Below are 113,835 nucleotides of genomic sequence, written 5' to 3'. Positions count from 1 at the left end.
GAGAAGGCCGCGCCCGTCCAACGGGTCAGCGGCTCCGGTTGCACCAGCTCGGCGAACGCCGGCGGGAACTGGGCGAGCGACGGGTCATCAAGGCCAGGCGGCATGGCCCCAGCCGGGTCGCCGGTCCTCGCGTCGACGGTACGGCGGACACGCTGGTCATCGGTCAGCAGCCAGAACCGCCACACTTTCGCGACGTAGTTGGCCACCGCAAGTGCGCGAAACTGGGGCTTGTCGCGGTCGTCGGCGACGAAGCTCGGCTTGTCCCGAGGGAAGTCGGGGGCGACGAGTTTGCGTTTGGAGGTTCGCGCCGCCGTAATCGCGTCGTCGACGCGCTTCTGGTGATCGAGCGTCTCATCGATCAGCCGGTCAAACGACGCCCGCGTCAGCGTGCGAGTAAACGGTGCCGCCGGCATTGTGCCGTCGGTAAGAACAACCGCACGATCAGAAGTGAGTGCCCAGATCTTGTAGTCATAGTGCTCGTCGTCGTGGGCGATCACGACCGCGTTCGTGTGGTTGGCGCGCGTGTCTTCTACCCGGGAGGTGAGCCAGACGGCCGTTGCGTCCGCTGATGGTTGCTTGTCGACGATTGCGAACCCGAGCACGGGGCCCTCCTCGGCATGGACCGGTGACGCCATGACATGTCGCCGGACGTGTTGACCGAGACCATTTCACATTCCCGCGACGGGTGTCGGTCTTTCGACGCGGCAGCATGCGGTTGTCGCTGCTCAACCGACGGCGTGCGGATCGCCGGCGCGCTCCAGATACTGGTGGAACAGCCGATCGAACGCCGCCTCGTTGACGATGGGGATGCCGTAGGAGCGGGCTTTGGCCGCTTTCCTACTCAAGGAATCCGGATCGGCGGCCACTACCAGCCGGGTGGATTTGGTGACTCCTCCCGAGGTGAGACCGGCGGCGACGACCGCGGCGATCCACTCGTCGCGGCCACGGTCCATGTCACCGGTGAACACCACCCGGTCCCCGGGGCGTAGCGCGAACTCCGATGTCGCCGGAGCCGATCCGGTCTGGCCGGCCGCCCAGGCCAGGGCCTCGTCAACCTGGGCGGCCGGCATCCCGAGAGATTCGGCCACGGCGTTCAAGTCCCGCCGTTCGGCTTCGGTGACCACCCCGTCGTCAAGGGCTTCAACAGCAACAGACCGCAGATAATCCAGGTGCAGCCGACGCACGGTCGCCCGGCTGAGGCCAGCGGCCTCAGCCGTCTCGAGTAGTTGCCGTCCCTCCGTGCGGGAGATCGAACGATCCAGCAACGCTCTTTCCAGCACGAGCAGGTAAGCGGCCTCGTCCTCGGGATTCCCGGGTATCAGGCAGCCTGCAGCACGGCAGGTAGCCATTCGTCGGCCACCGGTCCGGCCTGGCCGCGCAGCACCGGCGCCACCTGTGAGGTGCGTCCGTTGAATGCTGGCCACCGGTAGCCTGCGGAACGCTGCACGTCAGCCAGCCATTCCGCGACCCCGCGACATGCGGTGAGCAGATGAGCAAGCAGCTGGGCGGTGGCTCGAGCGTCGCTGATCGCTGCGTGAGCGCCGTCCAAGGGAATTCCGAGGGCTTCGCAGCAGTGTTGGAGCTTGGCGGTTCCGATCATCCGGCCCGCCCACTTCATCGAGCAGACTGCGTCGGGGCGGTCCGAGATGGCGTAGTCGGAGCGCAGCAACTCGTAGTGCAGGAACCGCATGTCGAAGGTCGCGTTGTGGGCGACAACGACCCGTCCGGTCAACCTTTCAAGCACGTGGCCACTGATGTCGGCGAAGTACGGTGCGTCCAGCAGGTCCCCGGCGGTGATTCCGTGGATGTGGCCGGCGCTGACATCGCGGTCTGGGTTAACGAGCGTGGTCCACTCGTCCTCGATGCAGCCGTTGCCGTCGGTGAGCACGATGCCGACCTCTACGACTCGGTCGGAGCGTTCAGGAACGAAACCGGTGGTCTCAAAGTCGATCACAGCAAACGACATCGCCAACTCCCCTCAGAAAGGACGCCGTTCCCAAAGACCGTAGCGGTGATAGGCACGGCGCGGCCGGTTGTTTGAGCTTTTCGTTTGCGAGCGTGAACGTTTGCCTCCTCTGTTCGTGCCGTAAGGCGGAGGAGGGCGGCCCGGCGACAAGAAGCAGTTGGCGTATCGGAGCGGCCTGTGGCCAACGAAATGGTGACGCGCCGGGCCGGGTCTCTTCTGCGGCAGCGATGGTAACGACAGCGGTGGGCGCCCAAGCCCCCGAATCCACGGTGTCCCACAATCGTGGGCATGGCCGAGATGACGCGACGACGAATCCTTGCCGGTGTTCTGGGCGGCGCGGCGGCAGTGAGCGCCTACTCGATGAAAAGCGCCCTGGCCGCTGGGTCATCGGTTGACCAGCGCCTCGACGAATTGGAGGCTCGCGACAACGCGACGATCGGTGTGTTCGCCGCCGACTTGGCCTCGGGGCGCACGCTGACCTACCGGGCGACGGATTCGTTCGCGATGTGCTCGACGTTCAAGGTGTACGCCGCCGCAGCCATGTTGCAGCGGGTGCAGCGCGACGAATTGACGTTAGACCAACCACTTTTCGTCCCGCCAGCAGCGATCGTGCCGCACTCCCCGCGCAGCGCGCCGAACTCCGGCGGCTCGATGACCGTCGCCGAGCTGTGCGCAGCCGCGCTGCAGGTCAGCGACAACGGGGCGGGCAATGTCCTGCTCCAAACGCTCGGCGGCCCGGGTGCGGTCACCGACTTCGCCCGCAGCATCGGGGATGGCCGTTCTCGCTTGGACCGGTGGGAGACCCAGCTCAACGCGGCCGTGCCCGGCGATCCGCGCGACACCAGCACCCCCGAGGCGCTCGGCAACGGCTACCGCGCCTTGCTCACCGGCGACGTGTTGGAGCCGATACTTCGCCAACAACTCGACGGCTGGATGCGCGCCAACGAGACCTCCAGCATGCGGGCCGGTTTGCCGCCGGGTTGGACGAGCGCGGACAAAAGCGGGGCCGGTGACTACGGCAGCACCAACGACGTCGGTATCGCCTACGGTCCGGGTGGGCAGCGCGTGCTGCTGGCGCTGATGACCCGCTCGCGAGCGGATCAGCCGAACGCCGACAGCCAGCGCGCACTGATCGGCGAGCTGACCGCCTTGATCCTGCCGGAGGTCTCGACGCCGGCTTGATCCCGCCGCGGGCGAACCACCACTCGGTGCGAAATCCCTTCGCCACTCCGACCGAACGCGGTCCTGCCTACACTCGGGCATGGTCCGAGGTCCGAAAGTGTGGTGGGCGCAGATGCGGTCGGTGATCCGCACCGAGATCGCCGACGTGCGTCGTGGGCACTGGGATCTGGACCCCGCGGACCTCACCCGGTTCACGCTGCCTCTGCTGATCCGGCTGCTCGGCGTGCTGGCGATCGGTGCGGTACCTCTGCTGGTGATCCGCAGCAGCGACGCCACCGACGACGTGCTTGTGCCGGTGCTCGGCTCGATCGCGCTGACGTTGATCTGCACCGCGGTGGTGGCCTGGCTGATCACGATCGTGTTCTCCGGGCTGGTGCTGGTGGTGGTCTACCGCACGCCCCCGCACGCTGCCTCGCGCCTGGTCATCCGGACCGTGATCGACGCATTCCGCCGGATCAGCGACCTCACCGCGCTGCTGGTGACACTCACCCTGGTCGCCGGGGTGGTGGCGCTGGCGATCGGGTTGCCGTCACGCCGCGACAGCGACGCCGGCTACTCCCTGATCGACGATCTGTTGGCCGCCCAGGTCGGGGTGCTGCTCGCCGCGCTGGCGCTGTCCTATCTGGCCGAAGCCGCCCGCTGCGCAGCCGAACTGGTGGACTACAAGTCGCTGCTGCTGGCGTGGCCGTGGTCGCTCGGGATCACCTGTGCGGCATGGGTGGTCGCTACCACCACCGGACCGTTCCAGAGCACCCGGCTGCTGGGGCGGCTGCTGGCCGACTGGCTGCCGGGAACCGTGGACGGTGTCCCGCAGCGTCAGGTCATCGACGAGCTGCTGCCCGCCGGCGCGCACTGGTGGGCGGCGTTCGCCGCCTGGCCGCTCATCGCGTTGATCTGGGCGGTCGAAGCTCACCGGCACAACGGGTTCCAGCAGATGCGCGAGTTCCTGCGCGGCGAGACCGATCCCGACGAGACCAATCTCGATGAGACCGATCTCGACGAGGCTGACCGAGCCGAGGCCGACCCTGCCGAGAACGGCCGCGGCGAAACCGATCGCGACGCACCGCCCCGGGCGGAGACCGACTCAGCGACGTGACTGCCGCGGGATCTCTGCGGCGATGGTGTCCAGCAGCGCGGCGTAGCGCTTGGCGTCGGGGTCACGCCCCGGCTTGCCGCTGCTGATCACCCCGGCCGCCAGCTCCCGCTCCGGATCGGCCCAGACCGCGACGTTGACCAGCCCGGTGTGGCCGAAAGCGGCGGGGGCATGCCGGCCGAACGGCCCGAAGCGCTCCGAGCCGAGCATGTAGCCGGTGCCCCACCGCAGCGGCACCAGCCCGGTGGCGATGTCCGGGCGCAGCCGCCGGCACTGAGTGGTGGCCGCGCGCAACGTCTCCGGGTGCAGCACCCGCACTCCGTCGAGTTCTCCGCCGCGACGCCAGATCTCGGCGAACCGCGACAGCTCGTCGGCGGTGGAGACGGTGTTCGACGACGGGACCACCGTGGTGAGGAAGAACGGGGTGTTGGTGACCGGGATGATCTCGTGCATCGACCCGCCGATCGCCTTGCGGAAGATCGCGGCGACCGGGGCGGGCAGCTGCCTGCCGGTGGCGTGGCTGGGCGCCACCAGCGGCACATCCTCCGGGGCGACGCCGTAGTTGGTCCAGCGGAACCCGAGCGGGTCGAGGATCTCCTCGGCGAGGACGTCGCGGATATTCTTTCCCGTTGCTGCCGAAACGATTTCGCGGGTCAGTGGTCCCCAGGTCAGGGCATGGTAGATGTGGATCAACCCGGGCGGATACAGCGGTCTGAGCCGGCCCAGTTGTTCGCGGGCGTATTCGCTGTCGTCGGCGCGGTTGAGGTCGGGTTGCGGCCCGGTCGGGATCGGCACCCCGGCGCTGTGGGTGAGCACGTGGCGGATCGTGGTGCGGTCCTTGCCGTGGCTGGTGTAGCCGGGCAGGTACTGGCAGACCCGGTCATCGAGCCCGAGCACACCGCGCTCGATGAGCATGTGCAGCACGGTGACGGTGATCGCCTTGGCCGCCGAGTAGGCGCAGAACGGCGTGTCGGTGCCCACCGGGATTTTCTCCGCGTCGGGCGGGTCGGTCGGTGCGTTGCCCCAGCCGTGCCCGATGGCCCGGTTGAGCACCACCTTGCCGTTGTGGCGCAGACAGACCTGGATCGCCGGGTGCAGCCCGGCGGCATACCAGTGCCGGGCGGCGCTCCAGATCCGTTCGACGGCCGCCGGGCCGACCTCGGAGTGGTCTTCCTCGCCGATCGCGGTGACCGCATCCAGGTCCGACGGGACGCGGATCCTGCCCTGCAGGGTCGGGTCGGTCATGGCGGTCAGGCTACGCGCCCGCTGAACCCGCGCCGGTGGTGGCGCCGAACTCCAGCAGGAACACCCCGGCCCCGATGAGCGCCACGCCGGCGGCCATCAGCCAGGTGAACGGATCGTCGAACAGAAACCGGGCGGCGACCGCGGTGGCCGCCACCCCCACGCCCGACCAGACGCCGTAGGCCACCCCGACCGGCATGCCCCGCTTGAGCACGAGCGCCAGCAGAGCGAACGACACCGCGTAGCCGACCACGACCGGCCCCGCCCACACCAACCTGGTGAAGCCCTCCGAGGCGCGCAGCGACAATGTCGCGCACACCTCGAACGCGATCGCACCGGCCAGCAGCAGCCAGCCGTTCATTCGCCGGTGAACTGCGGGGCGCGTTTGGTCATGGCGGCGCTGATGCCCTCGACCAGGTCCTTCGACGGCAGGAACGCGGAGTTCCACGCGGCGACGTAGCGCAGGCTGGCCGAGACCCGATCGATGCGCTGCTGGTCGAGGACGTCTTTGACCCCGCGCACGGTCAGCGGCGGGTTCGCGGCGATTTCGGCGGCCGTGGCGTGGGCGGCGGCCAGGCACGCCTCGGCGTCGTCGAAGACGTCGTTGACCAGCCCGATCTTCTCGGCGCGGGCGGCGTCGATGTCCTTGCCGGTCAGGGCCAGCTCACGCAGGTGGCCCTCGGTGAGGATCAGCGGGAGCCGGGCGAGGCTACCGACGTCGGCGACCATCGCCAGTTTGACCTCGCGCACCGAGAACTTCGCGTCGGCGGCGGCGTAGCGGATGTCGACCGCGGAGATCAGGTCGACCCCGCCGCCGATGCACCAGCCCTGCACGGCCGCGACGGTGGGGGTGCGGGCGTCGGCGACCGCGCTGATCGCGCCCTGCATCTCCGTCAGCATGCGGTGGAATTCCGCGCGGGGCTTGGCCGAAGCGCCCTCGGCCAGCACCCCGGACAGCGACCCGCCCATGGCCGGCAGGTCCAGCCCGTAGCTGAAGTTCTTGCCCGACCCGGCGAGCACGATCGCCCGCACGTCGGGGTCGGCGTCGAGGGTGGCGAACACCCGGGGCAACTCCGCCCAGAACGCCGGACCCATCGCGTTGCCCTTGCCGGGGCCGATCAGGGTCACCTGCGCGACGTGGCCGGAGGTTTCCACGGTGAGCGACTCGTAGGTCGTGCTCATGCGATCACACCCGTTCCAGATAGAAGTAGAAGTACCGGCCGTCATCAAGCACCCGTTTGCCGTTCATGATGCCCATCACGGTGTCGTCGTCGATGCGTTTGAAGTGGTCGTGGATGGGTTGGCCGTCGTAGACCATGGTGGCGACGACCTCGCCGCGGAACTCCTCGAGCCACAGGCTCGCCTCGCCCTTGCCCATCTCGACGTTGGAGAACTTCTCCCCGTTCTCGTCGAGGCAGACCAGCGGCGCCACGTCGGTGACCGACTTGAAGTGCTTGCCGAACCAGCGGGCCTTCTCGAGCTGGCCATTCATCTTGTGGCCGGTGACGAACTCGCCGCCGGACCACTCGCCGAGCATGTCCTCGATGGTGGCCGGCGGCAGCGACGCCCAGAACTCGTCGAGTTCGGAGTCCGGGATCGGGGTGCCGCGACCGGTGAAGTCGGTGAACCGGTCGCGGGCGGTCACGCCCATCGCTGCGCCTTCTTCACCTGACGCTTCAGCGCGAACAGCAGACCGTTGGCCAGCACGGTAGCCACCGCGGGCAGCCGGTTGTCGGCGCTGACGGTGTAGCGGATCTCGGTGCCGTGCCCGACCGGGGCCAGCTCGACCTCGCCGCTGTAGTTGCGAAACGGGACACCTGAGACGGCCCGGTAGGCCAACCGCTTCTCCGGTTCGAAGGCGGTCACTTCCTCGACGATGGCGGGTAGCAGTGGTGCGGGCTGGATCCGGCGCTGCGCCCCGACCCCGTTGCGGTCCGGGGTACCGTCCTGCACCAGGGTGACCGTGAGCCCGGGCGCCCAGCGCGCCATGCCTTCGTGGTCGGACAACAGCTGCCAGACGCTTGCCGGGGGCGCCGGCACCGTGGCGGTCGCGGTTGCTCGCATCGCTCTCCTCAGATCCAGCTGCGGGCGAAGGCCAACAGCATCTCGTTTTCTTCGGGTGCTCCGATTGTCACCCGAACCCCGTCGGTTCCGTACGGCCGAACCACGATGTGGGCGTCCGCCGCGGCGGCGACGAAGTCTGCGGTGCGCTCCGCCAGCGGCAGCCACACGAAGTTGGCCTGCGAGTCCGGCAGGTCGAATCCGGCCGCGCGCAGCGCGCGGGAGACCCGCGCGCGTTCGGCGACCACGGCGTCGGTGCGGGCCAGCAACTCCGCGGCGGCGTCCAGGGAGGCGATCGCGCCGGCCTGCGCCAGGCTGCCGGCGGTGAACGGCACGTAGACCTTGCCCAGCGCGGTGACCACCTCGGGGTCGGCCACCGCGTAGCCGATCCGCAGTCCGGCCAGCCCGTAAGCCTTGGAGAAGGTGCGCAGCACCGCCACGTTGGGGTGGGCGCGCACCAGGGCGAGGCTGTCGGGGGTCAGGCCGTCGCGGATGTACTCGACGTAGGCCTCATCGATCGCGATCAGGATCTGCGGCGGCACGGCCGCGACAAACCGGGCCAGCGCGGCCGGGTCGACGACGGTCGAGGTCGGGTTGTTGGGGTTGCACACGAAGATCAGCCGGGTGCGGTCGGTGATCGCGGCGAGCATGGCGTCCAGGTCGAAGGTGTGGTCCTTCAGCGGCACCTGGACCGGGGTGGCTCCCGCGACCCGTACCTGCAGCGGGTAGACCTCGAAGCTGCGCCAGCCGAACAGCACCTCATCGCCCGGGCCGGCGGTGATCTGGACCAGCTGCTGACACAGGCTCACCGAGCCGGCCCCGACGCTGATCTGCTCGGGCGGGAACCCGACGTGTTCGCCGAGGCGGGAGCGCAGCGCGGCGTAACCGTTGTCGGGATAGCGGTTGAGCCGGTCGGCGGCGGCGGCGATGGCGGCGCGGACGCTGGGCAGCGGCTCGGCCACCGTTTCGTTGCTGGCCAACTTGACCGCTCCGGGCACCGTTTTGCCCTCGACATAGGCGGGCAGCTCGGCCATCTCCGGGCGCAGGCGAGCGGTCACGTCGACAGCATAGGCGGCGCTGCGTGTACGCTGTGCCCTCGGCGGTTGCGGAGCCTCGACGAGGGTCCGGTACCCTCAGGGAGTTCAAGGAGGCGTGCCAGAGCGGCCGAATGGGACTCACTGCTAATGAGTTGTCCCTTCACGGGGACCGGAGGTTCAAATCCTCTCGCCTCCGCCGAAGTGACGACACAACTGCATACAGGCGCCCGTAGCTCAACGGATAGAGCATCTGACTACGGATCAGAAGGTTGGGGGTTCGAATCCCTCCGGGCGTGCTTTTTAACTGGCGGCCACGCACGAGAGGGCCAGTTCATGCCATTCGAAGCCCGGGTCAGGCGGATCAAGGTTCTCGGCCTGCTGCTGATCTGTGTGGTCTCGGTGATCGGTGGGCTGTTGATCGGTGGGGTCTTCGGTGACGGATCCGACTCGACCCTCATCACCCGAATCTCGGGTTGGCTGATCGTCGGTGTCTCCGGCCTGTTGGTGGCGATCGGTGTGACACGGTTGATCCGCGGCGGCCTGGTTCTGCGCATCGACGCCGACGGCGTCTATTGGCGCCGCTGGTCCGAGCAGGTGATCCCGTGGAGCGCGATCCGGGAGATCAAGGTCCGGGAGCTACGCGGGCAGCAGTTTTTGGACCTCAACCTGTACGACCCCGCCGCGTATCCGCCGAAGTTTCTCATCAGGTGGGTCAGGCGACTGAATACCGCGCGGGCCTTCGGGGACCTCTCGTTGAACCTTTTCGATTCCGATCGCAGTTTCGCCGACCTGCTGGCCGCGTTCGACCGGTTCGCTCCCGCGGAGCTGCGCCCCCAAGTCCGATAGCACCCGGCGCTACGGCAACGGATTCGGCGGGTACTGGCCGTAGGTGCCCGACGGGTGACCGAACAGCAACGCCTGGTTCTGAGCGTCGGCGCGCGCCGCGATCCGCGCCTGCTCCAGGCGCCACTTCGCGTCGTGTTCCCGGAGGCGGTAGGCCAGATAGCCGCCGCCGGCCAGCAAGGCCAGCACGACGAACGCCCCCGGACTGGAACCGGCCAGGCCGACCAGCATCAGCGCGGCGAACACCACGCCGATCACCCGCCAGGTCTGCGTGCCGGGCCGGCTGCTGGCCAGCGTCACCAGGAGCCACACCGGCAGCCACAGCCCGAAGGTCAACACGGTCAGGATCAGGTGCAGGACGTGGTTGGGTCCGGAGCGCACCACCACCGGCGTCGCGGCGCCGACGACGTTGTTGATGATGACCGGCGCTCCGCCGGGGTGCCGGACCGACCAGTCGTGCCCATCGAAGTAGCGCTGGCCGGGAGCGCCGGACGGATCGGGGTACCAGCCGGGTGGGGGAAGGGGAGCCGCCATGATGACCTCCTATGACATGGGACCCGGGCAGCTCCGACGTTAGCGGGACCCACCGACACGAAACCGCCGCCACGTTGCTGGCGAGGTTCCGAGCCGGATCAGGAGGCGCCGAGCAACTCCAGCATGATGTGGCTGGCGACCTTGGCGCCGAACGGGATTGCCGCCAGGTCCACGATGTACTCCGGGGAGTGCGGCGAGTAGGGGAACAGTTTGCCCTCGGCCGCTGCGGCGGCGTAGACCTGCGGGTCGGCCACCCCCACCAGCAGGTAGGCCAGCGGGACGTCGGCATGCGGCCCCTTGAGCAGGTGGCAATCCTCCGAGCCGGTGGCCGGCGGGAAGTCGGTGACGACGTTGCCCTCGCCCAGCACCTGCTGCAGCGACTCGGCCACCCGGGTGGTGAGCGCGTCGTCGTTGACCAGCGGCGGTGAATGCCCCTTCATGGTGAGCGCGGGCAGCCGATCCTCCGGCATCCCGTAGGTGCGGGCCAGCCCCTCGCTGACCGAGCGGATCCCGGCGAGCAACTGGTCGCGCACCCCGGTGTGGAACCAGCGCAGGTTGGCTTTGAGCAACGCCCGGTCGGGGATGACGTTGTTGTCGACTCCGGCTTGCACCGACCCGACCGAGAGCACCGCGGTCTCCTGCGGGGCGATGGTGCGGCTGATGATCGCCTGGAACTCCACCACCGCCAGCGCCGCCATCAACACCGGGTCCTTGGTCAACTGCGGCATCGAGCCGTGCCCGCCGACCCCGCGGAACTCGATGTCGAGTTGGTCGGTGCCGGCCAGCCGGGTGCCGCCGGCGGCCACCACCATTCCCACCGGGGCGGGTGCGGTGTGCAGGCCGACCAGCTGATCGGGGCGCGGGACGAAGTCATACAGGCCGTCATCGACCATCGCCTGCGCGCCGGTGATCGGCTCCTCGGCGGGCTGGCCGACCAGCACCGCCGTGCCCGACCAGGCGTCGGTGGTGCGGGCGAGCACCTTGGCCATGCCCATCATCCACACGACGTGCGCGTCGTGACCGCACATGTGCGCGACCGGCACGGTGGTGCCGTCCTCGCGACGCGCCCGCGCCGTGCTGGCGTAGTCCAGGCCGGTCGCCTCCTCGATGGCCAGCGCGTCCATGTCCGCCCGGTACATCACGGTGGGGCCGGGCCCGTTCTCCAGCACCGCGGCCACGCCGGTGCCGGCGATCCCGCTGGTGACCTGGAACCCCAAGTTGCCCAACCCCTGCGCGACGGTGCGGGCCGTGCGGACCTCGGCGAACGCCAGTTCGGGGGTGCTGTGGAGCATCTTGAACATCTCCACCAGCCGGGCGGTGTCGGCATCGACCAAAGCGTCGACACCGGCGTCGACACGGGCGGAACGTGACTCGATCACCCTCGACTCCCTTCGCTGACCCGGTGCATCCATCATCGCGAGTCGGTCAAGACCCGGGCGCGCTCGAACAACCGCACCGCCGCGTCGTGCAGTTGCTCCCCGACCTCGCGCGGCGCCTTGCCGGCGCAGGCCCGGGCCAGCGTGCCCTCCAGCACGATCCCGAGTTTGAAGCAGGCCAGCACGGTGTACCAGGTGATCGCGGTGAGGTCGCGGCTGCTGGCGGCGGCGTATTGATCGATGATCTCGGCATGGGTGGCCCAGTCGCCGTAGCCGGTCAGCGCCTGCTCGAGCACCGGCGGCGCCGACGGATCCGGCCAGGTCGCCAGCAGCCAGCCCAGGTCCAGCAGCGGGTCGCCGATGGTGCACATCTCCCAGTCCACGATCGCGGCCACCTCCGGGCCGGTGGGTGAGAACATCACGTTGGCGGCGTGGTAGTCGCCGTGCATGATGCCCGGCGTCCACGACGACGGTTGGCCGCGCTGCAGCCAGGCCGCGACCTCCTGCACGCCGGGGATCTGCGGTCCGGGGTAGCCGTCGAACTGCGAGTAGGACTCCAGTTCGGAAAGCCAGCGCGGCACCTGGCGGTCCAAAAACCCGTCGGGCTTGCCGAAATCGCCCAGCCCCACCGCCCGGTAGTCCACGGCGCCCAGCCGCGCCAGCGCGTCGGCCATCGACAGACCCATCCGGTGGCGGATCGCGGCATCCTCGGCGTGCAACGCGGGCAGACCCTGCCCGGCGTTGAAGCCCTCCACCGGTTCCATCAGGTAGAAGACCGCGTCGCCGAGCACCCCCGGGTCGGCGCAGGCGGCGATCAGCGGCGGATGCGGCACGTCGGTGCCGGCCAACGCGGCCAGCACCCGGGTCTCCCGCAGGATCACGGTGTTGCTGGCCGGGCGCAGATGGCGGGGTCCGCGGCGCAGCACGTAGTCGCGGCCCGAGCGGGTGAACCGCACCATGACGTTCTGGGTGCCGCCGGCGAGTTCGGTGACCTCGTGCAATGGCCCGTCGCCCAAACCCTGCGTTGACATCCAGGCAGCGACGGCATCGGGATCCACAGGCCCGAACCTACGCGAATCCGGTTTCGTCGGGCGGGTGAACGGGTAGCCGCACCCGGGAACCTGCGATCCACCCGGATCGGCCGGCCCGACGGTCGGCCCGAACAACCGGTAAGGAGTTGATCCAGTGCGTGCCGAAGAAGGCGACGAATCCATCGGCGACTACGCCGACGAAGCCGCGCAGACGCAGGACCGGGTCACCGGCGACACCTCATGGTGGCGCAAGCTGCTCCGCGCCCTGACCGGTAAAGGCGAGGCAGACCGGTAGCCATGATCCACCGGGCCAGCGGATAGCCGGAACCGGCTCGGGGCGCTGGCTGCGCTGGCAGGATCAGCGCGTGGAACACAAACCGCCGACACCGCTCATCGAGGCCGCCCACCACGCTCAGCGCGCCGCGCTGCCGTTCGACGACACCGCCGATTTCGCCGACGCCGACCGCGGCTTCCTCGGCGCACTGGAGCCGTGCGTGGTCACCGCGGCCGACGGCCGGGTGGTGTGGGACAACGACAGCTACGGCTTCCTCGCCGCCGACGCGCCGACCTCCGTGCACCCCAGCCTGTGGCGGCAGTGCCAGCTGGTCGCCAAACACGGGCTCTACGAAGTGGTACCGGGCATCTACCAGGTCCGCGGTCTGGACCTGTCCAACATCACGTTCGTCGAGGGTGACAGCGGAGTGATCGTCATCGACCCGCTCATCTGCGCCGAGGTGGCCGCCGCGGCGCTGGCCCTCTACCGCTCCCACCGCGGCGATCGTGTCGTCACCGCGGTCATCTACACCCACAGTCACGTCGACCATTTCGGCGGCGTGCTCGGGGTGACCACCCAGGCCGATGTCGACGCCGGCCAGGTGCCGGTGCTCGCTCCGGAGGGCTTCCTGGAACACGCCGTGGCCGAAAATGTCTACGCCGGTACGGCGATGAGCCGCCGCGCCACCTATATGTATGGCACGCTGCTCGATCGCGGCCCGCGCGGCCAGGTCGGCTGCGGCCTGGGCCAGAACACCTCCACCGGGCAGGTCGGCCTCATCGCCCCGACGGTGACCATCGAACGGACCGGCCAGACTTACCGTCTCGACGGAGTCGACATCGAGTTCCAGCTGACGCCCGACAGCGAAGCTCCCGCCGAAATGCACTTCTACTTCCCGCAATTCCGCGCGCTGTGCATCGCCGAGAACGCCACCCACAACCTGCACAACCTGCTGACGCTGCGCGGCGCGCTGGTCCGCGACCCGCGCCGGTGGTCGCGCTATCTCACCGAGGCCATCGAGAGGTTCGCCGCCCGCAGCGACGTGCTGTTCGCCTCTCATCACTGGCCGACCTGGGGCACCGACCGGGTCGTCGAATTCCTGACGCTGCAACGCGACCTGTACGCCTACCTGCACGACCAGACGCTGCGGCTGCTGAACCAGGGCTACACCGGCGCGGAGATCGCCGAGCAGATCGCGCTACCGCCAGCGCTGGAACGGGCCTGGCACGCCCGCGGCTACTACGGGTCGGTCAGCCACAACGTCAAGGCCGTCTACCAGCGCTACATGGGCTGGTTCGACGGCAACCCGGCGCGGCTGTGGCCACACCCGCCGGAGGAACTCGGCCCCCGCTATGTGGCCGCCCTCGGCGGGATCGAGCGGGTGGTCGACCTGGCTCGGGACGCCTTCGACGGCGGTGACTTCCGTTGGGCCGCCACCTTGTTGGACCACGCGGTGTTCACCGACGCCGACCACAGCGGCGCACGGCAACTTTACGCCGACACCCTCGAGCAGCTGGCCTTCGGCGCCGAGAACGCGACGTGGCGCAACTTCTTCCTCACCGGCGCCGCCGAACTGCGCGGTGCGGCCCCGGAGGCGGCGGTGCGGACCGGCTCCCCGGCGTTGCTGGTGCAACTGAGCGCCGAGCAGATCTTCGACGCCCTGGCAATCCGGGTGAACGGCCCGCGGGCTTGGGAGTTGTCGTTGACGCTGGACGTCACGTTCGCCGACACCGCCACCGACTACCGGCTCACTTTGCGCAACGGCGTTCTGGTGCAACGGCTTCGACCCGCCGAGGCGGCCGCCGCCGATGCCACGGTGGCGCTGAGCGATCGCATGCGCCTGCTGTCGGCACTCGTGGGTGATCTCAGCTCTCCGGGCCTGGAGATCAGCGGCGACCCGGCGGTGTTGCCGACGCTGCTGGGCGTCCTCGACGAGCCCGACCCGGGCTTCGCGATCGTCACCCCGTGACTACATCTCGATGATCACTTTTCCGATCGCCTTGCGATCGGCCACATAGCGCAGCGCAGCCGGTGCCTCGGCCAGCGGGAAACGCGCCCCGACGTACGGTGTGATGCGGCCCGAGGCGAACAGCTGAGCCAACTCCGCGAGGTCACGCTCGTTGTCGACCGGATGATCGGTGGCGAAGGTGCGGATCTCCATGCCCTGCACGGTGATCCCCTTGAGCATCACCAGGTTCAGTGGAATCGCCGGGATCGCGCCCGCGGCGTAGCCGAGGGTGACGAAACGCCCACCGCGGGCCAGGGCACGCAACGCCGGCTCGGCGTAGTCACCGCCGACCGGGTCGAGCACCGCCAGGGCGCCTTCGCCGGTGATCTCCCGGATCCGCTGCTTGAGGTCCTCACGGTCGTAGTCGACGGTGGCGGCCGCACCCCGCTCGGCGCAGACCGCCAATTTCTCCGGCGTCGACGCCGCGGCCAGCACCCGCGCACCCAGCAGCACCCCGAGATCCACTGCGGCCAACCCGACCCCGCCTGCCGCGCCGAGCACCACCACCCAATCGTCGGGTTGCACCCGCGCGACCGAGCGCAGGGCGTGGTATGCCGTGCGGTAGGTGATGCCGAATCCGGCAGCCGAGACGTAGTCGACGGCGTCGGGAATCGGGGTCAACGTCTCCGCGGGCACCACCGCCTGCTCGGCGAACCCGCCCACGAACGACGTTCCGAGCACCCGGTCTCCGACGGCGAAACCCACACCGGCCCCGACCGCCAGCACGTCCCCGGCCAGCTCGCTGCCCGGGGTGAACGGCACCGGGATCTTCAGCTGATACTTGCCGTCGATCAGCAACACGTCGGGAAAGTTCACCGCGGCGGCCCGGACCCGCACCAGCGCCTGGCCGGGCCCCGGCGTCGGGTCCGGCACCTCCTCGATCACCAGGTCCTCGGGCGGACCGTACCGGTGGCAGACAACCGCGCGCATGCCGCACACCCTATCCAGCACCGGTCGCCGAGCCGGGAGAGCGGCCACCCTAGGCTGGGCGGATGCAGTTGCTTCTGGTCCGCCACGCCCTGCCGCTGCGCAGCGAACACGGTCAGGGGGCCGACCCCGACCTGTCCGAAGCGGGACGCGAGCAGGCCGGCCGGCTTCCCGAGGCGCTGGCCCGGTTCCCGATCTCGCGGATGGTCAGCAGCCCGCAGCGCCGTGCCGTGCAAACCGCGCAGCCGGTCGCCGAGGCCCACGGACTGTCGATCGAGATCGACGAGCGGTTCGCCGAGTACGACCGCAACCTCGCCGCCTACGTCCCGATCGAGCAGCTCCGCACCGAGCAACCCGAGGCGTGGGCGCGGATGTCGGCCGGACATCTGCCGCCCGGGGTGGACGAAGCCGAGTTCTGCGGCCGGGTCGAGGCGGCGCTCGACGACGTGGTCGCCGCCGCCGGCCCGGACGACACGGTGGCGGTGTTCAGCCACGGCGGTGTCATCAACGTGATCCTGCACCAGATCCTGGGCACCCGGCGGCTGTTGTCCTTTCCGATCGACTACGTGTCGGTGACGCGGCTGCTGTACTCCCGCTCCGGGCGCGCCGCGGTGGCCGCGGTCAACGGCACCGAGCACGTCTGGGATCTGTTGCCCCGCAACAACCGGACCACGGCCGAGGAACCGACCGCGAGGTGAAGCGATGACCACACAAACCCATGACGGGCTGGACCTGGGCGCCCTGGATGCCCACCTGCGCGCAATCGGCGTCGCCCGCAGCGGCGAACTGCGCGCCGAGCTGATCACCGGCGGACGCTCCAACCTGACCTTCCTGATCGCCGACGACACCTCGAAGTGGGTGCTGCGGCGCCCGCCGCTGCACGGCCTGACCCCCTCGGCGCACGACATGGGCCGCGAGTACCGGGTGATGGCGGCGTTGCAGGACACCGCGGTCCCGGTGGCGCGCACGGTCACCCACAGCGCCGACGACAGCGTGCTCGGCGCGCCGTTTCAGATGGTCGACTTCGTCGACGGCCGGGTGGTGCGCACCGCCGACGATCTCGACGCGCTCGGCGACGACGCGACCGTCGACCGGTGCGTCGACGCGCTCATCCGGGTGCTGGCCGACCTGCACGCCGTCGACCCGGCCGCGGTGGGCTTGAGCGACTTCGGCAAACCCGACGGCTACCTGCACCGGCAGGTCCGCCGGTGGGGCTCGCAGTGGCAGCACGTGCGGCTGCCCGACGACGCACGCGACGGCGACGTCACCCGGCTGCACACCGCGCTGGCCGAGGCGGTCCCGGCCACCAGCCCCGCCGCGATCGTGCACGGCGACTACCGGATCGACAACACCATCCTCGACGCCCGGGATGCCGGCCGGGTGCGCGCCGTGGTCGACTGGGAACTCTCCACGCTGGGCGACCCGCTCTCCGACGCCGCGCTGATGTGCGTCTACCGCGACCCGTCGCTGGACCTGATCATCGACACCCCGGCCGCCTGGACCTCGGACCGGCTGCCGTCGGCCGACGAACTGGCGCAGCGCTACGCGGTGGCCGCCGACCGGCCGCTGGAGCACTGGAGCTTCTACATGGGCCTGGCCTATTTCAAGCTGGCGATCATCGCCGCGGGCATCGACTACCGCAACCGGGCGGCCGGCGGCGACGAGGACGGCGCGGACCGGGTGGGCGAGACGGTGGCGCCGCTGATCGCGCGCGGGTTGCGCGAGCTCAGCGGCGGCCGGTGAGTTTCTTCGTCTCCCGGCGCAGCTGGTAGATCCGCACGGTGCCGACCATGGCGGTCAACAGCCCGCCGATCACCGCGGCGACCAGGATCGCCACGCCCAGCGCCATGTTCCAGTGCCAGCCTAGGAACGTGAACGGCACCGAACCGGTGTTCTGCGCGATGAAGATCAGCAGCAGGATCAGGGTGAGGAACCCCATGATCAGCGAGACCCACAACGCCCCGGCCCGGGTGATCTTGGGCTGTTGCGGCGGGACCGACGGTTTGGGTTGGTGCCGGTTGGACGGCGCGGGCGACTGGTGGCTCATGTGACCATCCTTACCCCTCGAGGCGCCCGTTGTCGCCCGATCAACCGGGTTGCCCCCACCGGACTACGTCCTCGTGAAGCTTTGTCCTACGGTGGACGGATGAGTGACGCCCCCGCTGAGCCGCCGTCGGGTGCCCGGTCGACGATTCTGACCTGGCGCGCCCCGGATGCCAGCCGGATGGAATCGGTGCGGGTCCAGCTCTCCGGCAGCAGGATCAAGGCAGCCGGGCAGATCGTCGCGGCCGCCACCGCGGCCCACCCCGCCTTCAACGCCTACTACGACCTGCAGACCGACGACACCGGCGCGGCCAAGCGGATCGGGCTGCGGGTCACCCTCGCCGAGCGGGAGCGCCAGCTGTCGATCGCCCGCGACGAGGAGAACATGTGGCTGGTCAGCAGCAGCCAGGGCGAATCGCGGGCAGCGTTCGACGGCGCGCTGGACGTCGACGTCGTGTTGAGCCCGTTCTTCAACGCGCTGCCGATCCGCCGGCTGGGAATCCGCGGCCAGGCCGACACCGTCAGCGTGCCGGTGATCTACCTCACCCTGCCGAGCATGGAGATCAACGCCGCGACCATCAGCTACCGCAGTGCCGGCGACGGGATCGCGGTCAGCTCCCCGGTGGCCGAAGCCATCCTGACCGTCGATGACGACGGATTCATCGTGGCCTATCCAGGACTGGCAGAGCGGATCTGATCACCCCGCCGGCGCGGCCGGCGGCGGCCAGCTCGGCGCGCCAATCCTTCTCACCGACCATGACGGTGACGATGTCGTGCCGGGGGAAGCTGTCGTAGCGGGTGCGCGCGGCGTGGCCCTCTTCGACCAGCTCGGCCACCGAGCCGTGGTCGGCGAGTGTCGTACGCACGGCGGTGAGGCGATCCAGCAGCTCGTCGAGGGCCGGCAGCAGCTGCTCGGCGTTGGCCTCGCACATCGCGCGCACCAGATCCGGCGCGGTGCCCGCCACCCGGGTGCCGTCCCGGAACGACCCGGCGGCCAGCGCGAAGGCCAGCGGGACATCGGTGGCGGTGACCGCCAGCGCCTCGGCGGCCAGATGCGGCAGATGCGAGATCGCGGCGACGGCGGCGTCGTGCTCGTCGGAGCGGGCCGGCACCACCACCGCGCCGCACTGCAGCGCCAGGTGCATCACCTGCTCCCACACCAGCGGATCGACGTGGTCGTCGACGCTGATCACCCACGGGGCGCGCCGGAACAGCCGGGCGTCACCGGCCGACCACCCGGAATGCGCGGTACCGGCCATCGGGTGCCCGCCGACGAAGCGGCGCTGCAGCCCGGCCGCGGTCACCAGGTCGAGGACTTCGCGTTTGACGCTGGTGACGTCGGTGAGCGCGCAGTCGGGCGCCCAGTCGCCGATGTGCTCGAGCATCATCGTCAGGGCGGGCACCGGAACCGCCAGCACGATCAGCGCGTCGGTGTCGGCCGCGCGGGTCAGCACCGCACGCAGGTCGGTGTCGGCGTCGAACCCGTCGGCGCTGGCTTCGGAGGCGCCCCGGGCCGACCGGTTGTAGCCGAAAGCCTCGCGGCCGGCGGCGACGGCCGCGCGCAGCACCGAGCCGCCGATCAGTCCCAGCCCCAGCACGCACACCGGTGATTCCGCCACGTATTCAGGTTGGCATACGTGTGCGCCGGGCCGCCGGGGCGACCGGTCACACCTGGTCAAGGCCCTGTCGGGGGACTAGCGTAGGCGCCGATGGGAGCAGAGCGCGCCTCGAGCACCGACAGCCCGGACGGCTTCGGCGTCGCCGTCGTGCGCGAAGACGGGCGGTGGCGCTGCACGGCGCTGCCTGCCACCGCGCTGGGCAGCCTCACCGCCGCGGAGGATGCGCTGCGCGAGTTGCGCAGCACCGGGGCGGTGTTCGGCTTCCTCGACGTCGACGACGAGTTCTTCGTGATCCTGCGACCCGCCCCGGCCGGCACCCGGCTGCTGCTCTCCGACGCCACCGCGGCGCTGGACTACGACCTGGCCGCCGAGGCGCTGGACAACCTCGACGCCGACCTGGACCCCGACGACCTGGACGACGCCGACCCGTTCGAGGAGGGCGATCTGGGCCTGCTCGCCGACCTGGGCCTGCCCGAGGCGGTGCTGGGGGTGATCCTGGCCGACACCGACCTCTACGCCGACGAGCAGCTGACGCGCATCGCCGCGGAGATGGGCTTCGCCGACGAACTGTCGGCGGTGCTGGACCGGCTCGGCCGGTGACCGGCGATGACGAGCTGATCCGCGCTGCGCTGGCCGTGGCGGGCACCGCGGGGCCGCGGGACGTGCCGATCGGCGCGGTGGTGGTCGCCGCCGACGGCACCGAGCTGGCCCGCGCGGTCAACGCCCGCGAGGCACTCGGCGACCCCACCGCCCACGCCGAGATCCTGGCGCTGCGCGCCGCCGCGGCCGTCGCCGGTGACGGCTGGCGCCTCGGCGGGGCCACCCTGGCGGTCACCGTCGAACCGTGCACCATGTGTGCCGGGGCGCTGGTGCTGGCGCGGGTGGCCCGGGTGGTGTTCGGGGCGTTCGAACCCAAGACCGGCGCGGTCGGCTCGCTGTGGGACGTGGTGCGGGACCGCCGGCTCAACCACCGTCCCGAGGTGCGCGGCGGCGTGCTGGCCGACGAGTGCGCGGAACCCCTGCAGGAGTTCTTCGCCCGGCAGCGATTGGGGTGAGCGGCCCGGCATTGTTACGCTGTTGCGCGGTGGCGTGTCCGAGCGGCCGAAGGAGCACGCCTCGAAAGCGTGTGACGGGTAACCCCCGTCCGTGGGTTCAAATCCCACCGCCACCGCCACAAGACCTCCGGGAACGGCACGGGGGGCATCCGGCTGCGCCGCGCCGGCACCCGGCGACATCGCTCGACGCCATCACCCGGCGACGTCATTCCACGACCAGGACCGGATCCCCGATGTTGACGGTGTCGAAGTACCACTCGGCGTCGGTGGGACTCAGGTTGATGCAGCCATGGCTGACGTTCTCCACGCCCAGCGAGCGCAGCGCCCACGGCGCGGAGTGCACGTACAGGCCGCGGGCGCTGATCCGCACCGCATGGTCCACCGACAGCCGGTACCCCTCCGGGTCGTCGATCGGGATGCCGACACTGCTGGAGTCCATCACCACCGAACGATCCTTGGCCAACACCGTGTAGGTGCCCACCGGCGTCGGGAACTTCTCCTTGCCCATCGACGCCGGCAGCACCCCCGCCTCCCCGTAGTGCGGCAGGTGATGCGCCGCCGGCAGCGGGGGACCCGGTGTGACCCCGATGTTGTCGACGCTCACCGTGAACGTGTGCTCGGTGACATCGGCGACACCGAGCACGGCGGGCCCGGTCTTGAACTCGGTGGCCAGCCCACCGACCGACAGCGCCACGGTGCTGTGCGCCGGCCAGAAGCCGTCGGGCACCCATTGCACCACCGAATCCTCGACCCAGTCGTAGCGGCCGCTCATCGCGGGCGTGGACCGGACCCGTAAGACACGTTCCGCGGCGGCGCGGTCGCCGACCGGGCCGCTGAAGGTCACCACGACCGGGTGGGCGACGCCGACCGGCTGGTCACCGGCCGGCTGGATCGAGGCGATCGGCGGTGCGCTCGGCGGGGCCACCGCCGCCGCGGCGGAGGCCCCGGGCAGGGTCGTGGCCGCGACAGCGAGTCCGACCACCACAAGCACCGACCGCACTGACGCCCACATCGAAGAAACCGCCTTTTCCCGTCGAAATATCCCGACCAATGTTAAAGCGGCTCAGTTGAAATTCAGGGACAGTGCTGTTGCGGTACGGCCAATTATCGATCAATTTTCGATCGCTATTGCGGTTAATGTGCCCAGCAGGCGTCAGGCAGCGAACTCGCCCCGAAAAGTCAATCTTAGCAGTCGATTTCAGCAGCGAGTCGGTTGACCCCCGCTCACTGCCGTACCGATTGATGGGTCACCGTTTGTCGACGACATGGTAACGCCCGGGTCATGTTTCGTCTCGTTTCGGCATCCAATTCCGCCGCCGTCTGGACCGGCGTGTCGACCGCGGGCTAAGTTTTGCAGCGCGCGGTGTGAATTGCGCAGTAATTCGGGGTGTGCCAATCAAGGGAGCTGCGGTGAAACTCTCGGGTCGACTGTGGGCGGGTGTCGGCGTCGTCGCCGGACTGGGCGTCGCCGCGCTGGCGTTCGTTCCGATCGCCGGCGCCGCCCCACTGCCGGCCGGCGGGCCGGTCTGCGCGGAGGCCGCGGTGGTGACCGCGGCGGGAGCGCCCTGCCCGGCGGCCCCGGCGGCCGTCGTGCCGCACGCCCCGGTCGTGCCGCTGGCGGGCGGATTCCCCGGGCCGCCGATCGCGCCGGTCCCGGTCGTGCCCGCCGCCCCGGTCGTGCCGGTCGTTCCGGCCGCGCCGGTGGTGCCGGTCGTTCCGGCCGCGCCGGCGGCGGCACCGGTGGTTCCCGCCGCCGCGCCCGTCGTCGACGCGGCCGCCCCGGCCGGCAAGGGCGTGCCCACCAACCCGGATGCGCCGGATCTGGTGGTCCTGCCCGGCCCGCCACTGCCATAGTTGTGGCAGGGCGGCAAAGCGGGGCCGCACGCCAGTCGGGAAGTAGGCCGCCATGGAACTGATTTCGCCCACCGATGCGATCTTTCTGCTCAGCGAGTCGCGCGAACATCCCATGCACGTCGGCGGCCTGCAGCTGTTCCGGCCGCCGGCCGGCGCCGGGCCGGAGTTCCCCCGGGAGAGCTACGAGGCGCTGATCGCCAACGACGAGTTCGAGCCCACCTTCCGCAAACGGCCGGCCACCCTGTTCGGCGGGATCACCCCGGTCGGGTGGATCTATGACGACGACGTCGACATCGACTACCACGTGCGTCGGGTGGCGCTGCCGTCCCCGGGCCGCATCCGCGACCTGCTGGAACTGACCTCCCTGCAGCACGGCGCCCTGCTGGATCGGCACCGCCCGCTGTGGGAGACCCATTTCATCGAGGGGCTGCGCGACGGCCGGTTCGCCGTCTACGTCAAGGCGCACCACGCGTTGATCGACGGGGTCTCGGCGCTGAAACTCATGCAGCGGGCACTGTCGGTGGACCCCGACGACCCGCAGATGCGCGCACTGTGGGATCTGCCGCGCCGGCGCGTCACGGTCAGCCGCTCCCGGGTGCAGGCACTCACCGGGCTGGTACGCGCCACGGCGGCGCTCGGCCCGTCCACCCTCACGCTGGCCCGGGCGGCGCTGCTCGAGCAGCAGTTGACGCTGCCGTTCGCCGCGCCGCGCACCATGTTCAACGTCAAGATCGGCGGGGCCCGCCGGTGCGCCGCCCAGTCGTGGTCGCAGGACCGGATCCGACGCGTCAAAGACAGCGCCGGCGTGACGGTCAACGACACCGTCCTGGCGATGTGTGCCGGCGCGTTGCGCTACTACCTGGAAGAACAGCACGCCCTGCCCGACACGCCGCTGGTGGCGATGGTGCCGGTCAACCTGCGCACCGACGCCGAAGCCGACGCCGGCGGCAACATGGTCGGCACGGTGTTGTGCAACCTGGCCACCGACGTCGACGACCCGGCGCAGCGCCTCGCGACGATCAGCGACTCGATGCGGGCGAACAAGCAAGTGTTCGCCGAACTGCCGCGGGTGCAGGCGCTGGCCCTGTCGGCGGCGAACATCGCGCCGCTGGGACTGACCGGGGTGCCCGGTTTCGTCTCCACGGCACCGCCGCCGTTCAACGTGGTGATCTCCAACGTCCCCGGCCCGCGGGAACCGCTGTACTGGCGCGGCGCCCGCCTCGACGGCAACTACCCGCTGTCCATCGCCATGGACGGGCTGGCCCTCAACATCACGCTGACCAGCACCGCGGGCAACCTCGACTTCGGTCTGGTGGGCTGCCGGCGCAGCGTGCCGCACCTGCAGCGGCTGCTGGGGCATCTGGAGTCGGCGTTGAAGGACCTGGAACGCGCGGTCGGAGCCTGAGGCGCTCATGGCGGCACTGAGCGCCGCGCTGCTGCTGCATCGGGTGCGCGACGGCCACCTCGAGGTGCTCATCGCCCACCCCGGCGGGCCGTTCTGGGCGCGCCGCGACGACGGAGCCTGGTCGGTGCCCAAAGGCGAATACCAGCCCGACGAGGACCCGTGGGCCGCCGCGCAGCGGGAATTCGTCGAGGAGGTCGGGCTCGCCGTACCGGACGGGCCGCCCGTCGAGCTGGGGGTGTTCGTGCAGCCCAGCAGAAAACGGATCACCGTCTTCGCGGTCGAGGCGGACCTCGACGTCACCGACGCCCGCAGCAACACCTTCGAGCTCGAGTGGCCGAAGGGCTCCGGGCGGCTCCAAACGTTTCCCGAGGTCGACCGGGTCGGCTGGTTCCCGATCGCGCAGGCGCACACCAAGCTGCTGCCCGGCCAACGTCCCATCCTCGACCGCTTGCTCGAGCTGCGCGCCGCGACCTAGGCACCCCGCCGGCCCGCGGCCGCGCGCTGAGGGTGCGGCGTGTCGAGGCCGTCTCGGCCAGATCACCGGGAAAACCCGCACACTCGGCGGTCGGGTCGGGCCGTTCGGAAGGCCGAGCGGCAGAATCCGCGGCTTCTTCGGCCGCGCCTCCCCGGCCGACGGGCTTGGCGCGCCTAAACTTTGCTGCCGATCAGGTGAGGAGGCAGCGGCGTATCGGCGATAACCAGGACGTCGGTCAGGGGGCCGGCCAGGCCGCGCCGGCCGGGGGCTACCCCGAGCCGGTGCGTTTTGCTGGGCGCCGCCTCTCCGGCCGACGCCCCCTCGCCGCCCGCACCTCGATCCCGGCGCTCGACGGCATCCGGGCGATCGCCGTGGCGCTGGTGCTGCTCGACCACGGCGGGATCCCCGGTGTGTCCGGCGGATTCATCGGCGTCGACGTGTTCTTCGTCCTCAGCGGCTTTCTGATCACCTCGCTGCTGCTGGAGGAGTTGGACCGCACCGACCGCATCGACCTGCTGCATTTCTGGGTCCGGCGCGCCCGGCGGCTGCTGCCCGCGCTGCTGATCATGGTGCTGGCGGTGGCGTTCGCCCACGACCTGTTCCCCACCGATGCGGTGCAGCGACTGCGCGAGGACGCCGTCGCGGCGTTCTTCTGGCTGGCGAACTGGAACTTCGTCGCCCAGGAAAGCGACTACTTCACCCGGGGCGGCAACCCCTCGCCGCTGCAGCACACCTGGTCGCTGGGGGTCGAGGAGCAGTACTACTTCCTGTGGCCGCTGCTGGTGCTCGGCGTGGCCGCGGTGGTCGCCGCGCGCGCCCGCCGCCGCCGGTGGGTCAGTCAGCGCACCGTGCGGTTCGCAGTGCTGGTGGTGGCCAGCGCCGGGGTGGCGGCCTCGGCGACGGCGGCGATCCTGCTGTCCGCGCGCACCGGGGTGGACCGGGTGTACTTCGGCACCGACACCCGCGCGCAGGCGCTGTTGCTGGGCGCGGCGGCCGCCGCCCTGATGGTCCAGGACTGGCCGGCGCTGGTCGGTAAACCCGCGGTGCCGCACACCCGCTGGGGCACCGTGGTGGCCACGGTGGTGCCCATCGTGGGGATGGCCGGGCTGGCCGCCGGCGCCCACTACGCGGCGGGCAGCGCCGAGCAGTTCCGCTTCGGCATGCTGACCCTGATCGCGGTGGCCGCGGTCGCCGTGGTCGCCCCCGTCGCGGTACACCAGCGCAGCCCGGTGGCCCGGCTGCTGGCCTGGCGGCCGCTGGTGGCGCTCGGCGCCATCTCCTACGGCGTCTACCTGTGGCACTGGCCCATCTTCTTGCTCCTCAACGGCGAACGCACCGGATGGACCGGGCTGTCGCTGTTCGCCGCCCGCACCGCGGTGACCTTGGCGGCGGCCATCGCATCCTGGTGGCTGATCGAGCAGCCGATCCGGCGCTGGCGCCCGGTGCAGGTGCCGCTGCTGCGGCTGGCGGTGGCCACCGTGGCGACCGCGGTCGCGGTCACGGTGCTGGTCGTCCCCACCGTCACCGGCCCCGGCGCCACCCCGCCGGTGTCCTCGGCGGCGGCCACCGCGCCGGTGCCCGCGGCGCCTCCGCCCGCCCCCGGCGCCCACCGCGACCCGCACCGCCCGCACACGGTGTCGGTGTTCGGCGATTCCATCGGCGCCTCACTGATGGAGTACCTGCCGCCCACCCCGGGCACCGCGTTCGTCGACCACACCGTGATCGGCTGCAGCATCGTGCGCGGCGGGCCGTACCGGTACTCGGGCAAGGTGCTCGACCAGAAGTCCGAATGCGACGACTGGCCCAACCGCTGGGCCCGCCAGGTCGCCCGCGATCAGCCCGACGTCGCGTTGCTGGTGATCGGCCGCTGGGAGACCGTCGACCGGGTCATCGAGGGCCGCTGGACCCAGATCGGGGACCGGGCCTTCGACGAGTACCTGGCCGGCGAACTCAACCGGGCGATGAAGACGCTGACCGGCCGCGGCGCCCGGCTGGTGATCACCACGTTGCCGTACAGCAAATACGGCGAGAAGCCCGACGGCAGCCTCTATCCCGAGGACCAACCCGACCGGGTCCGGAAGTGGAACGCGTTGTTGCGCAAGGTCGTCGGGAAGCGCCCGAACGTCAAACTGCTCGACCTGAACAAGAAGCTGGGCCCCGACGGCGGCTACAGCGTCAAGGTCGACGGGATCAAGGTGCGCAGCGACGGCGTGCACCTGTCGCAGCAGGGGGTGGCCTGGCTGACGCCCTGGCTGCTGGCCGGGGTGCGCTGAGCACTCAGCAGGATTTGGCGCGGCGCCGCCCGGTCAGCCGCGCCCACACCCACGTCAGCGGCACGTTGCGGCCGGTGGCCAGGTACTCCACCGTCGACGGGTAGTGGCAGATCTCGCTGACCTGCGCCAGCCCCTCGGATCTGCCGACCAGCAGGATCTGATCGTCCACCGCCAGGGTGGTCCCGATGTCCGGCATGAAGTGCGCCACGCCGTCACGCAGCAGCACCAGCGCCACCAGCGGCAGGGTGCTGGCCCGGTCGTCGGGGCGGCGCAGCACGTCGCGCAGGGTGAGAACCTCCCCGCGCCGCAACCAGTCGGCGATCGCCGGTGCCTGCCGCGCCGACAGCGTCACGACGTTGCGCTCGGGGGTGTGTTGCCCGCAGTGCTCGACCAGGTGGTCGCGCACCGCGGCGGCCCACCGCTCGTCCTGACCGAAGGCGTGATCGACGAAGCTCCAGAACACCGGGGTCAGCACCCGGGCCAGCACCTCCCGGGCGACCAGTTCGGTGGCGATGTACACCGAATCGATCTGCACGGCGTCGAGCAGCGCCTTCTTCGCGGTGGTGGCCTGCCGGACCACCAGGTAGATGTCGGGGTTGGTCAGCCGGGCCTGCTCGGCCATCGCGATGTTGACGGTGTCGTCGCGGCTGGCGGCGATGAACCCCACCGCGGCGGTGACGTCGGGATCGCCGTCGTCGGGGTCGGCGAGGGTCACCGCGAGGCCGCTGGCCGCCAGATCGGCGACCACGTCGCGGCCGAACTCCGGATCGGCGCAGACCACCCAGCGGCCCGCGGTCAGCCCGCGGCGCAGCGGCGGGAGGCGCTCCTCGTCGTTGTCCATCAGCCAGCGCAACAACTGGTGGTTGACCGGCCGGTGGATCGACAGGGTCAGGTATTCGCCGAACCGGTCGCTGGGGTTGACCACCGCGGCGGGCGCGAAGTGCGCGATACGGTTCGCGACCCGCGGGTCGGTGCAGCGGGCCAACACCGGCACCTCCGGGCGCAGCATCGCCACGGTCATCACCGCGGCCAGGTTGGCGTCGTCGTCATCGGTCAGGGCGAGCACGCCCTCGCAGTCGCGATGGCCCAACCCGGCCATGCCCAGCATTGCCGGCACCGAGCAGTCCCCCTCGACGGCAGGCACATCGAAGCTGAGTTGCTCGCCGACCACCGACTGGACCCGGGATTCCTGTTTGTCGATGACGACGAACCGATGTCCGCGCTGGTCGAGCTCGGAGCCGACCACCCGGCCCGCCTGCCCGTAGCCGGCGATGATGACGAACGGATCGGCCATCCGGCGCACATGGCGGCGGAACCGCTGCGCCGCCACCGCGTCCTGGAAGGCGGTGTCGTTGATCACCGAGAAGAACACCCCGATCGCGTACGCCCAGCTGATCACCACCAGATAGATCGACATCGACAGCCACATCCGCTGCGGGTAGCTGAACGCGTGCGGCACCTCGCTGTAGCCGACCGTGGTCAGCGTGATCGTCATCTGATAGAAGGCGTCGAAGACCGACAGCCGGTAGGGGTTGCCGTGCGCGTCGACGCCGGGCATCAGCATCAGCCCGGTGGTGCAGATGCTGAAGATCGTGATGACGACGATGAACGGCGCCCGCATCCGGCGCATGAACAAGAAGATGACGTCGGTGGTGGGCACCGTGGTGGGCACCGGCACCGGCTTGCGCCGCGACCTCATCCGGCGCCGCGACCAGAACGTGTACAGGTGGACCGGATTGGGCATCGCGGCATCGGCTAACGGCGCCGAAACGAAGCCGTCTCGACGACCAGCAGGGTGACCGAGACAACGTTGGCCAGCAGCGCCCCACCCGACAGCGACACCACACTGGCGATGGCGTGCTGATCCAGCCCGTGCACGGAGACCTGGGTGTAGTAGACCCACATCACCGCGGCGGCGGCCAACTGGAGCAGCGCGACCAGGCTGGTGGACAGGTGCACCGCGCCCAGCTGCGTGCGGTCCCCGAACTTCAGGATCGTGGTGATGAAGGCGACCACCAACGCCAGGAACAGCTCCCAGGGGTTGTGGACGATCGGATCGCCGATGTCGCCGACGAAGAAGCCGAAGTTCAGTGTCGCCGCCAACAGGACGAAGAAACCGAAAACCACCTTCTCGAGGTTCACGACGGCAGCCTAACGGTCCCGGGGGCGGCATGCCGGGAAACCGCCGTGACCGCGCGGGTCGGCGCTATCGGCGCCCGACGAAAACCTTTTCGGTCACAATGGGAGGCGTGGACCTGCCCGTCGCGCCGCCGGTGGACCCGATGCTGGCCAAAGCGGTGCAGACGGTTCCGGCTGAACCGGGCGTGTGGTGCTATCAACCGAAGTGGGACGGCTTCCGGGCGTTGGTGTTCCGCGACGGCGACGACGTGCTGCTGCAGTCGCGCACCGGCAAGGATCTGGGCCGCTATTTTCCCGACCTGCTCGCCGCGGTGCGCGCCGAGACCGCAGCGTGCTGTGTGCTCGACGGGGAGATCGTGGTGCCCCGCCGCATCGGCGGGCGCACCCGGCTGGACTGGGAGGCGCTGAGTCAACGCATCCACCCGGCGGACAGCCGGGTACGCCTGCTCGCCGAGCAGACCCCGGCGCACTTCATCGCGTTCGACGCGCTGGCCACCGGCTCCGCAGCCGTGCTGGACGAACCATTCACCACCAGGGCGGCGGTGCTAGCCGAATTGGTTACCCCGCAACGGTTTTGCAATCTCACCGGCGCCACCGAGGATCCGGAACTGGCCACCCACTGGCTCACCACGTTCGAGGGGGCGGGCCTGGACGGGGTGGTCGCCAAGCGCCTCGACGGGCGCTACCTGCCGGGCAAACGCGACATGGTCAAAATCAAGCACCACCGCGACGCGGACTGCGTGGTGATGGGCTACCGCATCCACAAAAGCGGCGCCGGCCTCGGCTCGCTGCTGCTGGGCCTGTACAACGACGCCGGCGAATTGCAGATGGTCGGCGGGGCGGCGTCGTTCACCACCGCGGAGCGCCGCCGGCTGCTCGCCGAGGTCGAGCCGCTGCGCCTGGGCGCCGACGTGGTGCGCGAGGGCGAGCCCAGCCGGTGGAACTCCGCGGCGGACAAGCGGTGGATCCCGATCCGCTCCGAGCTGGTCGCCGAGGTGGCCTATGACCAGATGGAAGGGGAGCGGTTCCGCCACACTGTGAAGTTCCTGCGCTGGCGACCCGACCGCGACCCGCGCAGTTGCACCTTCGAGCAACTCGACACCCCGCTGCGCTACGACCTGGCCGACGTGTTGGCGGGCTGAGATGGCGGACTGAGATGGCGGACTGAGATGGCGGACTGAGATGGCGGGCTGAGATGGCGGACGCGGAGGAACTCGACGTCGACGGGATCGCGGTCCGGCTCACCCACCCCGACCGCTGCTACTTCCCGCGGCTGGGTGCGGCGGGCACCAAACGGCGGCTGGCCGAGTACTACCGCGCCGTGGCGCTGGGCCCGATGCTGGCGCCGATGGCCGACCGGCCCACCCACCTGCAGCGGTTCCCGGACGGCATCGAGGGTGAGGCGGTCTACCAGAAGCGCATCCCGCGCGGCTACCCCGACTATCTGCAGACCTGCACGGTGACGTTTCCGACCGGACGCACCGCCGACGTGCTGCGGGTGACCTCGCCGGCGTCGATCGTGTGGGCCGCCCAGATGAGCACCGTCACCTTCCACCCGTGGCCGGTGCGCTGCACCGACGCCGACCGTCCCGACGAGCTGCGGGTCGACCTGGATCCGCAGCCCGGGACCGGCTTCGCCGAGGCCCGCGCGGTGGCGGTCGACGTGTTGGCGCCGCTGCTCGACGAACTCGGCCTGACCGGCTTCCCGAAAACCTCCGGCGGCCGGGGTGTGCACGTCTACCTGCCGATCCGCCCGGAGTGGGATTTCGTCGCGGTGCGCCGGGCCGGGATCGCGTTGGCCCGCGAACTCGAGCGCCGCGCCCCCGACCAGGTCACCGCCTCGTGGTGGAAAGAGGAGCGCGGCAAACGGATCTTCGTCGACTTCAACCAGAACGCCCGAGACCGCACCACCGCGGCGCCGTACTCGGTGCGGGCCACCCCGATCGCGACCGTCTCCACCCCGCTGAGCTGGGCGGAGCTGGCCGACGCGGACCCCGATGACTACACCATGGCCACCGTGCCCGACCTGGTCGCCGGCCGCGAGGACCCGTGGGCGGCGATGGGGGAGACCCGACAGTCGCTGGCGGTGCTGCTGGAGATGGCCGACGCCGACGCCGACCGCGGCCTGGGGGACCTGCCCTACCCGCCGAATTACCCGAAGATGCCGGGCGAACCCAAGCGGGTGCAGCCGAGCCGGGACACCGACCGGCGCCGCTGAGCGGCGCGGGGTGGCCCGGAAACGCGCTTTTAAACAAGTTATTAGACTTGACTTGCTCTGCTCGCGCAACCTCATCATCGCATGTCTGATCGTTCTGAGTCCCTCAGCCTAGCAGGACAAGTTGGACAAGGCCGCCTGCCAGAAGATGTGCGCGATTTCGTCGTGAACTATGTCGCTGTGGGCGCCGGAGAGCCCACTTCCGCTCGCAATGACGCGACTGGCCTCAATGTTGTACGTGGTTCCGGGTGCGAATCGGTAGGTCGCATCGGCGGCGAGTACTTCCATCTCTTCGCGTGGCTCTGTGCCCTGGACCCCGAAGCTCCCGATTCCGCCGTACTCCGGAAAATCGTTGTAGCCGAGGATTCGGTCGCTGCCGAGTCGTGAGCCCAACGGGTAGAAGGTCCCCACAGCACGATCGTGACGCGAATTCGTGGCCACTATCGGGCCTGCGACACGCCGTGGTGCCTGGCACAGCACCCGAAAGTACCCGGGCTCGCCCGGTGGGTACGGGATCGCCTCGGCGAAGGACCATAAAGACATCGCACCCTGCACGAGGAACAACGTGTCGACCGGCCTAGGTAGCGGATCGGTCTGCTGCCCGGCAGAGGTAGGCCCTGCAGTCGCCGCTGTCATCACGATGCAGCCGAAACTGTGGCCCATCAGATGGATTCGAGCGTCTGAAGCGTCCTGCATCATGCGCAGGATATGGTGCACATCGCGCTCGCCGACGATTCGCGCCCGGTTTTTCATCGTCCAGAAGGATATTTGGCGGACCGGGCCCAAGACTGCGTCGCTAATGCGACCGAACACGCCCAGAACACCTGGGTCACCACCGCCCCCAGGAGCCGGGCCCGATACCTTGACCGCGCGCAGCCATTCACGGGCCGTCTCCAGCGGTTTGAACACTTCCTGGTCGGCGCCGGGCGGGGCTGTGACCCCGCCAGCTTTCAGACCGGCTTCGGCGAACAACTCCAGGTAAGCGGCGTCGAGCTCTGGCGGTAGCGTGCCCGCAGCAATCTTCTCGGCGACAGCCGGATTGTCCGCGGCCGCCACAATCGTTTGCAGCGCTGATCGAGCGGCACGCGTGTCAACAATGCGCTGCGCGTACCGGTCGACGAGATCATGCGCGCTCATCTCGCACTCGTACGCCAGTTCGTCGTCGTCATCACCGGCGCCGAGAACTGCGGTCTCGGCGCGCTCGTCGCCCCACGGCAGACTGGGCCAGTGGATTCCGATCACGAGCGACTTGAACTGGGGATCGAGGCGACGCGCCAGTGCACGGTCGTCGGACTGCTTCGCCATCACCCGGACCCAAGCATCGTACTGGTGGTTCGCGGCGGGTACGTCGCCCATCCAGCCGTGGCTGGCGATGAAAAGATCGGTGACGCCGTCTTCGACCAATTCACGTATCTTCGTGCTCAACAACGCTCCGTCCTGTTCAGGACGTTCCCTGCCCTCTTTGTCAAGCAGCACAAGGCAATAGCTGACACCGCAGTCTTCGACATGGCGGATGGGCATCGCAAATCCTTTGTTCAACCGTGTGTAATTATGAGGCTGAGTTCAGCGGCGGAGCAATTCGGGTGTCGGCGTCGCAATAGATGGTGTACAACAGGCCCAGCGGGTTTCCGTGATCGCGCAGGAACTGTTGTCGCAACTCGAGCATGATCTGGCCAACCTCCGCACCGTCGAGCAATTGCTCGATGAAGGCTTCGGCCCAGTGGATGGCGAACAGCACCGGTGTCTTGCTCTCGGTTCCAATCACACCCCGCGCGCCCTTCGCCAGGAAGAACGGCACGAACCCATCGTAGAATTTCGGTGAAAGATCCGCGGACTCACAGGCATTTAGGAAGACGAGTGGCCGACCGGCCAGTTTGATGTCCGTCGGGGCGTCGAGATTCAAGTCTCGCAGCGTTGCGTGATCGCCGCGGTCGCCCGCCTTTCCCATGATGATGGCGGACAGGTCCGGATCATTGTCGTTCGAGGTGGCATGGCAGTAGAAGTACAACAGCTTGTCGCTGTTTGCGCCGTCGGCAAGCGCTGAGATCACTTCGTCTCGCGACGTCCGGGCTACGATCGCCATGTTCGTCCTCGTGGAGGCGATTTGAGACCAATGCTGTTGATGGTAGGCGACGAGGTTGATCCGCATCTCCTCGTCGATGGTGGGATTGATGTTCAGGCCCACAGACAAATTCGGTTGGCTCTGGATGAAATTACTCTTGGAGCCGGGCAATGATTGGAACGGCAACTGTTCGATGATGTGGCGGAATCCGAGGAAGTGATTCCAGTCCAGTTCGGCTCCCCCGTGAACGTCGCCAAGATAAAGCATCGACCAGGGTACCGGTACGCGCGCGGCGAATATTTGTAGCTTCAACTGCAGTTCAGGATCGGTGGCGTATTCGACCAACCAGTCGCCGATGGAATGCACGTCGCCGCCGGCCCCCGCCGGCTGGAACAGTTGTTGGAAGAGCCTTCTGCCTGCGCGGGCCAGCCTGCCAAGTGCCTCCCGTTGGACATTGGCAGGGATGTCGATCGAATCGAGGAATGCCTGTTTTCCGCCGTAAACTCCCATGACCACTGTGGCTAGCTCCCTGCGGGCGGCGTCAGCGGCGACGGCAAGGTCGTTGGCGCTCAGTGGCAGCGGAGCTTCGAAACCAACGGATCCGAGCGCGATGCAGCTATACCCGGCTCCTTCCGGCCGGATCACTAGCGAGAGGTCACGCGGTTCGAGGACGGCCGCAGCGTCGACGGGTCGGCCGATCGTTTGGGAGTCGAATGTGCCCGGGTCCCCGACAGGAGCGGTCAACCGCAGTTGGGTGAGGAAGTTGCCCTGGTAGTGCAGCGTGGCGGTCAGTTGGCACAGACCGTCGCGCAACGGCGAGACGTCAAACCGCGCCTTACCTTTGGACGGCCCGGTACGCGGCAGACGAAGTTGGCGACACGCGTCACCGAGGATCTCGAAGTCCGGCGAACTTAGTTGAACGGTGAGGTTCAGCGGCGCTTCCGCGCCTCCCTCGAACAGCCTGGCGGGTAGGGGTCCGCTTGCCAGCCAGGTCTTCTCCAACCCCACATCGAAGGCGACCGTGTACTGTTCACCTTTGGTCAGCGGCTCCGAAATGTCGTGGTCTTCGAATTCGGGACGGAAGAAACGTTCGGGTTTCGCGGGTTCGGCGAGTTTACCGTTCGCATCGGCTACTTCGGGCAGGTCCCCGTTGGTCTGCACAAGTGTGGGTCCGCTTCCGAGGATGCCGGGGGTGGTCGACGCCAGTCGTTCGAGTTCGCCCAGCATCCGTACGACGGTGGCGGGTATTCGGTGGAACCGTTCGTAGCGCTCACGCATGGCGGCCACGGAGGCAGGATCGGGTGTGACGGATAGCGCGCGGACGACGCGCACGAGCCGGACCAGCCGAGTTGCCTCGGTTGCGCCCAACCGGCCGGCCGGCAAAGCGGCCATCATCCTGTCGGTCAGATCAGTTGCCTGCTCGGGGGAAAAGCCACTCAGCGCGACGAGATCGGATTCCTCGAGGCGGGCCGGCCAGTCCGCCAATATGCGCTCGATCGTCGCCGCAGCACTGTTGGCTGTCGTGCCGTTGCCCATCGACCTCTCCCCATCGCGCACGTTAAACGCCATCTTCCAGATGAAACTGGCGTGGCGCCACCCTTGGCATTGACTAACGAAAAATGCCCGCGCAGCTCTTCGCTGCATGAACGGAAAATACCTCAGGGTGAGCCGGTAGCCCGAGAACACCCGGCGGAATATTTTTTGGCGCCGGCACCTATCCGCGCTCAGGACGCATCTCGCTGACCTCTCCCACGGCGAGTTATCCGCCGCCGTGCCTCGACCGGCCCGACACGGCTCCCTCACATGTTGTGTGCGCAACTGCGGCGCTGTCATCACACCGACCTACTCGATGGAAAGTAGGATGACCGCGTTCCCCAGATGGTCACGGCCGGCGGTACTATGTACTGCTGTCGCAGTCTCGTGTCACCGAACAAGTTGCGTCGAACTCAATATGACTGAAGCAAACCCCACACCATCGGAGAAGCTGCGGCAGGCAACGGCAACCGCCGACAGCGTTTTGACGACCGACATGACAGCCTCCCACGAGGAGTTGTCTCAAGCGATCGTCGCGGCCCGGTCCGAGAACGTACCCATCGACGAGATCAGACTCGCTTACCAGACGTTCGCCAAGATCACGTTCGTCAACGGCATGGCGCAACTGATGGATCGATCCGGAGACGATGTCATTGCCTGGTTGGCCACCCAGAACGCGACCGACCTGCAGACCGACCTGTCCGCTGGCTACTTCAACACCGCAATCGGTTTCGCGACTAAGAAGGAGCATGGCGAATCCGCCGCGACCGGCATCTTCGTGGAAGCCATGTACGGCTTCATGCGCTCGGTCGGCAAGTACAGTCGGGAGTTTCTCAACGGCGCCCTGATCGCAGTGACGCTGATGGCAGATCACGGCAACGCCGCGGACCTAAGCCGCACCTACAAAGACATTTTTACCGCCGATCTCAACCATCATTGGCTCGCGATGTACTCCGACGCGGGTGCCGAACTCTGCGCACTCTATGGGTGGCACGTGTGGACCGTCGACAAGGATCCCCGCCGAGCGCGCGTTATCGCCGAACCGTGTCTGAAGCGGATGAGGACTCTCGCCGAGAATCAACTCGTGGCCGAGAACGGGAACTTCAAGGTCGTCCATCGCTACGGTCAAGCGTTGCTGGCCGCTTCATACGTATCTTTGGATGCGCCAGCAGATGTCGCCGATTCCATCCTCGACGGACGCGTCGAGCAGGCCCAAGACCTATATCGCCGTGCGGAAGCGAAGCTAGCGGAGAAGTACGGTGCCGACAGTGCCCCAGCGAAAGCCATGGCGGCGGCGCGCGTCGCCGCGGCCTTTGTACGGTATTGGCCCACCAACGCGTGGGTGTGGCACGACTCCCGCCACCGGTTCCACGGCCCGATGGCGACAACTACCGCGTGAACACGAACCCTTCAGCGACGTATAGAATGTCGCTGCGCGCCGCTGACGCCGAAGACACGTTCCTCTACTGGCGGTGGCACGACGCTCCGGCGGAGTTCGCGGCCGCCAAGATCGAGACCGCAACGCTGGTGCAGTTGCTTCGCCGCCTCCACAATGCGTTGCCGATTCTTCTGCCCGACGAGAGCCAGGACGACTCGATCAGGCGCGCCCTCACGTTTGGGCCCTTTACCGATCGCCAGTATGAAGCAAGACTGGCAACCGATCTTACTAAACATCTGCTGCCAGAGGACCTTCGTGCTCAACTCCTCTCGCGATCTCGCAGCGGCACGATCACGATTCACATCACACCGAGTCCTCGACTCGCACAGGTGCCCTGGGAGTTGCTCTTTATCAACGACCGTACCCGGATACTTGAGATCGCCACCGTGGTCTACGATCCGCCCGCTACCGTAGTCAGCTCCGCGCGCACGGCTGAACCGCCCGAATCTGGTCCTCTGTTTCTCATCGATCCGCAACTGCCCTCCGGGCAGACGCTCGAAGCCGACGGCGCAGCGAAGTTTCGCCGATACCTCGAGCGGTACCGCGATCACATGCCCCCGTTACCCGTCTCAGTCGATCATGCGGTCGGCCACACTATGGATCGGGTGACCCTCGGCCGCGTCCTGCGGACGCAGAGACCTTCGCGGATCTTGTACTTCGGCCATGTCAGCAGCCGCCCCGATCAGCCCGGCACAGCGTCACTCCACCTCAGTGATACCGCCGCGACATGGGGCCTGATGGAGCCGACGGGCGGCGAGACTCCCGACGACCCTTCCGCCTCCCGTCCCTTCTCCGCCCTCGACCTGCTCCAGGGCACCACGGATTGTCCCACGTCTGAACGATGGCAGGCGTTCGGTTTTCCCGATCGTCGACCCGGCGCCGACATTTGGCCAATGCCGCCCCGCGTCGGCATGATCGCCTGCGAAGGCGGCGCAGATTACCGTGCATTCGAAACGTTCGGCCTGGTTATGGCGATGGTCGCCGGCGGCGCCAAGCTGGTGACGACCACACGGTGGACCATGCCCACGGACTACGCATTCCACTGGTTGCACCCCCAGAAGACGCGCGGCGCATCGCCGACCTCCGACCTCGCACGCCAGGTCGACCTAGCGCACGATAGTGCCTATCCGATCGATCACCTCGTGCAGTGGCAGCGTGGCCAACTGGACCGGTGGCGGCGTGACGGGGACATCACATGCTCACCGCTGGTGTGGGCATCGCTCACCAATACTGTTGTGCCATAACGAGTCACTTGCTCAAATCGTGATAGTGGCAGGTCGCGCCACCGGTTCGTACCGAAGGTCGGACTCCTCGACGTAGGGTGACAACACCAGGTTTGCGTCCGACCAGGCCAGTCGCGGCGCAGGAGACATTGGCAGCCGGGCCCCGGCCACCAAGCGCAACGCACCGACGTTCGTCTCGCCAAGATGGCTGGCGCGCGCCCTCACAGATTCGTCCGTATCGTCGGCGGCCAGCGACGCGAATTGTGCACCCCCGTCTTGCTCAGTAGACGCCGAATACACACCGGAGTTGATCAGAAACTCGATCAGGTCGGCTGTGAGACGAGCGTCGCCTTCCCTGTACGCAACTTCGAGCGCGCAGCCGAACGCCCATCGACTCTGCGCCGCATCCGATTTCCATTGCTCCCGCTGTTGCGCGTCGGAGAACTGGTGTCGCCGCCCGTCGATGAAGATCGCCGCCGGAAGCAGTCCGTCGAGGACTTCGCGGTATGGTGCTTTGAGGCTGCCTTGGATGGCTGCGGCCGTGATGTCGCAATCCGCGGTATTGATCAATCGTCCTGCACCAAAGAATATCTCCCGAGCCTCCCGATAATGACCATAGGCCTCGGTAAGGCTGCCCATCCGCCTGAGCACGTAACCAAGATTGGACAGGGACATCGCCAGCTGGATTCGATTAGAGCCTGATTCTCGCCCGCGTGCGACCAAACGCTGAAACATCCGTCGTGCCGATTCCGGCCGGCCGAATCGGAATTCGCTCCATGCGATGTTGTGCTCACACTCGGTTACTGCCGCTTGGTCGCCTAGGGCTTCGAGTATCGTCCGCGCCTGAGTGAAGTGCGTCAAGGCTTCCTTCTCGTTGCGTGCAGTGGAATAGGCCGTTCCAAGGTCGAAATGGAGGACTCCGATGAAGTGGCGATCCTCTACGCTCAACGCTTCCTTCGCGGCCGACTCAAACTCGTCCAACACCGAGATCAATAAATCAATTCCGCGCTTGACACCGCGTTGGCTCATGGAGATCCCGAGATCGCCACGGATCTTGAGTGCTTCGGTGAGGCGTCCCGCGGACCGATACATCTGCTCGGCCTTTGCGAAGTTCGCCTCTGAGCGGCCAATGTTTCCCTGTAGTTGGTCGGTTGCCGCACGTAAGTAGACACAGCGGGCACGGAGGTCTTCCCCGCCATCGGGTCCGAGCAACATCTCGGCTTCATCGAGAATGGTGTGGGCTCTCCCGTAGAGCCCAACCTTGATCCGTGACCCGACAGAGGCGAGCAGCGACGACACCAGGCCGTCGACGTCGTCGGGGCGCTGGCGGCGGAAAGCAACATCGGCGTCGAACTCACGTAGCGCATCCTCCGATCTGCCGACCGAGTCGTACAGCAGGCCCAGCTCATAGTGGGCCGTGGCCGCCCATTCCGGCGACGGCACCTGCTGGGCTCCGGTCAGTGCCTTGCGCAGGTACTCCTCGGCCTCATCGATGCGACGTAATTCGTAGAGCAGCGTGCCCACCGTCAGGTGGAGTCGCACCAGGGACGCGCCGTTGATGGGCAGATCGTAGAACGGCATCAACTCGTCGAGAGCCTCCCGATGTGCACCGAGTCCGCGTTGAGCGATGGCCCGCGTTTCGGCGGCCGTGACCGCATCGTTGAACCGGCGAGCGTCGCGGAACACCGTCACCGCAGCTGCCGAAAGCGACAGCGCCTCTGCGTAATCCCTCTGCTTGTTCCGAGTTGCTGCCTCGGTCAGTTGTTGTTTGGCTGCCACGATGTCCTCGGGCCGGCCCTGGTGAATGGACTCCCCACGGCCATCGAGTACCCGCAGGTTCGCGGCAGCGTCAGCGGCGCTGATGGGATCACCGAGCTCGAGGAAGCGACGCTGCGCTTCTTCGATTGCTGGACGGGCTTCGTCTTTTCGCCCGAGGATGTTTAACACGCTGCCGTAGTTGAGAAGGCTCCCTGCGTAGTGGCTTGGCGACACCACGTCGGCGTACTCCCGCACCACGGTGTTGAACGTTGCAGCGGCGTTTTCCAGTTCGTTGTTGAACCATTGTGATCGGCCAAGCAATCCGAGGTTTTGCGCGACGCCTTCCCGCCATGGGACGGCCGCGTACGCGCTCCCGGCTAGCTTATGGTGGGCGATGGCTTCTGTCCACAGCCCGAGTCCGGCACAGTGAACGCCCTGACGTTCCATGACCCACCCGGGGCACCGGCGAGCGGCGTCGCCGGTTTCGCCAGTGATGCTGGCAATTTCGACGCGGAATTGTGCGATCTGCGCGGCCCAGGTAGCGCACGGGAAGTCGGCTGCCTCTACGGCTGCGTCGGCGAGAACAAGCAGGGCGCGGACACCTGATTCCTCGTCTTCGAAGTCACGGAAACGAATTGCAGTCTCGTGCAACACCGACTTGGCGGTGGCGTAGCCATCGGGCAGGGCCCGCCACGACCGGCCCATCTGCAAGCCGCAGTCGGCGCTGCGCTTGTCTCGCAGGATGTTGAACAAATACTGCGCCTTTAAGTAAGTGTCGATGGCATCGCGGTGTTGATGGGTAGCTGCCTTGAGTTGTGCTGCCAGCACAAGATATTCAGCAGCCGACTCGCGGTCCCCGACCTTTAGTGCCAAGTCGTAGGCCTTCATGTAGTGCGCGACAGCGCGCTTGTCAGAGCCCATCCGTTGTGCTAAGTCGCCCATCTGTCTTTCGGTGCCGGCGCCCGATGAGGACAGACCCAAGTCGTTGTAGGTCGCCAACGCTCTCTTGAAAAGCATGTCGGCCTCGGAAAAGTTGCTCTCAGACTGAGTCAGCGCCAACGCGAGGAATTTGCGGGCATCGGCAACTTGCTTCGCGTCGCTGGCAGCTTCGAAAGATTTGAGCGCCCTACGGAACCACGCCACTCCCTTGTCCAACTCTTTGTTGCGGTAGTGTCCGATGCCCTCATGGACAGCATTCACTCCGGCATCAAAAGCATCGAGAGTTCCCTTGTCCCGGTGATTTTGACGAATCTGTTCATGGAACGAGTTGAGCAACGTATCGCACTGCTCCACCGCCGGCGTGGAGTCGCCCCAGATGTTCTTTGCGTGTGCGGCCGACGCGACTCTGGCCAGTTCGACGGCCGCTTCATGCTGGCCGAGCATGAATGCAGAGACGGCGGCGGCAATGGCACACCGGCCGAGGTGTCTGTCGACCCCTGGCAGACAAGCGTAGAACTTCAGCACGCCGCCGAAGCGCGTCATGGCCCTCTCATGGTTTTCCTGCAACTGGGCGATGCGCCCGAGGTGAAATCCAGAGTGTGCCACGATGTATTCGGCGCCGTCAGTGTGCGCGGCCGTCGGAAGTGCGGTGTAGATTTCGCTGGTGCGCTGGAAGCATATCAAAGCGTCGTCAAACGATTCGAGGCGTAAATAAGCGAGACCAAGATTGAACGATGCATCGGCGTAGCGGCGCTCGGCTCCCGAACGACCCTCGTAGCCATCGCATGCTTTCAGCAGCAGGTTCCGTGCGGTGTGCAACGAGTTACGGCTCAGGGCACAAAATCCCGCTAAGTAGCAAACGATCGGGTCCTGAATCTGCGTCGCGTCGGTGACGTCTTTGATGCACCAATCATTCAACTCCCTTAGCAATGGCACATGGCTGTCCTTCTGAAGACATAGTCCCGCGGCAAGGTGGTCGGTGCCGAAGAAATAGTGATCAGACTCGGCGGAGATTTGAATCGCGGCCACGGCAACGGTGTCGGCGTCAAACTCGGATTGCTGCGCGTCAATCTCGGACTTGATTGCCTCCGCGTCAGCACCCAGTACGTGGGCTGCTTCCGCCATAGCGGAATCGGGCAAGGTGAGCATGCCAAGGAGCAAGTGATCTGCGCTGAGGTTGGGGTGGCCGAACCCAGCCGCAATCGTACCCGCCGACGCGAACGTCTCTGCCCACTGCGTTGTGAAGGGAAAGTGCGCCGTCATCGTCACACCTTATCCAAATCCTTGACCCACCCCAGGGGACATAATCCCCACTCTGAAGGGGCTCGTGGGCGCCCCGGATTCTGGTTTACCTTCGCGATGACGGTGAGGATGACGGTGAGACGGTGTGGCGTAAGACGGTGGCGGCGTCGTTGCGGCGCCAGGGTCTGGCCGGAATCCTTGGATTCTTACGGTCGACGCAACGCCTTAACGAGGAAGAAATCAGACGTGGTCTGAAGAATTGGCAAGTCAGCTAGGTCTGGCGCGGTATTCGGCAGGGCAACGGGAGTTGTTCTTTCGGTTGCTGGATCACGGAGGCACGATTCGGGCACCGGTGGCGGCGCGAGGCCGGTGTGGCATCACGATACCCGCGGCCTAGTACCTGTAACGCTGAGGAGAAGGCCGAGTTCTTCCGGTTGCTAAGCATTCGGGGGAATGTCTCGGCGGTGGCCCGAGAACTCGGGTTCGTCCGGGTGACCTGCTACAAGGCTCACCAGGCGGGCATCTTCACCGGTCGCGACGTTAGCGATCAGCGCTCGGAGTTTTACGGCTGCGCGGTGAAGGGTGAGCAGGCGGCACAATTACCTTGCCTCGATCGCGACGCTGCGTGACGTGCAGCGGGTCATCCACCGCAAGATTTGGCCAGACCGGCGCGATCCCGGCGATAAGCAGACCATCTGGGAGACCACCATCTGGGCGCCAAAGATCCAGAGTTGTTCTACGACCCGCCGGTCGTGTTCCCGATCGATCTGCGCAACTACTCCATGCACTACGCCATCCCGCAATTGTCGATGTCGACCAACTGGGGTTCCATCACGGGGCAGCCCGGCGGACTCTCAGCGATACGCAACACCGTCGCGGTCGACCCCGACGTCTTGCTGAACTGGGACGGGTGGAGATCGAAGGGTCGGGGATTCGTCGAGTCCCACCAGTGCGGAAGTATCGACATCGTTGAGGTGATCTTGCTGTATTCAACGCGGGTGCGTGAGTTCTTTGGTTGGTTCTGGAAGCAGATCGAAGGGTCGAACCGGATTGAGATTCTCGAATACCGGTACAAAGCAATGGAAAGGGGCCATTACCTAGGCGTCGAGAGCATAGTGACGCAGTTCGGCCCTGATGGCCGCAGCGCGCTACGACCCCGGCTGGCTGAGGCCCCCGACTGCGCCGGGCGGCATTCGGCACACGCGGTTGGAAGCTTTTCACTCTCGGTTCAGAAGGCGACTGGATTGCTGGAGTGAGTGATCCGGGATGGCCACCCTTGGCTGAGGGACCGCGGTAGGTCTCTGGCGACTCTTACGGGTCTGCAATGTCGGTCGCCTCCAGATCAGGGGGACAGTCCCGACGTCGTTTCTCACCCCGCCCTACACGCAGAACTCGAAGAACGCCCAGGTAGATCAGGTAAGCACCGTTGTGGGTCTCATCAGACACCGATTAATCAGCCAGGGCGGAGGCACGCAACCGCACAGCCCTGAACTACCCGGAGAACCCAATTATCCGAAGATGCCGGGCGAACCCAAGCGGGTGCAGCCGAGCCGTGACACCGACCGGCGCCGCTGAGCGGCGCGGAGTGGCTCAGTCCGCGCTGTCGGTGGCTTCGTCTTGGGCGTTGTTTTGTGCTTCGTCGCGGGCGCTGTCCCCGCCGCGGGTGCGGCGTCGCCGCGCCGACTTGCCGGCCGGTCGCCGGTTGCGCAGCGCCGCGGTCGTCTTGGCATCGGCGCTGTCGGTCTCGGTGGCTGCGGTCTCGGCCGCGACGGTCGCCTCGGCGTCCTTGTCGGCCGCGGTCTCGGCGACCACCGTGTCCGCATCCGCGGTGGCCGCGCTGACGGTGTCGTCGGCTGCCGGTTCGGTGGTGTCGAGTTCGGTCGCTGCGGACTCGGTGAGCTCGTGCGGGTCGGCCGCCTCCCCGGTCGCCTCCGGCTCCTCGCTCGCGTCCGTCGTCTTGCGGCGGCGCCGCTGCCGCGGCGTCTTCGGCTTGATCGGTTTGGGCGGCGGGGCGGGCAGCTCAGCCAGCAGCGACAGGTAGAACGCGGCGATGCCGAGCACCGCGATCGCCGCCGCCGCGCCGTAGACGCCGAACAGCCACTGCCCGACGTCGTCGAGGGAGAGCCAGATCTCGCTGATCGCCGTCGCGATGATCGCCACGGCCGCCACCAGGTGCCCGCCGATCGACACGCCGCGCAGCGTCAACGCCAGTTGCGGGGTGCCGAACTCGGGTCGGCGGGCGCGCAGCAGGCTCAGCAGCACCGGCACGGCGGCCAACGCCACCACCAGTCCGGTGAGGATGCGCAGCACGGTGCCCCAGGTGGGGGTGACGCTGCCGGTCAGCTCCCACCAGCGGGGCAGCACGAACAGGAAGAACAGCGCCGCGGCGGCCAGCGAGGACAGCGCGTGGGCCAGCACCACGGTCAGGCGTCCCAAGGCTCCTCCTGCAGGATCTGTTCGGGTCTGATCGAGTCAGGCTGAGGGCGGCCAAACCGCACTTTCCTCGTTTGGCCGCCCTCAGACTCGCGCGGAGGATGCGGGATTTGAACCCGCGAGGGCTATTAACCCAACCCGCGTTCCAGGCGAGCGCCATAGGCCACTAGGCGAATCCTCCGCGGGACATTCTATCGGAGACTCCCGCCGCGGCCCGACCGGGCGAGGCGGGCGCCGACGGGCGGGTTCCGAGCCGCCGTCAGCACGGGTACTACACTCGCCAGAGGACCCCGCGCGGCGTCCATCCTGTGAACTCCCCCAGGGCCGGAAGGCAGCAAGGGTCAACGGGCTCTGGCGGGTGCGCGGGGTCCCCTACGCCGGAGCCGCGGTATCCCAGGTGTGTAACCCAAGGTGAGAGGTGCAAGGTGGCGTTCAGCGCACTCAGCCCCGACGAACTCGCGGCTCGACACAGCCGCCACCAGCAGGACTACGCCGAGCTGCAGGCCAAGAAGCTGGCGCTGGACCTGACCCGCGGTAAACCCGCCCCCGAGCAACTCGACCTGTCCAACGCCCTGCTGAGCCTGCCCGGCGAGGACTACCGCGACGACGACGGCACCGACACCCGCAACTACGGCGGCCTGCACGGGCTGCCCGAACTGCGCGCGATCTTCGGCGAACTGCTGCACATCCCGGTCGCCCACCTCATCGCCGGCAACAACGCCAGCCTGGAACTCATGCACGACGTGGTCGTCTACTCGATGCTGCACGGCGGGCCGGACTCGCCGCGGCCGTGGCAGGACGAGCCGGTCGTCAAGTTCCTGTGCCCGGCACCCGGCTACGACCGGCACTTCGCGATCACCGAAACACTGGGCATCGAGATGGTGACTGTCCCGATGCGCGACGACGGCCCCGACGTCGACCTGATCGAGGAACTCGTCGCCGCCGACCCGGCCATCAAGGGCATGTGGTGCGTGCCGGTGTTCGGCAACCCCACCGGCGTCACCTACTCCTGGGAGACCGTGCGCCGGCTGGTGCAGATGCGCACCGCCGCCCCCGACTTCCGGCTGTTCTGGGACAACGCCTACGCGGTGCACACCCTGACCACCGAGTTCCCCCGCCAGGTCGACGTGCTCGGGCTGGCCGAGGCGGCGGGCAACGTCAACCGGCCGCACGTGTTCGCGTCCACCTCCAAGATCACCTTCGCCGGTGCCGGGGTGAGTTTCTACGGCGGTTCGCTGGGCAACATCGCCTGGTATCTGCAGTACGCCGCCAAGAAGACCATCGGGCCGGACAAGGTCAACCAGCTGCGCCACCTGCGCTTCTTCGGCGACGCCGACGGGGTGCGGCTGCACATGATGCGCCACCGCGAGATCCTGGCACCCAAGTTCGCGCTGGTGCAGGAGATCCTCGAGGAGCGCCTCGGCGACGCCAAGATCGCGTCCTGGACCCGCCCGAGCGGCGGCTACTTCGTCAGCCTCGATGTGCTGCCGGGGACCGCGCGGCGCACCGTGACGCTGGCCAAGGACGCCGGGATCGCGGTCACCGAGGCCGGGGCGTCGTTTCCCTACCGCCGCGACCCCGACGACACCAACATCCGCATCGCCCCGACCTTCCCGTCGCTGGCCGATCTGCGCGAGGCGATCGACGGCTTGGCGACCTGCGCGCTGCAGGCCGCGACCGAGTCGCTGGCGAGCTGAGTCGGCGTCACCGCGCCCCCGGCGCCGCCGCGAGTGAAGACTCACGGCGCTCAGATCGCCGCAAAGTCAAGTGGTGGGTGCAACGGCTAGGCGGCGGCTTTGTCGAGTAGTGCGGTGAGCCGCTGGGCGGGGGTGTCGAAGTCGAGGGTTGGGCGGGGCCGGCTGTTGAGCTTGTCTTGGACCCGTTTGAGATCAGCTTTGGTGTAGCCGCTGAGGTCGGTGCCTTTTTCGAACCAGAACCGCAGCAGTCGGTTCGTGTTCTCGTTGCTGCCCCGCTGCCATGGTGATCGGGGGTCGCAGAAATACACCGGGGCGTGTAGTTGCAGGCTGATGTCGTGCCAGGCGGCCATTTCCCTGCCGCGGTCCCACGTGATGGTGCGACGTAGATGAGCTGGCAGCTCATTCATCGCCTCGATCATGGCGGCGGCCACCGAATCGGCGGTGTGGTCGTTGGGCAGGTGCAACAAGATGGTGAACCGGGTGCTGCGTTCCACCAGGGTGCCGATCGCGCTGGCGCACCCGGCGCCCAAGATCAAGTCACCTTCCCAGTGCCCGGGCACGGCACGATCGTCAGCTTCGGCGGGGCGCTGGCTGATAGTGATCACGTCACTGAACTTCCCGCGGCGCTCGGCTCTGCCGCGGTGCTTGCGGGCTGCACGTTTGGTTGACAAGCACTTGTTGAGATCGGCGCGCAACCGGCCGCGGCCTTGGACATAAAGACACTGGTAGATGGTTTCGTGGCTCACCCGTGCCAGCCTGTCATCGGGGTGATCACGGGCCAACATGTCGGCGATCAGCTTCGGGCTCCACCCGTCGTCCATCCAGTTCTCGACGGCCGCGCACAAGTCGCGGTTTTGCAGTTTGAAAGTTTTCGGTCGCCTCGCCCTCTGGGCTGCTCGGGCATGGGCCATTCGGGCGTGATAGTCGCCGTCGGCGTTGCGGTTGCGCTGGACTTCGCGCCACACCACCGAGCGGTCGCGGCTGAGTTGCTGACCGATCTGCTCGTAGGTCAGCCCGGCGTCGAGTCCCCGCATGATCGCGATGCGTTCGTCGAGGTTGAGTCGATGACCGCGCCCTCCCGGGCTATCGAGATCACCGGCGTCAACGACGCCGCGTAGCGCGCTCTTACCACCCTTGATCAGCTTCATCGCCCCAGCTTGACGCCACCAATGGCTGGCAGCCGTAGCTGACACGCGCATGTCTTGAGATGCGGTGTACAACGATTCGCCCTGACACACCCGGTCGAACAACGCCCGGCGCGTCGCTAACGAATGCGGATAACCACTCGGCATTGCAACCTCCAAAACCTTGGCACGTTGCAATAGACAATTGAATCTGCCCGCGATCCGGCCACCGTGGAGCTTCACTGGCGCGTCGACAAGCTTCACTCGCGCGCCCGGCAACCTTCCCGGGGCTCGTCGACAGCAACCCTCTCGGGCGCCGTCGGTCCGGCTGGGTAGCCTTCTGACGTGGCCCTCTACCGCAAGTACCGACCGGCAACGTTCGCCGAGGTGGTGGGGCAGGAACACGTCACCGAGCCGCTGTCGACGGCGCTGAACTCCGGTCGGATCAACCACGCCTACCTGTTCTCCGGACCGCGCGGCTGCGGCAAGACCTCCTCGGCGCGCATCCTGGCGCGCTCGCTGAACTGCGCGGCCGGCCCGACCCCGACCCCGTGCGGGGAGTGCGACTCCTGCGTCGCGCTCGCCCCCAACGGCGGCGGCAGCATCGACGTGGTCGAACTCGACGCGGCCAGCCACGGCGGTGTCGACGACACCCGCGAACTGCGCGACCGCGCCTTCTACGCCCCGGCCCAGTCCCGCTACCGCATCTTCATCGTCGACGAAGCGCACATGGTCACCACGGCCGGGTTCAACGCCTTGCTCAAGATCGTCGAGGAGCCCCCGGATCACCTGATCTTCGTGTTCGCCACCACCGAACCGGAGAAGGTGCTGCCCACCATCCGCTCGCGCACCCACCACTACCCGTTCCGGCTGCTGGCGCCGCGGACCATGCGCGAGCTGGTCGACCGGATCTGCGCGCAGGAGAACGTCCGGATCGACGACGCGGTCTACCCGCTGGTGATCCGCGCCGGCGGCGGCTCACCGCGCGACACGCTGTCGGTGCTCGACCAGTTGCTGGCCGGGTCGGAATCCGGCGCGGACGGCAGCCGGGTCACCTACCAGCGGGCGTTGGGTCTGCTGGGCGCCACCGACGCGGCGCTCATCGACGACGCGGTCGACGCCCTGGCCGCCGGGGACGCCGCCACCCTGTTCGGGGCGATCGAGGCGGTGATCGACGCCGGCCACGACCCGCGCCGGTTCGCCACCGACCTGCTGGAGCGCTTCCGCGACCTGATCGTGCTGCAGGCGGTGCCGGATGCGGCCGCCAAGGGCGTGGTCGACGCGCCCGAGGACGTGCTGGAGCGGATGCGCGAGCAGTCCGCCCGGATCGGGATGGGCACCCTGACCCGCTACGCCGAGGTGGTGCAAGCCGGGCTGGGGGAGATGCGCGGCGCGACCGCCCCGCGGCTGCTGCTGGAGGTGATCTGCGCCCGGCTGCTGCTGCCGTCGGCGGCCGACACCGAGGCGGCGCTGCTGCAGCGCATCGAACGGATCGAAGCCCGCCTGGAGATGTCCATCCCGGCCGACGCGGAGACGCCCGGTGCCGCGCCGACGCCGGGCCGGCAGTTCACCCGTCCCTCCCAGAGCGCACCGACCCGACCGGCCCCCGAGCCGGTCCCTGACCGGGCCCCCGAGCCGGTCGCTGAACCGGCCCCCGAACCGGCTCCGGCCACCCAGCCCGAACCCCGGCCCGAGCCCACCGCGCCGGCTTCGCCGCCGGAGCCTCCGCCGGTGTCGCGGCCCGCGCCGGCGGCCGCACCGGCCGGCGCGCCGGGTCAGCCCGACGTCGCCGCGGTCCGCTCGATGTGGACCACGGTGCGCGAGAAGGTGCGCCAGCGCAGCCGCACCACCGAGGTGATGCTGGCCGGGGCCACCGTGCGCGCGGTGGACGGCACCACCTTGGTGCTGGCCCATGAATCCGAGCCGCTGGCCAAACGCCTGTGCGAGCAGCGCAACACCGACGTGATCGCCGAGGCCCTCAAGGACGCGCTGGGGGTCAACTGGCGGGTGCGCTGCGAGTATGGGCTCCCCGACCCGGTCGAGGCGGCCCCGCCGGTCGACGCCGGAGCGGAGCAGCGCGCCGCCGAGCAGCGGGCCGCCCAGCGCGCCGAAGAGGACAGCATGCTCGCCGAGGCCGGCCAGGCCGACCCGGACACCCCCCGCGTCGACCCGGAGGAAGCCGCGCTGCAGTTGCTGCAGAGTGAGCTCGGCGCCCGGCCCATCGACCCGCAGTAGCGCCGGCTACCCGTCGGATCCGGCGCCCTCGTCGTCGGTGCGGTTCATCTCGTCGATCTCGCGGTGCTCGATGAGGTCGCGCACCCCGGCGTTGCCGAGGCGCTCGCGGAACGCCTGCACCGTGTAGGCGGTCAGGGTCGCGTCGGTGCGCGCCCGCACCGTCGCCGAGCGCGGCATCGCGAACAGCGGCCCGATCTCCCCGAAGTACTCCCCGGCGGTGGCCACCGTGATCGGCTCCTCACCGCCGTCGGCCAGCTCCCGCACCACCTCGAGCTCGCCGCGCTCGACCACATAGATCAGGTCCCCGACGGTGCCCTGCTCGAACAGCACCTCCCCGGCGGTCAGCGCGACGGCCTCCGGCGGCCGATCCAGGCCGGTGAAGTGCGGCACCAGTTCCACCACCCGGTCGGCCAGCGGCAGGATGCGGGTGTCGTGGGTGGCCACGACCACCACCCGGTCACCGTCGGCCAGTTCCCGGATCAGCCGCAACACCGACTCCACCTGGATGAAGTCCAGGTGCGCGGTCGGCTCGTCGGCCAGGATCAGCGGCGGGTCCAGGGCGATCGCGCGGGCCACCGCCACCCGCTGCTGCTGGCCGCCGGAGAGATCGCCCGGCCGGTGCTGGGCCCGATCGCCCAGCCCCACCCGCTCCAGCAACTCCGCGGCCCGGCGCCGCGCCGCTCGCAACGGCATGCCCGAGGCCCGCAGCGGCACGACCACGTTCTCCAACGCGGTGAGGCTGGGCACCAGGTTGAACGCCTGGAACACGATGCCCACCGTGTTCTGCCGATAGCGGGCCAGCTGCCGACGGTCCAGGCCGGTGACGTCGATGTCGCCGAACTCGATGCGCCCCGAGGTGGGGCTGAGGATGCCGCCCAGACACGACAGCAGCGTCGTCTTGCCGCACCCGCTGGGCCCGAGCAGGATCACCAGCGATCCGGCGGCCACCTCCAGATCCAGCCCGTCGATGGGCCGCACCGCGTAACCGGCGCTGGAGTACTCGACCACCAGGTCCTTGATGCGCAGATCACCCACGGTCACGGCCCTCCGAACGCCAACGCCGGATCGATGCGCACGGTGCGGCGCAGCCCCGCCCCGGTGGCCAGCAGCCCGATGACCACCGCGACCACCGGCAGCAGGGTGTAGGCCGAGGCGGGAACCAGCACCCGCATCGGGAACAGCGGGCCGAGCACCTGCGAGAGCAGCCCGCCCAGCAGCGCCGCCACCACCGCCACGATCACCGCCTGCAGCGCCAGGCCGGCCAGCACCGACCGGGTCGGCACCCCGATCGCCTTGAACACCGCGAAGTCGCGGGTGCGCTCGAGCACCGACAGGTAGATCAGCGACCCGACGATGAGCACCGCCACCAGCCACAGCAGCACCGCCATGTACGACATGGCGGTGTAGGCGCCGTGCAGGGGCCGCACCATGTCGTCGACGGCGCCGGCCCGATCGATCAGCCGGTAGCCGGCCGGCATTTGCTGCGGGTCGCCGACCACCGCCACCGACGAGATCAGCGATTGTCCGGAGAACAGCAGGCGCTGCGCGCCGATGACGGTCATGAACACGTTGGCCTGCCCGGCCAGCGCGGTGGAGTTGTCGACGAGCCCGACGATGCGCAGCTGCCGCGAGTTGATCTCCAGCGTCTCGCCGACGGAACGGCCCAGCGTGGTCGAGACGGCGGCCTCGCCCGGCAAGGTCGGCACCCGGCCGGACTGCACCTGCGGCATGCCCGGGCCCCGGTCCGGCGCACCGAACACGTTGACGTTCTGCGGCCCGTGCCGGTCCTGCAGGATGGCCGCGGCGTAGACCAGCGGGGTCGCCGATTCCACGCCCGGCACTTTCGCGATCACCGCCACATCCGCCTGGGCGAAGCGTCCGGAGCCCAGAAACGGCCCGACCGACCCGGATTTGATCACGAAGGTGTCGACGCCCATCGAGTCGACGCTGCGCTGCGCCTCGGCGCTGAAGCCGTTGGCCAGTCCGGTGAGGATCAGCGTCATCGCGAAGACCGTCGCGGTGCCCACGATGGCGATGACGAACCGCCGCCTGCGCCACTGCAGGTCGCGCAACGACGCGATCAGCATCGCCAGCTCTTCGGCCGCATTCCACCGACGGTACCGGCAGCGCCGAGTTTGTGGTGGCCGTTCGCTCAGCCCCGCGACATGGGCCGAAGCAGCGTGACTACGGCTGCCACCAGGGTCGAAGCGGCAGTCCGCCGTCGTGGCCGCGCTCGTCGGTCTTGACCGCCAGCACATGGTGGAGCTGGATGGCGTTGTGCTCGAACCCGACCCGTGAGCCGGCCATGTACAGACCCCACACCTTGGCGGTGGCCAGCCCCACCTCGGCGACCGCATCATCCCAGTGCGCCACCAGGTTTGAACACCAGTCGCGCAGCGTCAACGCGTAGTGGTGGCGCAGGTTCTCCTCGTGCAGCACCTCCAGGCCGACGTCCTGGATCGCGCTGACGATGCGCCCCGAACCGGTGAGCTCCCCGTCGGGGAACACGTAGCGGTCGATGAACCCGCCGGCGCTGAACGTGTGGGTGTTGTCGCGGCGGGTGATGCAGTGATTGAGCAGCAGCCCGCCGGTACGCAGCTTGGCATGCAGGAAACCGAAGTAGGCCGGGTAGTTGGCCACCCCGATGTGCTCGGTCAACCCGATCGAGGAAACCGCGTCGAATCCGGCTTCGCCGACATCGCGGTAGTCGCAGTGGCGCACCTCCGCGAGCTCGCCCAACCCCTCGGCGGCGATGGCCTGGCGCGCCCATTGGGCCTGTTCGGCCGAGAGGGTGGCGCCGATGGCCCGCACCCCGCGGCGCGCGGCGTAGCGCACCATGCCGCCCCAGCCGCAGCCGACATCGAGCAGCCGGTCCCCGGGCTTCAGCCGCAGCTTGTCGAAGATCAGCCGGTACTTGTTCTCCTGGGCCTCCTCCAGCGTCGCGTCGGGGTGCGGGTAGAGCGCGCAGGTGTAGGTCATCGACGGGCCCAGCACCCATTCGTAGAAGGTGTTGGAGACGTCGTAGTGGTGGTGAATGGCCTCGGCGTCACGGGTTTTGGAGTGCCGCAATCCCTCGATCACGCGCCGCCACCGCGGTCGGGCCTCCTGTGGGGGCGGGGCCACCGGGATCAGCCGTTCCAGGCCGATGGAGCGGATGATGTTGGCCATCACCAGCGCCGGCGGCCGGTTGAACTCCAGCCGGTCGGCCAAGGCGTGCAGCAGTCTGTGCGGGTCGCCCGGATGCACCCCGTGGGTCTGCAGGTCACCGGCGATGTAGGCGCGCGCCAGACCCAGATCCCCGGGGGCGGTGGCCAGATAGGTGACCCCGCGCGGGGTCAGCAGGTCCAGTCCCAGTTCGGCGTCCGCGGGGCCGGCGACGCTGCCGTCGTAGGCGGTGAACTTCAACGGCAGTCGACCGCCCTGGGCGAAGATCTCGACGATCTCCGCGAGGCTCAGCCGGCCCCTCGTTCCGGTGGGCTGCTTGAACGTGGTCACCGTCGCTGCACCGCCTTGGCGTAGAGATCGAGTAATCGTCCGTCGGGATCGTAGGTCTTCTTCACCGTCCGGTAGGTCTCACCGCCGTAGAGGTCGGTGAATTCCTCACGCCCGTAAAAGGATTCGGAATACAACGATTTGTGGCCGCCCAGCTCGCTGACCTTGGCCTCGATGAGCCGGTTGGTCGCGCCGGGCGTGCCGCCGGCCGGCACCGACGACCAGAACCCGACGTTGACGTAGCTGTGGCCAGGTCGCAGTGGATACAGCGGCCACGCGGCGGAGTCACGCAGCCGCAGCGGGCAGATCCACAGCGGCTCGATCGGGATGGTGTCGAGAAACCAGGTCAAGAACTCCGCGCAGCGCTCGATGGGCACCTCGATGTCCTGCACCACCCGCTCCCGCGGTGGGCGCCCGTTGAGCCGCTCGATGCGGTCGGCGATAGCGAACCGCTGGTCGTAGCCGATCAGCTTCCAGTAGACGCTGCTGCGGCGCAGGCGGCGCGGCCACCAGCGTCGCACCCGCGGGTTCTGTGCCCCGAAGGCGCGCGAGCACCAGAACCAGTCGGTGTCCCAGCGCCAGAAGTAGTCATGGATGGTCAGTCGGTCGTCGCGGATCCCGTCCGGGTGCTGGATCGACCGGTAGTAGATGTCCTGGCCGGTGTAGTCGCTGACCGGGCCGGGCGTGGCGGTCCGGATCCCCAGGCACAGGTAACTCTCCTGGGCGCTGAACACCACCCCGTCGAGGTAGTCGACCCGTCGGCCGTGGAACCCGCCGGTGTCGATGACCCGTTCGGCCGCCGCGATGAGCTCGGGCACGGAATGGAACCGGATGTGGTGCAGCGTCACGAACGGTTCGACGCTCTCCAGTTCGATGCGCAGCCGGGTGGCATACCCGAGGGTGCCGTAGGAGTTGGGGAAGGCCCGGAACAGATCGGGGTGCGCGTCGGGGGAGATGGTGAGCAACTCACCGGCGCCGGTCAGCACGTCCATCTCCCGCACCGACTCGTGCGGCAGCCCGTTGCGAAACGACGCCGACTCGATGCCCAGCCCGGTGACCGCGCCGCCGAGGGTGATGGTCTTCAACTGCGGCACCACCAGCGGCGACAGCCCGTAGGGCAGGGTCGCGGCGACCAGATCCTCGTAGGTGCACATCCCGGCCACGTCGGCGGTGCGGGTTTTCGAGTCCACCGCCACCACGTCGGTCAGTCCGGAGGTGTCCAACCCCGGCGCGGCGACCTTCGTGCGGTGGCGGAACAGATTCGAGGTCGGTTTGGCCAGCCGTACCGGCGCGGCGGCGGGAATGGCACGGTAGCTGTCGAGTAGTCGCTGCACCCCCGCCGCGTGCGCCGCCTCGCCCGCTCCTGCCCTGATCCCCACCGCATATACGCTAGTCGCGGGCCGCGGGCTGTGCACGGATGCCGGGCGGCCCGCGAGCGGCCGTGGCGCCGTCGCACCCGTGACGACAGGAGATTCACCCGATGGGACAGGTCAGTGCCGCCAGCACCGTGTTGATCAACGCCGAGGTGGCGCCGGTACTCGACGCGGTCGCCGACTACCAGAAGGTCCGGCCGCGGATCCTGCCCGCCGCCTACAGCGACTACCAGGTGCTCGAGGGCGGCCAGGGGCAGGGCACGGTCGCCGCCTGGCGACTGCAAGCCACCAAATCACGGGTCCGCGACGTGCAGGTCAATGTCGACGTGGCCGGGCACGCCGTCATCGAGAAGGACGCCAACTCCACGATGGTGATGAACTGGACCGTCGCCCCGGCGGGCCCGGGCTGCAGCGTCACCCTCACCACCACCTGGACCGGTGCCGGCGGGGTGAAGGGCTTCTTCGAGGGCATCTTCGCCCCGCTCGGCCTCAAACGCATCCAGGGCGAGTTGCTCGACAACCTCAAGAAGGAAGTCGAGGGCTAAACCCGGCCGGCTCAGGCCGCTTGCGCGCTCAGGTAGCTGATGATGCCGCGGGTGACCGCCTCGGCGTACTTCTGCCGGCCCGCCGGGGTCTTCATCAACGCCGAATCGGCGGGGTTCTTCATGTTGCCCAACTCCACCAGGATCGACGGGAACTGCGCCAGGTTCAGCCCGGCCAGATCCGAGCGGCCCTTCAGGCCGTTCTCGCCGATGTAGGTGGCCGGCGGGATGCCCGAGGCGGCCAGTTGGTCGCGCATCACCCGGGCGAACTGCACCGCCGGACCGGCCTGGGCCTGGTTCAGCGGCGGCGCGGAGTAGTTGACGTGGAAGCCGCGCCCGGTGCTGGGGCCGCCGTCGGCGTGGATGGAGACGATCGCGTTGGGGCGCAGCCGGTTGGCCATGGCGGCGCGCTCGTCGACGCAGGCGCCGACGGCGTTGTCGTTGCCGCGGGACAGCGCGGTGCGCACCCCCTGCTGGGTGAGCATCTGGCGGATCAGCAGGGTGGTCTCCCAGGTGAACGTGTGTTCGGGGTAGCCGTCGTCGCTGCTGGTGCCGCTGGTCTGGCAGTCCTTGGTGCCGCCGCGGCCGGTGGGCACCTGCCGGTTGATCGAGGCGTCGTTGGCGCCGTTGTGCCCCGGGTCGAGGAACACGATCTTGCCTGCGACGTTGGGCGCGGCGACGGCCCGCGCCGGCAGCGCCACCGTGGCGACGGCGAGCAGGCCGGAGAGGATCGCGACTCCGACACGCGGGAGAACTGGTGCACGCACGGCGCCACGGTAGCCCGCCGGCGTCTAGGCTGGAGACTTCGAACCGACCTTGATTCCAAGGCGAAACCAAGTCGAGACCAAGACGCAAGGGGACTGCCATGCAACCCGGAAGCCAACCCGACATGTCGGCGTTGCTCGCCCAGGCGCAGCAGATGCAGCAGCAGCTCATCGCCGCGCAGCAGGAGCTGGCCAACACCGATGTCCACGGCCAGGCCGGCGGTGGGCTGGTGCAGGCCACCGTCAAGGGCAGCGGCGAGGTGGTCGCGATGACCATCGACCCCAAGGTCGTCGACCCCGAGGACATCGAGACCCTGCAGGACCTGATCGTGGGAGCGCTGGCCGACGCCTCGGCGAAGGTGACCGCGCTGGCCCAGCAGCGGCTCGGTCCGCTGGCCGGCGGCATGGGCGACGCGCTGGGCATGCCGAAGCCCTGATGTGAGCCGGCATGTTTGAGGGGCCGGTCCAGGACCTGATCGACGAGCTGGGCAAGCTGCCCGGCATCGGGCCCAAAAGCGCCCAGCGCATCGCGTTCCACCTGCTGACCGTGGAGCCGCCGGAGATCGACCGGCTCACCGCGGTGCTGACCCGGGTGCGCGACGGGGTGCAGTTCTGCGAGGTCTGCGGCAATGTCGCCGACGCCGAGCGCTGCCGTATCTGCGGTGACCCGCGCCGCGACGCCAGCCAGATCTGCGTGGTCGAGGAACCCCGCGACGTACAGGCCATCGAACGCACCCGGGAGTTCCGCGGCCGCTACCACGTGCTCGGCGGGGCGCTGGACCCGCTGTCCGGTATCGGGCCGGATCAGTTGCGCATCCGGGAGTTGCTCAACCGCCTCGGCGAGCGGGTCGACGGGGTGGACGTCACCGAGGTCATCATCGCCACCGACCCCAACACCGAGGGCGAGGCCACCGCCACCTACCTGGTGCGCATCATGCGCGACATCCCCGGTCTCACCGTCACCCGGCTGGCCTCGGGACTGCCGATGGGCGGAGACCTGGAATTCGCCGACGAACTGACTTTGGGCCGGGCGTTCGCGGGCCGCCGGGCGATGGTCTAGGCGGGCGGCGGGCCGGAAGGGGCGGCATGGGGCAGAACCGCTTCTGCTCGACCTTCGGGGTCAACGTGCCGGTCATGCTCGCGCCGATGGCGGGGGTCAGCGGTGGCCGGCTCGCCGCCGCGGTCAGTGCGGCCGGCGGGCTGGGCGTCGTCGGCGGCGGCTACGGCGATCACCGGTGGTTGCGCGACGAGCTGGCCAACGCCGCGGATCAGCGGGTCGGCTGCGGTTTCATCACCTGGAGCCTGCGGCAGGACCCGTCGCTGCTGGCTGCGGCGCTGGGGGCGGGCGCCGACCCGATCATGTTGTCCTTCGGCGACCCGGGAGAGTTCATCCCGCAGATCCGCGACGCGGGACGCAAGGTGGTCCTGCAGGTGCATTCGGTGGCCGGGGCCGCGGCCGCCCTGGACCTCGACATCGACGCGGTGATCGCGCAAGGCGATGCCGCCGGCGGGCACGGCACCGGGCAGCGGTCCACCGTCACCTTGGTTCCCGAGGTCGCCGGGCTGATCGCGGACCGGCGCCCGGGTTTGCCGCTGCTCGCCGCCGGCGGGATCGTCGATGGCCGCGGGCTGGCGGCTGCGCTGGTGCTCGGCGCCGACGCCGTGTTGATGGGGACGCGGTTCTGGTCCAGCCGGGAAGCGCTGGTCAGCCGGGCGGCGCAGCGGCGCGCGGCCGCGGCCGGCGGCGACGAGACGGTCCGCTCGGCGGTGTTCGACCTGCTTCGCGGTCGGGACTGGCCGCCGGGCTACGGCATCCGCACGCTGGGCAACGACACCACCCGCCGCTGGCACGGGCGTGAGGACGAACTGCGGGCGGTGCTGCCCGAAGCGCGAGACGCCTATGACCGTGCGGTCGCCACCGAGGATTTCGACACCGCCGCGGTGATCGTCGGCGAGGGGGTCGGTCAGGTGCGCGACGCGCCGCCGGTCGCGTCGATCATCGCCGGGCTGCGTCAGACGGCCGCCGCGGCCCTGGGCCGGGCCACCGGCCTGTTCGACGAATAATCGTGATAGCGTTTAAAATGGATTCAAAAATAAGCCGACGCGATGAAGTGGAAGGACCTCAGCTGGTGTTGTGGCGGGCGGGCGGAGGCTGAGGTTGCTTGCCGCGACGACGATCTCGAACCGTGAATTTGAGCCGCGTAGAACCTGGGGGTCCGTACGGCCGGGCCAGCGTTGGTTGAGACAGAAAGGGTCTGGGGCGAGGAAAAGTCGTTACGTCACTGTGCCGGAGCCGTATTCGGAGCCGAATGGGAGAGTCCGAAGCTTCGGCCGCGGGTAGCCGGGCGGTCAGGCTTGTGTTGCACGACTGCGCCGGATACACGATTAATGTATTGAGGAGATTGTTCTGATGGCAATCCGAGTGGACCGAACCAAGTGTCAAGGTATCGGCCTTTGCGAGATGACTGCGCCTGAAGTGTTCCGAATCGGCGACGACGGCTACTCGCACGTAATCAATACAAGCCCGGGTGCAGCCGACCTGGCGGCCGCCGAGGAAGCCGTGCGGAACTGCCCGACCGGGGCACTGTCGATCGATGACTGAAGACCCCGACGGCAACAGGGGACTGTGCCGGATCCCGCTCCGTCGTTCCGCTGACTCAAGCCTTACGAGCCGGCGCTCACGGTCCCACGCCCGGCTGCGGGGCGAAATGGCCCTTGCGTGATGGAACGCAACGAGCTCCTGGAGATGCTTCGACGTACGCTTCGCAGCGGGTACAGGATTGCGCTCGGAGACGGCGTCGGGGCGTTGAGAACGCTTGCCGACGGCACCGATGTATGTCGCACGTTGAGCATGGCTGCGCGTGAAAGAGGCGGCGTATCGCTAATTCTAGGGTGGATGCCCACGGCGCCACACGGGCTTGAGGCGGACGCATTCGCCGAGGTCATTAGCTTGATGCCGGGCTGGGGCACGCGAAAACTACTCCCAAGCCCGATGGTCCGGGCAGTTCCGACCAGTATGGCGGCGATTCCCGGACTGCTTGCGGGACACCTGCGGCCGGACGTGTTGATCACCCGAATGGCGGAGGACGGCGAGGGCTTGCGCTTCTGCACGGAGGTGTCTTGGCAGAGAGCAATGGTTGATGCTGGTGTGCCGGTCTGGGCGGTGCTCGATCGTACCGCGCCGGTTGCGAGCGCCGAGAAGCCCATCCCGGTCAGCCAAGTCAAGATCGTTGGAATCGCAGCATGTAGACCAGCGGAAGTGCCCTCTGTGCCGCCTGATCCCGTACACGACGAGTTGGCTGATCGAGTCCTCCAATGGGTGCCATCAGGTGCCCGAATCCAGTGCGGTCCGGGCCAATTGGGTACTGCGCTATTGCGGCGCACGACAGTACCCCTTCAGATCGACACAGGTTTGCTGACCGATGCAGTCGTTGATCTGGACCGGCGGGGGTTACTCCTCGGCGTTCCGTCGGCGACGTATCTGTTGGGCGGCCAGCAACTCTACCGGTGGGCAGACCGCCGACCTGTGTTGAGGAGTATCGAGCACACCCACAACATCAACCGATTGGCCTGCGATGCCCCGTTTATCGCGGTCAACACGGCTGTCGAGATCGACCGGGTCGGTCAGATCAACGTGGAAGGCATCGGCAACAAGGTGGTCGGTGGCATCGGAGGGCATCCCGACTACTGCAGCGCGGCACGATTGCACCGCGATGGACTATCCATCATCGCAGTTCCGTCACGCCTGCATAACCGGTCCCCGCTCGTGGACCACCTGAGCCGACCTGCGTCTACGCCGGCGCATGACGTCGAAATCATCGTCACCGAACATGGCTATGCCGACCTGCGCGGTGCGGACTGGGCGACACGACAGAAGCTGATCACGCGCCTTTTCGATAAGGCCGGCTGACACACCGGCGTAGCTCGGTCTAGAGACCGCTCCGGCGGCATGGCTAAGCAGAGCTGGACAGGACCGCCCTCCTGTCGGGCGTCGGCGGCGCGACGCCGCGCGTCAGAGCCAGGGTGCGGTGTCGCGACGTTCGACCCGGAAACGACCTATTGGCGTGCGTTTGCGGGCGGCCCGACGGGCAGCCGACTGCGACGGGTCCGCATCGTTTCCCACCTCGGCCGAGACGACGGATGGCCCCGCTCCACCAAGGCTCCTACAAAGTTGTTTTTCATGCCGGATAAGCACGCTCGTTGGCTATCCGGGTTCCTTCGATCACGCTTCGCCAGACAACTCTTCCGGTCCGCTAGTTCGCCTAAGTTAGCTCGCGCACTGCATTGTTCAGGCCTCCACCGTGGAGCTCCCGACTCCGGCTGGTACGCAGCGACGGCCGGGCTTGCAACTTTCGGCGTCGTCTTGTCTAATCAGGATTAGAATCGTGTTGGAGGTCACTGACCGCGCTGCGAAGCGAGGAACGTCACGGACGGGAGGCCGATGTGCGCTCGGCGAACAGCAACAGGCGGTGCGTCCTCGATGCGTAGAGCCGCCGCAGCCACGGTCGTCAACGTCGGTCGTCAACTACCGCTCGCCGGACGGCAGACGCCGGCTCGTAAGGGATGCGATGTTTAACGCCACCAGAGCCGGCGCCCCGGTTCGAGCGATCGGTGGCTTCTTCGCGATGTCGCTCGACACGGCGGTGCAGGCCACGCGCTCTCCGTTGCCGTGGCGTGAATTCCTCTATCAGACCTGGTTCGTTGCGCGGGTGTCGTTGATCCCGACCCTGTTGCTATCGATTCCTTTCGTCGTCCTGGCGAACTTCCTGTTCAACATCCTGCTGAGTGAATTCGGCGCGACAGATTTCGCTGGGACGGGCGCGGCGTTAGCCACAATCTTGCAGATCGGCCCGGTCGCCACGGTTCTCGTCGTTGCGGGAGCGGGGGCTACTGCGATCTGTGCCGACCTGGGCGCGCGCACGATTCGCGAGGAGCTCGACGCGATGCGGGTGATGGGGATCAACCCGATTCAGGCCCTGGTAGTGCCGCGGGTGCTCGCTGCGACGGTGGTAGCTCTGTTGTTGTCGTCGCTCGTCTGTATCGTCGGCCTATTCGGCGCTTTTATATTTTCTGTCTATTTTCAAAATGTCACGCCCGGAGCGTTCGTCTCGGGTTTAACCTTGCTCACCGGAATATTCGACGTAATCGTGTGCTTTGTCAAAGCCGCGTTGTTCGGACTCACTTCCGGCTTGATCGCTTGTTATTTGGGCACCACCGTTGCCGGCGGCCCCGCCGGTGTCGGAAACGCTGTCAACGAGACCGTTGTCTTCTCTTTTATGGCATTGTTTCTGATCAACATATTAGTCACAGCGATAAGCTTTCGGGTCGCGCCATGAGTATCGTCTCGGGCTACCCATATGCTCGATCGAGGGCGATCTGGCAGCGGCTCCGCATCCGATGGAACAACATCGGAACCCAGGTGCAATTTCACGTCAAGACTCTCACTTCGACCCGTGACGTGATCGCACGCTATCAGATCGAACTGGTACGCCTCGTCGCTCACATGAGCTTGGGGATCGGCGCACTCGCGATGATCGGCGGAACGATCGTGATCGTTGCCTTTCTCACGTTGACCACGGGTGCGATTGTCGCCGCACAGGGCTTCAACCAGTTCTCGGAGGTCGGCGTCGAGGCCCTGACAGGGTTTGCCTCCGCCTATTTCAATGTGCGGGTCATCGCACCCTTGACTGCGGAGTTTGCTCTCGCTGCGACGATTGGCGCCGGCGCTACCGCACAGCTCGGTGCCATGCGGATTAACGAAGAGATCGACGCCCTTGAGGTAATCGGAGTTCGAACGGTCGCCTATCTTGCGTCAGCACGCGTCTTGGCCGGTCTCATTGTGGTGCTTCCGCTTTACTGCGTCGCGGTCCTGATGGCGTTCTTTTCGGCGCGCTTCGGCACTATTGTGGTCTATGGCCAATCTTCGGGTGTCTACGATCATTATTTCAATACATTTCTGAACCGCATGGATCTTATATGGTCCTTCGTCCAGGTCGCCATAGCCGCCGTGGCGATCATGCTCCTGCATACCTATTACGGGTTCACTGCGTCGGGCGGTCCGGCCGGCGTCGGCGAAGCGGTTGGGCGCGCCACGCGAGCCTCGTTGATCACCGCAGTCTTAATCACAGTGGCCATCACCCTGGCGGTTTACGGCCAGGCCGGTAACTTCAACTTGGCGGGATGACCATGGACGTCACGAGGGATAGCCAGCGCGTATCGCCCGGCTGGTGGACGCTGATCTTTGTGACGACGGTCGGCATGGTGTTCTGGCTGGTCGGAAAGGCATTCAGTGGATCGCTGCAGTCATACGTTCCGGTAACATTAACCGCAGACCGCGCCGGTCTGGTCATGGAGCCGAATGCGAAAGTAAAGCTTCGCGGCGTGCAGGTCGGTCGTGTTAACGACATCAGGGGCGACGGGCGGACCGCGAGTATCCGCCTCGAATTGTATCCGGACAAAGTTAAATATATACCGATCAACACTCGAGCGCGTATTGCCGTGACCACGGTTTTCGGCGCGAAGTACGTGGAATTAATTCCACCATCCGATCCTAGTCCGCATCAGATTGTTGCGGATACAGTGCTGCGTTCGGATAACGTCACAGCAGAGGTCAATACGCTGTTTCAAAACCTCATCGGCGTCATCGACCGGGTGGACCCGGCGAAGCTTAACGGAGTCCTTGCGGCAGTTGCAGAGGGGATACGAGGCAAAGGAGACCGGATCGGTGAGGCGACCACTGCCGCCAACCGGGTGTTGGCCGCCGTCAACGAACGCGGCGACCAAATCGGGCAGAACTGGCAGTCATTGGCGCAGTTCAGCGATGTGTACGAGGGAGCGGCAGAGCATATCCTGAACATTCTGTCGGCTGCTAGCACCACCAGCACGACTCTGACGGCGCACGCCGATGACCTCGACCGGTTGTTGCTAACCACGGTCGGTCTTGCTCGGAGTGGGATCAACGTCTTTGCGCCGAGTAAAGACGATTTCGTGACCGGGATTAACGCGCTTGAGCCGACGATCGGGCTGCTGAACAAGTACGACCCCGCGCTGACGTGCACCTTAGTTGGCGCGAAAATGGTGCAGGATGAGTACGGACAAGCCGAGTATATGGGCGGCCGAAACGGTTACTCATTGATTGTTGACGCCGCTTTGTTGCTCGGAGACGATCCGTACCGATACCCGGAGAACCTGCCGATCCATGGCGCCAAAGGCGGCCCGGGAGGAAAACCGGGATGCGGTTCCCTCCCCGATGTATCAAAGAATTGGCCGGTGCGACACCTGGTTACAAACAGCGGCTTTGGGCAAGGAATCGATCTGCGGCCCAACCCGGGAATCGGGTTCCCGGGCTGGGCCAACTTCTTCCCCGTGACGAAGGCGGTCCCAGAGCCACCCCGCATCCGGTATCCGGGCCCGCCTGCGCCGGGCCCGGATGGCCAGGCACCGGTCCGCGCGGAGCCCCCGCCGGCGGATTCGCTGTACGGCCCCGAAGGGGAACCGCTGTATCCCGGGCTGCCGCCCGCTGACGGTCCGCCGGAGTCGCAAGACCCGGGGCCGTCCGATAACCCGTGATCATGTAGCCGCCTGCAGAAGAAGAGGACACCGTGAAGTTACCGATGAGGGGCGTTCTGTGGCGAGTCGTTGCGTTCGTCGCGGCCACCGGAACGGGGATGTTTGCGCTGCTGGCGGTCTTCGGGGAATTTAGATTTGCGGCTACTACCACCTATACCGCCGAATTCGCTGATGTCACCGGATTGCGAACCGGCGATTTTGTACGGATCGGTGGCGTCGAGGTCGGGAAGGTCGAGGGCATGAGGTTGCACGATGACGGGATCGTGCGCGTGACCTTCAGCGCGGAAGACTCGGTCGTTCTGACTGAGGGGAGTCGAGCGATAATCCGCTGGAACAACGTGATCGGCGGTCGATACCTGGCGCTGGAAGAAGGTGTCGGTGGAGCCGGCCAGCTTCAACCGGGTAGCACGATACCTTCGGACCGCACCGCGCCGGCGTTAGATCTAGATGCGCTGATCGGCGGGTTTCGGCCTCTGTTCCGTGCGCTTGATCCCGAACAAGCAAATGCGTTGGCGGAGCAGTTGATCACAGCCTTTCAGGGCCAACGCGCTGCTGTCGGATCATTATTAACTCAGATGGCGGCGTTGACGCACACACTGGCCGACCGCGACGCATTGATCGGGCAAGTGATCACGAACCTGCATACGGTTCTTGGGTCTGTGGCGGATCATAGCGATGAATTCGCGCAAGGGGTCGAGTCGCTGGCCTTGTTGGTTGAAGGGCTGGTTGAGCGAAAAGAGCACCTGAGCAATGGGTTGGCGTACGCCAATGCGGCCGCAGGGTCAGTCGCCGACCTGCTATCGCAGGCGCGAGAACCGTGGCAGACGGTTGTGAGAGAGACTGACCGCACGGCCGCCAACGTGTTGGCGGATCATGATTACTTTGACGATCTGCTGGCGACCCTTCCGGAGCCGATTCGGGTTCTTAATCGACAAGCGTTAAATGGCGACTACTTCAGCTTCTATCTATGCGACATGTTGGCCAAAGTAAACGGCAAGGGTGGGCAGCCGGTGTACGTCAAGCTGGCCGGCCAGGCGTCGGGTAGGTGTACGCCGAAGTGAAATCTTTTGAAGAACGGAACCCGCTGACCATCGCTATGGTCGGTATCGTCGCCACGGTTGCTGTCGTTTTGGGGGCGTGGTACTACGACCGCATACCGATTATTTCTTCCACGAAAGCCTATTCGGCGTATTTTGCCGAAGCGGGCGGTTTGAGAGCCGGGGCCGAAGTTCAGGTCGCCGGCATGCCGGTGGGCAAGGTGGAGAAAGTTTCCCTAGATGGACGAGCGGTCATCGTATCGTTCACTGTTGACAAATCGATTCGTATCGGCGAACTGAGCGAAGCGGCAGTTAAGACCAAAAGCCTGTTGGGGACGAAGTATCTCAGCGTCACGCCCCGCGGGGACGGGGACCAGTCGGCGGCAATACCGCTTCAGCGCACCACGCCGGCGTACCAGTTACCGGATGCCCTCGGCGATTTGACTGTGGCTATCAGCGGACTCGATACCGACCAATTATCGGAATCGCTCCAAGTATTGGCTGACACATTTCGTGGCGTATCGACCGATCTGGGCCAAGCCATGGGCGGGATCGCACGTTTCTCGAAAACACTCAACATCCGCGATACGGAACTGCGAAACCTGCTGACGGACGCCCGCAAGGCAACGGCCGTATTATCCGAGCGCAGCAATCAGATCGTGAATCTGGTTGGCGACACAAACGAACTTCTTGAACAATTGTTGACTCAGCGGAAGGCCCTGGACAGCATCTCCGTCAATGTCGCACGGGCGAGTCGGCAACTCAGTTCCTTCGTAAGCGAGAACCGTGCGGCCTTACGACCGGCCGTCGACAAATTAAATGGCGTCTTGGAGACTGTTGACCGTCATCGGTCACAGATACAGGAGTGGATCTCCCGGTTCAGCGACTATGCGATGGCTTTGGGGGAGTCGGTGTCTTCAGGCCCGTTCTTCAAAGCCTATATTGTCAACCTCCTGCCGGGGCAGTTCGTACAGCCGTTCGTCGATGCTGCGTTCTCTGATCTGGGCCTCGACCCCAACGTGCTCCTACCGGCGGAACGAACCGACCCCCAGGTCGGCCAACCGGGGACGCCGCCCTTGCCGGTTCCGTATCCCCGCACCGGGCAAGCGGGGGAGCCGCGCATGTCCCTTCCTGAGGCGATTTCCGGCAATGTCGGGGATCAACCGTGCGGACTTTCGGGTGCCCCGCTTCCCGGCCCGGGATGCTATCCGTTTCGCGAACCGGGTCCTGCCCCAGCGCCGGGTGGGCCGCCGCCCGGGCCACCAGCAGAGGATGCGGCGTCACCGCAACCGGCGCCCAGCACCGAATCCAGTAACCCCCTGGAGGGGAGTCCCGGCCAGCCAACATCAGGGGATGGATGATGCGCTCACAACGAACTGCAAGACGAGCGGTGGCCGGCCTGCTGACGAGCATCCTGATCGCCGGGCTCGTCGTGGCCGCGCAGATCCATCATGGTGGCGGCCGAACGCACCTCGTCGCGTACTTCGACAACGCCAACGGCTTGTTCGTCGGGGATGAGGTGCGGATTCTTGGTGTTCCGGTAGGCAAGGTGGCCGGCATCGAGGCGCAACCGGAGCACGTGAAGGTGAGTTTCTGGGTCGACGACGATTATCCGGTTCCTGCCGACGTGAAGGCTGTGGTGCTGTCGCCTGCGCTTGTTACGGCGCGCGCCATTCAACTCACGCCGGTTTACTCGGACGGCCCCACGTTGGCGGACCATTCGATAATTCCTCAGGAAAGGACCGTGGTACCGATCGAATGGGACCAGGTGCGCGCTGAACTGGGTCGATTGGTGGAGATGTTACAACCGTCGGAGTCGGGTGGCACGAGCCCATTAGGGAATCTAATCAGTACCTCCGCTGAGGACCTGCGTGGAAACGGCGCGACGATTCGCACAGCACTTGTCGAAATGTCGGCCGCCATATCCGCGTTGGGAGATCATAGCGGTGACCTGTTCGGAACTATCAAGCACTTATCCGTCCTCGTCGGTGCGCTTCGGGACAGTGATACGGTTCTGCGTCATCTGAACCAGAATCTTGCAGCGGCAAGTTCAGTGCTGGCCAACGATACCGGAGAGGTGGGAGAGGCCGTTACCGCTCTCGCGGTGGCCGCGACCGACGTGCAAGGGTTCGTCGCAGAAAACAGAGACGCGCTGGGACTCACGACTGACAAATTAACTTCCGTATCCGCCGCGTTGAACGACAGCCTGGACGATGTGAAACAGCTATTGCACATGGCCCCGACCGTCGCCGAAGATTTCGTCAATATTTATCAACCGGCTCAGGGGACGCTTTCCGGAGCGTTGTCAACCAATAATCTGAGCGACCCGATCTCGTTCATCTGCTCGGCCATCCAAGCAGCCTCGCGCGAAGGTGCCGAACAATCGGCGAAGCTGTGCGTGCAATACCTCGCCCCGATCATCAAAAATCGGCAGTACAACTTTTTCCCGCTTGGCGAGAACCTGTTCGTGGGAGCGAGCGCACGCCCGAATGAACTCACCTATAGCGAAGATTGGCTACGGCCCGATCACATAGCTGCACGCCGAGACACCGCGGCCGCTCAAGACGAGTCGCGGCCCGGCGTACCCCACGCCGACGAGATGATCGGCGCGGAGCCGACCGACCCGTCCGCAGGTTTGGCGGGGATGATGGTCCCCCAGGACGGTGGCGCATGAGACGCCGGCGCATGCGAGTGGGTACAGCGACGGTCCTGGCAATCTGTGCCGTGATGGCGACTTCATGTGGCTGGCGCGGACTGAACTCACTGCCGATGCCGGCAACCGAAGGCCGAGGTCCGGGTTCCTACACGGTGCAGGTCCAACTGCCCGACGTAAACAATCTTCAGCCTAACAACCAGGTTCGGGTCGGTGACGTCAACGTGGGGACGGTCGCCAAGATCGAACGTCAAGGCTGGCATGCGTTGCTGACCATCAGATTGAACGGCAATGTCGACCTGCCCGCGAACGCCACCGCGGCGTTGGGACAGACCAGTTTGTTGGGATCCCAGCATATTGAACTGGCCCCGCCCACGGAAGCGAGTCCCGAAGGGAAATTGCGTGAGGGTTCCCTCATCCCCCTGTCGGCCGCTGCGAGTTTTCCGACCACAGAACAGACGTTGACTGCCGTATCGCTACTCCTCAATGGTGGTGGAGTCGTGCACGTGCAAGACATCACCGAGGCGCTGGCCAGTGCTTTTACCGGCCGGGACGACGATTTGCGTGGCTTGATCAACCAGTTGGATATATTTGTCGGTACCGCTAATAGCCAAAGCGAGGATATTATCGGCGCGGTCGGCAAGCTGAACGAACTCGTCGACAAATTCGCGGCGCAAGAACCGGTGATAACCAAAGCGCTACAGACGATTCCAAAGGCGCTCGCAGTTCTTGGCGACCACCGTCACGACATCACCGAGGCCGCGGACCAAGTCGGCAAGCTAAGTGCCTTGGCAGCCGATGCGATCGACCAGACCAAGGACGCGCTGGTTCAGGAGATCAACGACTTGGGTCCGGTTCTGAAGTCCCTTGCCGACGCGGGCCCAGCGCTTACTCGAGCCGTCGGCTTCTACAGCACCTACCCGTTCGCGCGGGAAACCATATCGAACTGGTTCCGCGGCGATTACGCGAACCTCACCGCCGTTATCGACTTGACTTTGAGTCGGCTCGATTCATCGTTTTTCACCGGCACGCGGTGGGAGTGCAACCTCACCGAGCTGGAAATGCAGTGGGGGCGGACTATCGGGCAGCTTCCCAGTCCGTGTACCTCTGGCGGGCCGTTCAACCAGGGAAATCCGCTGGTAATTCCGTATCACTTCGACCAGGGGCCGTGACGTGCTGAACCGACGGATTTTGCTCCAGTTGGCGGTTTTCGTGGTCGTCAGCATGGTCTGCGGAACGGTCATGACTGTCCGCTATATGGAGCTGCCGGATCTGCTTTTCGGCGCCGGCCACTACCGCGTCACGGTGGAGCTCGCGGAGTCGGGAGGGCTATACGAGGGCGCGAACGTCACCTATCGCGGTGTCGACGTCGGGCGTGTGCGATCGGTCGACTTGTCAGGTAGTGGAGTCGTCGCGGTTTTATCCCTTAAGTCGGGACAGGAGGTCCCGAGCGATCTGGACGCACATGTGCACAGCCAAACCGCGATCGGAGAGCAATTTATTGAGCTGACCCCACGCGGCGGCAGCAGCCGACCGTTGCAAGACGGCGATGTAATCGGAGTCGATCGCACCTCTATACCGGTAGACGTCAACGAATTGCTCGACGGGATCAATACTGGCCTAGGGGCCATTCCGCGTGAGGACTTGCAAGTTCTCGTCGACGAATCGTATATCGCCGTCAATAACCTAGGGCCGGAGCTTTCACGTTTGGTCGACGCGTCCGCGACCTTAGCAATCGATGGATACGAGAACCTGGATTCCGTAATCGCATTGATCGAACAATCTGGGCCACTTATGGCGAGCCAGATCGACACTTCAACAGAGATTCATCGATGGGCGGCGAGCATGGCCGAGGTGGCCGGCCAACTCCAAGCGAATGACGAGGCGGTCACAAGCCTGTTGCAGGGAGCGCCATCGGCCTTCGACGAAGTCCGCCAACTGTTTGACCGATTACAGCCGACATTACCGATTTTGCTTGCAAACTTGGTCAGCGTTGGCAAGGTGGCCGTCACGTATCAGCCGAATCTGGAGCACATCCTTGTTCTTTTGCCACCTCTTGTGGAAGTCGTACAAGGCGCCTTGATTGCAAACCGGTTCAATAAAAATCCATATGCGGGCGCGTATCTGAGCTTCAACTTGAATCTCAACCTGCCGCCACCTTGCCTCACGGGCTTTTTGCCGCCTAATCAGGCTCGCGCGGCGAGTCTGTTGGATTTTCCAGACAGGCCGGATGGCGATCTCTATTGCCGAATCCCACAGGATGCGATGTTTAATGTCCGAGGGGCACGAAATTTACCTTGTGTGACGCGTCCGGGTAAGCGCGCGCCGACGGTCGAGATGTGCGAAAGCGATGACGAATATCTGCCGCTTAACGATGGTTACAACTGGAAGGGTGACCCCAATGCGACAGTAACGGGCCAGGGTGTACCGCAACTGCGGACGGAAACCCCGCCGGCGGCCCTTCCGCAGACCCCCGGCGTCGCAGTTGCCGAATACGACCCGAACACCGGCAGCTATATCGGTCCGGATGGAAAGTTGTATACCCAGGCGGACCTAGCGCGTGCGGGAGATAAGGAGAAGACATGGCAAACGATGATCTTGCCACCGGGCACGAACTGAAGCGTATCCGGCTGCCCCGGTTCGCAGCGGGAATGGGGTCGCCGGACCCTGCTGACGAGTTGGAGAAGGACACCTGTGACGGGGTGGATGAGGAGGCGAAACCCACGAACAATTCGGCAGCGGCGGATACCGACACCGATGAGTCAGTCGCCGCACCACATCCGTCGATACCCGGTGCTCGGCTTGTCTTGATGGTCGGGCTGTTAGCCGCTGGCCTCCTGATTGTGCTGGGCTCGTGGTTCGGTTACAGCGCGTACCAGGGAAAGCGCACCGAGGCAGAGCGTGACTTGTTCCTTCAGGCCGGCCGGCAGGGCGCTTTGAATCTGACCACTATCGACTACGAGCGGGTGGAAGCGGACATCCAAGAGATTCTCGACTCGGCGACTGGAGCGTTTTATGACGAATTCAATAACCGGTCTCAGCCGTTCATGGATGTTGTCAAGAAAGCCGAGTCGAAGTCAGTCGGCACGATCACAGAGGCGGGTCTCGAGTCCTTCTCGGACAACGAAGCCCAAGTCCTGGTTGCGGTGAACGTCAACACCACGAATCTCGGTGTAGAAGAGCAGGTTCCTCGCGCTTGGCGTATGCGGATATCAGTTGAAAAGGTCGATGGCCAAGAGAAGATTTCGAAGGTGTCGTTCGTGCCGTAGCGGCCGGGAGGGGTGGCAGGCCCAGTCCGTCGAATCATAAGGAGATCAATAGCGTGGCCATCAAATCACACGTTGGCACCGTTCGCGAGAAAAGGCCCGCGGGTCCTGACGAGATGTTGAACGACGACGAGGGTGCGTGTCCGGCAGACAGCACCGGAGCCGTCGGCGAAGCGACACTATCCGATGGCGACAGCAGACCGGGTGAAGCAGGACACGAGCACGGTGGGACTCGCCGGCGCAATTGGCGGCGGCTAGTCACGTTCAACCTCATTCCCGCATTGGTCATGCTCTTGGCAGTTGCCGTCGGGATCCTGAAGTGGTGGGACTCTTCTTTGGCGGCGTCTCGCGTGGCCCGGGTGGAATCGGTCGAAGCCGCGACCGATGCGACGATAGCGATGCTGTCGTATCAGCCCGGAACGGTTGAAGAGGACCTGACCTCTGCGGCGCGACTAATGACCGGCGACTTCGAAAAGTCATATGCGGACTTAACGCGGGAGGTCGTCATCCCGGGCGCAAGGGATAAGCGGATCTCTGCCGTTGCCAGCGTACCTGCGGCCGCGTCGTTGTCCGCCACACCGAGCCATGCGGTGGTGCTGGTGTTCGTCAATCAGACTGCAGTCATCGGCGACGAACCACCCACCGACACCGCCTCTACAGTCCGGGTGACGTTGGACAAAGTTGACGGTCAGTGGCTGGTCTCCGATTTCACTCCGATCTGATTAGAGGAAGAGCGGGCCAGATGAAGAACTACCGCGCGTTTCTTGCGGTGCTGGTAGCGAGCGGCTTGGCGCTCACGCTCCCCACCCTGTTTGGGCACGCTGTGGCAAAGGCTGATGAAACTGCCTATCTGATTGCCGTGACGGTGCGACCGGGGTACCACTTTCCCAACGGCGATCCCCTCGCCTACGGTTATGAGATTTGCGAGAAGGCTGCGGGTGGGCGAACCTACCCCGATCTGATGAGCGATGTGCGAGACGACCTCAACACCACCGACGAATTTCAAGCGATGTATCTGATCTCTCAGGCCGCCAACGAGCTCTGTCCGGCGCAGATTTGGAGCCTGCGGAATTCAGCCGTCAACTACCGCCCGCCGTCGAATCCCGCCGGTGACGGACTATGAGGTTTCTGATGTCCGGTCGGTCCCTAAGCCTGGCAACGCTCGCCACTGTGGCTGTCGGCGCATTGCAAGCGACCGCTGTTGCTCTGGCCGATGACGACGCACTTCCACCGGGTGATCAGCGCTTCAATGACAGTGTGGTCGCCAACGTGTATACCCTCCAACGCCAGTTGGGCTGCGAAAATGATGTCCGGGTCAATCCGTTGCTGCAGCGTGCTGCTCAATGGCATGCGAGGGATCTCCACGTTAACCGCAACCTTGACGGCAACGTCGGCTCGGACGGGTCAACGCCACAAGACCGCGCGGACGCGGCAGGTTTCCAAGGTGTCGTGGCCGAGACTGTGGCAGTTCACCCTGCCAATGAGATCAGCGGCATCGACCTGATAAACCGCTGGTATAACAACCCGGCTGACCTGGCCATCATGTCGGATTGCGCCAATAACGAGATCGGTGTCTGGTCGGAGAACAGTGTCGACCGCACGGTCGTAGTGGCCGTTTACGGACAGGTTGAGGAACCGGTCGATACGCCCCACACCCCGATTGGCCCGGCGCCCGACTATGACGGTAGCGACGAACTCGAATACGCGATCAGTTGGTTGCCGTGGATTCTGCGGGGTGTCTACCCGCCGCCATCGCATCCGCCCCAGTGACGGGTTCGGGGTAGAGCTGAAGTCATCGGGTGCTCCGGCGACCGGTCGGAAGTCGCCGAACAGCCTCAGACCGGAAGCGCCCGACTGCGTGCTGCTTGCCCGTTCTCGAGGCGCCGGCGTCCTTACCCGCGTGGCGGCGCAATTCCCAAGATGCTGTCTGCGCGGTATCTCTGACGGACCACTCGAAAACCAAGATCGATGTGAGGTTCAGCGGCGAGCGCCGTAAGAAAACTCGGGCGTGTTGCCGGAAGCCGGGCCTCGTGGGCGCACCCTGTCGATGGAATTTAATCCGTGTTAAAATATTGCGGAAGGGTAACGGGCATTGGAGGGTGGTTTGCCAAAGACGAAGAGATCGCTGCTCGACGGAAGGGTTGCAGTCGTGACCGGGGCCGCGAGAGGTATCGGATGGTCGATCGCCGCCACCTTGCACGAACATGGAGCCCGTGTGGTCCTTGCGGATCTGGATGGCGACGCCGCGAGGCTAGCGGCCGACAAAATCGGTGGGACGCGCTCCGACTGTGTCGGCGTGGGGTGCGATGTGACCGACGAAGCGCAGATGAGATCGGTCGTGGCCGACACATTCCGCGACCTTGGCGGCCTCGACGTGTTCGTGAATAACGCTGGCATTACCCGCGATGCGTCGCTGAAGAAGATGTCCGTCGCTGATTTCGATGAGGTGATTACTGTGCATCTGCGCGGAACGTGGCTGGGTGTACGTGCGGCGGCCACGGTCATGCGTGAGCGCAAATCGGGCAGCATCATCAACATCTCGTCGTTGTCCGGAAAGTCGGGCAACCCAGGGCAGACGAACTACAGCGCCGCAAAGGCGGGGATCGTCGGGCTGACGAAGGCCGCTGCGAAAGAGGTTGCCCACCACAACGTGCGGGTGAATGCCATCCAACCGGGGCTGATCCGGACGCCGATGACCGAGGCCATGCCATCCGAAGTCTTCGCAGAGCGTGAGGCGGAGGTCCCGATGAGGCGCGCCGGCGAGCCGAGCGAAGTTGCGGGTGCGGTGGTGTTTCTGGCATCGGACCTGTCGAGCTACATCACAGGAAGTGTCCTCGAGGTCGGCGGAGGGCGGTACATGTGAGACATGTTGAGACGACAACGCCGGCGGCAATCAACATTGAGGCCGATCGCGTTACGGCGGCGCTGCGGTGAGCGGAACTCTCGGCACGTTGGCAGCGGCGCGCAGTATGCTCTTTGTTCCCGGTGACCGAAAGGACCGCTACGCCAAGGCAACGGCGAGTCTCGCCGACGCCGTTGTCATCGACTTGGAAGACGCCGTCGCGCCCGGGGCAAAGGATGTCGCGCGCGCAGCTGCCGACGCTTGGCTACACAGCGGAGGCGAGGCCGTCGTCAGGATCAACGGTATCGAGACCGAGTGGCTGGAAGATGACCTCGCAATGACCAGGCGTCACCGATGTCCGGTTATGGTGCCTAAAGTCGAGAGCGCCGCCCAGATCCGACGCGTCTCAGCCGAGTTGGGTTCCGAAACTCCGATCATCGCGTTGATCGAAACGCCGGTCGGAGTTCTTGCCGCGCAAGAAATCTGCTCATCAGGTGCGGTTGCACGTGCCGCTTTTGGCAGCGTCGACTTAGGCGCTGAGTTGGGGATCGACCCGGCCGATCACGAAGCGCTGCTCCATGCGCGAAGCATGCTGGTGCTAGCGAGCGTCGCAGGAGGTAAGCCAGCACCGCTGGACGGCGTTACCGTCGATGTACACAACGACCGGGCTGTTCGTGATGATTCTGCACACGCTGTCCGCTTGGGCTTCGGAGGAAAACTGTGCATCCACCCGCGCCAAGTGCAGACGATCAACGACGCCTTCACGCCCACGATTGACGACGTGAACTGGGCGGAAGAAGTAATGAATGCTGCGAGTTCAAGCGCCGTGAGCGTAGTCGGCGGACGGATGGTCGACAAACCGGTGCGGGCCAGAGCGGCGGAGATTCTCAACCGAGTGCGACGAGCCGAGTCGATAGACCACGCCCCCGGTCGTGTCGGCACCAGCTACCGAGACGAAGGAGGACGCCAGCGGTGATGAACCGTGAGATCAGCACATGCGGCGGGCCATACTTTGACGAGTTAGAACGCGGTCAATACTTCGATAACGCCCCGGCTTTGACCCTGACACCTGGCATCGCGGCGATGCACCGGGCCATCATTGGTGACCGAATGAGACTGGCGCTCGACGAAGGCCTCTCCGTCCGGGTGACGCAAGAGCATGCTCAGACAGTATCTCCGGCGCTGACTTGGGATGTGGCGATCGGTCAGAGCACCCTGGCCACGCAACGCGTCAAGGCAAACCTCTTTTACCGAGGTCTCGCCTTCCACCGGTTTCCGGTCATGGGCGATACCCTCTTCACCCGCACAGAAGTAGTGTCCTTAAGGGAGAACTCAAGACGTCCTGGACGGAAGCCGACCGGAATGGCCGTATTACGAGTAATCACGAGGGACCAACAGGATCGGCGAGTTCTCGATTTCTACAGATGTGCGATGCTTCCCATCTCGCCGGACGCTGTCGAAATTGGTCGGCAAGACGATTGGTCTGAGACAGCAGTAGCCCCGATCCGGGACGACCCGACGCGGAATTGGGATGCACAGGCATTCCGCGCACGTGTCGGTGGGCCGCACTTCGCCACCAGTCTGGAAGGCGCTGTCTTGCGTAGCACCGGCGATGTAGTGAGCAGTGCGCCCGAGCTAGCACGCTTGACCCTCAACATTGCGGCCGTCCACCATGATTCCCGCGCAGGGGGGCAGCGACTGGTCTATGGCGGCCATACGATAGGGCTCGCCCTGGCGCAAGCGACGCGGCTGTTGCCCAACTTGGCGACGGTCCTATCCTGGCGGTCCTGCGACCACACCGGTCCGGTATATGAAGGCGACACGCTGTATAGCGTTCTCAGCATCGAATCGGCCACTGCTCTTCCCGAAGAGCGGGGAGGAACGCTAGACCTCCGTTCGCTTGTGTACGCCGAAGACCCGGATGCACGAGCGGATCGGAAGGTGTTGGATTGGCGATTCACCGGCCTGATGTTCTAGCACACGATTAGGTCGCTTCGGCGGGCTATTTGACCCCGACGCGACAGCGATCGGCCAGAGGCAAGCCGATATGCGCGAACGTGGCCGACCTGGATGAGACGCCCCTCGCCAAATCGCGGCAGATGCCGGCCGACCCTCTCCCAGCCGATCGAGCGGTAGGTGCGCAAACTGCCCGGAACCCTGCGTGGAACCGGTCCGGGAACCGAAGCGCGGGCTTAATCATCAGTAAATCTCTCGATCGTCGGCGCCTCGAATCGTCGATGCTCGGCCGGCGGTGTCGATCCCGGCGAGTGCTCAACACGACGTAGATCTTGCCCCGGTGTCCTCGGCACAAGCTCCGACTGAACTGCAGGCACGGCCGTCTTGGTGGCCGGTGGATGGCGCGGCCCGGGCGCCCGGGCCGCGCCGCGCAGAAGAGCGCTATCGCGACCGTCGGAGGATTGAGGTACAGTGTTTAATCAAGAATAAAAAATGTGCTTTGTGCGTCCAGGCGGACGCGGAACGGACATGTGGGAGGGATGCGATGACCAGCACCGTTGAAGGTTCCCCCCGTACTGGCGTCAGCGCGAGTGACTTTGAGGACATTCGGGCCGCGACGCGCCAATTCGTGCGTTCCGTGGTCATACCCAGGGAACGGGAGATCCTCGTCAGCGACCGCATCCCGGATGACATCCGCGCGATGGCGAAGGAAATGGGCCTGTTCGGCTACGCGATCCCATCGGAGTGGGGCGGCCTCGGACTCGACCTCGTGCAAGACGTAGAACTGGCAATGGAACTCGGGTACACATCGCTTGCGCTGCGATCGATGTTCGGTACCAACAACGGGATCGCCGGTCAGATACTGGTTGGTTACGGCACCGAAGAGCAGAAGTCGGCTTGGCTAACCGGGATTGCGACCGGCGACGTCGTGGCTTCTTTCGCATTGACTGAATCCGGCGCCGGCTCCAATCCCGCAGGTCTACGGACACGAGCGGTACGCAGCGGAGGAGAGTGGCTCATCAGTGGCGAGAAGCGGTTCATCACCAATGCGCCGCTCGCTGACCTGTTCGTTGTGTTTGCACGGACGCGACCCGCCGACGAGTCGAACGCCGGAATTTCCGTCTTCTTGGTTCCTTCCCATAGCGCCGGACTAACCATCGGCGCGAAGGACGCCAAGATGGGGCAAGAAGGCGCGTGGACCGCCGACGTTGCGTTCGACGAAGTGCGGGTACCCGGCAGCGCGATAGTCGGCGATTCAGAAGACATCGGCTACCGCGCAGCGATGTCGACGCTTGCCCGCGGCCGCATTCACATCGCTGCGCTTGCGGTGGGCACGGCGCAGCGTGCTCTTGATGAGTCGGTTAGTTACGCGACGACTGCCACTCAAGGCGGCACACCGATCGGCCGTTTTCAACTCGTACAAGCCATGCTCGCCGATCAACAGACCGGTGTCATGACCGGCCGAGCTCTGGTTCGCGAGGTTGCGCGATCGTGGGTGTCAGGCGTAGACCGGCGGGTCGCACCCTCGGTGGCAAAACTGTTTTGCACCGAGATGGCGGGCAAGGTCGCCGACCTCGCTGTGCAGATCCACGGCGGCAGTGGCTACATGCGTGAGATGCCGGTCGAACGCATATATCGCGATGTGCGGTTACTTCGATTGTACGAAGGGACCAGCGAAATACAGCGTTTGATCATCGGCGGCGCACTGGCCCGGCGAACATGACGAAGCCGCTCCTGACGCTCCACCATATTCGATGAAGGGAAGAACTGAGTCGGTGAAGCAACAAGTTGGCACGAGTAGCAAAGCGGATATTTCTGCCGCTATGCCGCGGGTTGGACGTCACCTGCGGCTGCTTGCGGGCGACTGCTCGTCGGCTAGGACGCACGACCGGAGCGGGCGATGATGCGCGAGATCTTCAACGCCGAACACGACGAGTTTCGGCGAAGCGCCAAAAGGTTTCTTGCCAAAGAGATCGTTCCGAGATTCCCTGAGTGGCAGCGCGCGGGGCTGATACCACGGGATGTCTTCATGCAGATCGGCGCGCTGGGTGTTCTGGGCATGCAAATCCCGGAAACATACGGTGGTGGCGGTGAAACCAGTTTTCTCTACCCAGCGATCTGGGCCGAAGAGTGCGCCTACGCATGCGTGAACCTCGGGGGATTGGCTGTCCACTTGAACGTAGTGCTGCCCTACTTCACCAAGTATTGCAATGACGAACAACGCGATCGATGGCTCCCTCGGTTAGCCACCGGTGAAGCGATGGCTGCCATCGCGATGACCGAACCTGGTACTGGCTCAGATTTAGCCGGTATGGTGACCGCCGCGGAACGCGATGGCGACGGATACATTCTCAACGGCGCCAAAACATTCATCACTGGAGGGGTAAACGCCGACCTGGTCGTCGTCGTGGCACGGACATCGGCCACTGACGACCGACGCGACGGCCTGAGTCTTCTCGTCGTCGAACGTGGAATTCCCGGATTCACTGTGGGCCGTAACTTGGACAAGATCGGTCTCGGTACCCAAGACACTGCGGAGTTGTTCTTCGACGACGTACGCGTCCCGGCCTCGAACTTGCTGGGCAGTGAAGGGAAAGCATTCGGCTACCTCACCAGCAATCTGGCCCAGGAGCGGTTGGGCATCGCGGTGGGAGCACAAGCTTCGGCCGAAACCGCGCTGACAACCACATTGCGGTATGTCAATGAACGAAAAGCCTTCGGCAAGCCCGTCTCGACGTTCCAAAATACGAAGTTCGAACTCGCCTCATGCGCGATCGAAATCGAGGCCGGCAGAGCGCTTGTCGATCGCGCACTGGCGGCCCACGAATCAGGCGGACTGACCCCCGCTGACGCCGCCAAAGCGAAAGTTTTCTGCACTGAACTGCAAGGCCGAGTCGTGGACCGTTGCGTACAACTGCACGGCGGGTACGGCTACATGCGGGAGTATCCGATCGCCCAGCTATACGTGGATGCCCGTGTGACACGGATCTACGGAGGCACCACCGAAGTGTTAAAGACGATCATCGCCAAGTCTATCGGCTTGTGAGACCACATCGACCATCTACCAACGGGACAAAGAATAGACGATGCGACTGAAAGAAGCTTCCGTTCTCGTAACCGGCGGGGCCTCAGGGCTCGGCCTTGCGACAGCCGAGCGATTGATCAGAGCTGGTGCGCACGTAACAATCCTCGATCTCCCTTCGTCGGCTGGGGCAGCTGTTGCGACCCGACTTGGCAGCGCCGCACGGTTCGTGCCGGCTGACGTCACCGATACCGCGCAGTTGAGTGCTGCCGTCGACGCTGCCGACGCGCGCGGTGGTTTACGTGGATTGGTCCATTGCGCAGGCGCCGGGCGCATGATGCACGTTCTCGACAGCGCCGGGAAGCCAGGGCGGCTCGCCGACTTCGAAACGGTCATCCGGCTCAATCTCATTGCGACTTTCGATGCATTACGCCTCGCAGCCGCCCGGATCGCACAACAAGACCCGATCGACGGTGAACGCGGCGCTATCGTCCTCACCGCCTCGGTGATGGCATTCGACGGCCCAATCGGTCAGATCAACTACGCGGCTGCCAAGGCAGGCGTCGTCGGTATGACGCTGACGGCGGCGAGGGAGCTCGCGGCACACGCCATACGCGTGTGCACGATCGCGCCTGGAATCATGGACACCCCTCTTATGAGGAAGCTGCCAGACCGGACGTGGCAAGCGATTGAGAGGTCAGTCCCCAACCCACCCAGGCTTGGCTTGCCGGATGAGTACGCCCAGTTGGCAAGTGAGGTTCTGCAAAACGCCTACCTCAATGGTGAGACGATCCGGCTAGATGGTGCACTGCGATTGGGGGCTCGATGATGACCTCCCTGTCAGTCGATGAAACGGAAGTCGTCGCTCTCGTGCGAGCGTTCGTCGAGCGCGACGTTCGTCCAGTTGCCCGTCAACTGGAGTCCGCTAATGAATACCCGGCCAACCTCATCGAGAAGATGAAAAGCCTGGGAATATTCGGCCTGGCGATCCCAGAGCCTTACGGCGGAGCGCCGGTGTCAACACCGTGCTACGTCGGTGTCACCACCGAGTTAGCCCGCGGGTGGATGAGCTTGGCCGGCGCAATGGGCGGCCACACGGTGGTGTCGAAGCTGATATCCGACTTCGGCACTGACGAGCAGAAGCAACGCTACCTACCGCGGATGGCGACCGGCGAAATCAGAGCCACGATGGCGTTGACCGAACCAAGCGGCGGGTCCGACCTTCAGGCGATCACGACGAACGCGCGCCGTTGCGGCGACGACTTGGTGATCAACGGCGCCAAAACATGGATTTCAAACGCACGGCGTTCACAACTGATTGCACTGCTGTGCAAAACCGATACCGTCGCCACACCGCGCTACAAGGGGATAAGCATAATCTTGGCCGAACCGGGGCCCGGCCTCACGGTCTCCCGCGACCTGCCGAAGCTCGGCTATAAAGGTGTCGAAAGCTGCGAGTTGAACTTCGATGACTATCGCGTGCCGGACTCTGCGATCCTAGGCGGACAGCAAGGCAATGGATTCGCTCAGATGATGAAAGGCCTTGAGATCGGCCGCATTCAGGTGGCTTCCCGCGCTTTGGGAGTCGCGCAGGCTGCGCTCGATGATGCGTTGGCGTACGCACAGGTCCGCGAAAGCTTCGGCAAGCCCATCTGGCAGCACCAGTCCGTTGGAAACTACCTGGCGGACATGGTGACTAAGCTAACTGCTGCGCGCACGCTGACACTTCATGCCGCAGACCGTTACGACGCAGGCGAGCGATGCGACATGGAGGCCGGAATGGCCAAGTTGTTTGCATCCGAAGTGGCGATGGAAATCACCTTGAATGCCGTCCGTATCCACGGCGGTTACGGATACTCCACCGAATACGACGTTGAACGGTACTTCCGGGATGCGCCGTTGATGATCGTTGGTGAAGGCACCAACGAGATTCAACGCAATGTCATTGTGTCGCAACTCGTCAAGAGAGAACGGTCATGAGGATCAAATGTCGGCGCTGCGCATAAGTTCGTTCGATCGGTTGGACACACGCACGGGTATTGCCACTTGGGGCGCAAAAGGAGGAAGCGGACATGGATTTTGAACTCACGGAGAACCAGCGCGAACTTCAAGAACGTGCAACGGCAGCCGGGCTGCTGCTTCGTGGCAAGGCGGCCGACTGGGATCGCGAGGATCGAGTCTCCTACGACGAAGTCGTCGCCTGCATCCGCGACCATGACCTGATGGCGCTGACCATGCCGCCCGAACTCGGTGGAAAGGGTTTGTCGGCGCTGGACTATCTGATCGTGGTGGAGGCGCTATTTCGTAGTTCGCAGTTCTGGATCGCCGGCGAGCCGGTCTTCGCCACCACGGGTCCGGGGCCGTCGATGCTCTTGCTCGCCGACGATGACGCGACGCGGAAGAAATTTCTACCCAATATCGTTACCGGAAAGAGTCAATGTGCGATTGCCTTAACGGAACCGGGCTATGGGTCGGACCTCACCTCTTTGGAGTCCACTGTCGAACGGGACGGCGACACTTTCGTCGTCAACGGCAGTAAGAACTTCGTCACGGGTGCGATGCACAACGATCTCTATGCCGTATTCGTCAGGTTCGACGAGATCCCCGGGTATAAGGGGATCGGCGCAGTAATCATCGAAGACGGAACTCCGGGTGTAACGGTCTCGGCCGGGCCGGAGTTCCTTGGCTGTCGCGGCGTTCCCCACGGTGACCTGGAGCTTACCGATGTTCGAATACCGGCAGAGAATGTTATCGTCGGCCCCGGCAGGTTTCCGGACCTGATGGGGGCATTCAATATGGAACGTCTCCACAATTGCGCCTTCAATCTTGGCATGGCTACGGCTGCGTACGACGAGGCGATGCAGTATGTGAATAGCCGACACGCTTTCGGTCGGCCGATCGGAGAATTCCAGTCCGTTTACCACGCGTTAGTAGATATGTGGACTGATCTGGAAGCTTTGCGCCTGTTAGCTCAACGCGCCGCGTCCGCTGCTCGCGACGGTAAGTTCCCCCCAGGCTTGGAGACTACTGCGGCCAAACTCTTCGGCGCACGCATCGCCTCGGGGATCACCCTCAAAGCTCTGGAGTTGCACGGCGGCTACGGAGCGACTAAGGATTTTGTGATCGAGCGAATTCACCGTGACGTCGTGTCGACTATTGTGGCGGGTGGTAGTCCGCCTATTCTCCGTAACTCGATCGCGGCGGAGTTGCTCCCCAATCTGCGTCTCTCTCAGCGACGGTAATTCAACCAATCACTCATGACATTGGATCGATCCGTGAGTGACGCGATCATTGCGGATGTGCCCCGACTCTGCATCAGACGTACATTCGAAGGAAAGGCCCGAACGGATGCAACGCAATATTTTCGAAACTGAGCACGAGGCCTTCCGGTCGACCGTACGGGAGTTCATTGTCAGGGAAGTGTCACCTTACTACCCCGCGTGGGAAGAAACCGGGTCTATCGACCGGAGAGTATTCGAAGTCGGTGCTAAGACCGGTATTTACGGGCTCGCGATTCCCGAAGAGTACGGAGGGGCGGGAGTGCGTGATAATCGCTACCGGATGGTCGTTGCTGAAGAGTTGGCACGCGCACGGGCGACAGCGTTGAGCGTGAGTTTCGCCAACCAAGACGACATGGTGATCTGCTATTTGGCCGGCCTCGGTACGGACGTGCAGAAATCCGAATGGCTGCCGAAGTTGGCGACTGGGTCGGTCATCGGTGCCGTCGCGATGACAGAGCCTGACGCGGGGAGCGACCTGCGAGGGATGCGGACCACGGCGGTCGCCGATGGCGAAGGTTGGGTGCTCAATGGACAAAAAACGTTTATTACCCACGGCCACAGCGCCGACTTGGTGATCGTCGCGGCCAAGACCCCGAAGCCCGACGGAAGTGGCGGCATAAGCCTGTTCCTCGTGCCCACGTCGACGCCGGGATTCAAACGGGGGCGGGTGCTGCAGAAGGTAGGCCTACGCGCGCAGGACACCTCGGAGCTGTTTTTCGAGAACATGTGGCTGCCGGCGGACGCTCTTCTCGGGGAAGAAGACCGGGGAATGCGACAGTTGATGACCTACCTACCGGAAGAACGCCTGCTTGCAAGCGTCATCGCTGTCGCTGATGCGCGTGCAGTCTACGATCTCACGGCGGCCTATTGCTTCGAACGCAAAGCTTTTGGCCAGTTCATCGGTGATTTTCAAGCTACTCGGTTCTCGCTCGCGGAGATGGAGACCGAGATCGACCTCGCCCAACATTTCATCGATTGTCAGGTCATGGCCTCGAACAGTGGTGAACTGTCGAGTATCGATGCTGCCAAAGGTAAGTGGTGGACAACGGAGCTTCAGAAGCGCGTCGTTGACAAGTGTGTTCAATTGCATGGTGGCTATGGCTACATCCTGGAATACGCGGTGGCTCGGGCGTACCTCGACATGCGTATCCAGACCATCTACGGCGGTACCACGGAAATCATGAAAGAGATCGTCGGCCGCGATATCGCCGCGCGGCACGCTGCACACTAGAAGGATTTGGGGAATGCCAAAGGAGATGAACGAGTGATGTCCGACACGCCTGCGCCCGGTTGGGCGGTTGTCGCCGGCGGATCCGGCGGAATAGGCAAGGCGATCTCCAGCGCGCTCGCTGCTGATCGGTGGAACCTGGTGGTCGCCTACCGGTCACGGCGTGATCGAGCGGAGGAGACAGCGGCAGTGGTCCGCGATCTGGGGCAAGAAGCGATTGTAAAACAGGTGGATCTCACCAAGCCCGACGAAGCCCAGATGTTCGCGAGCGATGTTGCGGGCATGGTCGAAGTATCGGGCGTGGTCTACGCCGCTGGACCGCACATTCCGATGGACTTCATCGCAAACATCTCACCGGAACAGTTCGCCGGCCAGATCGATGCTGACCTTAAGGCAAGCTACAACTTCATTCACCCGTTCATTCCGGCGGTACGGGAGAGTAAGGGAGCTATCCTCGCTGTGGTCACGCCGGTCATCGAGCGGTTCACTCGCGCAGATCTGTTGTCGTCGGCTCCGAAAGCCGGTGTGCAGGCTCTGATTCGTGGCTTAGCCGCAGAAGAGGGTCGGTATGGTGTGCGTGCCAACGCGATTGGCGTTGGGGTTGTGCAAGGCGAGGGGCTTTGGACGTCATTGAATGCGTCGGGGGTCTTCACCGAGAAGGGACTGAGCCAGGCACTGGCCGCGATTCCGCTCGGTCGTTTTGGCAACGAGACAGACGTCGGCAACGCCGCACAATTTCTCATGTCGCCGCGCGCCGGCTGGATTACCGGCCAAACCCTCAATGTCGACGGCGGATACAGCGTGTGAGCGCTTTGAGAGCGGCGGCGAGCAAAGGAGAGGCTGCGATATGACTGGTGGGAACTACCGGGTCGGTCACGGCGTGCGAGTCTGGGGAAGGAAACCCGATGCTTACCGATGACGAGATCGTGATGGCGCGCGTGGAAGCTGTGCGGCGCCTCTACGACGCCTTGCTGGCAAGTGATTTCGATGGTCTGGCCCGGCTGTTGGCGCCCGACTTCGTCGGCCATGCACCGGCGGGCCTGCCGCTGAACCTGGGCGGGAGACATAGCGGCCCGACAGCGATGCAACAGGAGTTCTGGGCGAGGATCGGCCGGTACTACGAAGCCGAGGTTACCGCCGACGAGATTCGCGTGCTCGACGACGGGCGGATGTTCGTCCGGGGTCACTACCGCGGGCGAGGCCGCGAGTCAGGAAAACGGCTCGACGCAGAGTTCATTCACTTACTGACCTTCGACTCACAGGCCCGGATCGAGGCGCTGCACCAACTGACAGACACCGCGGCCTGGGTCGACGCGCTGGGACAGGCATCTGGACCGTTGTCGACGATCGCCTACAGCGTCGATGACGGGGTCGCGACGATCTGTCTTGACCGGCCAGAGGCGCGAAATGCGATGAATCTGCGATTAGGCGATGAAACGCTTGAAGTCGCTCGGCGTGTCGCTGACGATCCCGCTGTACGCGCCGTTCTGATCTGTGGAAACGGTCCGGCGTTGTCCTTCGGCGGCGATATCGATGACTTCTTCACGACGCCGCCCGAATCGTACGGCCGGCTATTCGCACGGCTGACGACGCCGTTCCACGAAGCGCTCCGCGTTCTCGGGGGCATCCAGGCGCCGATCGTCACGGCGGCCCACGGCGCGGTGGCCGGAGGGGGACTGGGGTATGTGTACGCAGCCGACCTGGTCATCGCCGCGGACAATACAAAGTTTGTGACGGCATTTGCCCGCCTCGGGTTGTCCGGCGATGGGGGCGGGACGTGGCACCTGCCTCGCTTGATCGGTTCGCGACGGGCGGCGCAGGCGTACCTTCGAAACACGCCGATCGACGCCGCTGAGGCCCTTGAGTGGGGCTTGGTGAACGAAGTAGTGCCGCGTAATGAGGTGCGTACCCGCGCTTATGAGGTCGCCGTTGAACTGGCCAACGGGCCGACGTGTGCTTTCGGACGGATGCGGGCTTTGTTGCGCGATGCGTGGACCAACGATTTCCCGACGCATCTGATCGCCGAGGCGGAAGCGATGCGGGCACTGGGGTCAACTGCGGACGTGCAGGCCGCTATCAGAGCTTTCGCAGCCAAGGCCACCCCTGAATTCCGGGGGGAATGACCGCTGTCGCCTCGGAGGTAACAGGTCAGTTGACGGCAAGCCTGATGCCCCAGTAGTTGGAAGCCGCGAGAACTTCTGCCTCTGTTAGGGGTGCATCATGTCGTGACGATGCCGTGCCGGACGAGCGTCTGAGCGTTTGCGACGATCACCTCGACCGAACCCCGTCGAGGGTCCCACCACTCGACTGTCCAGTTCAATGCCCCCAGTACCAACATGCGTGCGATGTAGAGGTCGAGTTCCGGCCGTAGTTGACCTTCTCGGGCCACGTCATTGATCAGTCGGCGCCATACTTCGCCGTATCGCTCCTCTTCGCGAATCTGCCGTTTCCGGATCGCCGGTGGAATCTGTCCAGCGTTTCGGATCGACGCTTTCGCGTAACTCGACATCTCAAGGGTGAGCCGGAGATGAGCCTCGACCGCCACGAGAAGGCGATCTACGGCGGGGCTTCCCTCGGGAAGTTCGGAAAGTGCTGCGGTGACGTGGTCGCGCGTTACCGCGGTACCCGTCCACATGATCTCTTCGATCAGGTCCTCACGCGAGTTGAAATAGTAGTAGATCGCGGGCGCCTGGAGATCCGCCTCTGCCGCCACATCGGTGAGCCGCAACCCGGCGTATCCCTTTTTGCTGAGTACATGAGCCGCTGCGTTGAGAATCCGCTCCCGCGTCAAGGCGGCCTTGGAGTCGGCCTCCACATCTTCGACAGCGCGCGTCGGGGCACGTTTGCCCCCCCGGGTTCTACTGGCCATTCATTTAGTCTATGACGCGCCTCGGCTCGGACTGGCGGTACCACCCGCGGCGCTAATTCGTGATCGATCGTCGGGGCGGCAACCGTTGGCCTCATCAAGGAAGACTCGGTGGGCGCTGATCCCGGTGTGGCAGTGCGAGCTGGGTTCAGATGATCGGTTAATAGCGCACGCCCTGCCTCGTGCCGGTTGGCCCGGGGACTGATCGCAGCGGGCGCGGAAGTAACTGGCAGATCGGCAGATCGTCTGGTTTAATTTGAAGTAGAAAACGTGCTCGGGAGCGTGTGGTCGTTGGCTGGCGGCGACACTCCCTCGTCGGCCGGGTGGCCACTCGGGCCAGTCGTCGGTAATACGTACCGACGGTGCGACGACAGCCGACGCCGCGGTCTGCATCTCTTAACTCGAAGCGATCGAAGGAAGGCAATGAAGGTGACGCAGCAAGTAGGTCGGCAATGAGACGCGCCGCAATCGTTGCTCCCCTGCGCACGCCCATCGGATCATTCGGGGGAGCATTGCGAGCACTGCGGGCTGAAGATCTCGCGGCCCACGTTGTGGAGGCCGTCGTCTCTTCCAGCGGTATCGATCCAGGGGAGGTCGATGACGTCGTCTTTGCTCAGTCTTATGCCAACTCCGAGGCGCCGTGTATCGGTCGGTGGGCCGCTCTCCACGCGAATCTGCCGATCACGGTGCCGGGGCTTCAGATCGACAGGCGTTGCGGTGGCGGACTACAAGCCATCATCACTGCGGCGATGATGGTGCAGACGGGCGGCTCAGACATCGTCCTCGCCGGCGGGGTCGAGTCAATGAGCAATATCGAGCACTACACCACCACCGCCCGGTGGGGTACGCGGTCTGGACATCACACTCTCTACGACCGCCTTGATCGAGGGCGCGAACGTTCGCAGCCATCGTGGCGCTTCGGGCCGATCAGCGGAATGATCGAAACGGCAGAAAACCTTGCCAGCGACTACGCCATCAGCCGCGAGGCGGCGGATGGTTTCGCTGTCAGAAGCCACGCGCGGGCAAACGCCGCCGTTGCTCGCGGTGATTTCGCCGAAGAGATCGTTCCGATCGAGGTACCGCAACGTCGCGGTGATCCGATCCTGGTTCACCGGGACGAGGGGATTCGCCCGGACTCCACGACAAAGAGTCTTGGTCAACTGCGAGCTATTCGGCCCGGGGGCACGGTCACCGCAGGAAACTCAAGTCAGCAGAGCGATGCTGCGGCGGCTTGCCTCGTTGTTGCCGAAGATCGACTCGACGCGCTCGACCTCGAACCGCTCGGCTACCTTGAGGGCTGGACCGTTGTTGGCTGCGATCCCTCGCGCATGGGGATCGGGCCCGTGGGAGCGGTGAAAAAGCTGTTCGGCAAACTCGGCCTCGGCTTCGATGATCTTGCGCTGATCGAGATCAATGAGGCTTTCGCGACTCAAGTGCTGGCCGTTCTAGCCGCATGCGACCTTGAGTTGGAGGATGTCGACGACCGTCTCAACGTCAATGGCTCGGGAATCTCGCTCGGGCACCCCATCGGGGCGACGGGCGTACGCATTTTGACGAGCATGTTGTACGAACTCCGGCGACGCGGCGGCGGTTTGGCACTCGAGACAATGTGTATCGGGGGCGGCCAAGGGATCGCGGCGGTATTCCGAAGCGCGGCGTAGCCGCGCACTTGACTGCGGCCCGTTGAGAACACCTAGGTCTGCACGGGTTTGTGTTGCCGCCCTCGAGTGTCGTCGGTTCCCGAGCGCCCTTGGGCGCTGCTGTGCTCTTCGGCTAGGGGGCGGTGGTGGCAGAAGTTCTCCGCGGTCGGGTCGGCCGGCGAAACTATATTTGAATCCGTCATCGACCGTATTGACGCCCCTGCCTCGCCGCCTCTCTGGGCCACGCGGCAAGCAGTGGGCCGCCGGACCGGTAGGTCGTCCGTCAGCTTGATCGAAGACGTGTTTGCGCTCCTTGCTGGCGAGGAACATCTGTGAACTCCGTTGGCGTGCCGCAAAATGCAAGCATGGCGAGCGCGATCCCATGAGCCAAGTTGGCGTCGATCCTCCTGGCAAGACGGTATGGCTTTGGCCCGATGGTTGCCAACATGTGACGTAGCGCATACGGTGTCTTAGTATGGGTAGGGATGGGTGACGAGTTCGTCGCACTCATCGTTTTGAATCGAAATTAAGGAGAACGGATGGCGTCCGCGAAGGCCTTGGATGCGCGCCGGCCGAAGCTAGGCTGCCTCAGCAAGAAGCTCGACGTGCCTGGCTTCGACCCTCTCGGCTCGGTCAGCCGCGGTGAAGTGATCGCGTTCTGAGATGTATCCCGGAACTCATGCCGTCTCGGCGCCAGAACGACCGGCAGTCATCATGGCCGAGTCTGGAAAGGTGCTGACCTATCGGGAGCTGGAGGACAACTCCGCCAAACTGGCGGCGTCGCTCCATGCCTCAGGCCTACGGCGTGGTGATGTCATCGGACTTCTGTCTGACAACGCGGCCGAGGCATTCGAGGTGTACTGGGCAGCGATAAGGTCCGGACTGTATGTAACGGCTATCAACTGGCATCTGAGTTCCGAAGAGGTCGCTTATATCCTCGTCGATAGCGGCACCAAAACGGTGATCGCCTCTGCCGGAGTGCGTGATCTCGCTGAACAGACGGCCAAGCTCGCCGGGACAGTCCGATTCTGGTACAGCTTCGGTGGCAACGTCGACGGGTACCGGCGCTACGAAGAACTGCTCGGCGAGACGAATCCTCGATTGGTCAAGCAACCGCGCGGAGCCGAGATGCTGTATTCCTCGGGAACGACCGGTCGTCCAAAAGGCATCAAGCCGCCGCTGCCCCACAGGCAGGTTGACGAGCCGGGTGACCCGCTGGTTTCGCTGCTGTCGAATGCATTCGAGATCAGTGGTCGCGACGTTTATCTCTCTCCCGCGCCGATCTATCACACGGCACCGTTGAAGTGGTGCGCGACGGTTCAGGCATTGGGCGGCACCGTGGTGCTCATGGAGCGATTCGACCCGGAGCGGATGCTCGCAGCCATCGCAACCTATGGCGTCACTGCTACCCAGACGGTGCCGACCATGTTCATACGGATGCTGCAACTCCCAGAGTCGGTTCGCGCGCGTTACGATCTGTCTTCACTTCGATTGGCCGTGCATGCCGCCGCGCCCTGTCCGCCTGCTACCAAAGATTCCATGATCCGATGGTGGGGGCCGATCCTCGTCGAGTATTACGGCGCCACCGAAGGACACGGCACCACGATGATCACGACGGACGAATGGCAACGAAAGCGAGGCTCGGTCGGTCGTGCGAAGTTGGGTGTCGTCCACATCTGCGATGACGACGGGAACGAGCTGCCCGCCGGTCAGGTCGGCACTATCTTCTTTGAGCGCGATGTCGCGCCGTTCGAGTACCACAACGATCCCGTAAAAACCGCCGAGTCCCGCCATCGGTGGCACGAGAATTGGACTACCGTAGGCGATCTCGGATATTTGGATCACGATGGCTATCTTTATCTCACCGACCGCAAATCATTCACGATCATCTCCGGCGGAGTCAATATCTACCCGCAGGAGATAGAGAACGTCCTGGCAAGTCACGCTCTCGTGCAGGACGTCGCAGTCATCGGCGTGCCTGATCCCGAAATGGGCGAACAGGTCAAGGCGGTGGTACAGCTCCATGACGGCGTCACCGCATGCGACAGCATCGTTTCCGATCTTCGCAACTACGTGCGTGACCATATCGCCCACTACAAAACGCCGCGCAGCTTCGACTTTGTCGAGGAACTGCCCCGCCTCGCCACCGGCAAGTTGGCTAAACGTGCTCTCATCGACCGCTACGCGAAGGGATCGTCATGACCGAAACAACAGTGCAGTCCACCCGCCAGTATGACCCGGTGAGTATCTCTCCACTTTCGTTCTGGGCGGCGACAGCCGAGGAACGTGAGCGGTCTTTCAAGATCTTGCGGGACGAGCGCCCCGTCAGCTGGCACCCTCCGATCGAGGGCACGATGATGCCGGCGCCCGTCGCAGGGGTGTGGGCGGTGACCCGACATGAAGACATCTCATACGTCAGTAAGAACCCAGAGCTTTTCTGTTCGGGGCAAGGTGTCATGATCGAAGCGGTCCCCGCTGAGCTTCTCGACGCCTCACAGTCCTTCTTGGCGATGGACGGCCCGCAGCATTCCTCCTTGCGCCGCCTAGTCAGTTCAGTTTTCACGCCACGTCAAGTCGCTCGTATCCAAGAACAGATCAAGAACCAAGCTGCGCACATCGTCGACGACCTTCTCAAAACAACCGAAGGCGATTTCGTAGAGCAGGTCTCGAAGAAGCTGCCGATGTGGACAATCTACGAAATGATGGGGGTCCCGGAGCACCAGCGCGATGCAGCGGCCAACCATGCCGATGGCATGGTGTCGTGGGCCGACCCCGATGTCGCCGCGGGCCGTCAGCCCGCTGAGGTGCTGAACGACTCGTTGGTTGGACTCCACACCATCGGTTTGGAGTTGGCAGAGCGACGTCGTAGCCATCCGGAAAACGATCTGATGACAAAGCTCGTGCAAGCCGAGGTTGACGGACGTCGACTCACCGATGCAGAACTCGGCGCGTTCTTCGTCCTGCTTTCGGTAGCCGGCAACGACACCACCCGCAACACCATGACTCTGACGACCCTCGCCCTTCAGGAGTTCGTCGATCAGCGGGAGCTGCTTGCCAAGGACTTCGACACCCACATCAAAACTGCTACTGACGAATTCGTCCGTTGGGCCACGCCGGTGATGACATTTCGGCGCACCGCCACCCGCGACACCGTCCTGCACGATCAGGAGATTAAAGAAGGCGATTGGGTGGTGATGATGTACTCCTCCGGAAACCGCGACGAGCGTGTCTTCGACAGCCCAGGCCGGTTTGACATCACTCGCGCTCCGAATCCACACGTCGGATTCGGTGGTGGCGGCCCGCACTATTGCATGGGTGTCTTCCTCGCCAAAATGCAGTTAGAGGCGTTCTTCCGAGAACTGATTTTCCGAGTCCCGAAGCTGAGGGTCGGCGAACCGGAGTACCTTACCGGGAATTTCGTCCGAGCAGTGAAATCACTTTCGTATACCGTTGACTAGAAAGGCAGCTGTCATGTGGGATTTCACCGGTAAACGGTACCTCGTGACTGGGGCAGCGTCGGGCATCGGGCACGCCGCGGCTGAACAGTTCCTCGCCGCCGGGGCCGAAGTCGTTTCCCTGGACCGGAACACGCCGCGCGCGCAGGTGACCGGCCATATTGAGGTCGACTTGGCCAGTCCGCGCAGCGTTGATGCCGCGTTGGAACAGATCGACGGAAGGTTCGACGGACTGGTCAACGTCGCCGGTGTTCCGGGCACCGCCCCGGCCGACGTCGTGGTCGCCGTCAACACTCTCGCGGTGCGTCACCTGACCGAGGCGGTGCTTCCTCGCCTGCGTCCAGGCGGCACGGTAACCGTCGTCTCCTCAACCGCCAGCTTTGGCTGGCCTGGTCGGCTCGAGGCAATTCGTGAGCTCTTGGCCACCGAATCGTTCGAAGAAGGCGCCGATTGGTTCAAATCGCACCCGCAACAAGGCAATGCGTACAACTTTTCCAAAGAAGTCACCACCGTCTACACCATGACGAGGGCTGTGGCGGTGGCACAGATGGGGCTGCGAATCAACGCGGTACTTCCCGGGCCGGTCGAAACCCCCATCTTGGGTGACTTTGAGGAGTCAATGGGCAAGAACACGATCGACGGCATTAAGGCGCTGCTCGGCCGTCACGCCGAACCGGATGACATCGCTGGGGTGTTGATGTTCTTGGCTTCCGATGCCGCGAGGTGGGTCAACGGGCATGCCTTGATTGTCGACGGCGGTGTGGCCGGTGCGGTGGCATCCGGGGTCATCCCCACGCCCGAATTCTGAGGAAATGATGGCTACTTCAATCCCGGTCGCAACCGCTGGCGTCGCACCCGATGCCCGCATTGAGTTACAGAGGTTTTTCGCCACCGGAACTACGGTGGAATATCGTTGGCGGATCGACCAACTGCGCGGTATCGGCAAACTGCTTGCCGAGCAAGAGGGGCCGATCGCGGAGGCATTGCGCAGCGATCTTGGGCGACCGCCGGTTGATGCCTGGCTTGGCGACATCGCCTCGACCCAAGCCGAGGTCGACTACGCCCTCAAGCATCTCAAACGTTGGATGCGTCGCCGGCGAGCCTCGGTTCCGTTGTCACAGCTCCCGGCTCGAGCGTGGGTGCAATACGAGCCGCTCGGCGTCGTATTCATTATTGGCCCGTGGAACTACCCTGTCTACCTGACCCTTGCGCCTCTCATTGCTGCGGTGGCGGCCGGAAACTGTGCCGTCGTCAAACCGTCGGAGCTTGCTCCAGCGACCTCGGCGCTGTTGACTCGACTCATCCCGGAATATGTCGACGCGCGCGCGGTGCGGGTGGTCGAAGGCGATGCCGCGGTCACCCAGGAACTGTTGGCGCAAGGATTCGACCACGCCTTCTTTACCGGAGGTACCGAAGTCGGCCGCAAGATCATGGCCGCGGCAGCGCCGACGCTGACCCCCGTGACCCTCGAACTTGGAGGCAAAAGCCCTGTCATCGTCGCAGCTGATGCCGACATCGATGTCGCAGCGCGCCGGATCGCATGGGTGAAGCTGCTGAACTCCGGTCAGACCTGCATCGCCCCCGACTATGTGCTCGCTGAGCACGCCATCGCTGCGGAACTGACCGCCAAGGTCATCGGCAACCTCAAAAAGTTCCGACCCGACAGCGTCCCGATTGTGAACCACCGTCAGTTCGAGAGGCTGGCGGCACTGATCGACCAGACCGACGGCGAAGTCGTAACCGGCGGCCATTACGACCGCGAAAATCTCCGCATCCACCCGACCGTCGTCGTCGACCCATCACCAGAGGACCCGATGATGACAGCCGAGATCTTCGGGCCGATTCTACCTATCCTCACCGTCGAAACGGTCGACGACGCAGCACGCTTCATCAACGCTCGGCCCAAACCGCTTGGGTTATACGTGTTCACCAAGACTCGAGGCGCACAACGCATCATCGACCAGATCCCCTCGGGTGGCGCGGTAGTTAATCACATCGCGATGCATTGCATGGTGCCGTCCTTGCCGTTTGGAGGTGTCGGGGACAGCGGCATGGGCGCCTACCACGGCAAATGGGGCTTCGAGACCTTTAGTCACCGTCGGGCAGTGTTATCGAAGCCGGCCAAACCCGACTCGGGGCTGGTTTATCCGCCCTACAGTCCACGTGCGGTCAAATGGCTGCGAAGAATGTTCTAACGAGGCGCTACGGCGACCTCACACCAACCGCCGTTCGGGCGAACCCGACGCCACAAAGGGCGGGTCGGTTGCAGCTTGTGCGGTGAGGGGGACCCAAAGAACTCCGGGAGCCTGAAGGATCGCGAGGATCGCGCCGGCGCGGGCGTGACGCCATCGTAGCCAACCACGCTGGTGGTGCAATACCGGCCGGCCCGACTGCCGCAATCGGTTGCCGCAACGAGACGGCTGCCGCGTGGGTAGTCGTTCGTCGATGAACCGGCCGAGCCGCAGCCCGCTGTTTATGTGGAGCGACGCATCGGCCCGGTGTTCCCCACCCCTTCAAGTGCTTCGGTTTAAACTGTTGCGCTACGATGATGCTACGGTTAAACTCGGCACAAGTCGAAGCGTTAATCCGAACGAAACGAGGACTGCCATGAATCGACCCACTGCCTTCGCCTTGGGCGCCGCGCTGACCTCCGCCGGACTGGGGCTCGCAGCGCTGCCGCCGCGGACCAGGCGGCACGCCGGTTCGGTTTGCCAAAGCGGTAGCACCCGTGGCCAGCGCCGCGAGGTCAAGGCCGTGACCGCGCTGCGCGGCTTCGCCGAAGCGTTCGAGATTGACCTCGACGCGTTAGTGCAGCAGCCGGATCAGCCGGTCCGGGCCGAGCGCGCGATGAGCGGTTCACGGTAGCGCCGACCTCTCGACATGGCGGCATCGCAGGCCGTTTCCTTCGGCCTCGTTTCGCTGATGGCGGTGGCAGTGGCCAAGACGGCGGCCTGCCAGCTGCGGACCGTGGAGCGACGCAACTACGCCTCGGTGTTCAAAGCCGTGCGGTGGTGGATGATCCCCGCCGGTCTGGTGAACCTGGCAGTGGTGGTCGCGATCGGCACCTGGCTCATGACGTTCCCGCTGCTCGATTTCTCGTGGTGGAAGTTCCTGTCGGGCCAAGGGGGCAACGTGGCGCTCGGCCAGACTGCGTTCTCCGGGCCGCTGTGGGCCGTTGTCTCATTCGCGCTGCCGGTCGGGCTTCTCCTGGTGATCCCGACGCTGGCACTGTACGAGGAGTGGATGTTCCGCCAGGGAAGCGAACGCCGTTCCGCCGCCGGCAAGTTCGGTATGCAACTGAAGTTCGGGCTGCTGCATTCGCTGTTTGCCGGGATTCCGTTGGCCTTCGGCCTGGCGCTGACCATCAGCGGACTCTACTTCCTCGTGGTGTACCAGTACCACTATCGGCAAGCTGTGGGCGGTAGCTCCCAGGGCTCGATCACTCGCTCATTGCGCAACGGCGCCGGTGCCTCCGCAGCCGTGAAGTCCGCGGCGGTGCATGCGGTGAACAACTATCTCGTTGTCGCGCTGTTGCTGGTGTACCTGACGGCCACGATCTGAGAGACCGCGGCGGCAAACCGACGGCTTAGGACGGCGAGGCCACGTCGCCACCCGAGGGTGGCGGGTGAATGCCGCAGGTGCAGTTGTCGATTGACGGGCAGGTGCAGCGCATGCCCCATTCGATGACCGCCCTCGCCCGGGTCAGCGATTCCATCTGGAGGTCGATTTCGCGGAGCTTCCCTTGTCCCAGCGCGCGGCTCGCCGGGCGCCCGGGTGCGTCGTCGGCCAGCAGTCGGCGGACCTCATCGAGGGTGAATCCCGCGGCCTTGCACAGCGCGATCACCTGGAGGCGGCCGATGACGGTCTCGCGGTAGCGCCGCTGTCCGCCCACCCGGTCGGGGGCGGGCAGCAGCCCGGATTTTTCGTAGTAGCGCAGGGTGGTCGCCGCGACGCCGGTGCGGCGCGCGACCTCGCCGATCGTGAGTTGGTGGGTCATCGGGCCGCTCTCCTGCCGCCTCGCCGGACGAAGCTTGACTTAGAGTCAACTCTAGGGTGTTGCCTGGTGTCATGACCAAGCAAACCCTCAGCGACCTGCGCGACGCCCGATACGTGTTACTTCGCACTTTCCGGGGCGACGGCGCCCCGGTGGACACCCCGATCTGGTTCGGGGTCGACGGAGATGCACTGCTGTTCCGGACCAAGATCGGCCCGAAAACCAAGCGATTGACCGCCCGCCCGCGGGTCGAATTCACCGTCTGCGACTACAAGGGCCGAGCCCGTCGGGGCGCACCGAGGTTGACCGGGCGGGCCACGATCCTCGCCGGTGCCGAGGCCGAACGGGCCAACCGATTACTGCACCAGCGCTATGGCTGGCAGTGGAACATCGTCCCGTTGATCAAAATCCCCGGTGTGACCAACGTTCACCAGGATCTGTCGATCCGCGACCGGCTGCGCTACGCCGCCGACCGCACGGTCTGGCCCGATAGCGCCATCGTCCGGGTGGATCCGTAGTCGACGTCGCGGCCGATCGGTGTCAGCGCCTGGCCGACGCGTCGTCGGTGCGATCAACCGAACTCGACCCGGTCGTGTCGCGGCCGGCCAGGCGTCGGCCGCGTTCGAGACGGTGCAGCGCCACCGTGGCGATGAGACCGACCAGAACCAGTCCGACCCAGAGCAACTCGGCGGCACCGAGTTGCCGTGTGGCGTCCAGGATCGACCCGGTGGTCAGGTTCCCGGCCAGAATCCCGACGCCGACGATGGTGTTGTAGAACCCGTAATGGGTGGCGACCAGCCGGCCGCCGGCCAGCGCGACGACGGTGTCCATCTCGAACGGGAAGACCGCGGCCGCGCCGACGGCGAGCAACCCGGCCGACGCCAGCAGCGCGGCGACGGCGGGGATGAGCCCGAACCGGTCGGCGTCGGGCACGATCACCAACGGCACAAACGACGTGGCGACCACCGCCATCCCGATCGTCAGGCTGCGCCCCGGTCCCCACCGAGCAGCGAACCAGCGCGTGATCCGCAGCTGCCCGGCGATCGCGACGATTCCGGAGACCACGAACAGCGCTGCCACCACCGCGGATTCGGATCGAGGCGCCAGAAACGAGGCCTGCAGCGGCAAGGCCAGGTAGATCTGGAACGTCAGCACATACGAGCCGATCATGGCCGCGGCGAACATCAGGAAGGACCGGTTGCCGACGACGACGCGCCAGTCCTCGATGATGGACGTCTTCTCCACCGCGGGATCGGCGGCGTGTTGGGGTAGCGCGGCCAGCTGAGCGATGGTCAGCGCGGCGAAGACCAGGGCGGCGCCTGCCGCGGTGATCCGGAAATCGAACGCCATCAACGCCAGGCCGGCCAGTGGCCCCAGCAGGATGCCGCCCTGATAGAAGACGTTGAACACCGCGAACGCCTCGACCCGGCGCTCGCCGGCGTCGGCGGCGAGGTAGGCGCGCACCGCCGGGTTGAACAGTGCTCCCGCGAAACCGGTGGCCGCCGAGGCGATCAGCACCGTCGGCAGGGACTGGGCGATGACGAGCAAGCCGAATCCGCCGGTCCGCAGCAGGCAGCCGGCCACGATCAGCGGTTTGTAGCCGAGGCGGTCCGCCAGCGTTCCGCCGATGATGAACATGCCCTGCTGGGAGAAGTTGCGTACCCCCAGCACCAGTCCGACGGCCCACGCGGCGAGCCCGAGTGGGCCCGCCAGGTAGCCGGCCAGATACGGCATCAGCATGTAGAAGCCCACGTTGATGCCGAACTGGTTGATCATCAGCACCCGGCTGGGCAGGTCGAAGCTGCGGAACTGCGCCACGAAGCTCATCAGCGCAGCGCTCCTACCGGATCGACGACGGTGCTGCACCGGGTCCAGGACTGCACCACCTGGGCGGTCGGATCGGTGATGACGGCCGGTTCGTCGGCCGGCGGACGGTCGAGCAGGTCGTGCTCGCGGCAGTAGGCGTCGTTGTAGACGGTGTCGAAGTAGCGCTGCGGACCGTCGGGAAACACCGCGGCGATGGTCGCCTCAGGCGCCATCGTGCGGGCTGCCCAACCCGCCACCAGGCCTACCGCGCCGACGCTCCAGCCGCCGCTGACGTGCTGGGTCGCCGCCAGGGCGCGGGCCGTCCAGACCGCCTCGGCCGGGGCCACCCAATGCACCTCGTCGAAAGCGGGGTAGTCGATGTTGTCCGGGTAGATGCTCGAACCCAGCCCGCGCATCAGCCGGGGGGCCGCCGGCTGGCCGAAAATCGTGGATCCGATCGTATCCACACCGATCACCTTCAGGTTCGGATTGAATTGGCGCAACACCTGGGCCACTCCGGCGGAGTGCCCGCCGGTGCCGACCGAGCAGACCAGCACGTCGACGGATCCGAGTTGGTGGAGTAGTTCCAGCGCCAGCGGCCGGTAGCCGTCGACGTTATCGATGTTGGTGTACTGGTCCGGGCACCAGGCGCCCGGATCGGCTGCCAGGATCTCGGCGATCCGATCTTTGCGTGCTTGCTGCCAGCCGCCGACCGCGTGCGGAGATATGACCATCTCGATGTCAGCGCCATAGGCCCGCAATATGTTCTGCACGATCGGTTCCATGCCAGGGTCGGCGACCACGGTCACCGGATGCCCGTATGCGGTGCCGGCCAACGCGAGGCCCAACCCGAGTGATCCGCTGGTGGATTCGACGATACGGGCTCCCGGCACCAGATCGCCGCGGAGACGGGCCCGCTCGACCATGTAGAGAGCGGGACGGTCTTTCATGCTGCCGCCGGGGTTGAAGCTTTCCAGCTTCGCCCAGAAGCCGGTACCGGCCGCGTCGGATGCCACCGGAATCCGCAACACCGGTGTGTTACCGACCAGGGCGACGGGGCGCCGAGAGGAAGCGGGGGAGCAGGGGCGACCGGTGATTACGTGGCGTTCGCCGCCGGGACGTAGCGCGGTGCACGGTTCGAGGACGTTGAGGGACGGTAGGGGATTCATCGGGGTCGTCGCTTTCGGCAAAGAGGCCGCCGAGGGGTGCGGCCGTGGCGAGGGACAGCAGTCACCGACCGTCGTGTTAGAACACGACAGCCTGACGCTGCCCAGTCAGCGACGGGAGATAGACAACCGGACCAACAGATCCTGCCCGCTCAGAGCGCGAGGTGACATCCGCGGCGGGCCGCGCCCGACCGGCACACTCAACCGGTGCGGTGCGGCAGCGGGGGCCAACGATGGGGCCACCGGCCCCCACGCGGCCGGTGCGGAGGTCGAAGAGCGTGCCGGCGTTGCGCTGGGAAACGGCTCATGGTGGGCGCCCGATACGTCCTTCTCGAAGTGCGGATGATCCGCATCGAGGGTGAACTGTCCGCCCAGCGGGGAGGCCAACACGTGCGGGTGCGCCGCGTGCGACACCGGTTGCGCCACGTGCGGGTGGGCGGCGATGGCCAACATGCCCAGCACCGCCACCAGGACGGCGAGGGAACGCCGAGGCCGATCGCCCCCGGCGCCATACCGGGCACCGCCCCGAGCCCGCACCTTGTTCATACCCCCGGAGGGTATACAAATGGTTGTGCGCTGGCTACTCCGGCATGGCGTCGGTTTGATCACAATGCGGATTGATCCGCTTGCTTTGCCCGGGTGAAGTGCGGTTCGGCCACCGTGTCGTACGAATCGAGGATGCGGCTAGTCTGCTGTGCGGAAAAAGGGTTCGACCGTGCCGTTGAGTTTGACGACCATCGGGTTTCCGCGCCGATCCTTGGCGGTGGGGACTTCTACCCGAACCCAGCCCTCGTCCACGTTGTATTCGTGCACATTGATTTTCTCGGCACCGTTCAAGAGGATGCCCACGCCGCGGCGGAGTGTCGCCTCGTCGTAGAAGGCGCTGCGCGGATCGATGGAGAGGTGTTTGGGCGGAACGTCGGTGCTCTGATCCTCGGACATGATGACTTTCGTTTTTATGGTGCGTGGAGTTCTTGGATCTGATTCTCCAAGAACCTACGGCACCCGGTCGTAGCGGGCTGCAGTTAGGGTCGGCCGGCTTCCGTCATCAATGCCTCAAGCGCAAAAGTGCGCACCGGATTGCGCGCCAACCCGGGGAACGACGGCAAGTCCATACGCCGACCTTCCGATCTTGACGGTGGCGGTCACGAGACGGGTGGCGGTTCGATCACCGACAACCGCTCCCGTCCGGCGATCCGTTCAAGGCAGCCCGGGCGGCTGCGACAAGAGTTTCGGCGCTGCCGGTATCGCGCCCACCCCAAATAATGGGCTCTTGCCTGGTTCGCCAGGCTAAACCGTTTTTCCTGTCGGGGTGGCGGGATTCGAACCCACGACCTCTTCGTCCCGAACGAAGCACGCTACCAAGCTGCGCCACACCCCGTGTGAAGCCACGACAGCCTATCGCACCACCCCGGCGGGCTTCCAAACGCGGGCCGTCCGGCCGACCGGGTCACACCACACGGGTAGCCGGGACGCAACTCACACCGGGAAGAAATGCGCGGCCCAACGCGGTTATGCAAACTAATTAATGCGCAGCATCCCTACGTGATGTCGACCCCGAGGCCGGAAGGAGAACCGATCATGACCCTGCTGGGCGGCGCCATCTACGCCGGATTCTTCGGGCTGGCCGCGGTCTGGCTGGCGATGACCGGCGAGCGTGACGAACCGATCGAAGCCGAAGTTCAGGCCCAGGAACCGGAGCGTTCGAACTCCGCCAGCGTGGCCGCCGGCTGCGCCGGATCGATGCCCTGCTGAGCCAGCCACTCGTCGCTGAAGTAGGTGTCGGCGTAGCGTTCCCCGCCGTCGGCGAGCAGGGTGACCACCGAGCCACCCCGTCCCGCGGCCACCATCTCCGCCAACAATCCGAATGCCCCCCACAGGTTGGTGCCGGTCGAAGCACCCACCCGTCGGCCCAGCACCAGGCTGGCATGCCGCGCCGCGGCCACCGACGCGGCGTCGGGCACCGCGATCATCCGGTCCACTACGCCGGGCAGAAATGACGGCTCCACCCGCGGCCGGCCGATCCCCTCGATGCGCGACGACGCGTCGATGACCATGTCGTAGCGGGATTCGGCGTAGGCCGGGAAGAACACCGAGTCCTCCGGGTCGACCACACACAGCCGGGTGGCGTGCCGCCGGTAGCGGATGTAGCGGCCGATCGTCGCGCTGGTGCCCCCGGTGCCGGCGCCGACGACGATCCACTCCGGCACCGGATGGGTCTCCTCACCCAGCTGCTGGAAGATCGACTCGGCGATGTTGTTGTTGCCGCGCCAGTCGGTGGCCCGCTCCGCGTTGGTGAACTGATCCAGGTAGTGTCCGCCGGTTTCGGCCGCGATGCGTTCGGCCTCGGCGTAGACCTGCCCGGATTCCTGCACGAAGTGACAGCGGCCGCCTTGGGCTTCGATCAGCGCCACCTTCGAGGCGCTGGTGGATTCGGTCATCACCGCCACGAACGGCAACCCCAGCAGTTTGGCGAAGTAGGCCTCCGAGATCGCCGTGGAGCCGGACGACGCCTCCACCACGGTGGTGCCCTCATCGATCAGCCCGTTGCACAGCGCGTAGAGGAACAGCGACCGGGCCAGCCGGTGTTTGAGGCTGCCGGTGATGTGGGTGGTCTCGTCCTTGAGGTAGAGCGCCACGTTCGCCTCGCGGGCCCACGCCGACGGCAGCGGGTAGCGCAGCAGATGGGTGTCCGCGCTGCGGCGGGTGTCGGCCTCGATCAACCGGATCGCGTTGTCCACCCAGGCGCGCGAACAGGGGTGGGCCGCCGACCGGGTCGGCGGGATCACCGCACCGAGACGGTGGGCTGCGACCGCCCGCGCGTGCTCACCGCGTCGGCGTCACCGGTCGGCGCGGCGATCAGCGTCAGCAGCGTCGCCTCCGGGCGGCAGCAGAACCGCACCGGCGCGTACGGGGAGGTGCCCAGCCCGGCCGACACGTGCAGCTGCATGGTGCCGCCCCACCGGGAGGCGCCCTTGGCGCGGGAGCGGTCCAGCCCGCAGTTGGTGACCAGCGCCCCGTAGAACGGCAGGCACAGCTGCCCGCCGTGGGTGTGCCCGGCCATCACCAACTCGTAGCCGTCGGCGGCGAACCGGTCGAGCACCCGCGGCTCCGGGGAGTGGGTCAGGCCCAGCCGCAGGTCGGCGGCGCGGTTGGCCGGGCCGGCGACGGTCTCGTAACGGTCCCGGTCGATGTGCGGGTCGTCGACCCCGGCCGCGGCGATCCGCAGCCCGCCGGCCTCGAGTTCGCGGCGGGTGTGGGTCAGATCCAGCCAGCCCCGCTCGGTGAACGCCGCGCGCAGGTCCTGCCAAGGCAGCGGCTCACCGTAGATCCGGTGGGTGGGTTTGGCCAGGTACAGCGCCGGGTTCTTCATGGTCGGGCCGAAGTAGTCGTTGGAGCCGAACACGAACACGCCGGGAACCGACAACAGGTCGCCGAGGGCCTGCACCACCGCGGGCACCGCCTTGGGGTGGGCCAGGTTGTCGCCGGTGTTGACCACCAGATCGGGCTCCAGGCCGGCCAGCTCTCGGACCCACGCCTGCTTGCGGCGCTGCCCGGGGCGCATGTGGAGGTCGCTGATGTGCAGCACGCGCAGCGGGGAGGAGCCCGGCGCCAGCACCGGCATGGTCAGTTCCCGCAACACGAACGCGTTGCGTTCGATCAGTGCGGCGTAGCCGATCCCGGCGATGGTGGCGCCGAGGGCGGCGACCCCGGTGCGTGTCAGAACGGATGCTGCGTGCATGCAGGCCAGCCTACTGCCCACCGGCCCTCGGGTAGGTGCCGATCAGCGCGGCGATCACGGCGGGGGCGGTGCCACCGGGATCGTGATCGGCGGCAGGCCCGGGATCTCCACGACCGTCGTCGCCGGCGGCGGGCCGCCCGGCGGGGGCGGCGCTCCCACCGGCGGTGGCGGCGGAGCCGGCGGTACCCCGTTGCTGATCTGGATGGTGATGATCGAGCCCGGCAGGGTCTGCCCGGCCGGCGAGGTGCCCACTACCGTGCCGTACTTGGCGCTGCTGTTGACCGCGGTGGCCCCGTCGGCCACCTGGAACCCGGCGTCCTTGATCCGCTTGCGGGCCATGTCCTCGTCCAAGCCGTTGACGTTGGGCACCTGCGAGCCCGGGGCGCCCTCGACGTAGCGCGGGTCGGTCGGCGGCAGGTGCACCTCGCCGAAGTCGTTGGCGATCGGTTTCATCGCGGTGAACCAGGTGCGCGACGGCTCGTTCCCGCCGTAGAGGTCACCGTCGCCGCAGTGGCGCAGCGGGAAGGAGCACAGGTCGGTCGGGGTGCTGGAGTCGTCGAAGATGTAGTTGGCCGCCGCGTACTGGTTGGTGAAACCCAGGAAGCCGGCGGAGCGGTGGGCCTCGGTGGTTCCGGTCTTGCCGGACATCGGCAGGTCCCAGCCCACCGAACCGGCCGAACCGGCCGCGGTCCCGCCGCCGTGGGCGTCCTCGCTCATCGCGTTGGCCAGTGTGTTGGCCAGACCCTCCGGCACGGCCTGCTCGCACGGCTCGGTGGTGACCGCGACCTCGTTGCCGTCGCGGTCGATCAGCTTGTCGATCGGGTTCGGCGGGCACCAGACCCCGCCGGACGCCAGGGTTGCGGCCACGTTGGACAGTTCGAGGGCGTTGACCTGGATCGGCCCGAGGGTGAACGAGCCGAGGTTCTGCCGCTTGATGAAGTCGGCCAGGCTTTCGTTGCTGGTGGGGTCGTAGGCGCGGGCGGTGCCGGCGTCGAGGTAGGACCGCAGCCCCAGCCGCACCGCCATGTCCACCGTGCGGGCGACGCCGACCTGGGAGATCAGTTTCGCGAACGCGGTGTTGGGGGAGGTGGCCAGCGCGTCGGTGACGTTCATCGGCGAGCGGTAGGGCGCCACGTTGACCACACACCAGGTCGCCGCCGGGCAACCCTTGGCGCCGCCGCTGCCCAGCCCTTTGGCGTCGAACCGGAACGGCACGTCGAGTTCGGCGTTGATGCCCAGGCCCATGTCCAGGGCCGCGGCGGTGGTGAAGATCTTGAACACCGACCCGGCGCCGTCCCCGACCAGCGAGAACGGTTGCGGGCGCATGGTCTCGCCGGCGTCGGAGTTCAGCCCGTAGGTGCGGTTGCTGGCCATCGCCAGCACCGGGTGGGTCTCCTTGCCCGGTTTGATCACGCTCATCACACTGGCGACCCCGGCCAGGTCCGGGCTGGCGAACTGGGTGATCGAACTCTTCACCGTGTCCTGCACCGCCGGGTCCAGCGTGGTGCGGATCTGGTAGCCGCCGCGCGCCAGCTTCTCGGCGCTGATGCCGGCGCGGGTCAGATACTGCTGCACGTAGTCGCAGAAGAACGCGCGGTCGCCGGCGGCGATGCAGCCCCGCGGCAATTCGTTGGGCTGCGGCAGGATGCCCAGCGGTTCGGCTTTGGCGGCGCGCAGGACGTCGGCGTCGGCCGCGCCGTTCTCGATCATCGTGTCCAGCACCAGGTTGCGCCGCGCCAGCGCCCCTTCGGGGTTGGTGTAGGGGTTCAGCGAGCTGGTGGACTGCACCAGCCCGGCCAGTAGGGCGGCCTGCTGCCAGTTGAGGGCGGCGGCGTCGACACCGAAGTAGGTCTGGGCGGCGTCTTGCACGCCGAACGCGTTGTTGCCGAACGACACCAGGTTCAGATACCGGGTCAAGATCTCCGATTTGGTGAACGTCTTGTCCAGCGTGAGCGCCATCCGGATCTCACGCAGCTTGCGGGCCGGGGTGGTCTCCACCGCGGCGCGCTTCTCCGCGTCGGTCTGAGCCAGCACCAGCAGCTGATAGTTCTTCACATATTGCTGCTCGATCGTCGACCCGCCGCGGGTGTCCAGGTCGCCGGAGGCGTAGCCGGCCAGCCCGGTGAGCGTGCCCTTCCAGTCCACCCCGTTGTGCTCGGCAAACCGTCGGTCCTCGATCGAAACGATTGCCAGCTTCATGGTGTTGGCGATCTTGTCGCTGGGCACCTCGAACCGGCGCTGCGAATACAGCCAGGCGATCACGTTGCCCTGCGCGTCCAGCATCGTCGACACGGCGGGCACATCGCCCTCGAGCAGCTGCGCCGAACCGTTGGCGGCGACGTCGGAAGCGCGGTTGGACAACAGCCCGAAGCCGCCCACCACCGGGAAGAGCAGCGCCGCGACGATCGTGCCGGCGAGCACGCAGCAGCCGATGAGCTTGGCTACCGTGACACCGGCTGGTGGGGTCTCGGACATGGGTACTACACTAGCGGCGTCACCACGCGTGACCGCAGGACCGGTCGATTCTCGGCCCCGGTTCCCTGCCCAAGTGCGGTGCACCGCCCGGGTCGGCTGGTGCCAGAAATTCCCCAACCGAAGGAGCCGTCAGGCTCAGACTGCACGGTTGTCCCAAAAATCCGGTATCCAACTGTTGCGTAAACGCGACCTGACCACCTAACTTAGAACCACAGTGCGATTCAGATAACACTGAAGAGCACAATGTGGCGTAGGTCTCAATGATCTCACCGGCACCCGGTGAAGAGGCTTGCACCGGAGGGCGCAGCCGTCGCTACGACGGCCGGAACGAAGGGGATGTCAGGTGTCGGTTACTCGGTCGGGGGCACGTAGGACGAACACACCATCGGCGCATTCCGCGGTTCAGGGCGCGGCCGCCGAAGACCGGCTGACGTGGGTGGCCAAGGCTGCCTGCCGCACCGTCGACCCCGACGAGCTCTTCGTGCGCGGCGCCGCCCAGCGCAAGGCGGCGGTGATCTGCCGGCATTGTCCCGTCGTACTCGAGTGCGCCGCCGACGCCCTGGACAACCGGGTGGAGTTCGGCGTGTGGGGCGGGTTGACCGAACGGCAGCGCCGGGCGCTGCTCAAGCAGCACCCGGAAGTCACCTCCTGGGCGGACTTCTTCGCTGCGCAGCGCAAGCGCCGCAGCGCTGGCTAACTCCTCGCCGGCAGCGGCCTGTTTGGGCACCGCACCGCCGCGGTGCTGGCGCATTCCTGATGCCGCCTCAGGACTCCCTCAGGCGTCGTCGCCGACGGGATTGTGACGCGGCTGCCTCAGCGGTTCGCTTCGCTACCCGCTTCGTCGCCGACGCCGGTCAACTGGTCGGCGATCGCCCGCAGCGCATCGAGGTCCGAGACGTCGAACGGCAGCGACGGCACCCCCACGATCGGTACCTGCGGGTTGGCGCCGGTGAACCGCGACAGCAGTCGCAGCTCGCGTTTGGAGGTCCGGGCCCGGTTGGCGTGGATCTCCAGCACCGCGGCGGCCAGTTCGTCGCCGGGCGTCCGGGCCGACTCGGGCTGCTCAGCCAAGGTGGCCGCCGCGTCGACGGCGCGTTCCGCCGGCAGCGAGCACAGCATCGGGTTGGTGCGGTTGGCGATCAACCCGGCCAGCGGCATCTTCTCGCTAGAGAGCCGGTCGACGAAGAACGCCGCCTCGCGCAGCGCGTCGGGCTCGGGCGCCGAGACCACCACGAACTGGGTGCCGCGTCGCTTCAGCAGTTCGTAGGTGCGGTCGGCCTTCTCCCGGAAACCGCCGAACGTCGCGTCCAGCGACTGCACGAAACTGGCCGCATCGGAGAGCATCTGCGAACCGAGGATGGTCGACATCCCCTTCATCGCCAGCCCGACCATGCCGGTCACCAGTTTGCCGATCCCGCGGCCAGGGCCCAGCAGCAGCTTCCACAGCCGGCTGTCCATGAAGGTGCCCAGCCGCTTCGGGGCGTCGAGGAAGTCCAGCGCGTTGCGCGACGGCGGGGTGTCGACGACCACCAGGTCCCAGCGGTCCTCGGCCAGGAGCTGACCCAGCTTCTCCATCGCCATGTACTCCTGCGTTCCGGCGAGGGAGGTGGCCACCGTCTGGTAGAAGGTGTTGTCCAGGATCTGCTGGGCGCGCTCCGGCCCGGAGTACTGCAGCACCATCTCGTCGAAGGTGCGCCGCATGTCCAGCATCATCGCGTGCAGTTCGCCGGGGACCTCGGCAGGTAGCGGCACCCGCTGCGGGGTGTTGCCCAGCTCGTGGATGCCCAGCGACTGCGCCAGCCGGCGCGCCGGGTCGATGGTCAGCACCACCACGGTGCGCCCGTACTCGGCGGCGCGCAGCGCCATCGCCGCGGCCGTGGTGGTCTTGCCGACCCCGCCCGCGCCGGTGCACACCACGACCCGGTTGCTGGTGTCGGAGAGCAGCGTGGCGGCGTACAGCCGCGGTGGCTGCCGGGATGGGTTGGGACTCATCGGACCCCCTGCTGGGCGAGAATTTCGGAGAGTTCGTACAGGCTGCCGAGGTCGACGCCGTCGTTGATTGTCGGCAGCTCCAGTCGCGGCACGTCCAGTTCGTCCAGCCGCGCCGCGGTCTGGGCCCGGGCGGTGATGCGGGTGGCGTGCTGAATGGTCTCGGTCAGCAGGCCGGCCAGGTCCTCGTCGTTCAGGCTGACCCCGGCCTTGTCCAGGCCGGCCTTGAGGGTGTCGACGTCGATCACCCCTTCGGCGGCCTTGGCCAGGTCCTCCGCGCCCAGGTAAGCGGGGATGTTGCGGTTGACGATCACGCTGCCGATCGGCAGCTCCAGCTCCTTGAGCTCGTCGATAGCCTCGATGGTCTCCTGCATCGGCAGCGACTCCAGCAGGGTGACCAGATGGATCACGGTCTGATCGGAGTGCAGCAGCTTGACCACGCCGTCGGCCTGCGAGTGCACCGGGCCGCCCTTGGCCAGGTCCGAGACGGCCTTGGTGACATCGAGGAACCGGGCGATACGTCCGGTCGGCGGTGCGTCGACCACCAGCGCGTCGTAGTCGGGCTGGTTGTTCTTGTCGACCCCGCCGACGACGTATTTGATCTTGCCGGTCAAGATCACATCGCGCAGCCCGGGCGCGATCGTGGTGGCGAAGTCCACCGCGCCGACCCGCCGCATCGCCTTGGCGGCGATACCGAGGTTGTAGAACAGGTCGAGGTACTCCAGGAAGGCTTCCTCGATGTCGATGGCCAGCGCGTTGACCTGCCCGCCGCCCTCGGCGGTGGCGATCTTGACCTCTTCGTAGGGCAGCGGCGGCACATCGAAGAGCTGCGCAATCCCTTGGCGCCCTTCGACTTCCACGAGCAGGACGCGACGTCCGCCGGCGGCCAGGCTCAACGCCAGGGCGGCGGCGACGGTGGTTTTCCCGGTGCCTCCCTTGCCGGTGACGAAATGCAGACGGGCTTTTGAGAGCCGGGAGGGCCAGCCGATAGGTGTGGTCGACACCAATGCATGCTAACGAACCCGGTTTGCGTTCCCGCGCCCACGGGCGACGACGCCGCCGCGCGGCCGCTTTGCCTGCCGCGGTGGGCATAGCTTTTCACCGCCGCTGGTCGGCGTCCCGCGCTGATCACGGGCGCGAGGACCGCGAGGGGCCAACCGATAAGCTCGTACTATGAGCGAACCGACGAAGTGGGAGTACGCGACCGTTCCGTTGATCACCCACGCCACCAAACAGATCCTCGACCAGTGGGGCGAGGACGGCTGGGAGCTGGTGGCGGTGCTGCCCGGGCCGACCGGGGAGCAACTCGTGGCGTACATGAAACGCCCGAAATGACCACCGGCTGGGCGGCGCGGCTCGGCGAGCTCGGCCTGGAACTGCCGCCGCTGGCCGCCCCGCTCGCCGCCTATGTCCCCGCGGTGCGCACCGGCAACCTGGTCTACACCTCCGGCCAGCTGCCGTTGGTCGACGGTCGGCTGGCCGGCATCGGCAAGGTCGGCGCCGAGATCGACCCGCAGGAGGGCCAGGCGCTGGCCCGGGTCTGCACCCTCAACGCGCTCGCCGCGATCGACGCCCTGGTCGGGATCGACGCGCTGACCCGGGTGGTCAAGGTGGTCGGCTTCGTCGCCTCCGCGCCGGGCTTTCACGGCCAGCCCGGCGTGGTCAACGGGGCTTCGGAGCTGCTCGGCGAGATCTTCGGCGACGCCGGCGCGCACGCCCGCTCGGCGGTCGGGGTGGCCGAATTGCCGTTGGACGCGCCGGTGGAAGTCGAGCTCATCGTCGAGGTCGGGTAGCGCGGTGACCGACTCCGTCCGGCATCCGGCCTACGGCGTGCTGCGGCCGGTCACCGAGTCGGCGTCGGTCCTGCTCGCCGACAACCCGGGCATGATGACCCTGGAGGGCACCAACACCTGGGTGTTGCGCGCCCCGCACAGCGACGAGCAGGTCGTCGTCGACCCCGGGCCCGACGACGCCGACCACCTCGAACGGCTGGCCGGGCTGGGCCGCATCGCGCTGATTTTGATCAGCCACCGCCACGGCGATCACACCGACGGCATCGACCGGCTGGTCGACCGCACCGGCGCCACGGTCCGCTCGGTGGGCAGCGGTTTCCTGCGCGGCATGGGCGGCCCCCTCACCGACGGCGAGGTCATCGAGGCCGCCGGCCTACGGATCAAGGTGTTGGCCACTCCCGGCCACACCGCCGACTCGCTGTCGTTCGTCCTCGACGACGCCGTGCTGACCGCCGACACCGTGTTGGGTCGCGGCACCACCGTCATCGACCCCGAAGACGGTGACCTGGGCGCCTACCTGGAGTCGCTGCGGCGGCTCGGCGGGCTGGGGGAGCGCACGGTACTGCCCGGGCACGGTCCGGAGCTGCCCAGCCTGGCCGCGGTCGCCGCCGAGTACCTCGACCACCGCGAGCAGCGGCTGGATCAGATCCGCGCCGCGCTGACCGCGCTCGGCGACGACGCCACCGTGCGCCAGGTCGTCGAGCACGTCTACGTCGACGTCGACGCCAAACTCTGGGACGTCGCGGAATGGTCGGTGCAGGCGCAGCTGGACTACCTGCGCCGGAGCTGAGGCTCCGCGCTCACCTCGCTCGGCGCGCCAGGCGCTCCGAGTCGGAGATCAGCACGCTCTTGCCCTCCAGCCGGATCCAGCCACGGTGGGCGAAGTCGGCCAGCGCCTTGTTCACCGTCTCGCGGGAGGCCCCCACCAACTGGGCGATCTCCTCCTGGGTCAGGTCGTGGGTGACCCGCAGCGCGCCGCCCTCCTGGGTGCCGAACCGCTGCGCCAGCTGCAGCAGCTGCTTGGCCACCCGGCCGGGCACATCGGTGAAGATCAGGTCGGCCAGGTTGTTGTTAGTGCGCCGCAACCGACGGGCCAGCACCCGCAGCAGCTGCTCGGCGATCTCGGGGCGGTCGGCGATCCAGGCGCGCAGCGCGTCGCGGTCCATCGACACCGCCCGCACCTCGGTGATCGTGGTCGCGCTGGAGGTGCGCGGGCCCGGGTCGAAGATCGACAGTTCACCGAACATGTCCGACGGCCCCATGATCGTCAGCAGGTTCTCCCGCCCGTCGGGGGACCGGCGGCCGATCTTCACCTTGCCGGACAAGATGATGTAGAGCCGATCGCCGGGCTCCCCTTCAGCGAACACGGTGTGCCCGCGCGGGAAGTCGACCGGCTGCAGCTGTTTTGTCAGCGCCGCGACGGCGCTGGGCTGTACACCCTGGAAGATTCCGGCCCGCGCCAGGATCTCGTCCACGTTGCCCCTTACGAATCTCACGAATCTCGGATCATGCGACAAGCGCAGACCATCATCTATCCAGCAGGTGTGATGAGTCTAGAGCTACGTCGTATTCGACGTGACTACGCTACACACGATTGACGCGTTCAGGGGGCTGAAACCGCGAATTCTGCGCCCCGCAGCCCCGGCAGTCCCGGCGCAGCCCGGGGTCCCCGCCCGGATCCCGGACCCGGCCGGCCAGCCCGGTCTCAAGCCGGTCGAGCCCGAGCGTCGCTGCCATCAGGAACGTCGGCACCAACGCCGGCAGCCACCACGCCATGGGCTAGAAGTAAACACGCGGAAAGTCTCGTCGGGATCACGAATCAGTACCCTGTGGGAGTGAGTGTGGGCAAACGTGATCGCGCGCCGGCCGCGCCCGCATCGGCCAAACGTTTCGCCTCCGAGACCCCGCTGGGACTGGTCCGCCGCGCCCGCCGGATGAACCGCACCCTGGCGCAGGCCTTCCCCGACGCGCACTGCGAACTGGACTTCACCACGCCGCTGGAACTGACGGTGGCCACCATCTTGTCCGCGCAGAGCACCGACAAGCGGGTCAACCTCACCACCCCGACGCTGTTCGCGCGCTACCGCAGCGCCCGCGACTACGCGCAGGCCGACCGCACCGAGCTGGAGGGCATCGTCCGGCCCACCGGCTTCTACCGCAACAAGACCGACTCGCTGATCCGGTTGGGCCAGGAGCTGGTCGAGCGGTTCGACGGTGAGGTCCCCGCGACGATGGCCGAACTGGTCAGCCTGCCCGGGGTGGGACGCAAGACCGCCAACGTCATCCTCGGCAACGCCTTCGACGTCCCCGGCATCACCGTCGACACCCATTTCGGCCGGCTGGTCCGACGCTGGGGCTGGACCGGCGAACAGGACCCGGTCAAGGTCGAACACGCCGTGGGGGAACTGATCGAGCGCAAGGAATGGACCCTGCTCAGCCACCGGGTCATCTTCCACGGCCGTCGCGTCTGCCACGCCCGCAAACCCGCCTGCGGCGCCTGCGTGCTGGCCAGGGACTGCCCGTCGTTCGGCGCCGGGCCCACCGACCCGGAGACCGCGGCGGGTCTGGTCAAGGGTCCCGAGGCCGAGCACCTGCTGGCCCTGGTGGACCTGTAGGCGGGTGGCGCGGTGAATCGTTCGCTGCGGTGGACCCTCGCCGGGCTGGTCGTGGTGGCCGCCTTGATCGTCGCGCTGACGCTGGAGCTACGCGACCACGCCCCGTCGGATACCGCCAGTGGCACCGCCCCGACCGGCATCGCCCGGGACCGCCGCGCCGCCGACACCCCGGAAGCCCTGGCCGAACCACGGCGCCGGGCCGACCTGCCGCCCTGCCCCGCCGGCAGCGGCGAACCCGGTTCGGCGGCGTTGCGCGACATCGTCGTGGAGTGCGCCGGCGACGGCACCCCGGTGACGGTGGGTCCCGCGCTGGCCGGCACGGTCACGGTGCTCAACCTGTGGGCCTACTGGTGTGGCCCGTGCGCGGTCGAGCTGCCCGCGCTGGCCGAATACCAGCGACGGGTCGGGTCGCGGGTCTCGGTGGTGACCGTGCACCAGGACGAGAACGAGTCCGCCGCGCTGGCCCGGCTGGCCGAACTCGGCGTCCGGCTGCCGACACTGCAGGACGGCCGCCGCCGGATAGCCGCGGCACTGCGGGTGCCCAATGTGATGCCCGCGACAGTGGTGCTGAACCCAGACGGTAGCGTGGCACAGATCCTGCCGCGGCCGTTCCAGAGTGCGGACGAAATCGCCGCCGCGGTCGGAGACCCGGTGTGACCGGACACCGGGTGGGCGGTCGGACACAGGAGTACGAGGTGCGTCGGTGAGCGCGGGGGACACGCGTGACGCGGTCGGGCTCGCCCCCGACGTCGGCCCGGCATGGCTCAAACCGCTCGTGGATAACCTGCAGCAGGTGCCCGACGCCTTCAAGAGCCGCCTGCCCGCCGACGCGTTGGCGCTGATGACCGCCGCCGGCGCCACCGCCCGCCTCACCGGCCGGGGCCGCGACGCCGCGGTGCTGGTGCTGTTCTCCGGTCCGCCCACCGCGGACCCCGCCGCCGGCCCGCCCCGCGACGTCGATCTCCTGGTGACCGTGCGCGCCGACACGCTGCGCCACCACGCCGGGCAGGCGGCCTTTCCCGGCGGGGTGACCGACCCCGACGACGCCGGGCCGGTGGCCACCGCGCTGCGCGAGGCCCGCGAGGAGACCGGCATCGACACCGCCCGGCTGCACCCGCTGGCGACGATGGACCGGCTGTTCATCGCCCCGTCGGGCTTCCACGTGGTACCCGTGCTGGCCTACTCCGCGGACCCCGGGCCGGTGAGCGTGGTCGACGAGGCCGAGACCGCCGTCGTCAGCCGGGTACCGCTGCGCGCCTTCGTCAACCCGGAGAATCGCCTGATGGTCTACCGCGACGAGCGCAGCCGCCGCTGGGCGGGCCCGGCGTTCCTGCTCAACGAGATGCTGGTGTGGGGCTTCACCGGCCAGGTGATCTCGGCGATGCTCGACGTCGCCGGCTGGGCCGAGCCGTGGGACACCGGCGACGTGCGCGGCCTCGACGAGGCGATGGCGCTGGTCGGCGAGGGCGGGGTGACGCCGTGAGTTCTTCGCAGTGGCTCGACATCGCCATCGTGGCGGTGGCGTTCATCGCCGCGCTCTCCGGGTGGCGGTCGGGCGCGCTGGGTTCGATCCTGTCGTTCATCGGGGTCCTGCTCGGCGGGGTGGCCGGGGTGCTGATGGCCCCCCACCTGGTCAGCCACATCAGCGGCTCCCGACCCAAGCTGTTCGCGGCGCTGTTCCTGATCCTGCTGCTGGTGGTCGTCGGCGAGGTCGCCGGGGTGGTGTTGGGCCGGGCGGTGCGCGGCGCGATCCGCAACCCGGTGGTGCGCGGGGTGGACTCGATCATCGGGGTCGGCGTGCAACTGCTGGTGGTGCTGGTCGCCGCCTGGCTGCTGGCCACTCCGCTGACCTCCTCCGACCAGCCCAACCTGGCCGCGGCGATCAACGGGTCGCGGGTGCTCTCGCACGTCAACGACGCGGCGCCCGGCTGGCTGAAGGTGGTGCCCAAACGGCTGTCGGCGCTGCTGGACACCTCCGGGCTGCCCACCGTGCTCGAACCGTTCAGCCGCACCCCGATCGCCAACGTCGCCGCCCCCGACAGCGCGCTGGCCACCAGCCCGGTGGTCACCGGGGCGCAGCCCAGCGTGCTGAAGATCCGGGCGGTGGCGACCAGTTGCCAAAAGGTGCTCGAGGGCACCGGTTTCGTGGTCGCCCCGCAGCGGGTGATGACCAACGCCCATGTGGTGGCCGGCTCCAGCGGTGTCACCGTCGAGGTGGACGGCACCCCGTATGACGCCAGCGTCATCTCCTTCGACCCCAACCACGACATCTCGCTGCTGGCGGTTCCCGACCTGCCGTCGGCGCCGCTGGCGTTCGTCGACAAGCCGGCCAGTTCGGGCACCGACGCCATCGTGCTCGGCTACCCCGGCGGCGGCGTCTTCAGTGCGACACCGGCGCGCATCCGGGAGATCATCGAACTCAACGGACCCGACATCTACCAGACCACCACCGTCACCCGCGAGGTGTACACGATCAGAGGCACGGTGCGCCAAGGCAATTCCGGTGGCCCACTGATCAACTCCGAGGGCAAGGTGCTCGGGGTGGTGTTCGGCGCGGCGGTCGACGACGCCGACACCGGTTTCGTGCTCACCGCCAACGAGGTGTCCCAGCAGCTGGCCAAGATCGGCGACAGCCAGCCGGTGAACACCGACAAGTGCGTCAGCTGACGCGCGGCCCGTACGTCTGCGCCAAAAACCGCGTCAGGTGCCGGTTGACATCGTCCGGCGCCTCCTCGTGGGCGAAATGCCCTGCGCCGGCGATCGATACGTAGTGCCCGTGCGGTGCGTAACGGCGGGACCGCTCGACCGGATCGGCCAGCACATACGGGTCGACGTCGCCGCGCAGGTGCAACATCGGGATCGCGATCTGATCGCTCATCGCCTTGAGGAACCGGCGGCCCTCCTCGCGCAGCTGGGTGCGCACCGCCCAGCGCTGGTACTCCAGCGCCGAGTGCGCCGCCGACGGGATCTGGATGGCTTGGCGCAGATGGCCGATCGTCTCCGCACAGTCGGCGGTGGTCAGCCAGGAACTGCCGGCCCGACCGCGCACCAGGCGTTCGATCTCGGCGCCGTCGTGGCGGGTCAGGACATGCTCGGGCCACATCGGCACCTGGTAGCGCAGCAGTGAGGACAGCAGCGCGCGGCGCTGGTCGCTGCGGGCGAACACCGATCGGCGCAGCGCCGCCGGGTGCGGTGAGCTGACCACCGCGATGGCATCCACTAGGCGCCGGTGCAACACCGCGGTGGCCCAGCAGATCAACCCGCCGTCGGCATGACCGACCAGGGTCGCCGAGGGATGTCCGAGCGCGCGGATCAGCCCGGTGACGTCGCCGGCCAGCGTCCAGCCGTCGTAGCCGCGGGGCGGTTTGTCGCTGCCGCCGTAGCCGCGCAGGTCCACCGCCACCACGCGGGCGCCGGTGAGGCCGCGCAATTGGTGGCGCCACGACCACCAGAACGACCCGAACCCGTGCAGCAACAACACCAGCGGCCGATCGGTCGCCCCCGCCTCGGGCCGGCCGGCTTCGACGACATGGAACCGGATCCCGTTGGCGTGTACGTCCAGATGGCGCCACGGCCCGTCGATGCGCGTGATCGACGGGTCGGGAGGAGCCATCTACCAGCCCGAGGGATCAGTGGGCGCGGCGGCGGGCTCGGCGGGCTTATGGCCGGGCGTGAGCGCCGACCGCGTCTCCTTCACCGAGTCGATGGTCTGGCGCGGCCCGCGGATCCGGCGCACCTTGAGCCAGCCCACCAGGGCCAGCACCAAAGCGGTGACCACCATGATCCCGAACACGATCAGGTACGCCACCCACCGCCACAGCCAGGTGTCGAGCAGCTCCGCGACGAAGAAAAAGAAGAAGAACGTGGAGTAGAACAGCACCACCAGCGCCGCGATGAACGCGACGCTGCCGGTCAGGCCCTTCTTGACGTCGCGGGTGATCTCGGCGCGGGCCAGCTCGACTTCGGCGCGCACCAGCGTGGAGACCTGCGAGGTCGCGTCCTTGACCAGTGCGCCGATCGACGGGTCGGGCCCCAGCTCGTGCGGGTCGACCAGGGGAATCGAGGTCACCGTCGCGGGCACGGGGGCGCTGCCTTTGGCGTTTCGGGTGCTGGTGCGGTCGGCCTTGCTCACAGACGCTCCTCCGGTTCGCGGTCGTCGCGGTTCATGTTGCCATGTGCCGCGCCGCCGGATGAAGGCAACCGCGCAGCGCGGCGTCGTCGGCGGCCCGGTCGAGAACACCGCGCGCGTGCGCCGTCACGTTAGACTGACTCATTACATTTCAATAGACGGCCGGGCCGACGGGAGTGTTCTTTGCAGACCATCCACAGCAGGTTGCTGCGCGTCGCGGTCGCCGCGGTGCTGTTCGCGGCGTTGCTCACCCCGGGCGTCGGCGGCGCGACGGCCGCCGCCGACGACAAGGTCCCGTTGGGTGGCGGTGCCGGCCTGGTCGTCGACGGTGACACGTTGTGCACGCTGACCACGATCGGCCACGACCGGACCGGCGACCTGATCGGCTTCACCTCCGCGCACTGCGGCGGCCCGGGCGCGCAGGCCGCCGCCGAGGCGGCCGAGGGGGCGGGCACCGTCGGGGAGATGGTCGCCGGCAACGACGCCCTCGACTACGCGGTCATCCGGTTCGACCCGGAGAAGGTGCTCCCGGTCGCCAACTACGACGGGTTCCTGATCACCGGGATCGCGCCGGATCCGGCCTTCGGGGCGGTCGCCTGCAAACAGGGCCGCACCACCGGCAACTCCTGCGGGGTGACCTGGGGGCGCGGCCAGGACCCGGGCACCATCGTCATGCAGGTCTGCGGCCGGCCGGGGGACTCCGGCGGCCCGGTCACCGTGAACAACATGCTGGTCGGGATGATCCACGGCGCGTTCTCCGATGCCCTGCCGACCTGCGTGGTCAAATACATCCCGCTGCACACC

At 66.3% G+C, this 113,835-nt stretch carries 111 protein-coding genes, 5 tRNA genes, 1 other RNA gene and 1 pseudogene (2 of these 118 running past the window's edge); 74 read left to right on the top strand and 44 right to left on the bottom strand.

From position 1 onward, the window contains the following. The 3 genes from A5643_RS09530 to A5643_RS09520 form a co-directional block, all read right to left on the bottom strand. Positions 1-602, bottom strand: the 5' portion of a protein-coding gene (locus A5643_RS09530; RefSeq protein ID WP_156628709.1) for a hypothetical protein. The gene continues 34 nt to the left of window position 1, outside the view; the window shows 602 of its 636 coding nt (coding positions 1-602); it begins with the start codon at positions 600-602; the stop codon falls past the left edge of the window. A gap of 123 nt (positions 603-725) precedes the next feature. Beyond that, positions 726-1,349, bottom strand: coding sequence for a BRCT domain-containing protein (locus tag A5643_RS18180; protein ID WP_156628708.1), 624 nt, complete (start codon positions 1,347-1,349; stop codon positions 726-728). After that, positions 1,319-1,966 (bottom strand): 3'-5' exonuclease, encoded by a 648-nt coding sequence (locus A5643_RS09520; RefSeq protein WP_082948855.1) that lies wholly within the window; start codon positions 1,964-1,966, stop codon positions 1,319-1,321. The genes A5643_RS18180 and A5643_RS09520 overlap by 31 nt, the downstream gene beginning before the upstream one ends. A gap of 288 nt (positions 1,967-2,254) precedes the next feature. Between A5643_RS09520 and bla the strand changes: the two genes are divergently transcribed. Next, a complete protein-coding gene (bla, locus tag A5643_RS09515; protein ID WP_066854226.1) occupies positions 2,255-3,148 on the top strand; it encodes a class A beta-lactamase in 894 nt (297 codons plus the stop codon). 79 nt (positions 3,149-3,227) lie between these two features. After that, positions 3,228-4,244 carry a hypothetical protein gene (locus A5643_RS09510; RefSeq protein WP_231995510.1) on the top strand — a complete coding sequence of 339 codons (1,017 nt, stop codon included), beginning with the start codon at positions 3,228-3,230 and terminating at the stop codon, positions 4,242-4,244. Here A5643_RS09510 and lipE read toward each other — a convergent pair. The 6 genes from lipE to A5643_RS09480 are packed head-to-tail and all read right to left on the bottom strand — an operon-like array spanning position 4,233 to position 8,602. Continuing rightward, on the bottom strand, positions 4,233-5,486 hold the full coding sequence (lipE, locus tag A5643_RS09505) for a lipase LipE (RefSeq protein WP_066854222.1): 1,254 nt from the start codon (positions 5,484-5,486) through the stop codon (positions 4,233-4,235). The genes A5643_RS09510 and lipE overlap by 12 nt on opposite strands. A 10-nt stretch (positions 5,487-5,496) precedes the next feature. After that, positions 5,497-5,844, bottom strand: a complete 348-nt coding sequence (locus A5643_RS09500) for a DMT family transporter (RefSeq protein ID WP_066854220.1) — start codon at positions 5,842-5,844, stop codon at positions 5,497-5,499. Continuing rightward, complete coding sequence (locus tag A5643_RS09495; RefSeq protein ID WP_066854218.1) at positions 5,841-6,665, bottom strand: crotonase/enoyl-CoA hydratase family protein; 825 nt, start codon at positions 6,663-6,665, stop codon at positions 5,841-5,843. The genes A5643_RS09500 and A5643_RS09495 overlap by 4 nt, the downstream gene beginning before the upstream one ends. A 4-nt stretch (positions 6,666-6,669) precedes the next feature. Further along, positions 6,670-7,134 carry a DUF4334 domain-containing protein gene (locus tag A5643_RS09490; RefSeq protein WP_066854216.1) on the bottom strand — a complete coding sequence of 155 codons (465 nt, stop codon included), beginning with the start codon at positions 7,132-7,134 and terminating at the stop codon, positions 6,670-6,672. Further along, the gene (locus tag A5643_RS09485; protein ID WP_066854214.1) at positions 7,125-7,547 is read right to left on the bottom strand and encodes an SRPBCC family protein; all 423 of its coding nucleotides are present in this window, start codon (positions 7,545-7,547) and stop codon (positions 7,125-7,127) included. Before A5643_RS09485 ends, A5643_RS09490 begins: the two co-directional genes overlap by 10 nt. A gap of 8 nt (positions 7,548-7,555) precedes the next feature. After that, complete coding sequence (locus A5643_RS09480; protein WP_066854212.1) at positions 7,556-8,602, bottom strand: pyridoxal phosphate-dependent aminotransferase; 1,047 nt, start codon at positions 8,600-8,602, stop codon at positions 7,556-7,558. Between the two features lie 88 nt (positions 8,603-8,690). Here A5643_RS09480 and A5643_RS09475 point away from each other — a divergent pair. The 3 genes from A5643_RS09475 to A5643_RS09465 all read left to right on the top strand — a co-directional run bounded on the left by A5643_RS09475 (position 8,691) and on the right by A5643_RS09465 (position 9,427). Then, positions 8,691-8,777: transfer RNA gene (locus A5643_RS09475), tRNA-Ser, on the top strand. A gap of 27 nt (positions 8,778-8,804) precedes the next feature. Continuing rightward, positions 8,805-8,877 (top strand) — tRNA-Arg (locus A5643_RS09470). A gap of 37 nt (positions 8,878-8,914) precedes the next feature. Further along, a complete protein-coding gene (locus A5643_RS09465) occupies positions 8,915-9,427 on the top strand; it encodes an STM3941 family protein (protein WP_066854209.1) in 513 nt (170 codons plus the stop codon). Between the two features lie 9 nt (positions 9,428-9,436). Here A5643_RS09465 and A5643_RS09460 read toward each other — a convergent pair whose 3' ends face one another. The 3 genes from A5643_RS09460 to A5643_RS09450 all read right to left on the bottom strand — a co-directional run bounded on the left by A5643_RS09460 (position 9,437) and on the right by A5643_RS09450 (position 12,365). Continuing rightward, positions 9,437-9,958, bottom strand: coding sequence for a DUF2510 domain-containing protein (locus A5643_RS09460; protein ID WP_066854207.1), 522 nt, complete (start codon positions 9,956-9,958; stop codon positions 9,437-9,439). 98 nt (positions 9,959-10,056) lie between these two features. After that, positions 10,057-11,337, bottom strand: coding sequence for an amidohydrolase (locus A5643_RS09455; protein ID WP_231995509.1), 1,281 nt, complete (start codon positions 11,335-11,337; stop codon positions 10,057-10,059). A gap of 32 nt (positions 11,338-11,369) precedes the next feature. Then, positions 11,370-12,365, bottom strand: coding sequence for a phosphotransferase family protein (locus A5643_RS09450; RefSeq protein WP_066854301.1), 996 nt, complete (start codon positions 12,363-12,365; stop codon positions 11,370-11,372). A 154-nt stretch (positions 12,366-12,519) separates the two neighbouring features. Here A5643_RS09450 and A5643_RS18175 point away from each other — a divergent pair, with 154 nt between their 5' ends. Together A5643_RS18175 and A5643_RS09445 are read left to right on the top strand one after the other, a co-directional pair. Further along, positions 12,520-12,660, top strand: a complete 141-nt coding sequence (locus A5643_RS18175; RefSeq protein WP_156628707.1) for a hypothetical protein — start codon at positions 12,520-12,522, stop codon at positions 12,658-12,660. Positions 12,661-12,730: 70 nt separating this feature from the next. Next, positions 12,731-14,608, top strand: a complete 1,878-nt coding sequence (locus A5643_RS09445; protein WP_066854203.1) for an alkyl/aryl-sulfatase — start codon at positions 12,731-12,733, stop codon at positions 14,606-14,608. Here A5643_RS09445 and A5643_RS09440 read toward each other — a convergent pair whose 3' ends face one another. Continuing rightward, positions 14,609-15,577 carry an NADPH:quinone oxidoreductase family protein gene (locus tag A5643_RS09440; RefSeq protein WP_066854201.1) on the bottom strand — a complete coding sequence of 323 codons (969 nt, stop codon included), beginning with the start codon at positions 15,575-15,577 and terminating at the stop codon, positions 14,609-14,611. Positions 15,578-15,639: 62 nt separating this feature from the next. Here A5643_RS09440 and A5643_RS09435 point away from each other — a divergent pair, with 62 nt between their 5' ends. Together A5643_RS09435 and A5643_RS09430 are read left to right on the top strand one after the other, a co-directional pair. Continuing rightward, on the top strand, positions 15,640-16,272 hold the full coding sequence (locus A5643_RS09435) for a histidine phosphatase family protein (RefSeq protein ID WP_066854199.1): 633 nt from the start codon (positions 15,640-15,642) through the stop codon (positions 16,270-16,272). Positions 16,273-16,276: 4 nt separating this feature from the next. Further along, entirely contained in the window at positions 16,277-17,317 is a 1,041-nt protein-coding gene (locus A5643_RS09430; protein WP_066854198.1) for a phosphotransferase family protein, read from the top strand. Here A5643_RS09430 and A5643_RS09425 read toward each other — a convergent pair. Continuing rightward, the gene (locus A5643_RS09425) at positions 17,301-17,621 is read right to left on the bottom strand and encodes a LapA family protein (protein ID WP_066854196.1); all 321 of its coding nucleotides are present in this window, start codon (positions 17,619-17,621) and stop codon (positions 17,301-17,303) included. The genes A5643_RS09430 and A5643_RS09425 overlap by 17 nt on opposite strands. 99 nt (positions 17,622-17,720) lie before the next feature. Between A5643_RS09425 and A5643_RS09420 the strand changes: the two genes are divergently transcribed. Further along, positions 17,721-18,314, top strand: a complete 594-nt coding sequence (locus A5643_RS09420; RefSeq protein ID WP_066854194.1) for a putative glycolipid-binding domain-containing protein — start codon at positions 17,721-17,723, stop codon at positions 18,312-18,314. Here the strand turns inward: A5643_RS09420 and A5643_RS09415 are convergent. After that, entirely contained in the window at positions 18,277-19,221 is a 945-nt protein-coding gene (locus A5643_RS09415) for a prephenate dehydrogenase (RefSeq protein ID WP_066854298.1), read from the bottom strand. The genes A5643_RS09420 and A5643_RS09415 overlap by 38 nt on opposite strands. Positions 19,222-19,326: 105 nt before the next feature. Between A5643_RS09415 and A5643_RS09410 the strand changes: the two genes are divergently transcribed. The 3 genes from A5643_RS09410 to A5643_RS09400 all read left to right on the top strand — a co-directional run bounded on the left by A5643_RS09410 (position 19,327) and on the right by A5643_RS09400 (position 20,410). Beyond that, entirely contained in the window at positions 19,327-19,836 is a 510-nt protein-coding gene (locus tag A5643_RS09410; RefSeq protein ID WP_066854192.1) for a tRNA adenosine deaminase-associated protein, read from the top strand. Next, positions 19,833-20,291 carry a nucleoside deaminase gene (locus A5643_RS09405; RefSeq protein WP_066854190.1) on the top strand — a complete coding sequence of 153 codons (459 nt, stop codon included), beginning with the start codon at positions 19,833-19,835 and terminating at the stop codon, positions 20,289-20,291. Before A5643_RS09410 ends, A5643_RS09405 begins: the two co-directional genes overlap by 4 nt. Before the next feature lie 28 nt (positions 20,292-20,319). Then, positions 20,320-20,410: transfer RNA gene (locus tag A5643_RS09400), tRNA-Ser, on the top strand. Positions 20,411-20,496: 86 nt separating this feature from the next. Here A5643_RS09400 and A5643_RS09395 read toward each other — a convergent pair. Then, the gene (locus tag A5643_RS09395) at positions 20,497-21,303 is read right to left on the bottom strand and encodes a L,D-transpeptidase (RefSeq protein WP_066854188.1); all 807 of its coding nucleotides are present in this window, start codon (positions 21,301-21,303) and stop codon (positions 20,497-20,499) included. 398 nt (positions 21,304-21,701) lie between these two features. Between A5643_RS09395 and A5643_RS09390 the strand changes: the two genes are divergently transcribed. The 4 genes from A5643_RS09390 to A5643_RS09375 all read left to right on the top strand — a co-directional run bounded on the left by A5643_RS09390 (position 21,702) and on the right by A5643_RS09375 (position 26,298). Further along, entirely contained in the window at positions 21,702-22,145 is a 444-nt protein-coding gene (locus tag A5643_RS09390) for a hypothetical protein (RefSeq protein WP_066854186.1), read from the top strand. A gap of 52 nt (positions 22,146-22,197) precedes the next feature. After that, entirely contained in the window at positions 22,198-23,550 is a 1,353-nt protein-coding gene (locus A5643_RS09385) for a WS/DGAT/MGAT family O-acyltransferase (RefSeq protein WP_066854184.1), read from the top strand. A 7-nt stretch (positions 23,551-23,557) separates the two neighbouring features. Then, positions 23,558-24,025: an NUDIX hydrolase gene (locus tag A5643_RS09380; protein ID WP_066854182.1), complete on the top strand. Its 468-nt coding sequence runs from the start codon at positions 23,558-23,560 to the stop codon at positions 24,023-24,025. A 281-nt stretch (positions 24,026-24,306) separates the two neighbouring features. Beyond that, positions 24,307-26,298: an acyltransferase family protein gene (locus A5643_RS09375; RefSeq protein ID WP_066854180.1), complete on the top strand. Its 1,992-nt coding sequence runs from the start codon at positions 24,307-24,309 to the stop codon at positions 26,296-26,298. A gap of 4 nt (positions 26,299-26,302) precedes the next feature. Here the strand turns inward: A5643_RS09375 and A5643_RS09370 are convergent, their stop codons facing one another. Together A5643_RS09370 and A5643_RS09365 are read right to left on the bottom strand one after the other, a co-directional pair. Next, positions 26,303-28,042 carry an NAD-binding protein gene (locus A5643_RS09370; protein ID WP_066854178.1) on the bottom strand — a complete coding sequence of 580 codons (1,740 nt, stop codon included), beginning with the start codon at positions 28,040-28,042 and terminating at the stop codon, positions 26,303-26,305. Positions 28,043-28,053: 11 nt separating this feature from the next. Continuing rightward, a complete protein-coding gene (locus A5643_RS09365; protein ID WP_066854176.1) occupies positions 28,054-28,440 on the bottom strand; it encodes a DUF6394 family protein in 387 nt (128 codons plus the stop codon). 98 nt (positions 28,441-28,538) lie between these two features. On the opposite strand from A5643_RS09365, the gene A5643_RS09360 reads away from it, so the two are divergent. Further along, positions 28,539-29,579, top strand: a complete 1,041-nt coding sequence (locus A5643_RS09360; RefSeq protein ID WP_066854170.1) for an ATP-dependent DNA ligase — start codon at positions 28,539-28,541, stop codon at positions 29,577-29,579. 53 nt (positions 29,580-29,632) lie between these two features. After that, positions 29,633-30,655 carry a non-homologous end-joining DNA ligase gene (gene ligD, locus A5643_RS09355; RefSeq protein ID WP_066854168.1) on the top strand — a complete coding sequence of 341 codons (1,023 nt, stop codon included), beginning with the start codon at positions 29,633-29,635 and terminating at the stop codon, positions 30,653-30,655. Positions 30,656-30,763: 108 nt separating this feature from the next. Here ligD and A5643_RS09350 read toward each other — a convergent pair whose 3' ends face one another. Together A5643_RS09350 and A5643_RS09345 are read right to left on the bottom strand one after the other, a co-directional pair. Next, entirely contained in the window at positions 30,764-32,173 is a 1,410-nt protein-coding gene (locus A5643_RS09350; RefSeq protein ID WP_066854166.1) for an alpha/beta fold hydrolase, read from the bottom strand. Between the two features lie 28 nt (positions 32,174-32,201). Further along, positions 32,202-34,283 (bottom strand): CHAT domain-containing protein, encoded by a 2,082-nt coding sequence (locus A5643_RS09345; RefSeq protein WP_197497693.1) that lies wholly within the window; start codon positions 34,281-34,283, stop codon positions 32,202-32,204. A gap of 382 nt (positions 34,284-34,665) precedes the next feature. On the opposite strand from A5643_RS09345, the gene A5643_RS09340 reads away from it, so the two are divergent. Further along, positions 34,666-35,646, top strand: a complete 981-nt coding sequence (locus tag A5643_RS09340) for a hypothetical protein (RefSeq protein WP_156628705.1) — start codon at positions 34,666-34,668, stop codon at positions 35,644-35,646. After that, on the top strand, positions 35,643-36,929 hold the full coding sequence (locus A5643_RS09335; RefSeq protein ID WP_156628704.1) for a CHAT domain-containing protein: 1,287 nt from the start codon (positions 35,643-35,645) through the stop codon (positions 36,927-36,929). The genes A5643_RS09340 and A5643_RS09335 overlap by 4 nt, the downstream gene beginning before the upstream one ends. A gap of 12 nt (positions 36,930-36,941) precedes the next feature. Here A5643_RS09335 and A5643_RS09330 read toward each other — a convergent pair whose 3' ends face one another. Further along, on the bottom strand, positions 36,942-40,868 hold the full coding sequence (locus tag A5643_RS09330) for a tetratricopeptide repeat protein (RefSeq protein WP_156628703.1): 3,927 nt from the start codon (positions 40,866-40,868) through the stop codon (positions 36,942-36,944). A 443-nt stretch (positions 40,869-41,311) separates the two neighbouring features. Here A5643_RS09330 and A5643_RS18170 point away from each other — a divergent pair, with 443 nt between their 5' ends. The 3 genes and pseudogenes from A5643_RS18170 to A5643_RS19005 all read left to right on the top strand — a co-directional run. Next, positions 41,312-41,476 (top strand): hypothetical protein, encoded by a 165-nt coding sequence (locus A5643_RS18170; RefSeq protein ID WP_156628701.1) that lies wholly within the window; start codon positions 41,312-41,314, stop codon positions 41,474-41,476. Between the two features lie 102 nt (positions 41,477-41,578). After that, positions 41,579-42,103, top strand: coding sequence for a hypothetical protein (locus tag A5643_RS09325; protein ID WP_156628700.1), 525 nt, complete (start codon positions 41,579-41,581; stop codon positions 42,101-42,103). Between the two features lie 232 nt (positions 42,104-42,335). Further along, positions 42,336-42,422: pseudogene (locus A5643_RS19005) on the top strand (hypothetical protein); the annotation flags it as partial. 15 nt (positions 42,423-42,437) lie between these two features. On the opposite strand, the gene lucA reads toward A5643_RS19005, so the two are convergent. Both lucA and A5643_RS09315 read right to left on the bottom strand, forming a co-directional pair. Continuing rightward, positions 42,438-43,283, bottom strand: a complete 846-nt coding sequence (gene lucA / locus A5643_RS09320) for a lipid uptake coordinator LucA (RefSeq protein ID WP_066854156.1) — start codon at positions 43,281-43,283, stop codon at positions 42,438-42,440. Positions 43,284-43,375: 92 nt separating this feature from the next. Beyond that, positions 43,376-43,461, bottom strand: a tRNA-Ser gene (locus A5643_RS09315). Positions 43,462-43,562: 101 nt separating this feature from the next. Here A5643_RS09315 and ffs point away from each other — a divergent pair. Continuing rightward, positions 43,563-43,657, top strand: an RNA gene (gene ffs, locus A5643_RS09310) — signal recognition particle sRNA small type. A gap of 48 nt (positions 43,658-43,705) precedes the next feature. Further along, the gene (locus A5643_RS09305; RefSeq protein WP_066854155.1) at positions 43,706-44,977 is read left to right on the top strand and encodes an aspartate aminotransferase type Ic; all 1,272 of its coding nucleotides are present in this window, start codon (positions 43,706-43,708) and stop codon (positions 44,975-44,977) included. 86 nt (positions 44,978-45,063) lie between these two features. Here A5643_RS09305 and A5643_RS09300 read toward each other — a convergent pair whose 3' ends face one another. Next, entirely contained in the window at positions 45,064-46,269 is a 1,206-nt protein-coding gene (locus tag A5643_RS09300) for an IS30 family transposase (RefSeq protein WP_066854154.1), read from the bottom strand. Positions 46,270-46,446: 177 nt separating this feature from the next. On the opposite strand from A5643_RS09300, the gene A5643_RS09295 reads away from it, so the two are divergent. Next, positions 46,447-48,336, top strand: coding sequence for a DNA polymerase III subunits gamma/tau (locus A5643_RS09295; RefSeq protein ID WP_066854152.1), 1,890 nt, complete (start codon positions 46,447-46,449; stop codon positions 48,334-48,336). Between the two features lie 6 nt (positions 48,337-48,342). On the opposite strand, the gene A5643_RS09290 is transcribed toward A5643_RS09295, so the two are convergent. The 4 genes from A5643_RS09290 to A5643_RS09275 form a co-directional block, all read right to left on the bottom strand. Further along, positions 48,343-49,371, bottom strand: a complete 1,029-nt coding sequence (locus A5643_RS09290) for an ABC transporter ATP-binding protein (RefSeq protein ID WP_066854296.1) — start codon at positions 49,369-49,371, stop codon at positions 48,343-48,345. Positions 49,372-49,373: 2 nt separating this feature from the next. Then, on the bottom strand, positions 49,374-50,423 hold the full coding sequence (locus tag A5643_RS09285) for an ABC transporter permease (protein WP_066854150.1): 1,050 nt from the start codon (positions 50,421-50,423) through the stop codon (positions 49,374-49,376). Positions 50,424-50,520: 97 nt separating this feature from the next. Further along, complete coding sequence (locus A5643_RS09280) at positions 50,521-51,831, bottom strand: class I SAM-dependent methyltransferase (RefSeq protein WP_066854148.1); 1,311 nt, start codon at positions 51,829-51,831, stop codon at positions 50,521-50,523. Beyond that, positions 51,828-53,207 (bottom strand): FAD-binding oxidoreductase, encoded by a 1,380-nt coding sequence (locus tag A5643_RS09275; RefSeq protein ID WP_066854147.1) that lies wholly within the window; start codon positions 53,205-53,207, stop codon positions 51,828-51,830. Before A5643_RS09275 ends, A5643_RS09280 begins: the two co-directional genes overlap by 4 nt. A gap of 101 nt (positions 53,208-53,308) precedes the next feature. Between A5643_RS09275 and A5643_RS09270 the strand changes: the two genes are divergently transcribed. Further along, the gene (locus A5643_RS09270) at positions 53,309-53,746 is read left to right on the top strand and encodes an SRPBCC family protein (RefSeq protein ID WP_066854146.1); all 438 of its coding nucleotides are present in this window, start codon (positions 53,309-53,311) and stop codon (positions 53,744-53,746) included. Between the two features lie 11 nt (positions 53,747-53,757). Here A5643_RS09270 and A5643_RS09265 read toward each other — a convergent pair whose 3' ends face one another. Next, positions 53,758-54,510, bottom strand: a complete 753-nt coding sequence (locus A5643_RS09265) for an Rv3717 family N-acetylmuramoyl-L-alanine amidase (protein ID WP_066854145.1) — start codon at positions 54,508-54,510, stop codon at positions 53,758-53,760. Positions 54,511-54,608: 98 nt separating this feature from the next. On the opposite strand from A5643_RS09265, the gene A5643_RS09260 reads away from it, so the two are divergent. From A5643_RS09260 to A5643_RS09155, 28 genes are all read left to right on the top strand, one after another. Beyond that, a complete protein-coding gene (locus A5643_RS09260) occupies positions 54,609-54,944 on the top strand; it encodes a YbaB/EbfC family nucleoid-associated protein (RefSeq protein ID WP_082948851.1) in 336 nt (111 codons plus the stop codon). Between the two features lie 11 nt (positions 54,945-54,955). Then, positions 54,956-55,567 (top strand): recombination mediator RecR, encoded by a 612-nt coding sequence (gene recR / locus A5643_RS09255; protein WP_066854142.1) that lies wholly within the window; start codon positions 54,956-54,958, stop codon positions 55,565-55,567. Between the two features lie 26 nt (positions 55,568-55,593). Further along, on the top strand, positions 55,594-56,571 hold the full coding sequence (locus A5643_RS09250; RefSeq protein ID WP_066854140.1) for an NAD(P)H-dependent flavin oxidoreductase: 978 nt from the start codon (positions 55,594-55,596) through the stop codon (positions 56,569-56,571). A 346-nt stretch (positions 56,572-56,917) separates the two neighbouring features. Further along, positions 56,918-57,109, top strand: coding sequence for a ferredoxin (locus tag A5643_RS17760; RefSeq protein ID WP_082948850.1), 192 nt, complete (start codon positions 56,918-56,920; stop codon positions 57,107-57,109). Positions 57,110-57,229: 120 nt separating this feature from the next. Continuing rightward, a complete protein-coding gene (locus A5643_RS09245; protein ID WP_066854294.1) occupies positions 57,230-58,417 on the top strand; it encodes an acetyl-CoA hydrolase/transferase C-terminal domain-containing protein in 1,188 nt (395 codons plus the stop codon). A 658-nt stretch (positions 58,418-59,075) separates the two neighbouring features. Then, complete coding sequence (locus A5643_RS09240; protein ID WP_066854138.1) at positions 59,076-59,843, top strand: MlaE family ABC transporter permease; 768 nt, start codon at positions 59,076-59,078, stop codon at positions 59,841-59,843. After that, on the top strand, positions 59,840-60,691 hold the full coding sequence (locus A5643_RS09235; protein WP_066854136.1) for an ABC transporter permease: 852 nt from the start codon (positions 59,840-59,842) through the stop codon (positions 60,689-60,691). Before A5643_RS09240 ends, A5643_RS09235 begins: the two co-directional genes overlap by 4 nt. After that, positions 60,688-62,076 (top strand): MCE family protein, encoded by a 1,389-nt coding sequence (locus A5643_RS17755; RefSeq protein WP_231995508.1) that lies wholly within the window; start codon positions 60,688-60,690, stop codon positions 62,074-62,076. Before A5643_RS09235 ends, A5643_RS17755 begins: the two co-directional genes overlap by 4 nt. Before the next feature lie 32 nt (positions 62,077-62,108). Then, positions 62,109-63,137 carry an MCE family protein gene (locus A5643_RS09230; protein ID WP_502686230.1) on the top strand — a complete coding sequence of 343 codons (1,029 nt, stop codon included), beginning with the start codon at positions 62,109-62,111 and terminating at the stop codon, positions 63,135-63,137. Then, positions 63,122-64,474: an MCE family protein gene (locus A5643_RS17750; protein ID WP_156628697.1), complete on the top strand. Its 1,353-nt coding sequence runs from the start codon at positions 63,122-63,124 to the stop codon at positions 64,472-64,474. Before A5643_RS09230 ends, A5643_RS17750 begins: the two co-directional genes overlap by 16 nt. Further along, positions 64,471-65,787, top strand: coding sequence for an MCE family protein (locus tag A5643_RS09225; protein WP_066854132.1), 1,317 nt, complete (start codon positions 64,471-64,473; stop codon positions 65,785-65,787). Before A5643_RS17750 ends, A5643_RS09225 begins: the two co-directional genes overlap by 4 nt. Beyond that, positions 65,784-66,938, top strand: coding sequence for a virulence factor Mce family protein (locus A5643_RS09220; RefSeq protein ID WP_066854130.1), 1,155 nt, complete (start codon positions 65,784-65,786; stop codon positions 66,936-66,938). Before A5643_RS09225 ends, A5643_RS09220 begins: the two co-directional genes overlap by 4 nt. A 1-nt stretch (position 66,939) precedes the next feature. Next, positions 66,940-68,385, top strand: coding sequence for an MCE family protein (locus tag A5643_RS17745; protein WP_286143650.1), 1,446 nt, complete (start codon positions 66,940-66,942; stop codon positions 68,383-68,385). Continuing rightward, on the top strand, positions 68,349-69,035 hold the full coding sequence (locus A5643_RS09215) for an Rv1363c family protein (RefSeq protein ID WP_066854129.1): 687 nt from the start codon (positions 68,349-68,351) through the stop codon (positions 69,033-69,035). The genes A5643_RS17745 and A5643_RS09215 overlap by 37 nt, the downstream gene beginning before the upstream one ends. Before the next feature lie 53 nt (positions 69,036-69,088). Further along, a complete protein-coding gene (locus tag A5643_RS09210) occupies positions 69,089-69,754 on the top strand; it encodes a hypothetical protein (protein ID WP_231995507.1) in 666 nt (221 codons plus the stop codon). 20 nt (positions 69,755-69,774) lie between these two features. Then, entirely contained in the window at positions 69,775-70,155 is a 381-nt protein-coding gene (locus A5643_RS09205) for a DUF732 domain-containing protein (protein ID WP_066854127.1), read from the top strand. 8 nt (positions 70,156-70,163) lie between these two features. Continuing rightward, positions 70,164-70,802 carry a CAP domain-containing protein gene (locus A5643_RS17740; protein WP_082948860.1) on the top strand — a complete coding sequence of 213 codons (639 nt, stop codon included), beginning with the start codon at positions 70,164-70,166 and terminating at the stop codon, positions 70,800-70,802. Positions 70,803-71,136: 334 nt separating this feature from the next. After that, positions 71,137-71,895 carry a 3-oxoacyl-ACP reductase FabG gene (fabG, locus tag A5643_RS09195; RefSeq protein WP_066854123.1) on the top strand — a complete coding sequence of 253 codons (759 nt, stop codon included), beginning with the start codon at positions 71,137-71,139 and terminating at the stop codon, positions 71,893-71,895. Positions 71,896-72,001: 106 nt separating this feature from the next. Then, positions 72,002-72,850 (top strand): HpcH/HpaI aldolase/citrate lyase family protein, encoded by an 849-nt coding sequence (locus A5643_RS17735; protein WP_082948848.1) that lies wholly within the window; start codon positions 72,002-72,004, stop codon positions 72,848-72,850. Next, positions 72,850-73,851, top strand: coding sequence for a MaoC family dehydratase (locus A5643_RS17730; RefSeq protein WP_082948859.1), 1,002 nt, complete (start codon positions 72,850-72,852; stop codon positions 73,849-73,851). Before A5643_RS17735 ends, A5643_RS17730 begins: the two co-directional genes overlap by 1 nt. Before the next feature lie 523 nt (positions 73,852-74,374). Beyond that, entirely contained in the window at positions 74,375-75,553 is a 1,179-nt protein-coding gene (locus A5643_RS09190; RefSeq protein WP_066854121.1) for an acyl-CoA dehydrogenase family protein, read from the top strand. 177 nt (positions 75,554-75,730) lie between these two features. Beyond that, positions 75,731-76,876, top strand: a complete 1,146-nt coding sequence (locus A5643_RS09185; protein WP_066854117.1) for an acyl-CoA dehydrogenase family protein — start codon at positions 75,731-75,733, stop codon at positions 76,874-76,876. A gap of 40 nt (positions 76,877-76,916) precedes the next feature. Next, positions 76,917-77,681: an SDR family NAD(P)-dependent oxidoreductase gene (locus tag A5643_RS09180; RefSeq protein ID WP_066854115.1), complete on the top strand. Its 765-nt coding sequence runs from the start codon at positions 76,917-76,919 to the stop codon at positions 77,679-77,681. Further along, a complete protein-coding gene (locus A5643_RS09175; protein ID WP_066854292.1) occupies positions 77,681-78,832 on the top strand; it encodes an acyl-CoA dehydrogenase family protein in 1,152 nt (383 codons plus the stop codon). Before A5643_RS09180 ends, A5643_RS09175 begins: the two co-directional genes overlap by 1 nt. A 92-nt stretch (positions 78,833-78,924) precedes the next feature. Next, positions 78,925-80,094, top strand: a complete 1,170-nt coding sequence (locus A5643_RS09170) for an acyl-CoA dehydrogenase family protein (protein WP_066854291.1) — start codon at positions 78,925-78,927, stop codon at positions 80,092-80,094. 106 nt (positions 80,095-80,200) lie between these two features. Then, positions 80,201-81,364: an acyl-CoA dehydrogenase family protein gene (locus A5643_RS09165; protein WP_066854113.1), complete on the top strand. Its 1,164-nt coding sequence runs from the start codon at positions 80,201-80,203 to the stop codon at positions 81,362-81,364. A gap of 36 nt (positions 81,365-81,400) precedes the next feature. After that, a complete protein-coding gene (locus tag A5643_RS09160; protein ID WP_066854289.1) occupies positions 81,401-82,168 on the top strand; it encodes an SDR family NAD(P)-dependent oxidoreductase in 768 nt (255 codons plus the stop codon). A gap of 98 nt (positions 82,169-82,266) precedes the next feature. Continuing rightward, on the top strand, positions 82,267-83,484 hold the full coding sequence (locus A5643_RS09155) for an enoyl-CoA hydratase-related protein (protein ID WP_066854111.1): 1,218 nt from the start codon (positions 82,267-82,269) through the stop codon (positions 83,482-83,484). Positions 83,485-83,579: 95 nt separating this feature from the next. On the opposite strand, the gene A5643_RS09150 is transcribed toward A5643_RS09155, so the two are convergent. Then, a complete protein-coding gene (locus A5643_RS09150) occupies positions 83,580-84,230 on the bottom strand; it encodes a TetR/AcrR family transcriptional regulator (RefSeq protein WP_066854109.1) in 651 nt (216 codons plus the stop codon). A gap of 449 nt (positions 84,231-84,679) precedes the next feature. Between A5643_RS09150 and A5643_RS09145 the strand changes: the two genes are divergently transcribed. The 7 genes from A5643_RS09145 (at position 84,680) to A5643_RS09115 (ending at position 92,883) form a co-directional block, all read left to right on the top strand. Further along, entirely contained in the window at positions 84,680-85,888 is a 1,209-nt protein-coding gene (locus tag A5643_RS09145) for an acetyl-CoA C-acetyltransferase (RefSeq protein WP_066854107.1), read from the top strand. 518 nt (positions 85,889-86,406) lie between these two features. Continuing rightward, positions 86,407-86,529: a hypothetical protein gene (locus A5643_RS18855; RefSeq protein WP_286143649.1), complete on the top strand. Its 123-nt coding sequence runs from the start codon at positions 86,407-86,409 to the stop codon at positions 86,527-86,529. Between the two features lies 1 nt (position 86,530). Further along, a complete protein-coding gene (locus A5643_RS09140) occupies positions 86,531-88,069 on the top strand; it encodes an acyl-CoA synthetase (protein WP_066854105.1) in 1,539 nt (512 codons plus the stop codon). Beyond that, positions 88,066-89,325: a cytochrome P450 gene (locus A5643_RS09135; RefSeq protein ID WP_066854103.1), complete on the top strand. Its 1,260-nt coding sequence runs from the start codon at positions 88,066-88,068 to the stop codon at positions 89,323-89,325. Before A5643_RS09140 ends, A5643_RS09135 begins: the two co-directional genes overlap by 4 nt. A gap of 13 nt (positions 89,326-89,338) precedes the next feature. Next, on the top strand, positions 89,339-90,130 hold the full coding sequence (locus A5643_RS09130; protein WP_066854101.1) for a coniferyl-alcohol dehydrogenase: 792 nt from the start codon (positions 89,339-89,341) through the stop codon (positions 90,128-90,130). 7 nt (positions 90,131-90,137) lie between these two features. Beyond that, the gene (locus A5643_RS09125) at positions 90,138-91,517 is read left to right on the top strand and encodes an aldehyde dehydrogenase family protein (protein ID WP_066854287.1); all 1,380 of its coding nucleotides are present in this window, start codon (positions 90,138-90,140) and stop codon (positions 91,515-91,517) included. 685 nt (positions 91,518-92,202) lie between these two features. Then, positions 92,203-92,883 (top strand): hypothetical protein, encoded by a 681-nt coding sequence (locus A5643_RS09115; protein WP_066854097.1) that lies wholly within the window; start codon positions 92,203-92,205, stop codon positions 92,881-92,883. Positions 92,884-92,908: 25 nt separating this feature from the next. Here the strand turns inward: A5643_RS09115 and A5643_RS09110 are convergent, their stop codons facing one another. After that, positions 92,909-93,319, bottom strand: coding sequence for a MerR family transcriptional regulator (locus tag A5643_RS09110; protein WP_066854095.1), 411 nt, complete (start codon positions 93,317-93,319; stop codon positions 92,909-92,911). 71 nt (positions 93,320-93,390) lie between these two features. Here A5643_RS09110 and A5643_RS09105 point away from each other — a divergent pair, with 71 nt between their 5' ends. Then, positions 93,391-93,834 (top strand): PPOX class F420-dependent oxidoreductase, encoded by a 444-nt coding sequence (locus A5643_RS09105; protein ID WP_066854093.1) that lies wholly within the window; start codon positions 93,391-93,393, stop codon positions 93,832-93,834. Positions 93,835-93,856: 22 nt separating this feature from the next. Here the strand turns inward: A5643_RS09105 and A5643_RS09100 are convergent, their stop codons facing one another. From A5643_RS09100 to A5643_RS09085, 5 genes are all read right to left on the bottom strand, one after another. After that, positions 93,857-95,143 (bottom strand): MFS transporter, encoded by a 1,287-nt coding sequence (locus tag A5643_RS09100; RefSeq protein WP_066854091.1) that lies wholly within the window; start codon positions 95,141-95,143, stop codon positions 93,857-93,859. Continuing rightward, positions 95,143-96,291 carry a PLP-dependent cysteine synthase family protein gene (locus A5643_RS09095; protein ID WP_082948847.1) on the bottom strand — a complete coding sequence of 383 codons (1,149 nt, stop codon included), beginning with the start codon at positions 96,289-96,291 and terminating at the stop codon, positions 95,143-95,145. Before A5643_RS09095 ends, A5643_RS09100 begins: the two co-directional genes overlap by 1 nt. A gap of 105 nt (positions 96,292-96,396) precedes the next feature. Then, a complete protein-coding gene (gene lpqS / locus A5643_RS19000) occupies positions 96,397-96,834 on the bottom strand; it encodes a putative copper homeostasis (lipo)protein LpqS (RefSeq protein ID WP_156628694.1) in 438 nt (145 codons plus the stop codon). Positions 96,835-96,972: 138 nt separating this feature from the next. Continuing rightward, entirely contained in the window at positions 96,973-97,230 is a 258-nt protein-coding gene (locus A5643_RS09090) for a DUF3297 family protein (RefSeq protein ID WP_066854089.1), read from the bottom strand. Positions 97,231-97,595: 365 nt separating this feature from the next. Then, positions 97,596-97,669 (bottom strand) — tRNA-Pro (locus A5643_RS09085). Between the two features lie 167 nt (positions 97,670-97,836). Here A5643_RS09085 and A5643_RS18425 point away from each other — a divergent pair. Then, positions 97,837-98,043: a hypothetical protein gene (locus tag A5643_RS18425; RefSeq protein ID WP_231995506.1), complete on the top strand. Its 207-nt coding sequence runs from the start codon at positions 97,837-97,839 to the stop codon at positions 98,041-98,043. Here A5643_RS18425 and cds1 read toward each other — a convergent pair. From cds1 to ponA2, 3 genes are read right to left on the bottom strand one after another with little or no spacing between them, the layout of a single operon-like run. Beyond that, entirely contained in the window at positions 97,971-99,074 is a 1,104-nt protein-coding gene (gene cds1 / locus A5643_RS09080) for an L-cysteine desulfhydrase Cds1 (RefSeq protein WP_066854283.1), read from the bottom strand. The genes A5643_RS18425 and cds1 overlap by 73 nt on opposite strands. Then, the gene (locus tag A5643_RS09075) at positions 99,074-100,030 is read right to left on the bottom strand and encodes a metallophosphoesterase (RefSeq protein WP_066854087.1); all 957 of its coding nucleotides are present in this window, start codon (positions 100,028-100,030) and stop codon (positions 99,074-99,076) included. The genes cds1 and A5643_RS09075 overlap by 1 nt, the downstream gene beginning before the upstream one ends. Positions 100,031-100,084: 54 nt before the next feature. Then, positions 100,085-102,505: a transglycosylase/D,D-transpeptidase PonA2 gene (gene ponA2, locus A5643_RS09070; RefSeq protein ID WP_066854085.1), complete on the bottom strand. Its 2,421-nt coding sequence runs from the start codon at positions 102,503-102,505 to the stop codon at positions 100,085-100,087. A gap of 343 nt (positions 102,506-102,848) precedes the next feature. Between ponA2 and A5643_RS09065 the strand changes: the two genes are divergently transcribed. Continuing rightward, the gene (locus A5643_RS09065) at positions 102,849-103,202 is read left to right on the top strand and encodes a WhiB family transcriptional regulator (RefSeq protein WP_066854083.1); all 354 of its coding nucleotides are present in this window, start codon (positions 102,849-102,851) and stop codon (positions 103,200-103,202) included. 116 nt (positions 103,203-103,318) lie between these two features. Here A5643_RS09065 and bagB read toward each other — a convergent pair whose 3' ends face one another. Together bagB and bagA are read right to left on the bottom strand one after the other, a co-directional pair. Further along, complete coding sequence (gene bagB, locus A5643_RS09060; RefSeq protein WP_066854082.1) at positions 103,319-104,497, bottom strand: ATPase BagB; 1,179 nt, start codon at positions 104,495-104,497, stop codon at positions 103,319-103,321. Further along, complete coding sequence (bagA, locus tag A5643_RS09055; RefSeq protein WP_066854080.1) at positions 104,494-105,498, bottom strand: ATPase BagA; 1,005 nt, start codon at positions 105,496-105,498, stop codon at positions 104,494-104,496. Before bagA ends, bagB begins: the two co-directional genes overlap by 4 nt. Positions 105,499-105,667: 169 nt before the next feature. Here bagA and sp36 point away from each other — a divergent pair, with 169 nt between their 5' ends. The 3 genes from sp36 to A5643_RS09045 are packed head-to-tail and all read left to right on the top strand — an operon-like array spanning position 105,668 to position 107,077. After that, a complete protein-coding gene (gene sp36, locus A5643_RS18155) occupies positions 105,668-105,829 on the top strand; it encodes a Sp36 family protein (protein ID WP_156628691.1) in 162 nt (53 codons plus the stop codon). Continuing rightward, on the top strand, positions 105,826-106,287 hold the full coding sequence (locus A5643_RS09050) for a RidA family protein (RefSeq protein WP_066854078.1): 462 nt from the start codon (positions 105,826-105,828) through the stop codon (positions 106,285-106,287). The genes sp36 and A5643_RS09050 overlap by 4 nt, the downstream gene beginning before the upstream one ends. Positions 106,288-106,291: 4 nt before the next feature. Continuing rightward, complete coding sequence (locus tag A5643_RS09045) at positions 106,292-107,077, top strand: MBL fold metallo-hydrolase (protein WP_066854076.1); 786 nt, start codon at positions 106,292-106,294, stop codon at positions 107,075-107,077. 10 nt (positions 107,078-107,087) lie between these two features. On the opposite strand, the gene crp is transcribed toward A5643_RS09045, so the two are convergent. After that, on the bottom strand, positions 107,088-107,762 hold the full coding sequence (gene crp, locus A5643_RS09040; RefSeq protein ID WP_066854075.1) for a cAMP-activated global transcriptional regulator CRP: 675 nt from the start codon (positions 107,760-107,762) through the stop codon (positions 107,088-107,090). A gap of 459 nt (positions 107,763-108,221) precedes the next feature. On the opposite strand from crp, the gene nth reads away from it, so the two are divergent. The 4 genes from nth to marP are packed head-to-tail and all read left to right on the top strand — an operon-like array spanning position 108,222 to position 111,569. Continuing rightward, a complete protein-coding gene (gene nth, locus A5643_RS09030) occupies positions 108,222-108,902 on the top strand; it encodes an endonuclease III (protein WP_156628724.1) in 681 nt (226 codons plus the stop codon). 12 nt (positions 108,903-108,914) lie between these two features. After that, entirely contained in the window at positions 108,915-109,559 is a 645-nt protein-coding gene (locus A5643_RS09025) for a TlpA family protein disulfide reductase (RefSeq protein WP_066854070.1), read from the top strand. A gap of 46 nt (positions 109,560-109,605) precedes the next feature. Beyond that, positions 109,606-110,385 (top strand): NUDIX hydrolase, encoded by a 780-nt coding sequence (locus tag A5643_RS09020; RefSeq protein WP_066854068.1) that lies wholly within the window; start codon positions 109,606-109,608, stop codon positions 110,383-110,385. After that, the gene (gene marP, locus A5643_RS09015) at positions 110,382-111,569 is read left to right on the top strand and encodes an acid resistance serine protease MarP (RefSeq protein WP_066854066.1); all 1,188 of its coding nucleotides are present in this window, start codon (positions 110,382-110,384) and stop codon (positions 111,567-111,569) included. Before A5643_RS09020 ends, marP begins: the two co-directional genes overlap by 4 nt. On the opposite strand, the gene A5643_RS09010 is transcribed toward marP, so the two are convergent. Continuing rightward, a complete protein-coding gene (locus A5643_RS09010; protein WP_066854064.1) occupies positions 111,562-112,515 on the bottom strand; it encodes an alpha/beta fold hydrolase in 954 nt (317 codons plus the stop codon). The two genes, marP and A5643_RS09010, sit on opposite strands and share 8 nt — an antisense overlap. Continuing rightward, complete coding sequence (locus A5643_RS09005; RefSeq protein ID WP_502686229.1) at positions 112,516-113,034, bottom strand: phage holin family protein; 519 nt, start codon at positions 113,032-113,034, stop codon at positions 112,516-112,518. It lies immediately after the preceding gene. Positions 113,035-113,214: 180 nt separating this feature from the next. Here A5643_RS09005 and A5643_RS09000 point away from each other — a divergent pair, with 180 nt between their 5' ends. Then, positions 113,215-113,835 carry the 5' portion of a chymotrypsin family serine protease gene (locus tag A5643_RS09000; protein WP_066854062.1) on the top strand. 90 nt of this gene lie beyond the right edge of the window, so 621 of the gene's 711 nt are visible here — the first part of the coding sequence; its start codon is at positions 113,215-113,217; its stop codon lies beyond the right edge, outside the window.

It is taken from the genome of Mycobacterium sp. 1274756.6 (genome assembly GCF_001668625.1).
Classification (GTDB): domain Bacteria; phylum Actinomycetota; class Actinomycetes; order Mycobacteriales; family Mycobacteriaceae; genus Mycobacterium.
Note: the sequence above shows the minus strand (reverse complement) of the source record. Positions and strands in the feature narration are given on the sequence as shown.

Bases quoted from the DNA above. Each gene is read 5' to 3' on its own strand.
- A5643_RS09225 (WP_066854132.1), top strand. From the start codon at position 64,471: ATGATGCGCTCACAACGAACTGCAAGACGAGCGGTGGCCGGCCTGCTG.
- recR (WP_066854142.1), top strand. From the start codon at position 54,956: ATGTTTGAGGGGCCGGTCCAGGACCTGATCGACGAGCTGGGCAAGCTG.
- A5643_RS09520 (WP_082948855.1), bottom strand. From the start codon at position 1,966: ATGTCGTTTGCTGTGATCGACTTTGAGACCACCGGTTTCGTTCCTGAA.
- lipE (WP_066854222.1), bottom strand. From the start codon at position 5,486: ATGACCGACCCGACCCTGCAGGGCAGGATCCGCGTCCCGTCGGACCTG.
- A5643_RS09110 (WP_066854095.1), bottom strand. From the start codon at position 93,319: ATGACCCACCAACTCACGATCGGCGAGGTCGCGCGCCGCACCGGCGTC.
- A5643_RS09100 (WP_066854091.1), bottom strand. From the start codon at position 95,143: ATGAGCTTCGTGGCGCAGTTCCGCAGCTTCGACCTGCCCAGCCGGGTG.
- A5643_RS09500 (WP_066854220.1), bottom strand. From the start codon at position 5,844: ATGAACGGCTGGCTGCTGCTGGCCGGTGCGATCGCGTTCGAGGTGTGC.
- A5643_RS09050 (WP_066854078.1), top strand. From the start codon at position 105,826: ATGACCACCGGCTGGGCGGCGCGGCTCGGCGAGCTCGGCCTGGAACTG.
- A5643_RS09190 (WP_066854121.1), top strand. From the start codon at position 74,375: ATGACCAGCACCGTTGAAGGTTCCCCCCGTACTGGCGTCAGCGCGAGT.
- A5643_RS09175 (WP_066854292.1), top strand. From the start codon at position 77,681: ATGACCTCCCTGTCAGTCGATGAAACGGAAGTCGTCGCTCTCGTGCGA.
- A5643_RS09440 (WP_066854201.1), bottom strand. From the start codon at position 15,577: ATGCGCGCGGTTGTCTGCCACCGGTACGGTCCGCCCGAGGACCTGGTG.
- A5643_RS09010 (WP_066854064.1), bottom strand. From the start codon at position 112,515: ATGGCTCCTCCCGACCCGTCGATCACGCGCATCGACGGGCCGTGGCGC.
- A5643_RS09485 (WP_066854214.1), bottom strand. From the start codon at position 7,547: ATGCGAGCAACCGCGACCGCCACGGTGCCGGCGCCCCCGGCAAGCGTC.
- A5643_RS09465 (WP_066854209.1), top strand. From the start codon at position 8,915: ATGCCATTCGAAGCCCGGGTCAGGCGGATCAAGGTTCTCGGCCTGCTG.
- A5643_RS09360 (WP_066854170.1), top strand. From the start codon at position 28,539: ATGGGAGGCGTGGACCTGCCCGTCGCGCCGCCGGTGGACCCGATGCTG.
- A5643_RS09180 (WP_066854115.1), top strand. From the start codon at position 76,917: ATGCGACTGAAAGAAGCTTCCGTTCTCGTAACCGGCGGGGCCTCAGGG.
- A5643_RS17730 (WP_082948859.1), top strand. From the start codon at position 72,850: ATGAACCGTGAGATCAGCACATGCGGCGGGCCATACTTTGACGAGTTA.
- A5643_RS09460 (WP_066854207.1), bottom strand. From the start codon at position 9,958: ATGGCGGCTCCCCTTCCCCCACCCGGCTGGTACCCCGATCCGTCCGGC.
- A5643_RS09135 (WP_066854103.1), top strand. From the start codon at position 88,066: ATGACCGAAACAACAGTGCAGTCCACCCGCCAGTATGACCCGGTGAGT.
- A5643_RS09510 (WP_231995510.1), top strand. From the start codon at position 3,228: ATGGTCCGAGGTCCGAAAGTGTGGTGGGCGCAGATGCGGTCGGTGATC.
- bla (WP_066854226.1), top strand. From the start codon at position 2,255: ATGGCCGAGATGACGCGACGACGAATCCTTGCCGGTGTTCTGGGCGGC.
- A5643_RS09370 (WP_066854178.1), bottom strand. From the start codon at position 28,042: ATGCCCAATCCGGTCCACCTGTACACGTTCTGGTCGCGGCGCCGGATG.
- A5643_RS17740 (WP_082948860.1), top strand. From the start codon at position 70,164: ATGTCCGGTCGGTCCCTAAGCCTGGCAACGCTCGCCACTGTGGCTGTC.
- A5643_RS09125 (WP_066854287.1), top strand. From the start codon at position 90,138: ATGGCTACTTCAATCCCGGTCGCAACCGCTGGCGTCGCACCCGATGCC.
- bagB (WP_066854082.1), bottom strand. From the start codon at position 104,497: ATGAGTCCCAACCCATCCCGGCAGCCACCGCGGCTGTACGCCGCCACG.
- A5643_RS09095 (WP_082948847.1), bottom strand. From the start codon at position 96,291: ATGAATCCCCTACCGTCCCTCAACGTCCTCGAACCGTGCACCGCGCTA.
- A5643_RS09300 (WP_066854154.1), bottom strand. From the start codon at position 46,269: ATGCCGAGTGGTTATCCGCATTCGTTAGCGACGCGCCGGGCGTTGTTC.
- A5643_RS09215 (WP_066854129.1), top strand. From the start codon at position 68,349: ATGGCAAACGATGATCTTGCCACCGGGCACGAACTGAAGCGTATCCGG.
- A5643_RS09075 (WP_066854087.1), bottom strand. From the start codon at position 100,030: ATGCACGCAGCATCCGTTCTGACACGCACCGGGGTCGCCGCCCTCGGC.
- A5643_RS09160 (WP_066854289.1), top strand. From the start codon at position 81,401: ATGTCCGACACGCCTGCGCCCGGTTGGGCGGTTGTCGCCGGCGGATCC.
- A5643_RS09185 (WP_066854117.1), top strand. From the start codon at position 75,731: ATGATGCGCGAGATCTTCAACGCCGAACACGACGAGTTTCGGCGAAGC.
- sp36 (WP_156628691.1), top strand. From the start codon at position 105,668: ATGAGCGAACCGACGAAGTGGGAGTACGCGACCGTTCCGTTGATCACC.
- A5643_RS09150 (WP_066854109.1), bottom strand. From the start codon at position 84,230: ATGGCCAGTAGAACCCGGGGGGGCAAACGTGCCCCGACGCGCGCTGTC.
- A5643_RS09140 (WP_066854105.1), top strand. From the start codon at position 86,531: ATGTATCCCGGAACTCATGCCGTCTCGGCGCCAGAACGACCGGCAGTC.
- A5643_RS18425 (WP_231995506.1), top strand. From the start codon at position 97,837: ATGTCGACCCCGAGGCCGGAAGGAGAACCGATCATGACCCTGCTGGGC.
- A5643_RS09435 (WP_066854199.1), top strand. From the start codon at position 15,640: ATGCAGTTGCTTCTGGTCCGCCACGCCCTGCCGCTGCGCAGCGAACAC.
- A5643_RS09350 (WP_066854166.1), bottom strand. From the start codon at position 32,173: ATGCCCATCCGCCATGTCGAAGACTGCGGTGTCAGCTATTGCCTTGTG.
- A5643_RS09395 (WP_066854188.1), bottom strand. From the start codon at position 21,303: ATGTGGGCGTCAGTGCGGTCGGTGCTTGTGGTGGTCGGACTCGCTGTC.
- A5643_RS09330 (WP_156628703.1), bottom strand. From the start codon at position 40,868: ATGACGGCGCACTTTCCCTTCACAACGCAGTGGGCAGAGACGTTCGCG.
- A5643_RS09235 (WP_066854136.1), top strand. From the start codon at position 59,840: ATGAGTATCGTCTCGGGCTACCCATATGCTCGATCGAGGGCGATCTGG.
- A5643_RS09450 (WP_066854301.1), bottom strand. From the start codon at position 12,365: ATGTCAACGCAGGGTTTGGGCGACGGGCCATTGCACGAGGTCACCGAA.
- A5643_RS09490 (WP_066854216.1), bottom strand. From the start codon at position 7,134: ATGGGCGTGACCGCCCGCGACCGGTTCACCGACTTCACCGGTCGCGGC.
- A5643_RS09285 (WP_066854150.1), bottom strand. From the start codon at position 50,423: ATGCTGATCGCGTCGTTGCGCGACCTGCAGTGGCGCAGGCGGCGGTTC.
- A5643_RS09270 (WP_066854146.1), top strand. From the start codon at position 53,309: ATGGGACAGGTCAGTGCCGCCAGCACCGTGTTGATCAACGCCGAGGTG.
- A5643_RS09090 (WP_066854089.1), bottom strand. From the start codon at position 97,230: ATGTCCGAGGATCAGAGCACCGACGTTCCGCCCAAACACCTCTCCATC.
- A5643_RS09495 (WP_066854218.1), bottom strand. From the start codon at position 6,665: ATGAGCACGACCTACGAGTCGCTCACCGTGGAAACCTCCGGCCACGTC.
- A5643_RS18855 (WP_286143649.1), top strand. From the start codon at position 86,407: ATGGCGTCCGCGAAGGCCTTGGATGCGCGCCGGCCGAAGCTAGGCTGC.
- A5643_RS09250 (WP_066854140.1), top strand. From the start codon at position 55,594: ATGGGGCAGAACCGCTTCTGCTCGACCTTCGGGGTCAACGTGCCGGTC.
- A5643_RS09425 (WP_066854196.1), bottom strand. From the start codon at position 17,621: ATGAGCCACCAGTCGCCCGCGCCGTCCAACCGGCACCAACCCAAACCG.
- nth (WP_156628724.1), top strand. From the start codon at position 108,222: ATGAACCGCACCCTGGCGCAGGCCTTCCCCGACGCGCACTGCGAACTG.
- A5643_RS09165 (WP_066854113.1), top strand. From the start codon at position 80,201: ATGCAACGCAATATTTTCGAAACTGAGCACGAGGCCTTCCGGTCGACC.
- ponA2 (WP_066854085.1), bottom strand. From the start codon at position 102,505: ATGTCCGAGACCCCACCAGCCGGTGTCACGGTAGCCAAGCTCATCGGC.
- A5643_RS09145 (WP_066854107.1), top strand. From the start codon at position 84,680: ATGAGACGCGCCGCAATCGTTGCTCCCCTGCGCACGCCCATCGGATCA.
- A5643_RS09205 (WP_066854127.1), top strand. From the start codon at position 69,775: ATGAAGAACTACCGCGCGTTTCTTGCGGTGCTGGTAGCGAGCGGCTTG.
- A5643_RS09385 (WP_066854184.1), top strand. From the start codon at position 22,198: ATGGAACTGATTTCGCCCACCGATGCGATCTTTCTGCTCAGCGAGTCG.
- A5643_RS09380 (WP_066854182.1), top strand. From the start codon at position 23,558: ATGGCGGCACTGAGCGCCGCGCTGCTGCTGCATCGGGTGCGCGACGGC.
- A5643_RS09410 (WP_066854192.1), top strand. From the start codon at position 19,327: ATGGGAGCAGAGCGCGCCTCGAGCACCGACAGCCCGGACGGCTTCGGC.
- A5643_RS09345 (WP_197497693.1), bottom strand. From the start codon at position 34,283: ATGGCGTTTAACGTGCGCGATGGGGAGAGGTCGATGGGCAACGGCACG.
- A5643_RS09105 (WP_066854093.1), top strand. From the start codon at position 93,391: ATGACCAAGCAAACCCTCAGCGACCTGCGCGACGCCCGATACGTGTTA.
- A5643_RS09155 (WP_066854111.1), top strand. From the start codon at position 82,267: ATGCTTACCGATGACGAGATCGTGATGGCGCGCGTGGAAGCTGTGCGG.
- A5643_RS09130 (WP_066854101.1), top strand. From the start codon at position 89,339: ATGTGGGATTTCACCGGTAAACGGTACCTCGTGACTGGGGCAGCGTCG.
- A5643_RS09340 (WP_156628705.1), top strand. From the start codon at position 34,666: ATGACTGAAGCAAACCCCACACCATCGGAGAAGCTGCGGCAGGCAACG.
- A5643_RS18180 (WP_156628708.1), bottom strand. From the start codon at position 1,349: ATGGCTACCTGCCGTGCTGCAGGCTGCCTGATACCCGGGAATCCCGAG.
- A5643_RS09115 (WP_066854097.1), top strand. From the start codon at position 92,203: ATGGCGGCATCGCAGGCCGTTTCCTTCGGCCTCGTTTCGCTGATGGCG.
- A5643_RS09245 (WP_066854294.1), top strand. From the start codon at position 57,230: ATGGAACGCAACGAGCTCCTGGAGATGCTTCGACGTACGCTTCGCAGC.
- lpqS (WP_156628694.1), bottom strand. From the start codon at position 96,834: ATGAACAAGGTGCGGGCTCGGGGCGGTGCCCGGTATGGCGCCGGGGGC.
- A5643_RS09240 (WP_066854138.1), top strand. From the start codon at position 59,076: ATGTTTAACGCCACCAGAGCCGGCGCCCCGGTTCGAGCGATCGGTGGC.
- A5643_RS17760 (WP_082948850.1), top strand. From the start codon at position 56,918: ATGGCAATCCGAGTGGACCGAACCAAGTGTCAAGGTATCGGCCTTTGC.
- ligD (WP_066854168.1), top strand. From the start codon at position 29,633: ATGGCGGACGCGGAGGAACTCGACGTCGACGGGATCGCGGTCCGGCTC.
- A5643_RS09170 (WP_066854291.1), top strand. From the start codon at position 78,925: ATGGATTTTGAACTCACGGAGAACCAGCGCGAACTTCAAGAACGTGCA.
- A5643_RS09430 (WP_066854198.1), top strand. From the start codon at position 16,277: ATGACCACACAAACCCATGACGGGCTGGACCTGGGCGCCCTGGATGCC.
- A5643_RS17735 (WP_082948848.1), top strand. From the start codon at position 72,002: ATGCTCTTTGTTCCCGGTGACCGAAAGGACCGCTACGCCAAGGCAACG.
- A5643_RS09220 (WP_066854130.1), top strand. From the start codon at position 65,784: ATGAGACGCCGGCGCATGCGAGTGGGTACAGCGACGGTCCTGGCAATC.
- A5643_RS17755 (WP_231995508.1), top strand. From the start codon at position 60,688: ATGACCATGGACGTCACGAGGGATAGCCAGCGCGTATCGCCCGGCTGG.
- A5643_RS09260 (WP_082948851.1), top strand. From the start codon at position 54,609: ATGCAACCCGGAAGCCAACCCGACATGTCGGCGTTGCTCGCCCAGGCG.
- A5643_RS09420 (WP_066854194.1), top strand. From the start codon at position 17,721: ATGAGTGACGCCCCCGCTGAGCCGCCGTCGGGTGCCCGGTCGACGATT.